Here is a 111,499-nt window from a genome sequence, read left to right as displayed (position 1 = left end):
ATCCGCGAGAGCGACAGCGCGCTGAAGGACAAGTTCGACACCGCCATCGCCTCGATGAAGGACGACGGCTCTCTCAACGAACTGCTGATCAAGTGGTTCGGCGAAGGCACCGACACCTACTGAGCTGACGCCGGCGGCGGGGGCCCTCCCCCGTCGCCGCACCGACCCGGACGCGCATGTTCTCATTCTGCACCGACCCATCGGTCCTTTCGACCCCGGAGTGGTTTGCCTGCTACCTGACCACGGGCAAGCTGATGCTGTTCTACGCCTCCTTCGGGACGGTGCTGCTGCTGCTCGCCATCACCGCGCCGGTTGCACTGGCCTTCGGCTTCGCGGGCGCCTCGGCCGCCCGGGCGCGGTTCGCGCCGCTGAGCTGGCTTGGCCGGCTCTATATCGCGATGGTGCGCGGCGTGCCCGACATCGTGTTCTTCCTGTTCTTCGTGATCGCGCTCGACCAGGGCTTCGAGTACCTCCGTCACAAGATCAAGTGCCCGGACTGGACCGACCCGATCCGTCAGGGCTCGGATTTCATCGTCTGCCCGGCGGCCAAGCTACCGCTCTCGACCTCGCCGCAGATCTGGCACGAGATCTACGGCTTCTCGCTGGCGGTGCTGACCTTCTCCATCGTCTTCGGGGCCTTTGCGGCCAACGTGCTCTACGGCGCCATGCGCGCGGTGCCGCGGGCACAGATCGAGACCGCGGAGGCCTATGGGATGAGCCACCGGCAGACCTTCTGGCGCATCCTGATCCCGCAGATGTGGGTCTATGCGCTGCCCGGCCTGTCGAACCTGTGGATGGTGCTCGTCAAGGCCACGCCGCTGCTGTTCCTGCTCGGTGTCGAGGACATCGTCTACTGGGCGCGCGAGCTCGGCGGCGCCAAGACCGCGCGCTTCACCGACTATCCGCACGGCGACTGGCGGGTGTGGTTCTTCCTCGGGCTGCTGGTGTTCTACCTGTGCTTCACCCGACTCTCGGAGATCGCGCTCGACCGGATCATGAAGCGGCTCACCCGGGGCCAGGCGACGATGGGCGGCGAAGCCCAGAGGAAGGCGGTGTGATGCGTGTGGCACCTGTCGCAGGGGGGCTCTGCCCCCGTCCGCTTCGCGGACTCCCCCGGGATATTTGGGGCCACTGGAAGCCCATCGTCGCGACGGAGGCCGTGGCATGAGCTGCTGGGACGTGGTGGCGGACTACGGTCTGCGCTCGCTGGGGATCGGCGAGCGGCTGTTGCCGCGGGACGATTTCACCATCTGCAAGCAGGTGGTGCTGATCGGGTCGGGGATGATCTGGAACGTCTATTTCGGCGCGCTGGCGCTGGTTTCGGGCTTCTTCCTCGCCACCGCGCTGGCGGTGGGCAAGGCCTCGCACAACCGGCTGGCGCGCAAGGCGTCGGAGTGGTTCATCTTCGTGTTCCGCGGCTCGCCGCTCTTCATCCAGTTCTTCTTCGCCTACTTCCTGTTCCTGTCGCTGAAGTCGGTGTCGCCCATGTTCGGCGCCTTCAGCTCGGCCTGGCTCGGGGCGCTGGTGGTGCTGTTCCTCAACACCGCCGCCTACTCGGGCGAGATCTTCTACGGTGCGCTGCTGTCGGTGCCCAAGGGCGATGTCGAGGCAGCCGACGCCTATGGCTTCTCGGGCTGGCCGCGGTTCCGGCGGATCATCTGGCCCACCATGCTGCGGCTGGCTTGGCCCGCCTACACCAACGAGGCGATCTTCCTCTTCCATGCCACGACGCTCGTCTATTTCAGCGGCTTCCCGGCGCTCCAGCAGCGCGGCGACGCGCTCTATTACGCCAATTACTTCGCCGACAAGACCTTCAACCCTTTCGTGGCCTACCCGATCCTCGCCGGCTATTTCATCGTGCTGACGCTGCTGATCATCTGGCTCTTCGGCGCCATCAACACGCGGCTCAACCGGCATCTCCCGAGCGAGCGGCGCGCGAGGGTGCGCTACCGACCGAACCTGATGCGCTGAGCTTTCCGGCTGACCCGAGGGAGCCCGCAGACGGCTGCTCGTTCGGCTTGCCAGCCGGCGCGAAGACGGCTACGGTCGAATTTGATCAAATTCTGGAACCACGTGATGAACGACCCCAAGAGCTGGCTGCGCAAGAACCCGCAGGTCCGCACGATCCGTGTGGCTGCAAGTGACCTCAACGGACAACCGCGCGGCAAACGCGTGCCCGCGCGCTTCGCCGACAAGGTGGTCGAGGACGGCACGCGCTTTCCGCTGTCGGTGATGAACCTCGACATCTGGGGCGAGGACATCGACGACAGCCCGCTGGTCTTCGAGAGCGGCGACCGCGACGGCGTGCTGCGTCCCACCGAGCGCGGCTTCGTGCCGATGCCGTGGCTCGAGGCGCCCACCGCGCTCCTGCCGATCTGGATGTACCACGAGGACGGCCGGCCCTTCGAGGGCGACCCGCGCCACGCGCTGGCGCAGGTGCTCAAGCGCTACAAGGCGCGCGGGTTGACGCCGATGGTGGCGATCGAGCTCGAGTTCTTCCTGATCGACGACAGCGGCAAGTCGCTGCAGGTGCCGGTCTCGCCTCGTTCGGGCAAGCGGCGCAAGGCCGCCGAGGTGCTGTCGATCCGGGCGCTCGACGCTTTCGACATCTTCTTCACCGACCTCTACGACGCCTGCGAGGACATGGACATTCCCGCCGACCAGGCGATCTCGGAGGCGGGGCTCGGGCAGTTCGAGATCAACCTCATGCACCAGGCCGACGCGCTGCACGCGGCCGACGACGCCTGGCTCTTCAAGATGCTGGTGCGCGGGCTGGCACGGCGCCACGGCTTTGCCGCCTCGTTCATGGCCAAGCCCTACGAGGATTACGCCGGCAGCGGCATGCACGTGCATTTCTCGGTGCTCGACGAGGACGGCAACAACATCTTCGACGACGGCGGGCCGCGTGGCACCGACACGCTGCGCCACGCGGTGGCCGGGCTGATGAATGCCATGCACGACAGCACGCTGATCTTCGCGCCGCATCTCAACAGCTACGACCGCCTCGTGCCCGAGAACCACGCCCCCTGCGGCATCTCCTGGGCCTACGAGAACCGCACCTCGGCGATCCGCATTCCCGGCGGCTCGCCCAAGGGGCGGCGAATCGAGCACCGGGTGGCGGGGGGCGACGTGAACCCCTACCTGCTGCTCGCCACGCTGCTGGGCGCGGCGCTCACCGGCATCGAGGACGGCAGCGAGCCGCCCGCGCCGATCACCGGCAACGCCTATGCGCAGGACCTGCCACTGATCCCCGGCAGCTGGGAGGCGGCGATGGACGCCTTCGAGACCAGCGCGCTGATGCCGCGGATCCTGCCGGCGGGGCTGATCCGCAACCTGCTCGCCACCAAGCGGCAGGAGCTGCACTACATGTCCGAGCTCTCGCCCTCGGAACAGGTTGAAATCTATCTCGACACGGTCTGAGCCCCCCTTGCCGCGCCCCGGAGGCGCGGCTAGGCTTCGGCCCATCACTTACATTGGTGCTTCATGAAAATCGGCATTCTGCAGCCAGGCCTCGTCCCCGACCTTCTCGTCGAGGAGGTCGGCGACTATCCGGAGCAATTCGCGCGCCTGCTTGACGGGCACGGGTTCGAGTTCGAGACCTGGAAGGTGGTCAACGGCGACTTCCCCTCCGGGCCCGAGGCCGCCGATGGCTGGCTCATCACCGGCTCGCGCCACGGCGCCTACGAGGATCACCCGTGGATGGCCCCGCTCGAGGAGCTGATCCGCGCCATCCACGCCGCCGGCAAGCCGCTGATCGGCGTCTGCTTCGGTCACCAGATCATTGCGCAGGCGCTCGGCGGCAAGGTCGAGAAATCCGACAAGGGCTGGGTCGTGGGCCCGACGCTCTACCGCTATCCCAACGGCAACAAGCTGGTGAACGCCTGGCACCAGGACCAGGTGACCGAGCTGCCGCCCGGCGTCGAGGTCGTGGCCTCGTCGGATCTCTGCGCCAACGCGGCGATCCTCTACCCGGGCCACGCCTACACCGTGCAGCCGCACCCCGAGTTCCAGCGCGACTTCGTCGCGGGGCTGATCGAGCACCGCGCGGCCAACGTGCCGCCGGCGCTGGTCGAAGGGGCCGCCTCCAAGCTCGACCTGCCGCTCGACAGCGGTGATCTCGGCGCGCAATTCGCGCTGTTCTTCAAGGAAAAGAGGATCGCATGAGCGATTTCATCGCGAACCTTCCGCCCGCCGCCGCAACCTATCTCGAGGGCCGCCGGCTCGACGAGGTGGAATGCATCGTCGCCGACCTGCCCGGCATCGCCCGCGGCAAGGCGGTGCCCGCGTCGAAATTCGCGCGCCAGACCTATTTCCACCTGCCGGATTCGATCTTCTACCAGACCATCACCGGCGAGTGGGGCGAGGCCGCGGGCGAGGAAGGCTTCATCGAGCGCGACATGATCCTGAAGCCCGACATGGGCACGGCCAGCGCCGCGCCCTGGACCGGGGACTGGACGCTGCAGGTGATCCACGACGCCTTCGACCGCCACGGCGAGCCGATCCCCTACGCGCCGCGCAACGTGCTGAAGCGGGTGGTGAAGCTTTACGAAGAGCAGGGCTGGCAGCCGGTGGTGGCGCCCGAGATGGAGTTCTTCCTGATCGCGCGCAACCTCGATCCGGCCAAGTCGATCGAGCCGATGGTGGGCCGCTCCGGCCGCCCGGCCGCGGCGCGGCAGGCCTATTCGATGACCGCGGTGGACGAGTTCGGCCCGGTTATCGACGACATCTACGACTTCGCCGAGGCGCAGGGCTTCGAGATCGACGGCATCACCCAGGAAGGCGGCGCCGGCCAGCTCGAGATCAACCTTCGACATGGCGATCCGGTCAAGCTTGCCGACGAGGTGTTCTACTTCAAGCGGCTGATCCGCGAGGCGGCGCTGCGGCATGACTGCTTCGCCACCTTCATGGCCAAGCCCATCGCCGACGAGCCGGGATCGGCCATGCACATCCACCACTCGGTGATGGACACGGACACCGGGCGCAACATCTTCTCGGGCCCGCAGGGCGGCGAGACCGATGCGTTCTTCCACTTCATCGGCGGGCTGCAGACGCACCTGCCGGCGGCGGTGGCGGTGATGGCGCCCTACGTGAACTCGTACCGCCGCTACGTGCGCGACCACGCCGCCCCCATCAACCTCGAATGGGGCCGCGACAACCGCACCACCGGCATCCGCGTGCCGCTCTCGGGGCCGGATTCGCGACGCGTCGAGAACCGGCTGGCGGGCATGGACTGCAACCCCTACCTCGGGATCGCGGCGTCGCTGGCCTGCGGCTACCTCGGGCTGATGGAAGAGCGCCGGCCGTCGAGGCAGTTCCGCGGCGATGCCTACGAGGGCGAGGGCGACATCCCCCGCGTGCTGGGCTCGGCGCTGGATCTCTGGGACGAGGCCGATGCCCTGCACGGGGTGCTGGGGCCGGAGTTCGCGCGGGTCTATTCCATCGTGAAACGGGCGGAGTACGAGGAATTCCTCGCGGTGATCTCGCCGTGGGAGCGCGAGCACCTTCTGCTCAACGTCTGAGCCCGCAGACCGGGGCCGGGCCGGAGGGGCGCTGCCCCTCTGCCGCCTGCGGCGTCATTCACCCCGGAGTTTATCCGGCAAGATGAAGAGGTGACCCTTGGACCTGCTGTTCTCGAACGATCGCCACGGCCACTATCCCGAAAGCTGGTACGCGGCGACGGCGATGACGCTCGACGCCTTCCCGGCGCTCGAGGGCGAGACGCGCGCGGATGTCTGCATCGTCGGTGCCGGCTACACCGGCCTCTCGGCGGCGCTGCACATGGCCGAGGCGGGGCTCGACGTGGTGCTGCTCGAGGCGCACCGGGTGGGCTTCGGCGCCTCGGGGCGCAACGGCGGGCAGCTGGGCTCGGGGCAGCGGGTCGACCAGCTGTCGCTCGAGGCGATGATCGGGCGGGAGGACGCGCGCAAGTACTGGGACCTGGGCGAGGAGGCCAAGGACCTGGTGCGCGATCTGATCGCCAGGCACGGCATCGACTGCCACCTGCGCGACGGCGTCGCGTGGTGCGGCTCGCGGCCGGGCGAGGTGGCGCATCTGCATGAGTATGCCGATCACATGGCCGAGCATTACGGCTACGGGATCGAAAAGCACGGGGCCGAGAGCTTCCACGCGATCTGCCCCTCGTCCGACTACAAGGGCGGTGTGGTGGACATGGGCGCGGCGCATCTGCACCCGCTGCGGCTGGCGCAGGGGCTGGCGAAAGCGGCAGCGGGCGCCGGGGCGCGGCTTTTCGAGCGCAGCGTGGTGACCTCGGTCGAGGACGGCGCCGACTGCGTGGTGCGCTGCGAGCGCGGCTCGGTGCGGACCGCGCATGTGGTCTACGCGGGCAACGGCTATCTCGGGCGGTTGCAGCCCAAGGTGGCGCGGCGGGTGATGCCGATCAACAACTTCATCGTCGCAACCGAGCCCCTGGGCCCGCGCGCCGCCGAGGTGCTGACCCGCGACGTGGCGGTGGCCGACTCGCGCCACGTGGTGAACTACTTCCGGCTCAGCCATGACGGGCGGCTGCTGTTCGGCGGCGGCGAGAACTACGGCTACCGCTTCCCCAGGGACATCGCCGCCAAGGTCCGCAAGCCGATGCTGGAGATCTTCCCCCACCTCAAGGACGTTCGGCTCGACTACGCCTGGGGCGGGACACTGGGAATCACCATGAAGCGCCTGCCCTTCCTCGCGCGGCTGGCGCCCAACGTGCTCTCGGCCTCGGGCTATTCCGGTCACGGGGTCGGCACCGCGGTACATGCCGGGCGACTTCTTGCCGAGGCGGTGCGCGGACAGTCGCTTGGCTTCGACGCCATGGCCGCGCTGCCGACGCCCCCCTTCCCCGGCGGAGCCTCGCTGCAAACGCCGCTGCTTACGCTTGCCATGACGTGGTATGCGCTGCGCGATCGCGTCGGTTTCTGAGCTTTTCCACGCCCGGCAGCATGCAGCACCGCTCCGCAACCGGAGCGGTTTTTCACTTGGATGTCACAGAACTGCGGTTTAAGCTTTCCCAAAGTCAACTTTCCGGAAAAGTAAAATGAGCAGCCTGCCCAACATGCATGACGCCGAGCCGATCCCCGAGGAGGCCCGTGCCGAGATCGACCGTCTCCTGCAGTCCGGTGACCTGTTCCGCTACACCGCGCCCGAGGAGTCTCCGGTGGCTCTGCTCGAGCGCGAATTCGCGGCGTTGCTGGGATCGAAATACGCGCTGGCGGTGTCGAGCTGCTCGGCCGCGCTGTTCCTGTCGCTGAAGGCGCTGGGGCTGCCGCGCGACGCGCGCGTGATGATCCCGGGTTTCACCTTCGCCGCGGTGCCTTCGGCGATCATCCACGCCGACTGCGTGCCGGTGCTCTGCGAGGTGGGCGAGAACTACCGCATCGACCTCGGGGATTTCGAGGCCAAGCTCGACCGCGTGCAGGCCGTCATCATCAGCCACATGCGCGGGCACACCTCGGACATGGACGCGATCATGGCGCTCTGCGATGCCCGCGGCATCCCGGTGATCGAGGACGCGGCGCATTCGCTCGGCACCGTCTGGGGCGGGCGCAACATCGGCACCATCGGCAAGATCGGCTGCTTCTCGTTCCAGAGCTACAAGCTGGTGAACGCGGGCGAAGGCGGGATCCTCGTGACCGATGACGCCGACGTGGTGGCGCAGGCGGTGATCCTGTCCGGCGCCTACGAGCACAACTGGAAAAAGCACATGGCCCGGGGCGACAACCGCTCGGACCTGCAGGAGGCCTTTGCGCGCTGGCAGAACCGCCTGCCGCTCTACAACCTGCGCATGTCGAACCTCTCGGCCGCGGTGATCCGTCCGCAGCTGTCGCGGATCGAGCAGCGGGTGCGTGACGGCCGCCGCAACCACGATTTCGTCGCCAGCCGCATCAACGAGAGCCCGTGGATCGAGGTGCCGGCCAAGCTAGGACCGGAAGAGCGGGCGCCGGATTCGCTGCAGTTCAACCTCGTCGGCATGGACCGGGACGAGATGCGCGCCTTTGCAGAGGCCTCGGACGCGATGGGCGTGAAGGTGCAGGTCTTCGGACTGTCGACCGACAACGCGCGCGCCTTCTGGAACTGGCAGTTCCTGCCCGAGATCCCCGAGCTGCCGCGCACCCGCGCCATGCTCGAATGCGCCTGCGACACCCGCCTGCCGGCGCGGCTGACGCTCGAGGATTGCGCCGACGTGGCGAATGTCCTGATCAGCGCCGCCGAGGCGGTGATGTCGGCGCGCCTTGCCTACGGGACCTGATCCCCGGCGCGACGAGCTCTCACGGAAAGCGGAACGGGCGGGGAATTCCCCGCCCGTCCTCGTTTCTACATCGGTTTCGGCAACGGCCCCGCGGGCCGCACGTCACTTTTCCATCTTCGAGAGCTTGCTCTGCAGCTCGGCCAGCTGCTTCTTTATGGAGTCGAGGTCTTCTTCCTCTTCGCCGCTCTCCTTCTCGGGCCCCGACCATTGCGAGCCCATGCCGCCGGTCATCGCCTTCAGGAACGCTTCCTGCTGCGCCTGCATCGCCTCGAGCGCGGGGATCTTGGGCATCATCGGGTTGGCGGCGTGCATGCTCTCGGCCCACTTGGCCTGGCTGTCGCGGAACATCTCGAAGCTCGCCGCGAGGAACTGCGGCACCGTCGAGGTCGCCTGCGTCGTGTAGCTCCGGACAAGGTCCGTGAGCACGTTGATCGGCAGCACGCTCTCGCCCCGGCTCTCGTGCTCGGCGACGATCTGGAGCAGGTACTGGCGGGTCAGGTCGTCACCGGACTTGAGGTCGACGATCTGCACATCCCGTCCATCGCGGATGAAGCCCGCGATGTCCTCCAAAGTGACGTAATCGCTCGTCTCGGTATTGTAGAGACGGCGGCTGGCGTAGCGCTTGATGAGAAGCGGCTTTTCTTGATCTGCCACGTCGTGCCCTCCCTGGCATGCAGCGTTGCAGCAAAGCCTATGCGAGCGCAGAAAAAAAGAAAAGCTTTTGTGTGCAGACGGAAAGCCGGTGTTTCAACCGTTCCCGATGACCCGAACACTGTCGATCCACGCCTGCGTTCCGCGCGAAAACTCCAGCGGCAGGGGCCAGTCGGCAGCCTCGGACACGGCCCGGTTGAACGCCTCGACCTGCAGCACATAGTGGTTCTCGGCCGGGAAGCGCCAGGTTTCGACGTTGCCGCCGCTGCGGTGCAACTCGACGCTGGCCTGCCCGAAGACCTGCGCGTTGAAGGGCACCGGCAGGCGCAGCACCGCGGAGGTGCCGTGCACCACGATCTCCTGCCACGGGGCGGCGCGCATCGAGATCCGGCCGGTGTAGAGGAAGTCGGAGAAACGCGCGGTGATGTGGGTGGTGGCATCGACGCCGTTGCGCATGTCAGTCTGGACCGAGAGCATCTCCTGCGGGTCCTGCCCGGTGAGCAGACGGATCGAGCCGAAGGCATAGATGCCGATGTCGCCAAGCGCCCCGCCCCCGGTCTCCGGCCGGTTGCGGATGTTGTTGAGGTCGTCGTTGTAAAAGCTGTGGGTCGAGTCGACACGGACGATCTCTCCCAGCGCGCCGTCCTGAATCAGCGCGCGCGCTTTGGCGTATTGCGGGTGATGCGCGATCATCCATGCCTCGGCGATGAGCTTGCCGGTGCGGTCACGGGTCTCGATCAGCGCGTCGATGCCCTCGGCGGTCATCGCGATGGGCTTCTCGCAGAGCACGTGTTTGCCCGTCTCCGCCGCCTTTTGCGACCACTCGACGTGCAGCGCGTTGGGCAGCGGGATGTAGACCGCGTCGATGGAGGGATCGGCGAGCAGCGCCTCGTAGCTGTCGTGGACCGCGATCCCCGGTGCCAGGTCGTCGAAGGGCCTGGCCTTGTCGCGACTCGAGGTGGCGATGGCGGCAAGCGCCCCGCCCCGGGCGGCGTGGATCGCGGGCGCCATGTGCTCGCGGGCAAATTTCGCGGCACCAAGGATGCCCCAGCGCAGGTGATCGGCCATGAGTTCCCTCCGACGTGATGACGTTCCATTGCTGGCGCCGAGCCTAGCGCGATGGGGCCCGCGCGCAACCCGCGCCGGGGGGCGGAACGGGTCCCGAAAACGCAGACGCCCGCGCCTTTGCAGGCACGGGCGTCCAAGTTTTGTCTATGCTCGGAAGAGCGGTCAGGCGTCGACCACCATGCCCTGATCGCGGGCCAGCTCGCGCATGCGCTTCTGCAGCTTCTCGAAGGCGCGAACCTCGATCTGCCGGATACGCTCGCGGCTCACGTCGTAGACGCTGGACAGGTCCTCGAGCGTCACCGGCTGCTCGGCCAGACGGCGCTGGGTGAGGATGTCCTTCTCACGGTCATTGAGAACGTCCATGGCCTGCGCCAGCAGCGCGCGGCGCGCCTCAAGCTCATTGCGCTCGGCGTAGTCGGAGGCCTGGTCGGCGCCCTCGTCCTCGAGCCAGTCCTGCCACTGCATGGAGCTGTCGTCATCGCTGCCCACCGTGGCGTTCAGCGAGGCGTCGCCACCGGACAGACGGCGGTTCATCGAGATCACCTCGTCCTTCGACACGCCCAGATCGGTGGCGATCTTCTCGACGTGCTCGGGACGCAGATCGCCCTCTTCAAGCGCACCGATGCGCGACTTGGCCTTGCGCAGGTTGAAGAACAGCTTCTTCTGCGCGCTGGTGGTACCGAGCTTCACCAACGACCAGGAGCGCAGGATGTACTCCTGGATCGAGGCACGGATCCACCACATGGCGTAGGTGGCCAGACGGAAGCCCTTTTCCGGGTCGAAGCGTTTCACCGCCTGCATGAGACCCACGTTCGCTTCGGAAATCACCTCGGCCTGCGGCAGGCCGTAGCCGCGGTAGCCCATGGCGATCTTGGCCGCGAGCCGCAGGTGGCTGGTGACCAGCTTGTGGGCCGACGGGGCATCCTGATCCTCAACCCAGCGCTTGGCCAGCATGTACTCTTCTTCCGGCTCGAGCAGCGGGAACTTCCGGATTTCGGAGAGGTAGCGGCTGAGGCCCGCCTCGGGGGACGGCGCCGGGAGATTGGCGTAATTGGACACGATCCCTGTTTCCTCCAATGTTACGGGGCTTAACATCCCATTTGGGAACCGCCCGGTTCGATTTCAAGCCCAGGGGTGCAAACCCCTGTGGTGTCTGTGCTTGTTACGATGATAACGCAGCTTCCCGCCGGACGGATCCAGCAATCGGCGGCGCTCACCCGATTGGGAAGGGTTGTAACACGTGTGCGCCGGTGTGGCATCTGCTGAAACGAGCCACACCTATGTGCGCAGACGCTCAGACTGGCGTCGCCGCGCGCAACGCCTCGATCAGCGCGTCCATGTCGTCGGGCAGCGGCGACTCGAAGCGCAGGCGCTCGCCGGTCACCGGATGGTCGAAGCCCAGCTCCGCCGCGTGCAGCGCCTGACGCGAGAAACCCGAGACCGCTTCGGTGGCGACGGGGCCGATGGCCTTCACCGGCGGCTTGCGGCGCCCTCCGTAGACCGGATCGCCGACGAGCCCGTGGCCGGCATGGGCCATGTGCACGCGGATCTGGTGGGTCCGCCCGGTCTCGAGCCGGCACTGCACCAACGCCATGGCGGGCGGGGTGCCGAAGGTCTCGAGCACCGAGGCGCGGGTGGTGGCGTGGCGCCCCTGCCCGTCGAAATAGACCGCCTGCCGCTGCCGGTCGGTCTTGTGCCGCGCGAGCCCCGACTGGATGCGGATCACGCCGCCCGGCTCCATCGACACGCCGCGGGTGCCGACGAGCCGCGGATCGCCCGCGTCCGGCACCCCGTAGACGACCGCGAGATAGGCGCGGTCGGCACTGTGGGCCTCGAACTGCGCGGCGAGCCCGTGGTGGGCGCGGTCGGACTTGGCCACCACCAGCAGCCCCGAGGTATCCTTGTCGATGCGGTGCACGATGCCCGGCCGCGCCACGCCGCCGACGCCCGAGAGCCGCCCGCCGAAATGGTGCAGCAGCGCGTTCACCAGCGTGCCCGAGGGCGTGCCGGGCGCGGGATGCACCACCATGCCCGCAGGCTTGTCGACCACCACGAGGTCCTCGTCCTCCCACACGATGCTGAGCGGAATGTCCTCGGGGCCGATGTGGCTGTCCTCGGCCTGCGGCACGGTGATGAGGATCTCGTCGCCCTCGACCACCCTGGCCTTGGGATCGGTCAGCACCTCGCCCGCCCGCGTCACCGCGCCCTCGGCAATCAGGCGCGCCAGCCGGGTCCGCGACAGGGCCGCTTCCTCTGGTACATCGCGCGCCAGCGCCTTATCAAGACGCGGCGGCGGGGCTTCCCCGATGATGATGCGCAGAGGCTTGTCCATGTCCGAGACCCCGAAGTCCGAGAATGCGTCCGAAACGCTGCCGGAACCGGCCAACCTGCGCTTCCTGCGCCTGCTGGTGACGGTTCTGACGGCGGTGATGATCGCGGGGCTTCTAGCGATCCTTGCGATGATTGTCATCTCCTACCGTTCCGCCCGTGCCCCCCTGCCCGAGGTCATCACCCTGCCCGACGGCGCCGAGGCCAGCGCCTTTACCCAAGGGGCGGACTGGTACGCGGTGGTGACGGAGGGCAACGAGATCCTCATCTTCGACCGCGCCAACGGCGAGCTGCGCCAGACGCTCCGGATCGAATCGGCGGAGTGACCGCGCGTCTCGCGGCCCTCGGCGCTGTCACGGGATCGGTGCCGGTCTCTCACATTCGAGAGAGACCGGGCGAACCAGGACCCGGAGATGCGTCGCCTCGCCGAGGAGATCATCTCGGCTCAGGGCAGGGAAATCGCCTTCATGACCGAGTGGCTCGCGAAGACCGCGAAGTGATGAGATGAAACCGTCGGCCGGGGTCGCGTGAGTCCGGCCGGCATTGGTCTGGCGGCGTTGCCGGGCGTCTGCGGAGGCGGCGACTCGGTGAGAGGCGTGGCGTAAGGCTGGCTGAAATGGCGGTTCGTCTCGCGGCACCGGGATGCCTGACCAGTCAAGATGACGGATCGCGGCACGACAACAGTGCAAGCGCCCGCCAGAGCGGTCCACCCTGCTCGGTAATCGTGTGATTTCAGGAAGAAAGTGGTGGGCGACCTTGGAATCGAACCAAGCGTGCGTCTCCGCGAGGGAGTTACAGTCCCCTGCCACACCTTGCGGCCTGTCGCCCACTTTCTTGCCGGTGTCCCGGCGTGTGGCGCTGATTACAAAAGCCCCAAACCGGCGTCAACAGGAAAATCCCTTGCGACGCGGACGACGGAAGGGCAAGGGAAAGGCACCGCAGGAAGAGAGGCTGGCGATGGTGAAGAAACCGAAATGGGTGGTCGAGAAGGAACAGTCGAAGAAGGCCCGCGCGGCCGAGACCGTCTGGCTTTTCGGTCTGCACGCGGTGCGCGACGCGCTGATGAATCCCCGCCGCGAGAAGCTTCGCCTGATCGTGACCCTGAACGCGCAGGCCAAACTTGAAGACGCCATCGCCGCGGGCGGGATCGAGCCCGAGATCCACGATCCGCGCAAGTTCGGCGCGCCGCTCGATCCGCAGTCGGTTCACCAGGGCGCCTCGCTCGAGGTCAAGCCGCTCGATTGGGGCCGGCTCGAGGACGTTGCCATGGGCGACGGCGAGACGCCGCCGCGACTGGTGCTGCTCGACCGGGTGACCGACCCGCACAACGTCGGCGCCATCCTGCGCTCGGCCGAGGTGTTCGGCGCGCAGGCGGTCATCGGCACGCAGCACCATGCCGCCCCCGAAACCGGCGCGCTGGCCAAGACCGCCTCGGGCGCGCTGGAACGCCAGCCCTACCTGCGCGAGCGCAACCTCGCGGACACCATCCGGGCGCTGCAGGAGATGGGCTACCTCGTGCTCGGGCTTGACGGCGAGGCCGATACCACCATCGAGGCCGCGCTCGAGGGCATGCGCGACCGCGCCGTGGCGCTGGTGCTGGGCGCCGAGGGGCCGGGTCTTCGCGAGAAGACCAAGGAAACGGTGGACCGGCTGGTGCGCATCGAGTTCGCCCGCAGCTTCGGCTCGCTCAACGTCTCGAACGCCGCCGCGGTGGCGCTCTACGCCGCCCGCCCCTGAGCTTGCGGGCCGCCGCGCCGCGGCCCATATAGCCCTGATGCCGAACACAAAGATCGCCACCTGCTGCTACTGCGGCACCCGCGCGGCGCTGGTCCTCGACTCGGGGCGCCACGAACTGAGCTGCGCCTCCTGCGGGGCGCCGCTGCACGAGCTGAAGAAGCTGCGCGCCGATGCGGTGGACCGCGACGCCCCGCGCCACCGGCCCGCCCGCTTTCCCGACGCGGCGCAGACGCCGCGCCGCGGCAAGCCTCCCAAGGGTTACAAGAAGAAGAAGCGCAAAACCTTGGGCCGCAAGGCCGCCAAGGGGTTCCTCGACCTTCTCGACGATCTCTTCGACTGAAGGGCCCCGCCCGGCGCCCTGCTCTGGAGCCTGTGAAAAGCCCCACGCAAACGCGCCATGCGCACAGTGCATGTGAACAAAACCGCCCTAGCCAATCGGTCGTACATCCCTTATCTGGCAGGAACTGCAAGAGGTGAGGCGACATGGCGGATTACGAGAGCCCGGGCCCGGTCGAGATCGACTGGAAGGACGCAATTTCTTCGGTCGAGGAGATCATCGAGGATGCGCGCAACGGGCGCATGTTCATCCTTGTCGATCACGAGGACCGGGAGAACGAGGGCGATCTGGTGATCCCCGCGCAATGGGCCACCCCTGACGCGATCAACTTCATGGCCACCTACGGCCGCGGCCTGATCTGCCTGTCGATGACCGGCGAGCGCTGCGACCAGCTTGGCCTGCAGCTCATGTCGACCCAGAACAGCTCGCGGCACGAGACCGCCTTCACCACCTCGATCGAGGCGCGCGAGGGTGTGACCACCGGCATTTCCGCCGCCGACCGCGCCCGCACCATCGCGGTGGCGATCGACGGCACCAAAGGCGCCGCCGACATCGCCACCCCGGGCCACGTCTTCCCGCTGCGCGCCAAGAACGGCGGCGTTCTGGTCCGCGCCGGCCACACCGAGGCCGCCGTCGACGTCGCGCGTCTTGCCGGGCTGAACCCAGCCGGCGTGATCTGCGAGATCATGAACGACGACGGCACCATGGCGCGCCTGCCCGAGCTCATCGCCTTTTCGCAGCGCCACGGGCTGAAGATCGGCACGATCTCCGAGCTGATCTCGTACCGCCGCCGCAACGACAACCTCGTGCGGGTCCGCCGCCACGATTCCATCACCTCCGAGTTCGGCGGCGATTGGGACATGCGGATCTACACCGACACCACCCATGGCGACGAGCACATCGTGCTGTCCAAGGGCGACATCTCGACCGACGCGCCGGTGATGGTGCGGATGCACGCGCTCGACCCGATGTTCGACATCGTGGGCACCGGCAGCCGCGGCCGCGCCGACGAGTTCCGCGCCGCGATGGAAGCGGTGGCCGAGGAAGGCCGAGGCGTCGTCGTGCTGCTGCGCGACACCGCCATGAAGCTCGAGCCGCACAGCGAGGTCTCGCCCCGCACCCTTCGGCAGTACGGTCTCGGCGCGCAGATCCTGTCGTCGCTCGGGCTGTCGAAACTCATCCTGCTGACCAACTCGCCGACGCCCCGCGTCGTCGGCCTCGAGGCCTACGGGCTCGAGATCGTCGGCACCCGAAAGATTGGAGCTGCGTGATGGCCTCGAACGAAGAACACTACACCCTGCCCCGCCCGAGCTTCGACAAGCCGGTGAAGATCCTCATCGTGGTCGCCCCCTACTACAAGCCGGTGGCCGAGCAGCTGGTGAAGGGTGCGGTGGACGAGATCGAGGCCGCGGGCGGGTTCCACGAGATCATCGAGGTGCCCGGCGCGCTCGAGGTTCCGACCGCGATCGGCATCGCAGAGCGCATGTCGAACTTCGACGGCTACGTGGCGCTCGGCTGCGTGATCCGCGGCGAGACCACCCACTACGAAACCGTCTGCAACGACAGCTCGCGCGGGCTGACGCTGCTCGGCCTGCAGGGGCTCTGCATCGGCAACGGCATCCTCACGGTCGAGAACTACGACCAGGCCTGGGCCCGTGCGGCAGTGGACGAGCAGAACAAGGGTGGCGGTGCCGCGGCGGCGGCCTTGCATCTTGTCGCGCTCGCCCGTAGGTGGGGCGCTTCCCGCAAGGGCGTGGGATTCGTTCCTGCCCGCGACGAGTTTCAGCTTGCGGGAGCTGAATCAGGAAAAGACACCGCATGACCAACCCGGACACTCCCCCGGCCCTTTCCGGCAACCAGAAACGGCGGATGAAATCCGCCTCGCGGCTCTACGCCGTTCAGGCCCTCTACCAGATGGAGGCCGCCGGCCAGTCCGTGGAACGTGTCCAGAACGAGTTCGTCGATCACCGCTTCGGCGCCGAGATCGAGGAAGGCGTCGAGATGCTCGACGGCGATGTGGGCCTGTTCGGCCGCATCACCAGTGCGGCGGTCAACTGGCAGGCCAAGATCGACCAGATGACCGACCGGGCGCTGGTCGCGAAGTGGCCGATCGCGCGCATCGACCCGACCCTGCGCGCGCTCTTCCGCGCCGCCGGGGCCGAGTTCGTCGACAGCGACACGCCGCCGCGCGTGGTGATCTCGGAATACGTCGACGTGGCACGCGCCTTCTTCCCCGAAGGCCGCGAGCCGCAGTTCGTGAACGCCGTGCTCGACCACATGGCGCGCGAGGCGAAGCCCGAGGCGTTCTGACGCCACGCCGCCTCTCGCGATGCCCCAAGGCCCCGACGCGCTGCGCCGGGGCTTTGTTTTTGCGCGGGTTTACCGGCGGGGCTGCCGGGTCCACGGCGGCGCGTTGTAGGGCGGCTCAGGCTGGAAAGCTGCGCCCTGCCCCCTCACCGCACGATTGTCCGGCGGCCTCTGATCCGGCGGCAAAGCCACCCCGGATGGCCGCTGTCCCACGCCCGCAATGCCCTGCCCTGCCCTGCCCCGGCAAGGCGCTCACTTGCCGGGCAGAGCGGCCGCCCGTTTTCATCGCCGGAGGCCTGTTCTGCCGAATAGAGAGTGCGTCGGCGGGAATTTCGCCTCTATATCTTGGCGACCGCAACACCTTACGAAAGATGGACAGGTGACAGAGAACTTCCTCCGCCTCACGACCGACGTCGCGCCCGAGTACGACCAGCCGGCGCCCGACAAGATCCTCTCGGGCGCGCCCGAGTTCACCACGTGGAATGTCGAGGACCGCGACGGGATCTACTGCGGCACATGGCGGGCCACACCCGGCAAGTGGCTGGTTCAGTACGACGAGTGGGAATACTGCAAGATCCTCGAGGGCCATTCGATCCTGACCGAGGACGGCGGCGAGAGCTTCGAGCTGAAGGCGGGCGACGGCTTCGTCATCCGGCGCGGCTTCAAGGGCACATGGGAGGTCGTGGAGACGACCATCAAGGAATACGTCATCCAGACCTGACGAACGCCGTTCCGGCGCCCCGGTGCTGGTCCCGCAAGACGGAGTCCGCGCCCCGATCAACCCGCTCGGGCCATTCCGGGCAGCCTCATCCGGTGTTTCCGACGACCGCAGAGGCGAAACCCTCACGGCTGTCGAGGACCCATTCGCGGGGCACAAGCCCCCGAACGAAAGCCCGGGAACGAAAGCCCAGAAAAAACGGGGACCGGCACCAGCCGGCCCCCGCCATCTTGTCTCAACGGCCACGGCCTGCAGACGCAGCCTCTCGGCTGCCGTCGTCCGCAGGCACGTCCGCTCAGCTGCCGTTGCCTGCCGGTGCAGGCGCGGTTGCGAAGGCCCAGCCCTTTCCGGCGGCAACCTGAAGCGTCGCCCAGCTGGCCGCGAGGTCGCGCACGCTCGAGGCCAGCGTCAGCCGCGAGCTGGCCAGCGAGCGCTGCACGTCGAGGAAGTCCAGCAGCGTCGTCGTGCCGCCGTTGTAGGTCTCGCGCGACAGCGACACCACGCGCTCGTAGGAGTTCACGCTGCGCTGGTAGGCCGCCACTGCACGCTGGTTGCGGATGTAGTCGCTCTGCGAGGCCTGCACCTCTTCTACCGCGCCCAGCACCGAGGACCGCCAGCCGAGCTCGGCTTGTTCCGCCTGTGCGATGGCCTGGTCGCGTTTGGCGGCCAGCACGCCCTGGTTCAGCACCGGCAGCGACACCTTCGGCCCGAACGACCAGCTCCCCACCCCTTCCGAGGTCGAGACCGTGCCGCCGAGGCTCACCGAAGGGTACATCTGCGCCTCGCTCACCCCCACCTTGGCCACGGCGGCGGCGTAGTCGCGCTCGGCCGCGCGCACGTCGGGGCGGTTGCGCAGCAGGTCCGCCGGAACGCCCGCCGAGGCGTTGCCGCCGGGCCGCGGCTGGGCCGCGCCGCGCTGCAGGCGGGTCTCGATGGTCTGCACCGGCTGCGCCAGCAGCGTCGCGATGGCGTAGGAGGACGCGTAGAACCCGCTCTCGAGCGACGGCAGCGAGGCCAGGCTCTCGTCCAGCGCCGCCTGCGCCTGCGCCTCGTCGAGCGCCGTGGCCGCCCCGGCCTCGCGCTGGCTCTGCACCAGCGACAGCGTCTCGCGGCGGGTGCCCAGCGTCTGGCGGGTGATCGTCAGCGCGTTCTGGTAGTAGCGCAGGTCGATGTAGCTCGAGACCAGCTGCGACAGGAAGGTCAGCCGCGCCGCGCCGACGCTGAGCTCGGCCGATTGCAGCGAGGCCAGCGCCGCCTCGCGCGAGCGCCGTTCGCCGCCGAAGAGGTCGAGCACCAGCGACGGGTTGAAGCTGGCGCCGGAGGTGGTCGTGGTGCCCGAGATCGCCTCGCCGCCGGCGCGGATGCTGTCGCTCGAAACCGAGCCCGAGATCATCGCCGGCAGGCCGGTGGCGCGGGCCGCGGCCTGGGCCTCGGCGACGCGGCTGATCGCGGTCTTGATGTCGAGGTTCTGGCTCAGCCCCGTCTGGACCAGCTCGTTGAGCATGGCGTCGTTGTAGGAGCGCCACCAGTACTGCGCCGAGGCCTCGCCGATGGGCTGCGCACTGCCTTCGGCAAAATTCGCCGCAACCGGCTGGCTCGGGCTGCGGAAGTCCGGTCCGACCGCGCAGGCGCTCAGCGCCAGTACCATCGGGACCAGGACAAGTCGTGTCGGTTTCATCTGCTCGATACTCTCGTTTGGGTCCAGCGGACCGTTCTCATGATGAGGGCGTAGAGGGCCGGCACCATGAAGATGCCAAAGGTAGGTCGAGGCGACCATGCCACCGATCACGCCGGTACCAATGGCGTTCTGCGCCGCGGCTCCCGCCCCTGTTGCGGTGGCCAATGGCAGCACGCCAAGAATGAAGGTGAGCGCGGTCATGAGGATTGGCCGCAACCTCAGCCGTGCGGCTTCGACGGCCGCTTCGGCAATGCCAAGGCCCTGACGGCGCAGGTCCTCGGCAAATTCCACGATAAGGATCGCGTTCCGGGCCGCAAGGCCAATCGTCGTCAGCATCCCCACCTTGAAATAAACATCATTTGATTGACCGAAAAGCCACGCTGCGGCGAGCGCCCCAAGCACCCCCACGGGCACCGCCAGCATCACCGGGAACGGGATCGGCCAGCTTTCGTAAAGCGCCGCGAGTGCTAGGAAAATCACCAGCGCCGAGACTGCCTAGCCATGGGGCCTGGTCGCCCGACCGTCGCTCCTGGTAGCTGATCCCGGTCCAGGCCGAGCCGTAGCCGCCGTCGAGATCCGCCACCGTCTCCTCCATCGCGTCCATCGCCGCACCCGAGCTCACGCCCTCGCCCGCCGACCCCGATATCTCGAGCGCCGAGGTGCCGCCGCGGCGTTGCAGCGTCGGGGCCACCGGCTCCCAGCTGGTGGTCATGAAGGAGGCGAAGGGCACCACCTCGTCGTCCGCGTTGATGGCGTTCCACTTGACGATGTCCTCGGGCTGCATCCGGTGCTCGGGCGCCGCCTGCACGATGACCGGCCGCAGCAATGAGCCGAGCACGAAGTCGTTGACCTCGGAGCCCGCGAAGATCACCGACAGCATGCTGTTCACCGCCGATAGCGAGACGCCGAAGATCTCGGCCTCCTCGTTGTCGATGTCGATGCGCAGGGCGCTGTCCTCGTCGGTGCCGCGGGCGTCGACGTTGCTGACGCCCGGGTTCTGCCGGGCGGCGGCGACGAGCTGTTCGGCGGCGGTCTTGAGCGTGGCGCTGCCATTGCCCGCCTGATCGACGAGGTACATGGTGAAGCCGCCGGTGTTGCCCCTGCCCGGGATGGCCGGGGGCTGCATGAACATCACCCGCCCTGCCCGGTGCGTGGCGAAGCGCAGGTTGACCCGCCCGGCCATGCTGGCCGCCGAGAGCGACGGATCGTCCTGCCGCTCCTCGAAGTCGCGCAGCTTCACGAAGATCATGGCGCTGTTCTGGCCGCTGCCGCCGAAGCCGAAGCCCAGCGAGGCGAAGGTCGACTCGACCGCCGCGCCCTCCTCGTTCAGCAGATAGTCCTCGACCTCCTTCACGGTGGCGAGGGTCTGCTGGGTGGTGGCCCCCTCGGAGAGCGAAACCTGCGTCATCACCACACCCTGATCCTCGGTCGGGATGAAGGAGCTGTCGATGCGCTGGTAGACCCACCACGCGCCGCCGAGCACCACGAAGAGCGTCGCCAGCACCAGAAGCGGCGCGCGCATGGTGCCGCGCACCCCGGCGCCGTAGCCATGGGTGAAACGGTCCATGCCGCTGTTGAACCAGCGCGCCGGGGCGAAGCGGATGTGCCCGGGCCTGGGCCGCAGCAGCCGCGCCGACATCGGCGGCGACAGCACGATGGCAAAGACCAGCGACAGGGTCATCGCGGTGACCATGGTCAGCGAGAACTGCCGGTAGATGACACATAGATGACGCCGGTGGAGCCCCCGAAGAAGGCCATCCGCAGGAACACCGCCGCCAGCACCACGTTGATGCCCAGAAGCGCCGCGGTGATCTGGCCCATGCTCTTGCACGTGGCCTCGGGCGCCGACAGCCCCTCATCTTCCATCAGGCGCTCGACGTTCTCGACCACCACGATGGCGTCGTCCACCAGCAGGCCGATGGCGAGCACCATGGCGAACGTGTTGATGGAATAGCCGGTGGCATAGAGCACCGCGAACGTGCCGAGCAGGACCTGCGTCTGTACAGCGCTCGGCAACTGACTCCCGACCTGCGCGACCTTGGTCTGCACCTCGTTCTGCGCGTCCACCGGATCGACGCTGTCATCGAAGGTGAGCGTGACCGAGCCCGATCCTTCCGAGGACTGCGCAGTCATGTAGATCATGCCGTCGAGCCCGGTCATCGAATCCTCGATGACCCGCGTCACCGAGTTCTCGACCGCCTGCGCCGTGGCTCCCGGGTAACCGGCCGAGACCCGCACCGTGGTCGGCGCGATGTCGGGATACTGCGCCACCGGCAACGACAGGAACGCGACCAGTCCGGCGAGCATGGTCATGATCGCCAGCACCCAGGCCAAGACCGGGCGTCGGATTAAGAAATGGCCCAGGGATCAGTCCTCGCTCTTGCCCGTGAGAGCGTCGGCGCCGGTGCCCGGTCCGCGTCCGGCTGCCGCGCCGTCGACCTCTGCGGGCCCGGCATCGGTGGCCACCCCGTCCTCCGAGATGGTCACCGGCACGGTGCTGACCTCGGCACCGTTCTGCAGGCGGGCGAGCCCGTCCACGATCAGCGCCTCGCCTGGCGCGATGCCGTCCGTCACCACCCAGGCGTTCCGGTAGCTGCCCTGCTCGGCCTTGCCGTCCACCGCGACAAAGGCGGTGAGCACGCCCGAGACCGAGCGCGACGTCGCGCCCCGCGGCACCAGCACGGCGCTGGTGGTTCCGAGCACGACCTCGACGCACAGGAACTGGCCGGGCATCAGCCGCAGCCCGGGGCTGTCGAAAGCGATGCGCATCCGGCGCGTACCGGTGGTGGTCGAAACCGTGGTCCCGGGCGAGACCATCCGCCCCTTGGCGGCATAGGTCCCGCCGGAGTCGAGCTCGAGCTCGATGTCGAGCCCGTCGCCCGGCTGCAGCGCGCCCGCATCCATCTTGTCGCGCATCTCGCCCATGCGGCGGCTCGATTCCTCGACGTCGACGTAAATCGGATCGAGCCGCGTCACCGTGGTCAGCGCGTCGGTCTGGTTCTCGGTCACCAGCGCCCCCGCCGAGATCGTCGGCACCGAGGGGAAACCCGCGATCGGACTGCGGATCTCGGTGCGGTCGAGATCGAGCTGCGCCACCTCGAGCGCCGCCTCCGCCGCGCTCTGGTCCGCCTGCGCCTGCTTCAGCGAGACCTTCGCCGTGGCCAGGTCCTCCTGCGTGACACCGGTGCCGAGCAGGCGCTCGTAGCGGGTGACGGTCTCCTGCGCGGCGGCGACCGAGGCCTCGGCCCGCGCCACCTCGGCCTCGGACGAGGCCACCTCCGCGCGGTAGGTCTGGTCCTCGATGCGGAAGAGCACGTCGCCCGCCTCGACCGGGCGGCCGAGCTCGTAGACGATCTCCGAGATCGCCCCGCCGACCCGCGGCCGCACGTCGACCTGCTCATAGGCCACCGCCCGCCCTGGCACGGTAACCGTGAAGGGCACGTCCCGCGACTCGAGCGTCATCGCCCCCACCTCGGTGGCGCCTCCGCCCGCCTGCTGGGGAAGGGCCGGAGTGGCGGGAAGCAGAAACAGCGTGGCGGCGACGGCCTCGGCTGCGTGCCTTGACCGGCGGACGATGCACTCAGGCCGCATGAAACTTCTCGAGCTGGTGTCCGAAACAACGGGTATTTGTCGCTACACGCACGGTATCCCAGAGTCCGTCGCGGGTTTCGTGAAGAATTCGCACAACGACCTCCGACGCCACGCACCATCCCCGCCCGTCCGGCAGGCCCCGCGTCCGCAACCCTGCGACGCTCCGCCGCTTGTTTCGTGACGGATTGTGGCCCAGATTACGTGAAGGAATGGTGTCACAGCGCGCTTGGGGCTTGCCAAAGCGGCGTGGAGCGATACCTTTCAGGATGTAAGCAGGGAGATACCGACATGCCGCGTCTTGTTCGACTCTACATTTCTCAGATCCTGATGGGGTTCGGACTGGCCTCCGCCTTCGTGGGACTCCTGCTCTGGCTGAACGTGGCGAACCTCTACCACCTCGTGACCCACTCCGACGCCGGCCTGCTGGCCGTCTTCCTTCTGTGGCTGTTCAACGGGCTGGTCTTCGCGGGTGTCCAGTTCGCCATCTCGATCATGCGCCTCGAAGACCGCGACACCCCGCCCTCCGGCGGCCGCCGCCAGCGCAACATGGCGTTGCAGCCGATCCCTGTCCGCGTCGCGGCAGACACCCGCAAGGACGTGCTGAAAACCCGCCGTACCCACTGAGCCGCACTGCTCGGGCCGGACCCACCAAAGCGCCCCCCGGGGCGCTTTTTTCATGCAGCGCCAGACCCAGGCCGCCCACGCGGCCCCGCCCTTCATCTTGCCAAATCAAACTCCCGCCGGAGGCATCCCGACCGCGCCACCAGCGCATCCACCAAACAAGGGCGCCCCACCAAACTAGCCCCCTGCACGCCGCACGAACGCAAGCCCAACCAGGCGCCCCACCCTTCATCTTGCCAAATAAACTCCCGCCGGAGGCATCCCGACCGCCACGCACGCGCAGCCACAGGGCAAGGGCCGCGAAGATGGTGCCCGTCATCCGGATATCATGAGGGAGGAAAGTGGCGGGAACCGCGGCAACCGTGGGGTTATCTCATTCCCGAGGACCTGTATATACAGGTGGGCGTCAGGTAACCGGACCAGGGCCCGGACAGAGCCAACTCCCTCGGAATTGCTTAAGGCCACCGGAATGCAACCATGTCACGAGAAGGGCAGAACCCGCCTTTCCCCGAGATAGGCTGCCCCCGGCGCCCCGGCAAGAGGTCTGTTCGAATTCAGCCCTCTTCGGGGGTCACGAAATTGTAACGCTCCAGTTCCTCGGGCAGCAGAATGTAGATTTCATCGGACGGCGTCTGCAGGGCGTGCTTCATCACCAGCGGGTCGATGCCCATGTCCTCGAGATAGGCCATGACCTCGCCCTGCCCGCGCTGGATGCTCTCGACCGCGACGAAGGCCGGCAGGATGGTGTTCTCGCCGAAGTAATGCTGGTGCACCCCCAGCGAGGCACCCTCCTCGACGTCCCGCGTGTCGCCCCCGGCGAAGAGGTAAGGACAGGCGGAATAACAGTACTCGCCGCGGAGCATCTTCGTGCCGATGCCCGCCTCGCGCAGGTGCCGCCCCAGCGCCAGCGCGTCCTGCACCGAGCCGCCCGGGCTTTGCAGCACCAGCGCCTCGACGGCGGGGTCGGCGGCGTCGATCAGCCCCGAGACCCGGGCCCCGTCGCCCTCGGCGATCTCGCCCTCGAGCCGCCAGACCCCGGGCGCGCCGGTTTCGGTCAGCGCCAGCCGGTCAGGCAGCGCGCCGGGATCGCGGGCAGGCTCCATCGGCGGGCGCTGGCGCGAGGGGTCGAAGACCCGCCGCTGGTCACCCGGGCGCACGGGCTCCGAGAGCCGCGGCGCGCTCGGTCCGAAGCCCGGCAAGCGAAAGTTCTCGCGCATGTCGCCAAGCACCAGCAAGCCGCCGATGCCGATCTGGAAGGCAAGGATCCCGGTCAGCACCCGCCCGATGGACAGGCCCCGCATCAGCCGGACTTGCCCTTGAGCTGCGCCACCTCGGCCCCGCCGGCCTCGGTCACCGGCGCGGGTGCCGGCGGGCCCGCTTTCTCGGCGGGCTCGGGGGCCGGCTCCGGCGGGCGGCTATGCACCTCGGGCATGCGCTCGAGATCGGTCTCCACCTCGCGCAGCGCCGACAGTGCCGAGCGCAGCTCGGCCAGCGTCATGCTGTCCTCGACCGGCGAGCCGTCGCGCCCTTCGCGGATCGCCGACTGGGTCACGGCAAGGATCAACACCAGCACGGCCGGCAGAAGGTCGATGGCGATCGCCCCGGCCCAGGAGGGCACGAAGTTGCGGGCGTAGAGGATGACCGCGTCGGCGGAGGAGACCGGCGTGTAGGTCACCTCGGTGGCGGGCGTCATCGCCATCACCTCGCGCGCCGCCTGTTCCAGCGTCGCCGCACGGCTGGCCAGCGCCTCGAGCACCGAGTCGATGGTGGCGGTCTGGCTGCCGCGGATCGCCTCGGTGCTGCCGTCGAGCTCGGGCAGCACGACCGAGGCCGACAGATCCTGCGCCGCGCGCTGGACCAGAGGCGCCACGGAGAGCTGGCGCAGCTCCGCGATCAGCCCCTGCAACTGGACCGCCGCCTCGGAGAACTCGACCGAGCGCGCCTCGACCGGCCCCGGCTCGACGGTCAGCGCCCGCATCCGCGACAGGATGGTGTTGCCCTGCACGAAGGCATCCTCCACCAGCGGCGTCTGGCGCCCGATCTGTTCCTCGAGCGCCTGCAGCTCGGCCGCCTTCTGGCGCAGCACCCGGAACACCGCGCCCTGCCCCGCAAGGCCCGACAGCGTGCCCTGCGCCTCCTGTTCGGAGAGATCCTCGAAGCTCTGCCGCACCCGCGCCACGTCACGCTCCAGCGACTGCGCCGAGAGCGCGATCTCGTGGGTGCGTTCAAGCGAGGCCTGGTAATCCTGCACGGTCTTGGCGAGGTGCTGCTCGACCGCCGCCGAGCCCGCCAGTGCCGCCGCGTTCAGCCACGAGGACATGGCGACGATGGCAAGCGAGCCCAGCGCCATGGCGCCCATCAGGCCCATCCGCGCCCGCGCCGTGCGCACCGCCGGAAACAGCCGCATCAGGTAAGACCAGAACACGAAGATGCCCACCGACACCGCCACCGAATAGGCGATGGCGGCGAAGACCGTCATGCTGCCGTTGTCGTCGAGCAGCGACGACACGCCGAGATAGGTGTAGATCCCCGAGGCCACCGCCAGCACGCCCAGCGCCGTGCCCGAAAAGCTCTCGAGCCAGCTCAGGTGGTCCTGCAATTCGCGTGCATGGCGCACGCCGCGTGCCTGCCGGCGGGACATGGCGCTGTCTTCCGTCATCCTCGGGACTCCCTTGACCGCATTCCTCTCCAGTTAGGGAGCGCGCCCGCTCAAGGAAGGGTGACCGGCAGAAAGCTTGCATATGTTCACGGATTGTTCATAAAATGTCCCTATGGAACCCTCCGTCCTCGCCCCTGCCGCCCAGCTCATGCCCGGCCAGTTGCTGGCCCGCGGCGTCTGTCGCCACCTCGCCGCCGGCCACGGTTTCGCGGTGATCGAGGAGTTCATCCCCGAGCGCGGCAAGCGCGTCGACGTGATGGCGCTGGGGCCCAAGGGTGAAATCTGGGTGATCGAGTGCAAGAGCAGCCGCGCGGATTTCATGTCCGACGGCAAGTGGCAGGGCTATCTCGACTGGTGCGACCGCTATTTCTGGGCGGTGGATTCGCAGTTCCCCACCGATCTGCTGCCCGAGGGCACCGGCCTCATCCTGGCCGATGCCTATGACGCCGAGATCCTGCGCATGGGGCCCGAGACCCGGCTTTCCGGTGCCCGGCGCAACGCGCTGATCCGGCGCTTCGCCATCCACGCGGCGCGGCGGCTGCACACGCTGCGCGATCCCGGCGCGATGCTCGACGGGCGGATCTGACCGCCCGCGCCGTGCCTCAGCGGCGGGCCTTCATCCGGCGGGCGGCGGCGGCAGCGGCGCGGATCTCTTCCGCGATCTCCTCGGCCTCCTCCGGCTCGAAATCCATCGGCACCTCGAGCTCGCCCGCGCTGATGAACAGGCGCACCATGCCGTGATCGGTCGGCCCGATCTGGAGATTCGCTTCGACGTCGCGTTCGGTATTGATGCCCATGGTCTCGCCCTTTGCCCTATCGATGCCCGGGCGGGTGCCGCTCCGGGTCCTGCCCGCTGCCCCGCCAAAGCGCTGCAACACCGGGGGATCCCGGCGGCAGCGGCATCAAAGCGACCTAGCCCCACGGGTCTTGATTTGCAAGCCGCGAGGTGGAAGCGTCGCGCCATGACGAGCATTGCCCTCACACCCTACACCCCCGCCGACCGGCCCTGGCTGGTGGAGGCCCACGGGCGCCTCTACGCCGAGGCCGAGGGCTTCGACCAGAGCTTCCCGAGGCTTGTCGACGAGATCCTGCAGGGGTTCGAGGCCGCGCATGATCCCACCTGCGAACACGGCTGGATCGCCCGCGACGCCGGGCAGCCGCTCGGCAGTATCTTCTGCGTGCGGCAGGAAGATGAGACCGCGAAGCTCCGGCTGTTCCTGTTGCTGCCCGAGGCGCGCGGCAAGGGGCTCGGCCAGCGGCTGCTTGACCGGTGCATGGGGTTCGCGCGTGAGGCGGGCTACCGGCGGATGACACTCTGGACGCACGAGAGCCACCGCGCCGCCTGCGCGCTCTACGCCCGCAACGGCTTTTCCTGCCTGCGCTCCACGCCGGTGCAAAACTTCAGCGTCGCCCTTGTCGAGCAGCAGTGGGAACGCCCGCTCTGAGGGCCGGATTTTGGCTTGCAATCCCGGCAGGGCGGCGCTATCTCCCCCCAACGTGCCGCCTTAGCTCAGTAGGTTAGAGCGCTTGATTGTGGATCAAGAGGTCTCCCGTTCGAACCGGGAAGGCGGTACCACTACCCCCCTCCGGTTGCTTGACGACAGGCTTGCATCGCGCGAGACGCCTGGTCTAAACGCCGATTTTCCCGGCATGAATCACGTTTCCGCCCCCCTGTGGCGCCACAGGCTGCATGACGAGATATTCGCGATTCGCGTCAGATTCGCTCGCGGCGCTTACCTTACCTTTACCGGAATCACCCCATCCCTGCCTGGCCCAGCGGAAGGAGGTGTCGGATGCGGCGACCCACGGGCCCCATGTCGATCAGGCGGATGTCGCGGCGGATCTTCGTCCTCGTCCTTATCATGGCAGTGGTCGTCACCGCCCTTGGCGCAGTCGGCTACACGCAGGCACGGCAGGGATTGCGCGCGTGGGAAGATTTTCATCGCACGACGGACACCACGCGCCAGCTGCACGACCAGTTGCTTTCGGCCTTCGGCTATGACGGGCTTGCGCATCACTTCCAGCTCTACGTTCTCCGCGGAGGCAGGGCGCTGCAGGGCCGGATCGAAAGCGATCGCGAGACCATCAACACCGTGCTCGCCCAATTGCGTGACGCTCGGCCCGCCGAGGAGGCAAGCCCCGCGATCGAGGCCCTGCAGGAGCTCGCCGACACCTATCTCAAGAAGGCCACGCAGGCCAGGCGGATGCGGACGATCAACACCCCGCCCGAGCAGATCCACGAAGACCTGACCATAGACAAGGCCCCGGCGCTGGCCGCACTCACCCTGCTGCAAGAACGCGCCGGTCTGGACGTCCCTGCCAAGCCCGCCTCCGGCAAGAGCGCGCTGCTGGTCCTCTTCCGTTCTGAGATGGGGCTCGGGGGCGTCATTGATCTCTTCCACGATTACCTGCTGGCCGCCGATCCGCAGGTGCATGTGGCCCTGCTCGCCCATCTGGACGCGGCAGATGCGGCGCTCGCGGCCTTCCGCGCCCTGCCCCATGACGAGTCAGAGGCGGCGGCGCTGGACAGCCTGACCAGCTTCCTCGCAACCCTGCGGGAGGGTGCTGCGACTGTCTCCGAAATGCGCGCCGAAGGGGCCGATGCCACTGCGCTGGACGTCGCTCTGCAATGGGACGATGCGCCCTACATTGCCGCGCTCGACGCGCTCGAGGTCGGCATCAGCGCCGACGACAGCGGCCGGGCGGAGATCCTATCGCAAGCCCTGGAAGGTGGGGCACAGCTGGCGCTCGTCACCTCCGGGCTGATGGCGCTGGGCCTGCTCGCCCTGTCGCTCTATGTCCGGCACAGCCTGCAGCGCTCGGCGGTGATCCCCGCCAGCGCCATCTCGGAGGCGGTGCATCGCCTCGCGCAGGGCGAAACCGATGTCGACGTGGCCGGGCATGTCTCGGACACCGAGATCGGGCGCATCGCTGAATCCTGCGAGACCTTCCGCGAGGTGCTTCAGCGCAACGCCGACATGTCACGGCGGGCCCGGCACGACGCCGACCTGCAGCGCCGTCAGGCGGAGGAGACCCGCAAGCTCATCGACGAACAGACCCGCCTGCAGGCCGAGGTCACCGAACGGGCCGAGGCGATCCGCGCCGAGGTCGCGAGCATCTCGCGCGCTGCGGAGGAACTGTCGAGCCGCACGGAAACCCAGGCCGCGACGCTCGAAACCGGCGCGGCGGCGCTCGAGCAGCTGACGGTCTCGGTGGGCACGGTCGCCGAGTCTGCCACCGAATCCCGCAGCCGCATGGTCAAGGTCGAGGAGGTCACCCGCGGCTGCAGCGCCATCCTTGGCGAGGCCATCGCGGGCATGGACCGGATCGTCGAATCTTCGGGCAAGATCTCCCGCATCACCGACCTCATCGAACAGATCGCCTTCCAGACCAACCTGCTCGCGCTTAACGCAGGCGTCGAGGCCGCGCGCGCCGGCGAAGCCGGGCGCGGCTTCGCGGTCGTCGCCACCGAAGTGCTGGCCCTCGCCCAACGCTCCTCCGAAGCGGCGAATGAAATCAACGAGATGATTGCGACGAGCGAGCGCGAGATCGAGAGTGGCTCGGCCCAGATCTCGCGCGTGGGCGCGAGCTTCACCGAGATCACCGCCATGGTCGAGGCGGTGGTCGAGCTGGCCGAGAACGTCGCCCACTCCACCCGCGAGCAGTCGAGCGGGCTGCAGGATCTCAACCGCTCGATCAGCAACCTCGACGAGGTCACCCAGCGCAACGTGGCCATGTTCGAGGAGACCGCCGCCTCGACCAACATGCTCTCGCAGAACGTCGACGCCCTGATTGCCGCCAGCAGCCGGCTCGGGGCGCCCCCCGCGCCGGGTGGGGTGGGGGGCGCCTCGCCAGCGCTTCGGGCAGCGGGGTAGTGGCGCACGTCACCCTGGGTCGGTGCCGGGACCCACGGCGACGACCAGCCCTCGCGACGTGACGGGCGAGGCGAGGCGAGGCGAGGCGAGGCGAGGCGAGGGAAGCAGCTTTGGATGGCTGCGAGGTCAAGACCAGATCATGGGCGGCGCGCTCACGATGGTTCAGGCGCTGGACCCGCGCGACCAGAGACCAGAGACCAGAGACCAGAGACCAGAGACCAGAGACCAGAGACCAGAGACCAGAGACCAGAGACCAGAGCACCGCCCGTCGCTCATCGTCAATCCCGGCATAAGCACTTTCACACGTCGCGAGGGCCCTCCAACCCGATCAGAGCGCACCTTCCGAAGACGCCCATTTTCAAGGCACGCCGCTCAGCTCTTGAGCAGTCACGTAGGCGCCAGTGACCAAATCTGTTGCACGCCGGGCGCTTGCACTTACGGTTTCCTCGCCGCGCGGCCCCATTCGCGCCAGTCCAAGTCCAGAGGAGAGACCCGTGTTCAACCGTCTCGTTGCCGCAGCCTTCGCTGCCTCCGTCGCCATCACCGGCGCCGCCGGAGCCGTTTCCGCCCAGACCAGCATGCCCTTCGCGCTGGACTGGAAGTTCGAGGGGCCGGCCGCGCCCTATTTCCTCGCCGTCGACAGCGGTCTCTTCTCGGACGCCGGGCTCGAGGTCGAGATCTCCGAGGGCAAGGGCTCGCTCGACGCCATTCCGAAGGTCGCGACCGGCGCCTTCCCCGTGGGCTTTGCCGACATCAACAGTCTGATGCGCTTCCTCGACCAGAACCCCGGCGCGCCGGTGACCGCGATCATGATGATCTACGACAAGCCGCCCTTCGCCGTGGTCGGCCGCAAGTCGCTGGGTGTCGAGACCGCCAAGGATCTCGAGGGCAAAGTCCTGGGTGCCCCGCCCCCGGACGGTGCATGGGCCCAGTTCCCGATCTTCGCCGCCGAGAACGGTCTCGACATGGAGCAGATCACCGTCGAGCCGGTGGGCTTCCCGACCCGCGAGCCGATGCTGGCCGAGGGTCAGGTCGCCGCGGTGACCGGCTTCTCGTTCTCGTCGACCCTCAACCTCAAGCGTCTCGGCGTGCCCGAGGATGACCTCTCGGTGATCCTGATGGCCGACAACGGCGTCGATCTCTACGGCAACGCGATCATCGTGAACACCGATTTCGCCGCCGAGAACGCCGAGGCGGTGACCGGCTTCCTGACCGCCATCGCCGCCGGCTGGAGAGCCGCCATCGTCGATCCCGACGCCGCCATCGAGGCGCTGATCGAGCGCAACCCAGCCGCCGACGCAGACCTCGAGAAGGAGCGCCTGCAGATGGCCATCGACGACAACGTGCTGACCGATTTCGTGGCCGAGAACGGGCTCGGCGGCATCGACGCCGACCGCATGGCCTCGGCCATCGAGCAGACCGCCACGGTCTACGAGTTCACCTCGGAACCCGACGCGGCGCTCTACTTCGACGACAGCTACCTGCCGGCTGCCGACAGCCGGATGCTGAAGTAAGGACAGGCGGCGCCGGCCCCGTGCCGGCCCCGCGACCGACATGGCAAATCTCATCGAAATCAAGGGCGTAACCCACGCCTACAAGACCCCGAACGGCCCGCTTCCGGTGCTCGACGGGCTCGAGATCGCGGTCCCCGAGGGCGAATTCGCCGCCGTGGTCGGCCCCTCGGGCTGCGGCAAGTCCACCCTGACCCGGCTCATCGCCGGGTTGATGAAACCGGACCGCGGCGAGGTCTGGCTGCACGGCAGGCTGGTCAAGTCGCCCCGCAAGACCGTCGGCATGGCGTTCCAGAACCCGGTGATGCTCGAGTGGCGGACGATCCTGCAGAACGTCATCCTGCCGCTCGAGATCGTCGCCCCCTCGATGCCCAGGAAGGACCGCATCGCCCGCGCCGAGGAACTGCTGGCGCTGGTCGGGCTCGGCGGCTTCGAGGACAAGCGCCCGTCGGAGCTGTCGGGCGGGATGCGCCAGCGCGCCTCGCTCTGCCGTGCCATCGTGCACAAGCCCGACGTGCTGATCATGGACGAGCCCTTCGGCGCGCTCGACGCCTTCACCCGCGAGGACCTGTGGCAGACCATGCATGAGCTGCGCGCCAAGGAGCCTTTCACCGCGGTGCTGATCACCCATGACCTGCGCGAGAGCGTCTATCTCGGCGATCAGGTCTTCGTGCTCTCGGGCCGGCCCGCGACCACGCAATACGTGCTCGACGTAACCTACCCCGGCGACGGGATGCGGCGGCTCGAGGGGCTCTACACCCCCGAGGCGGCGGCGATGCTGGCCACCCTGCGCGAGCAGATCCAGATCGCGCAGGGGCGGCACCCGGGCCCGGCGGTGCACTGATGGACCTGCTTCGGAAAATCGGCGTGCCGGTGGCCGCCATCCTCATCTTCCTCGGGTTCTGGGAATTCCTCGTCTGGGTCAACGGCTGGCCGAACTACGTCATGGCCTCGCCCTCGGACCTGCCCGACGCCTACATCCGCTTCTGGAACCTGTTCCTCACCGGCAGCTGGCAGACGCTCTGGCGCACCGTCGCGGGGCTTGGCATTGCGGTGGTCGCAGGCACGCTGGTCGGCATGGTCATGGGCTTCTCACGCATCGCCCGCGACGGGCTCTACCCGCTTCTGGTGGGCTTCAACGCCGTGCCCAAGGCGACGCTGGTGCCGGTGCTGGCGCTGCTCTTCATCGGGCAGCACAACTTCAACACCGTGCTGATGGCCTTCCTGATCTCGTTCTTCCCGATCGCGGTCTCGGTGGGCATCGGGCTCTCGACGCTCGAGCCCGAATACCGCGACATCCTGCGCTCGCTCGGCGCCAGCCGCTTCACGATCTTCCGCAAGATCGCCCTGCCCAAGACGCTGCCCGAGTTCTTCGGCGCGCTCAAGGTCTCGGTCACGCTGGCCTTCATCGGCACCAACCTCGTCGAGATCATCTCGCCACACGGCAAGGGGCTCGGGGCGCTGTTCCTGTCGGGGCAGACGAACTCGAACTACCCGCTGATGTTCGCGGTGCTGATCGCGCTCGCGGTGCTGGGGATCCTGCTCTACTACGCTGTGGTCGCGCTCGAGCGGATCTTCGCGGGCTGGGCGGAACGCCCGCAGGGCTGAGCCCCCGGGACCACGCGACACAGGAAGAAGGGGCGCCCGCGAACGGCGCCCCTTTTTTGCAATCCCGGGGCCAGTAGTTCAGCCGCGCAGGCGTTGCACCAGCGTGGTGGCGGCAAAGATTACCGCCGCGGCGCAGACCATGGAGGGGCCCGCCGGAGTGTCGAAGAGGAATGCGCCCCAGAGCCCGCCGAGCGCCGCCAGCACCGCGATGGCCGCCGCGATGACCGCCATGCTCTCGGGGCTGCGCGCCAGGGGCCGGGCGGCGGCGGCGGGGATCAGCAGCATGGCGCTGACCAGAAGCGCGCCCACCACCTTGATCGCCACGGCGACCACCACGGCCAGCGCCAGCGTCAGGATCCTGCTCTCGCGCCGCGGGTCGAGCCCGCTTGCCCAGGCCAGGTCCGGCGAGACCGTCGCCGTCAGCAGCGCCTGCCAGCGCCAGACCACCAGCGCCACCACCGCCGCGGCGCCCGTCCAGATCACCGCGAGGTCGGATTTGCTCACCGCGAGGATGTCGCCGAAGAGATAGGCGGAGAGGTCGAGCCGCACGCCGGGCACGAAGGTCACCGCCACCAGCCCGAAGGCCAGCGCGCTGTGCGCCAGCACCCCCAGCACCGTGTCCATGGCGAGGCCGCGTTCGGAGAGCGCATAGACCAGCGCGGCCATCACCAGCACCACCGCCAGCGTGCCGACGACCACCGGCAGCGACAGCGCCAGCGACAGCGCCACGCCAAGGATCGCCGCATGGGCGGTGGCGTCGCCGAAATAGGCCATCCGGCGCCACGCCACGAAACAGCCGAGCGGCGCCGCGGCGATCGCGAGCCCAAGCCCGGCCAGCGCCGCGCGGATCAGGAAATCGTCGAGCATGGTCAGCCGGCCTCCGCCGTGCGGGGTGCAGGGGCCGCCCCGTGATCGTGATGGCCCTCGTGATGGGTGTGACCGCAGTCCGCGTCGTGGCTGTGGCTGTGTTCGTGGCGGTAGAGCGCCAGCGCGCCGTGGGTGCCCGAGCCGAAGAGCGCCCGGTATTCCGCCGCCTGCGCCACCACCTCCGGGTGGCCCTGGCAGCAGACGTGGCCGTTGAGGCAGACGACCCGGTCCGAGGCGCTCATGACCACGTGCAACTCGTGGCTCACCATCACCACCGCGCAGCCGAGATGCGAGCGGATGTGCTCGATCTGGCGGTAGAAGGCGGCGGAGCCCGGCTGGTCGAGCCCCTGTGTCGGCTCGTCGAGCAACAACACGTCGGGCTTGTTGAGCAGGGCGCGGGCCAGAAGCACGCGCTGGAACTGCCCGCCCGAGAGCCCGGTCATCGGGCGGTCGCCAAGCGTGCCGGCACCGGCCTCCTCGAGCGCCGCGGCCCGTTCGGCGGCCGGCACCCGGTGCGGCAACGACAAGAAGCGCATTACGGTCAGCGGCAGCGTCGGGTCCATCGCCAGTTTCTGCGGCACATAGCCCAGCCGCAGCCCCGGCCGGTGGCGCACCTTGCCCGATTCGGGCCGCACCGCGCCGATCAGCGTGCGCAGGAGCGTCGACTTGCCCGAGCCGTTCGGCCCGACGATGGTCACGATCTCGCCCGGTGCGATGGAGAAATCCACGTCGCTCAGCACCGGCTGCCCGCCAAGCGAGACCCGCAGCCCGGTGGCGTCGATCAGGTTCATGCACGCGCCTCCCGGCACGAGGGACACGCGCCTTCGGCCTCGATCACCATGCGCGAAACCTCGAAGGCCAGCCCCGCCGCCGCCTCGCGCACCGCCCGCGCGATGTCGCGCGACGGCATCTCGGCCACGGAGCCGCAGCCCTTGCAGATCAGGAAGGCCGGTGCGTGCCGCTCGCCGGGGTGGGCACAGGCGACAAAGGCGTTCAGCCGCTCGATCTTGTGGGCGAAGCCGTTGGTCACGAGGAAATCCAGCGCCCGGTAGACGGTGGGCGGCTGCGCCCCCTGCCCCTCGGAGCGCAGCACGTCGAGCAGCTCGTAGGCGCCCATGGCGCGGTGCTCCTGCAGCAGGATCTCGAGCACCCGGCGGCGCTGCGCGGTGAGCTGCAGCCCCTGCTCGGCGCAGGTCTCCTCGGCCGAGCTCAGGGCCTGGGCGATACAATGACCGTGGTCGTGCGTGGTGAATCCGAGCGTATCCATGCCGGTCTCCTTCGTTCAGGGGTTGCTATGTTATAGCATCCTCATTATCAAGCACCACTGTGTTATAACATAACAGGATTCGAGATGCTGAGGTCTGCCCTTCCCGCCCTTCTGCTCGCCACGCCGCTTGCCGCCGAGGTGCCCGTCACCGTGACCGACATCGCCCCCGTGCAGGGGCTGGTCGCCTCGGTCATGGGCGATCTCGGCAGCCCCGGGGTGCTGGTGCCGCAGGGCGCCTCGCCGCATGACCACGCGCTGGCCCCCTCCGAGGCGCGCAGCCTTCAGAACGCCGGGCTGGTGTTCTGGATCGGGCCCGACCTGTCGCCGGACATCGGCCGCAAGATCGGGACCATCGCCAGCGGCGCGACGGTGGTGACGCTGGCCGACCTGCCGGTGACTCAGCACCTCGCCACCCGCGACGAGGTGATCTTCGAGGCCGGCGACGACGACCACGACCACGACCATGATGACCACGACCACGACGACCACGATCACGACGGGCACGATCACGACGGGCACGACCATGATGAGCACGGTCAAGACGACCACGATCACGACGGGCACGACGACGATCATGCCGAGGACGCGCACGGCCACCACCACGGCCCCGAGGACCCGCATGTCTGGCTCTCGCCCGACAACGCCGCGGCCTGGCTCGACGTGATCGCCGGGGCGCTGTCCGAGGCCGACCCCGAGAACGCCGCCACCTATGCCGCCAACGCCGAAACCGCCCGCGCCGAGATCGACGCGGCCGTCGCGCAGGCCCGCGAGACGCTTGCCCCGGCGCAGGACGCCCGCTACGTGGTCTTCCACGACGGCTACCAGTATTTCGAAGCGGCCTTCGGGCTGAAGGTGCTCGGCGCAATCAAGCTCTCGGACGCCACCGACCCGAGCCCGGCGCATCTCCTCGCCCTGCGCGAGGCGGTGGCCAAGACCGGCGCGGCCTGCATCTTCGCCGAGCCCCAGTTCAATCCGCGCCTCATCGACTCGGTGACCGAGGGCAACGAGGTGGCGGTGGCCGAGCTCGACCCGCTCGGCAGCACGCTCGAACCGGGCCCCGGCTTCTACCCGGCGTTCATCACCGACCTCGCCGACCGTATCGCGGGCTGCACCGGGCGCTGAGCGCCGGTCACGCTGCGCTGCAAGAAGACCAAAGGGGGCGCCATCCGCCCCCTTTCGCTTGTCCGGAACCTCAGAACGCCCCGGTCCGGCCCGGGAAGACCTCGAGCGAGATATCCGCCCCCGCGAGCGCGCCGCGCACTGCGCGGGCGATCTGGAGGGCGGTCTTGCCGTCGCCGTGCAGGCAGATGGTGTCCACCGCGGTGGGGATGTGCTTGCCGCTTTCGGTGATGATCGCGCCAGCCTTCACCATCTCGACCATGCGCCGCGCCGCGAATTCCGGGTCGTGGATCACCGCCCCCGGCAGCGACCGGTCCACCAGCGTCGCGTTGTCGTTGTAGGCCCTGTCGGCAAAGATCTCGCCCGCCCAGCGGCACCCCAGCGCCTCGACCGCGCTCTGCTGCCGGGTGGCCGCCAGCACCATGATGATGATGTCGGGATCCACCGAGAGCGCACCCTCGTAGGCCGCCCGCGCAAGCGCCTCGTCCTCGGAGCAAATGTTGGCCAGCGCGCCGTGCAGCTTCAGGTGCCGCACCCGGCCGCCCGCGGCCGCGGCCATCGCCTGCGCCGCGCCCAGCTGGTAGGCCACGAGGTTGCCCAGCGACCGGCCCGCGATCTGCATCCGCCGCCGCCCGAAGCCCTGCAGGTCGGGAAAGCCCGGATGCGCGCCGATGCCGGTGCCGGTCTCGACCGCCCGCGCCATGGTCGCGGCCATCACGTCCCAGTCGCCTGCGTGCATGCCGCACGCGACGTTGGCCGAGGTGATGACCTCGAGCAGTTCCGCGTCCTGCCCCATCACCCAGGGGCCGAAGCTCTCGCCCATGTCCGCGTTGAGATCCACCGATGTCATGTCCGTCTCCTTAGTGGTCGTGATGGTCGCCGCTGGAAAAGCCGCTCACCAGCTTGTGGCTCAGCAGGTCCGGCACGTCCGCCGGGTGCCGCACCACCGGCACCGCACGGCGCGGCAGCTCCGCCTCGAGGCGGCGGCGCGTGGCCTCCGCCGCCAGCGCCTCGTCGAGCGAGATCCAGCGGAAGCGCAGACGCGCCCCCGCCGGCGCCTGCGCGATGCGCGGCAGGTCGGCCGGGATCACTGTCGCCAGCCGCGGGTAGCCGCCTGTGGTCTGGGATTCGGCCAGCAGCACGAAGGGCGCGCCGTCGCCGGTCATCTGGATGTCGCCGGGAGCGATCACCTCCGAGACCACCGAGAGCCCCCCCTCGACGCCGTAGCCCGGCCCATCCGGGTTCACCTTCACGCCCATCCGGTTGGCCCGGTTGTCGCGGGTGAACCCCTCCTCGGCGAAGCGGTCGCGCTGATCCCCGGGGAAAAGCTCCGTCTGCAGGCTCGCGACCACGCGCAGCGTGCCGCCGCCGAAACGGTCCTCGACCGGCAGCTTGCGCCCGGTGGCGCCGCCCCGGTCGGGCCCGACGGACAGGCGCGCGCCGGGCTCGACGGCCCCGCCCAGCCCCGCTGTCAGATGCGCCGAGACCGCGCCCAGAAACTCGGGGCCCTGGAACCCGCCGCCCACGTGCAGGTAGCCGTAGGCCCCCGCAGTCGCCGGCCCGATGTCGAGCTTCGCGCCCCGCGGCAGCAGGTGCGAAGCGTGCCAGAGCAGCGGCGCGCCGTCGATCGTCGCCCGCATCGGCGCACCGCTCAGCGCGATGCGCATGTCCTCGGTCGCCTCGAAGAGCCCGCCCATGCCGCCCATCTCGAGCGCCACGCTGCCCTTCTGGCCGAGCAGCGCCCGCCCCTCGGCCAGCGCCAGCCGGTCCATGGCACCGCCGCGCGACAGCCCGTAGGTGATCCAGCCCGGGCGGCCGTCGTCCTGCAGCGTCAGCGCGGGCCCGGCCCGGAGCACGATCAGCGCGCGGCTCATGGCAGCGCCTCCCAGCTCGCGCCCCCGCCCGGATCGGCGGCCATGTTGGAAAACGCGTCCTCGCTCACCGCGGGGAAGATCACTTCGTCCCCAGGCGCCAGCAGGAAGGGCCGCGCGTCGCCCATGCGGAACAGCGTCGCTGCGGTCTGGCCCACGTGGCGCCAGCCGGTCGGTGCGGTCACGGCAAAAAGCACGAACTGCCGGATCGCCAGCACCAGCGCGCCCTTCGGCACCTTCGGCGTCAACGCCTGCTGGCGCGGCACGTCCCAGCACTCCGGCAATTGCCCGAGGTAGGGCTGGCCCGGCGCGAACCCCAGCGCCGTCACCCGCACCCGGGCCGAGGACAGCGACCCGAGCGCGTCTGCCTCGCTCAGCCCCGCCGCCGCCGCGGCCTCGCCGAACTGCGGTGCAAGCGTGCCGCCATAGACCGTGGGAATGCGGTGCAGCCGCCGCCCGTGCGGCAACTCGGCCTCGAGCCAGTCCCGGCTGCCCATCAGTGCCCGCAGCTTCGCCTCGAGATCCGCATGGCGCACCGCCAGCGGATCGAAGCGCAGGTAGCACGAGACCAGCGAGGACGAGGTCTCCTCGACACCGTCCCAGCCAGCGCGCTCGACCTCGGCCCGAAAGGCGATGGCCGCCCGGTTCGCGGGCTCGCCGAGCCTGTCTCCGAAGCTCACCAGCAGCCCGTCGATCCCGACGGTTCGAATGATCGGATAGGCCGCCACGTCCAGCGCCATGCCATGCTCTCCCGCATCCAAGGTCGTTTGACTGTCAACAATCCGCGCCGGCTCTGCAACCGGCCCGCGCTTCATCTTGCCAGATAAACTCCGGGGGGAGCGCGCCCCGGCGCGCGAGGGGGCAGCGCCCCCACGCCCCTCCGCGCCACGCAGCGCAGGGTCAGCCGAGGATACGCTGCATCGCCGACAGGAAGGCCGCGACCTCGGCCTCGCTGTTGTAGTGGCAGAGCGAGACCCGCACGCAATCGGGCTTGCCGAGCGGCGCCAGCACGTTGCCCGAGTAATGATCCGCCTTGCGCACGTGCACCCGGATGCCGAGATCGCCAAGCGCCCTGACCAGCTCGACCGAGGGCCGCCCCGCCACGGCAAAGCTCACCAGCCCCTCGCGGGAGGGGTTGTCGACGCCGCCGATGATCTCGACGCCCGGCATCTCGGCCAGCCCCGGCAGGTTGCCGGTGCCCTGCAGCATCGCCGTCGTCAGCACCGCCTCGTGGGCGTGGATCGCCGCCGCTGCCGCCTCGATCCGGGCGCGCGGCTCGGTCGCGTCGGTCAGCTGCCCGCCGAGCCATTCGAAATACTCGACCACGTCCGAGAAGGTGGCATAGGCGCCGGTGTCGCGGGTGCCGAGCTCCCAGCTGCCCGCGGGCGCGCCGATCAGCGCGTCATGCGGCAGCGCCGACAGCCGCTCCGAGGCCCAGCCGAGCCCGTACCCGTGGCGCGAGAACACCTTGTAGGGCGAGATCACGTAACCGTCGACGTCGCAGGCGGTGATGTCGATGCCGCCGTGGCAGGCGTGCTGAATACCGTCGACGATGATGATTGCCGCGGGCGCAACCGCTCGGATCGCCGCGGCGATGGCGGGCACGTCCATGCCCATGCCGGTCACCGGCGAGGTGTGCAGGATCGTCGCCACCGCCACGTCGGGGGTCACGGCGGCGGCATAGGCCTCGGCGCTCACCACGCCGGTGGCGTCGTCGTGCTCGACCAGCACGTGGCGCTTGCCCGAGACCTCGGACCAGCGGGCGCAGGCGCTGCGCGAGGCCGGGTGCTCGAGCGTCGAGCCCAGCACCACGCCGCCCTCGCTGCCGAGGCAGGCGTCGGCGACCATCCGGAACAGCAGCTCGGTGCCGCTCTCGCCCACGACGATCTTGCCCTCGGGGGCGTTGAAGAACAGCGCCGCGTCCTCGCGCGCCTTGGCGATGATCTCGCCAAGCGCCGCCGAGGCCGGGTTGTCACGGCCCTGGTTGTCGGGGATGGCGGCAAAGCGCGCCGAGGTCTCGACCACCGCGTTCAGCGTCAGCGCGCCACCGGCGTTCTCGAAGAACACCCGCGGCCCGGTGAAGGGGCATTCCTCGACATGGGCGAATTTAGACCGGATGTCGGTGAGCAGCTCGGCGGTGATGGTAGTCAATGTCTGGTTTCCTTCTCCCGCGCCTTCTCTGCCGCCTCGATGGCCTCTTCCATGTCCTCGGGGTCGGTCGAGGGGATGGCGTAGCTGCCCGACACCCATTTCGCCAGATCGACGTCGGCGCAGCGCTTCGAGCAGAAGGGACGGTATTTCGGTTCGGTGGGTTTTCCGCAGATCGGGCAGCTCATTTCAGCACCTCCCGCAGCGGCAAGCGCTCGCGCTTGCGCTGCAACTCCATCAGGCCGAGCTGGGTCCAGCCGGCGAGGATGGTCTCGGTCGCGTCCTGCTTGAAGGCGGCGCGCAGCACCTGCTCCATCTGGCGGCGGTCCTTCTTCGGCGCCGGCGCCGGATCGACCAGCACCTGGCCGCCGAGACCGCGCAGCCGCAGCTGACGCGGCAGCTCGCGCAGCGCCGCCATGTTGGCCTTGAGCCCGGCGGCGGGCGAGGTGTCGTTGCCGGTGTTGATGTCGACGGCAACGAGCGCGCGGGTGGGCTCGATGCACATCGATCCGCCGCCTGGAAGCGGCACCATCGGCGAGGTCAGCGCCTCGATCATGTCGAGCACCGAATGCCGCTCGAAGCTGCCGGCCCCGGAATCGATATCGTCGCCGTCCCATTCGCGCCAGGCCAGCGCGTGCGGACCGTCGCCCTCGACCAGCGTCTCGGCGCCGCCGGTGGTGTCGGCCATCACCTGCGCACAAAGCTGCGCCATGGCCCCGATGTCTTCGGCGATGTCCTGCGGGTGGCCGCTTGCGCAGGAGGAGCGCAGGATCAGGCCGTCCTCGCCCTCCATCACCTCGTGGGCGATGCCCAGCAGCTCGTCGCGCAGGTCGTCGTCCTTGATCTGGCGCGAGACATTGATGCCCGGGGCGCCGGGGGTGACGATGGCGTAGCGCGACTTGAAGAGGATGCGGGTGGTGACGGGAATCGCCTTGCCGGGCTCGGCGAAGCCGGTGACCTGCACCAGCAGCGTGTCGCCGGGGGCGAGCCCCTTGACCTGGCGCAGGAAGGCGTTGCCGTCCGGCGTCTCGAGGAACATGCCGCCCTGCCCCTTCATCGGGCGCATCGCCACGGCCCGGTAGATGGTGCCGGGGCGCGGGTGGTCGCTGTCGATCAGCAGGTCGTGCAGCTGGCCGTCGACGATCAGCGCGGCGGCCTCCGTTCCCTCGAGTGCGTCGAGCGCGATGGTGCGACCCTTCATGAGGCTTCCTTCCAGAGCGGATACCCGGCGGCGAGCAGGAGATTGGCGGTCTCGGAGAGCGGCAGGCCCACGACGGCGGTGAAGCTGCCGTTGATCCACGGGATGAAGGCCCCGGCGGGGCCCTGGATGCCGTAGCCCCCGGCCTTGCCGCGCCAGTCGCCGCTTTGCAGGTAGCTGTTGAGCTCTTCGTTCGAGAGCGGCTTCATCTGCACCTGCGTGACCACGTCGCGTTCCCAGATGCGGTCGCCGTGCTTCACCGCGACGGCGGTGATGACCCGGTGCCTGCGACCCGAGAGCGCGGTGAGGAAGGCCGCGGCCTCCTTCTCGTCGGCGGGTTTTCCGAGGATGCGGCGCCCCAGCGCGACGGTGGTGTCGGCGCTGAGCACGACCTCGTCGCCGGCGCAGGGAATCGCCTCTGCCTTCTCGCGGGCAAGGCGCACGCAATAGGGCCGCGGCAGCTCGCCGCGGCGCGGGTCCTCGTCGATGTCGGGGGGGCGGATGTCGGACGGCACCACGCCCAGCTGAGCGAGAAGCTCGCGACGGCGCGGGCTGCCGGACCCAAGAACCAGTTTCATGGGACGAGCTTTGCGCGGGCCCGTGCGGACGCGATCCGCGAAGCGGAGTCTGCCAAGACTTTCAGGCCCATGCGAGGCTTACTTGAAGCGGTAGTTGATCCGACCCTTGGTCAGATCGTAGGGGGTCATTTCCACCTGGACGCGGTCGCCAGCCAGAACCCGGATGCGGTTCTTCCGCATCTTGCCTGCCGTGTGCGCGATGATCTCATGGCCGTTCTCGAGCTCGACCCGGAATGTCGCGTTGGGCAGGAGTTCCTTAACGACGCCGGGGAATTCGAGAATGTCTTCCTTGGCCATGGTCACTCCATAAATTGCCGTTCCGCCCTAGTCTGCGGAACGCACAACGATATGCGCCCAATCGACGCCTTTTTCAAGGGCACATGTGCCATGCAAATCAGGAAAGGCTCCGCAACACGGCAGGGCCGTCACGCCCGGCCTGCTCGTCCCAGTGGGTGCGGTTGAGCACGACGCCATCCTTGCGAACCCGCGCGACCGCGTCAAGATCCAGTTCGGCGATCGTCCAGCCGGGCTGGTTCAACCTGCCCTGCGCCAGCACGCCCGAGGCGGGAAAACCGGTGTCCGGCGGGCCGAAGACGCCGCCCATGCCGCAATTGGTGTCCACCGCGAAGGACCAGTCGCAATCGCCCACGGTCGAGGACATCACGGTGACGCATTGCTGCTCGAGCGCCCGGGCCATCGCCCCGATGCGCACCCGGTGATAGCCGTGCTCGGCCTCGGTGCAGGAGGGGACGAGAATCAGGTCGGCCTCGCTCATGGCGCGGGCAAGCAGCGGGTATTCGCTGTCGTAGCAGATCAGCACGCCGATTCTGCCGAGCGCGGTCTCGAAGAGATGCAGAGGTCCGCCGCCGACCACGTCCCAGTCCTCGCGCTCGAAGCGGGTCATGATCTGCTTGTCCTGGTGACCCATGGCACCGGAAGGGCCGAAGAAGCGCGCGCGGTTGACCGGGCGCGGGCCGATGGCATCGTCGAAGACCGGGGCGGAGGCGGCGAGGATGTGCACCCCGTGCTTCTTCGCGAGCTCGGCGTGCAGCGCGTCGACCGCGGGGATCCGCTCGGCCACCGCGTGCAGCGAGGCCTCGAGATCGCCGGAGGTGGCGCGCCCGGCGAGGGTGGCGAGTTCCATCGAGCCGTATTCAGGGAAGACCAGCAGGTCGGCGCCCTGCCCGGCCGCGTCCTCGACCCAGGCGGTGAGCTTGGCCACGTAGGCGTCCCAGGTCTCGAGAAAGTCCATCTGGTAGGCGGCGGCGGCAAGTTTCATCGGCAGGTCCTTGTGGGTTGCGTCGGAGCGGGGGTTTCACACCCCCGCACCCCCGTGGAGTTTAGAGGCAAGATGAAGAACGGGGCGGCGCGGCTGCCCGCGGGGGAGGATCTAGAGATCCCGGATCCAGAATTGAAGCGGGTGGGCGGTTTCTTCCGTCCGGTCGATGTCCTTCCAGCGGAACGTCGCCACCGCGCCCTCGAGCGGGACGTAGCCGCGTTTGCGCCAGAACGGGTCGAGCGATGCGGCGCCGGCGGGGCGCAGCGGGTGATCGGCGGGACGCACCACGCCGCAGAAGGCGGAGCGGGCGCGCCCCAGCCCCCGGGCGTGGGCCTCGCGCAGGTCGAAGAAACGGTGCCCGACGCCGCGGCCGCGGTACGCGGGCAGCAGCACCGATTCGGCGCAGTAGAAGATCGTGCCCAGATCGAACCCGGTGCCCGCGAAGGCGGCGGCGAAATCGTCGGCGTGGTCCTCCATCGGGGTGCCGGTGGCGGCGCCGACCAGCCGGTCGCCGTCGAAGGCGCCGACCAGCACCGCGCCGGGGCTGTCGCGATAGCTCTGCAGGTAGCGACGCTCGTAGGCGAGGTCGCCGTCGTAAAGATAGGGCCAGTCGCGAAACACCGCGATGCGCAGCTTCGCCACCTCGTCGAGCGCGGCGTCGAGCGCCGCGCCGGTCAGGGTCTCGACCCGCATCAGCGGACCTGCCGGATCCAGTCCGCGAGGTTGTAGTACGTCACCACCCGGGTGATCTTGCCGTTCTTCAGGGTAAAGAAGGAGCCGGCCGGCAGACGGTAGGTCTGGCCGTGTGCCTCGGGCAGGCCCGCGTCGGTGGCGAGATAGGTGCCGTTGACGATGTACTCGGCGGCAGCGCGGGTGCCGCCCTCGGCCTCGAAGATCACCATGTCGGTGAGGTTCTCGTCGTAGCAGTGGGTCATGTGGGCGCAGAATTCGGCAAACTTGATCTTGCCGCTGCGCACCTGGCCCTCGTTGACGTGATGCGCCACCTCGGCGTCGAGGCAGGCGAGCATCGCCTCGGTGTCCTTGGCGTTGAACGCGTTGAAATAGCTGCGGATCGTGTCAGTCGCGCTCATCTCTCTCCCCATCGGTTCCTGAGTCTGTCGTAAATCTGGTCGCGAGTCTGCCGGTAGGCGTTGAGCTTGGTCTCGCGGGTTTCTCCGAGGCCGGTCGGATCCATGATCGGCCAGTATTCCACTGTCAGGTGGTAGAAGCGGGTGAGTTCGAGCGCGGCGCGCTGCGAGGCGGGCGACATGGAGACGATCAGGTCGAAGCCCGAGAGCGCCTCGCCCATCTCCTCGAGTTCCTCGAAGCTGCGCGAGCGGTGCTTGTCGAGCTCGACGCCGATCTCGCGGCAGACCGCCACCGCGAAGCCGTCGATGTCGAGGTCGTTCACCACCCCCACCGACTGCACGTAGGTGTCGAAGCCGTAGAGCTTCTTCATGATGCCCTCGGCCATCGGCGACCGGACCGCGTTGTGATCGCAGCAGAAAAGTACGGACTGCGGCAATTCCGGCAAGATCAGCCCCCGAAATGCAGCACGCAGATGAGGGTGAAGAGGCGTCGGGCGGTGTCGTCGTCGACCTCGGCCTTGCCCTCGAGACGTTCCTGCAGGATCCGGGCCCCCTCGTTGTGAATGCCCCGACGGGCCATGTCGATGGTTTCGATCTGGCTGGGCGCGGCGGATTTCACCGCGTCGAAGTAGCTCTTGCAGATCTGGAAGTAGTCCTTGACCACCTGCCGGAAGGGGGAGAGCGACAGGTGGAATTCGGCCGCCCTCTCGTCGTCCTCGGTGGCGACGTCGAAGACCAGCCGCTTCTCGCGGATCGCGAGGCCGAGCTTGTAGGGCCCCTCGGGCACCGGGCGCTCATCCCGCTGCGGCAGGGTGAAGCTGTTCTCTTCCATAAGGTCGAACATCGCGACCCGCCGCTCCTGCTCGATCTCGGGGGTCGGCGGCGGCAGGTTGGCGTCGTTCAGGACGATCTGGGAGATATGGCTCATGAGCAAGGTCCTACACCGGGCGTGACAGGCTTAGCGCGGGGGATCGGGCACTGCAATGCGGAGCCTGCGCCGGGGCCGGATGTTTCGCGCATAGAGGGATTCATGCTACGGTTGGTCATTTCCAGGATGATTTTCTCAGGAGCATTGCAATGGCGCGGCGGGCAATCATCCTCGTCCCCGGTTTCGGGCACAAGGAGCACAACCAGGCGCGCGACCGGCTGGTGCGGGCCCTGCAGAACTACACCACCGGCTGGCGGGTCGAGCAGACCGACGACGGCGCGGGCCCGGGCAACGGCGCCACCGGGCTGCACGCCACCTGCCGCTGCGGCGGCGCCACGCAGGAGATCGACGTCTACGAGGCCTATTGGGGCGACCTGCTGCCGGACTGGAGCAACGAATCCCCCTGGGCCCGGTTCAAGCGTGGTTACATGCTGATCCGCTACTGGCTGACCGGCGGCGTGGGCGGCTGGATCTCGCGCCGCGAGGCGCCGCCCAACACCGCCTGGGCGATGCTGCTGGCGGCGGTGGCGCTGGTGCTGTGGTGGATCGTGGTGGGCATCTTCGTGCTGCAGGCCATCGAGAGCGGCGTCATCGCCATCCCCGAGTCGCTGGCGAGCATCGCGTGGGTGCAGACCGCGTGGACCACGCTCACCGGCTGGACCGGCACGGTCCTCGGCTCGGTCTTCGTGGTGCTGCTGCTCTGGGTCTGGAGCCTCGGCTGGCTCGAGCGCTTCGCCAATATCTCGGCCTACACCAAGGCCTATCTCCGCGACGAGGTCTTCGGCGACGACGACGTGGGGCTGCGGGCCAAGGCCAAGCGGCGGGTGCTGGACGTTCTCGACCGGGCGGCGGGGATCACCGGCGAAGGCAGCTATGACGAGATCTACGTGGTGGGCCATTCGCTGGGCGGCGCCATCGCCGCCGATGCGCTCTCCGAGAGCGGGGATGTGCTGGCGCACACGGTGCTCTTCACATGGGGCTCGGCGCTGGGGCTGCTGGTGCAGCAGGAGCCGATGGTCGAGGTCAGGATCGCCACGTTCTACACCGCCGCCCCGCCGGTGCAGGGCTGGATCGACGTGGTGCTGCCATGGGACATGATGGGCTCGCAGGTGCCGGTGCCGCGGTGCTTCGACGACGCGTCGGAGCCCGGCAGGCGCCACCCTCCGAAGTTCCCCGACGCGGTGCGGCCGCGGCTGCCCAGGGGCATGCACCCGTTCGAGGTCGTGCGGGTCCACGAGGCCTATTACCGATGCGAGGCGGCGCTGCTGATGCTGGTCGCACCGGAAAGCACCCTGCCCCGCCGCGCTGCGCAGGCGGCGGTGTCCGCAGCGCCTCCCGCGCCGAAGGGCCGGCCCGCCTGAGCGGGCCCGGCCTCAGCCGTTCAGCTTGCGCAGCCGGGCGGTGACCGAAAGTCCGTGGGCCTGCAGGCTCTCCGAGGTCGCCAGAACCTCGGCGGCCGGGCCGATGGCGTTCAGCGCCTGCGGCGACATCTGCGCCAGCGTGGTGCGCTTGAGGAAGTCGAGCACCGAGAGCCCCGACGAGAACCGCGCCGAGCGCGCCGTGGGCAGCACGTGGTTGGGCCCGCCGACGTAATCGCCGATGGCCTCAGGGGTCCACTGGCCGAGGAAGATCGCGCCGGCGTGATGGATCTTTTGCGACAGCGCCATCGGGTCGTCGACGCAGAGCTCGAGGTGCTCGGGTGCCACCCGGTCCGACAGCGCCGCCGCCTCGTCGAGATCCCGCGCCACGATCACCGCGCCGAAGTCGCGCCAGCTGGCGCCCGCGATGGCGGAGCGCTCGAGCACTTCGAGCTGACGTTCGATCTCGGCGGCGACGGCGCGCCCGAACGCCGCGTCGGTGGTCACGAGGATCGACTGCGCGCTCTCGTCGTGCTCGGCCTGGCTCAGCAGGTCCAGCGCCACGAACTCGGCATCGTTGTTGCCGTCGGCGATGACGAGAATCTCGGAGGGGCCGGCGATCATGTCGATGCCCACCTTGCCGAACACCCGGCGCTTCGCCGCGGCGACGAAGGCGTTGCCCGGGCCGGTGATCTTGTCCACCGGCGGCACGGTCTCGGTGCCGTAGGCAAGCGCGGCGATGGCCTGCGCGCCGCCGAGCCGGTAGATCTCGTCCACGCCGGCGATGCGCGCCGCAAGCAGGACCAGCGGGTTCACCACCCCGTCCGGCGTGGGCACGGTGATGCAGAGCCGCTCGACCCCGGCCACCTTGGCAGGGATCGCGTTCATCAGGACCGAGGACGGATAGCTGGCAAGCCCGCCAGGAACGTAGAGCCCCGCCGCGGCCACCGGCGTCCAGCGCCAGCCCAGCGTTGCGCCATCGGGGTCGGTCCAGAGCGCGTTCTCGGGCATCTGCCGCACATGGTAGGCACGGATGCGCTCGGCCGCGGTCTCGAGCGCCAGCCGTTCGGCCTCGGGGACACGGGCGCATTCGGCCGCGATCTCCTCGGGGGTGAAGGCCAGCCGGTCGGCGGTCAGTTCCAGACGGTCGAAGCGCGCGGTGAGGTCCAGAAGCGCCGCATCGCCGCGCGCCCGGACATCGGCGATGATCCCGGCGACGGTGTCGTCGACATCTGGGCTGTCCTCGCGCTTGGCGCCGAGGAGCCGTGCGAACTCGATTTCGAAATCCGGCTCGGTCGTGTCGAGAAAGACGGGCATTGCGGTTCCTTTCCAAGACGACCCGCGCGGCAGCGCCGGGCCGCGGCCTCTCCCTTGGGCCGGATGCGGACGGTTTCCGATCCGCTTTAGAGCGCCGGGCCGGTCACCTCAAGCCCGCCCGGCCCTTTCGCCATTGGCCGGCATGCGCCAGCGGCGGCACCCACGAGGGGCCCCGCCGCGGGACGCGCCCTCAGGCGCCGTGGTCCGGCAGCTTGCCCGAGACCGCGGCGTAGGGACGGGTTACGTCGCGCAGCCCCAGTTCCAGCGCCTCGACCTCGGCCCGCAGCGCGCCGTCGCCCGCCAGCGTGAAGACCACGTGGCCGGCGCCGTCCTCGCCCGGCTCGAAACCGACCGAGAGCACCGAGAGCACCATGTCCGGCGTGTCGCGCGCGACGCCCTGGCTCGAGACGCCGAGCACGTTCTCGACCGTGACCAGCGTCCGCACCCGCTCGGGCGGCGAGACATGCACGCCGTCCTCGCGCCGCACCCGGTTGACCAGCAGGCCAAGACGGCGGTGCCGTTTCTGGAAGGCGATGTCGGAGACAGTCAGCACCGCGTCCTGCAGCAGCGCCGAAAGCACCTGCAGGTCGTCGGGGTCCATCGCGCCAAGGTTCAGCGGCCCGCCGCCCGCGTCTTCGAATTTCGCGTCGGTCATTCGCCCCTCACCCGTTCGATGCGCGCTCCCACGCCCTGCAGCTTGCGCACCACCTGCTCGTAGCCGCGGTCGAGGTGGTAGACCCGGTTGACCACAGTATCGCCCTCGGCGGCAAGCCCCGCGAGGATCAGCGACACGCTCGCCCGCAGGTCGGTCGCCATCACCGGCGCGCCCTTGAGCGTGTCCACACCGGTCACCCTGGCGGTGCCGCCGTGCACGTCGATCTTTGCGCCCATGCGCATCAGCTCGGGCGCGTGCATGAAGCGGTTCTCGAAGATCTTCTCCTCGAGCACCGAGGTGCCCTCGGCGGTGCAGAGGAGCGCCATCATCTGGGCCTGCAGGTCGGTCGGGAAGCCCGGGAACGGTTCGGTGATCACGTCCACCGCCTTCACCCGGCCGTTCCTGCGCGAGACCTTGAGCCCGTCCGCGGTTTCCTCGACCGAGATGCCCGCCTCGTCGAGCTTCTCGCAGAAGGCGCGGACCAGATCGATGGTGCCGCCGAGCAGCTCGACTTCACCGCCGCAGATCGCCGGTGCAAGCATGTAGGTGCCAAGCTCGATGCGGTCGGTGACCACCCGGTGGGTCGCGCCGCCGAGACGGTCGACGCCCTGAATCTCGATGGTATCGGTGCCCTCGCCGTCGATCTGGGCGCCCATCTTGCGCAGGCATTGCGCGAGGTCGACGATCTCGGGCTCGCGCGCGGCGTTCTTCAGCACCGTGGTGCCCTTGGCCAGCGTCGCCGCCATCAGCGCGTTCTCGGTGGCGCCCACCGAAACCAGGGGAAACTCGACGATGCCGCCGCGCAGGCCGCCCGAGGGCGCCTTGGCGTGCACGTAGCCCTCGCGCAGGTCCAGCTCGGCGCCCATCGCCTCGAGCGCGCGCAGGTGCAGGTCGACCGGGCGGGCGCCGATGGCGCAGCCGCCGGGCAGCGAGACCTCGGCATGGCCGAAACGGGCGAGCAGCGGGCCCAGCACCAGAATCGACGCGCGCATCTTGCGCACGATGTCGTACTCGGCGCGGGTCGAGGTCAGCGCGTGGCTCGACATTGCCTGCACCTGTCCCTCCTGCAGGCCCTGCACCTCGGCGCCCAGCGACTGCAGCAGCAGCGTCATGGTCCGGATGTCCGACAGCCGCGGCGCATTGGTCAGGGTGAGCGGCTCGTCCGACAGGAGCGTGGCCGGCATCAGCGTGAGACAGGCGTTCTTTGCCCCCGCGATGGGAATGCGGCCCGAAAGCGGGCCGTTCCCGGTGACGATGATGGAATCCATGTCCTAGCTGTCCTTCTCGCTGCTCTGCCCCTCGGCGGGCTTCTCGGTCGACCGGGCACGGGCCTGCTGCTTGCGCCGGACGAGATTCGCCTTCAGCGCCGCTTTCAGCCGCGTATCGCGGTCTTCTGCCTTGTTTTTCGGGGTGCCTGTCTTGCGCTCCATGGGCCCTGTTTAAAGCAGCTGAAAAAAAGCGTCCAGATTAGGCTTGCGCCCCCCGGAATTTGCGTCTAGAGAGCCGCCCACGCCAGTCAGGCACACCACAGACAGGCGTTAGGCACCGCCGAAGTTCACAACTGGATATGGCCCTTGACAAAGGGAAGTCCAGAGCTTCTAAAGCGCTGAAACAAAAGGGTTTCTCCAGAACCCGCTTGCGTCGGGCCAAGGCTCGGAGTAACAATCCGGAGACAGCGTGCTGCTGTAGCTCAGTGGTAGAGCACTCCCTTGGTAAGGGAGAGGTCGACAGTTCAATCCTGTCCAGCAGCACCATTTACCTCACCTCGATGATTGCCCGACAGGCACGTCACAGACCGCCGCATCGTCGCCGGTTTTGTGCTGTTCCGAGAAGCGGTTCAGCGGCGCTTTCACGCCTACGCCTGTTGCGATGATTGGGCCAGACCGCGTGGTTTGCGCAGCCCTCGGCTCCGAAAACCGGCGGTCGCGAGTCGGCGCCGGGATTGAGCGCCTCCAGCGTGGCGGCCTGAAAGGTGTCGCGGACGACGGCGCGGCAACTCAGGTCAGGCGACGTGACGTCATCCGCATCTCCCCTCCCGCAAAAGATGCGGCCGCCCGAATCCGGGGCCCGACCGCAGCCCTTCCCCCTGCCCGGTTACGCGCCGGAACGGCCCGCGGGCTGCGTCACACACGCCGTCGTCATGGCTTAGAGCTTTTGATTTCCCCCTCAAATCGCTATCTCATTTGTCGGTCCCCGTCGGCGGGGCACCCCGCGGCATGTCACGGCAACGCGCGGCAGGGCACAACGGCAAGACGCGAGACCAGCACGACCATGAACCTCCCGCAGATCACCTATCTCACGGCGCTCCTGATCATGCTGGGCTACATCCTGCACATCGGCAAACCGGTGATCCTGCCGGTGCTGATCGCGCTCATCGCGCTTTACATCCTGTCGAACGTCACCGACCGGCTGGGCCGGGTACCGGTGATCGGACGGCTGCCCGCGCTGCTGCGGCGGCTGATCGTGCTGCTGGCCTTCACCGTCCTGACGGTGCTGTCCTTCGCCTATCTCGCCGACACCTTCACCCAGGTCGCCGCCGCCCTGCCCGGTTACGAATCCAACATCGACGCGCTGGTGCTGCGGGCGGCGCATGTCTTCGGCATCGAGGACCAGCCGACCTGGGCCAAGGTGCGCTCTGCCACCATCGACCGTTTCCAGGTGCAGTCCTACATCGGCCCGGTGCTGCTGTCGCTGCGCGGCTTCGGCGGCACGCTGTTCCTCGTCACGCTCTACGCCTTCTTCATGATGGCAGAACGCGCGGTCATGGCCCGCAAGCTTGCCAACGCCTTCGGCGACCCCGAGCGCGAGACCCGCACCATCGCGCTCTTCGAGCGCATCAACACCCGCGTCGGTGACTACCTGTCGGTGAAGACCGTGGTGAACATCATCCTCGGCCTGCTCTCCTACGGCGTGCTGCTGATCTTCGGCATCGACTTCGCGCTGTTCTGGGCGATCCTGATCGGGCTGCTGAACTACATTCCCTACATCGGCTCGCTGATCGCGGTGATCTTCCCGGTGCTGCTGAGCCTCGCGCAGACCGGCTCCTACAGCGCGGCCTCGATGGTGGCGGTGGGGCTGACCGTGGCGCAGATGTTCGTTGCGGGCTACCTCGAGCCGCGGATGATGAGCCGGACGTTCAACCTCAGCCCCTTCGTGGTGCTCTTCGCACTGGCGTTCTGGGGCGCGCTCTGGGGGCTGCCCGGCGCGGTGCTGGCGGTGCCGCTGACCGCGAGCATGATCATCGTGCTGGCCGAGATCCCGGCGACCCGGCCCATCGCCATCCTGCTTTCGGCCAGCGGGCGGCTCTGACCTGCCCGCGGGCCGGCCGGATCAGGCCAGCCCCAGCACCGGCCCGTCGAGCAGCGCCATCAGGTCGCCGAAATAGCCAGCCGACCGCGCCGGGCGCGTCGGGTCCGAGGTTATGGCCACCGCCAGCCCACGCTCGGGCTGCGCCGCGATGATCTGGCCGCCGTAGCCGCGGCCGATGGTCCAGCCGCTGGGGCTCAGGAACCAGCCGTAGCCGTAGTCGAGCCCCGACCAGCGCGACCGTGTCTGCCCCTCCTGCGAACGGGTCACCCAGTCGCGCGCGATCACCTGCGTGCCGTCCCAGGCGCCGCCGTCTCGCATCAGCACCGCGATCCGCAGCATTGCCTCGGGGGTGAGCGCCATCTCGTTGCCGCCGAAGTAGAAGCCCTGCGGGTCGCGGGTCCAGGCCGGCACCTCGATGCCGAGCGGCGTGCCGAGGCGCTCGCGGGCGAGCTGCAACAGGCTCTTGCCGGTGGCGGTGGCGAGCGCGGCCCCCAGCACGTGGGTGGTGCCGGTCGAATAGATCATCCACCCGCCGTTGGGCGCGACGCGCGGCTGGCGCAGCGCATAGGCCACCCAGTTGCGCGACCTGACCCAGGCGCCGTAATTGCCGCCCGAGGTGCCCTCGAGTCCCGCCCGCAGCGTGACGAGGTCCGACATGGTGAGATCGCCCGCGCCCTCGGTGGCGTCCGACGGGATCAGATCGGGCGCCACCTCGGAGAGCGTGGCGTCGAGCCCGGCGACCTCGCCCCGTTCGATGGCCGTCCCGAGCAGCAGCGCCAGCACGCTCTTGGAACAGGACTTGATATTTGCGACCCGGCCGAGCCCCGGCCCGCGCGGCGCCTCGGCCAGCAGCGTCTCGTCGCCGCGCTGCACGAGGATGGCATGCAGCTGGTCGAGCCCGGTTGCGGCCTCGCGCAGGGTCTCGGCGCCCTGTGCCCGCAGGACCGAGGGCGCGGCAAGCGCCCCGGCAGAGGCGACGATGAAACGGCGGCGTGAGAACATGGCGGGCTCCGGCGGCGGCAGGGACGGGGTCGGGCGAAGGGGCACCCCCTGAACATGGCAGCTTTCCGGAGCGGGGAAACCACGGCGGGGGGCCGCAGGCGCTCACGCCCGATCACACCGCGGTGACGGAGCCCCGGGACCGGCATGCCGCGCGGGCAGGTCAGCAACATATGCGAATTCGACCCGTTTCCCCTTGCCTCGCTGCGCAAGCGATGCATCTAGTCGTCAGATGCCCTCAGAACCCGTCATTGCGCCCCACCTCCAGACCTGCGACCGTCCCAGATGAGCCTCTATTCCGCCCTGCCCACCACGTTCCGCGACTACATCGCGCAGTCCGGCGTCGCGCTTGCGGTTTCCGAGATGGCCGAGGACGCGCCGCTGTCGATCGTCAATCGGTCCTTCTGCGAGCTCACCGGATATTCGCAGGACGAGGTCATGGGCAAGAACTGCCGCTTCCTGCAAGGCACCGGCACCTCCGGGGCGCAGCGGCAGGCCCTGCATGACTTCGTGCACGGCGCCGGCGACGACAATGGACGCTTCCCGATCCTGAACTACCGCAAGGACGGCACGAGCTTTCACAACTTCGTCTTCATGTCGCGGCTGCGCGACCCCGAAGGCAAGGTGCGCTTCATCCTCGCCTCACAATTCGACATGAGCTCTGCCATGCAGCGCTCGCGCATCGCGCAGAATGATGAACAGCTGGCCAACGCGCTGACCGACCTCGACCAGATCGGTCGCGAATTCGGACTGGCGATGATGGGTTCCGCCCAGCTCATCGCCGATTCCGTCGCGATGATGGCGCGACTCAGCTTCGACGACAAACGGCGCTAGGGGCCTGGGAGCAGTTTCGACACGATCATGAGAGACGAAAAAAAGGACGACCAGACAACCGTGTCGAGCGAGCCGGACCGCGAGCGCCTCTGCATCGTGGGCATCGGTGCCTCAGCCGGCGGGCTGGAGGCGATCCGCGAGATGCTGACCGAGGCCCGCTCGGACAGCAATCTCGCCTACGTGGTGATCCAGCACCTCGACCCCAACCACGAGAGCCTGCTTGCCGAGCTTCTCGCCCGACACACCGCGCTCAACGTGCGGCAGGTGTCGGGCGGCGAGAAGATCCTCGCGGGGAACGTCTACATCATCCCGCCGGGCTTCGGCCTCTCGGTCACCAACGGCGTGCTGCACCTCACCGAGTTCGAGCAGCCGCGCGGCCTGCGCCGGCCCATCGACGATTTCTTCGAGAGCCTCGCGCTGGACCAGGGCCGCTTCGCCGCCTGCGTGATCCTGTCGGGCACCGGCGCCGACGGCAGCGCCGGGCTGCGCGCCATCAAGGAGAACGGCGGGCTCTGCATCGTGCAGGATCCGCGCACCGCCAAGTATGACGGCATGCCGACCTCGGCGCAGGGCACCGGGCTCGTGGACTTCGTGCGCCGCCCCGGCGACATCGTCGAGGCGATCCAGCAATTCTACTCCCACGCCTTCATCGAGACCATCGATGGCACCCTGGCCAACACGGTCGAGCAGTGCCTCGAAGACATCTGCTCTGTGGTGCGCAATTTTGTGGGCCACGATTTCTCGGGCTACAAGAAAAGCACGCTGATTCGGCGCGTGCAGCGGCGCATCCAGGTGCTCGACCTGCGCAGCGCCAAGGAGTACCTCGACCACATCAAGTCCGATCCGCAGGAATGCGAGATCCTGTTCCGCGAACTGCTGATAAACGTCACCCGCTTCTTCCGCGACTCCGCCCATTTCGCCGCGCTGCGCGAGCGCGTGATCGAGCCGCTGATCCGTAACGCCGGCGACGAGGACGAGATCCGGGTCTGGGTGCCCGGCTGCTCCAGCGGCGAGGAAGCCTACACCATCGCCATGATGTTCGCCGACGAGGCCCGGCTGCAGAACCGCTCGGTCAACATCCAGATCTTCGCCACCGACATCGACGAGCAGATGCTGCGGCTGGCGCGCGATGCAACCTACCCGCAGGCGGCGCTGATCGACATCCCCGAGGGGATGCGCGACATCTACACCGTCGCGCGCGACGGACGGTTCAAGATCTCCGCCCGCATCCGCGACATGATCCGCTTCTCGGTGCACAGCATCGTGCGCGATCCGCCGTTTTCGAACATCGACCTGCTGTCCTGCCGCAACCTGCTGATCTACTTCGGGGAAAAGCTGCAGGGGCTGGCGCTGCCGATCTTCCACTACGCCATCAAGCCCGGCGGGACGCTGTTCCTCGGGCCGTCCGAGACCGTCGGCCGCTACGACCACGCCTTCGCACCGCTCGATCAGAGCGCGCGCATCTTCCAGCGCAACGACACCCGGCCCGAGTACCCGATGCACCTGCGCGGCCGGAGCCTGCCCGTCAGCGGCGGGGCGCGCCATGCCGAGGCCGACAGAACCCCGTCCAAGCGGCTTGACTGGGGCGACGGCGGGGCCACCGAGCGGTTGCTCTCGACCTATGCCCCGGCGACGCTGCGGGTGACCACCGCTGGCGAGATCCTCAAGACCACCGGTCGGCTGGGCAAGTATCTCGAATACGCGCCGGGCGATCCCGACACCAACCGCTTCGCCACCTCCATCGCCCGCCCGGGCGCGCGCGAGGCGCTTTCGGCCATCATCCGGCAGGTCAGCGCCAACAAGCGCCGCACCATCTCGCGCGGGCTCTCGGCGCGGTCTGAATTCGGCCTTCAGGCCTTCGACCTGATCGCCGAGCCGCTGAAGGACGGCACCATCCTGCTGGTCTTCCGCGAGCGCGACCGCTTCGAGGCCTACGACGACGAGGAATTCGACGATCTCGACAACATGGACAGCCACGTCCAGAGCCTCGAGGACGAGCTGCGCAACACCCGCGTGCGGCTGCACACCACCGTCGAGGAGCTCGAGACCGCGAACGAGGAGCTGAAGAGCTCCAACGAAGAAATGATGTCGATGAACGAGGAGCTCCAGTCGACCAACGAGGAGCTCTCGACGGTCAACGACGAGCTCAAGGGCAAGGTCGACGAGCTGTCGCGCGCCAACGCCGATCTTTCGAACTTCTTCGCCTCCACCGCCCTGCCGCTGGTGGTCGTCGACCGAGATATGTCGATCCGCAACTACACCGACGCGATCCAGTCGATCTACCCGTTCCGCAAAACCGACCGGGGCCGCCCGCTGGCAGAGGTCACCAGCACCCTGCGCCGCAACGACGAGGTGCTCGAGACCATCGCCGAGGTGATGCACGACGGCGACGTGCGCCACCTGCGTGTCTCGGACCGCGCCGAGGAACGCACATGGTCGCTGGTCATCACCCCCTACCGCACCCGCGACGGCGTACTTGACGGCGCGACGCTGGTGTTCACCGAGCTGACCGACGCGCTGCGGCTCGAGGACGCGCTCCAGCGCGAGGGCGAACGGCTGCGGCTGGCGCTTGACGTGACCTCGCTCGGGGTCTGGGAATTCGACCCGTCGACCCGGGTGATGAAGCTCGACGAGACCGCCTGCATCGGCCTCGGGGCCGAGAGCCCGGTGCTCTCTCTCGAGGAATTCCTCCTTTGTTTCCGGGAAGATTCGCGCGCCGACATCGTTACGTCCATGACCACACTCACCGAGTCGGGCGATCCGGTCGAGGTCGTGTGCAGCCTCGCGGGCGACGAGCCCCGCGCCCACTCGATCCAGATCGTCGGGCGACGGGTCGACGGGCGCCGCACCGCACGGGTGCTGGGCGTGCTCTTCGACGTGACCGAAGAGCAGGAAGCCAAGCAGATCCGCGAGATGATGCTGCGCGAGATGAACCATCGCGTGAAGAACATGTTCTCGATCATCTCGGGCATGGTGCGTCTTGCCAGCCGCACCACCGACTCGGTCGAGGACCTGGTGGACGGCATCCAGACCCGGGTGAACGCGCTGGCGCGGTCGCACGATCTGACCCAGAACGCCCCCGCCCGGCAGACGCTGACGCTCGAACAGACGATCCGCGCCTCGCTCGAGCCCTACTCGGGCGAGGCCGTCGCCCGCATTGAGGGACCGGTGGTTCCGATCGCCAGCCAGGAGCTCACAGCGCTCTCGCTGCTGCTCCATGAATGGGCCACGAACGCCGCCAAATACGGGGTGCTCGGCCCCGCAGACGGGCACCTCGAAGTAACCTGGCGTCTCGAACGGGGCGGCCATGTGATTTTGACATGGAACGAAATCCACAGGCAGGAGGTTGAGCCGTCAGATGGAGCGTCGGGATTTGGTTCGACGCTCGTGCAGCTCTCCGCCGTACAGCTGAATGGACAGGTGTCCGTCGAGTATGGAAGCCACGAACGAAGGATGACCCTGACCTATGCCCCTGACAGCCGGAGCTGATGCCATGCCAAAGTCGAAGGTGCTGCTCTGCGAGGACGAATATATCGTCGCGCTGGACCTCCAGTTGCTGATCGAGGAATTCGGCTTCGAAGTGATCGGCCCCTTTGCGTCCGTGTCGAACGCGATGCGCGAGATCGGCGAAACCCGACCAGACATGGCGGTGCTCGACGTTAGCCTCAAGGACGGCGAGGTCTATCCTCTCGCCGACCGGCTGCAGGAAATGGGCGTGGGGCTGGTGTTCCACTCCGGCCACGTAAACGACCACGAAATCAAGACCCGCTACCCGCAGGCTGAATGCTGCCTCAAGCCCGTGCACACGTCGCGCCTCAAGGCCGCGCTGCAGCAGGCTGCCCCGCTCGCAGACTGCTGAGCCCTTCCCAGCACCGGTTGGCCTCGCCCTGGGATGTCCAGGGGCTCCCGAGGCTATCCTCTCTCGTCAGGTGGCGTGCCTCTGCTCCTCGCGGGAGCGGTCGGCTCCGCCGTCACTCCGGACGTTCTGGGGAACTGCCCGCACGAGGACACGGCGCTCCCGCGCGGGCGCCAATACGCCCGTGCGACTTGACCCATTGACCCAATCCGCCGTCAGCGGCTCTCGCGGATCTCGGTGAGCGTGCGGTAGGGCGTCAGCGCCTCCTTGTCGACGATCAGCTCCAGCAGCGCGCCGGTGGGCGAGGCCAGCGCCCGCTCGAAGGCCTCGGCGAAGGCGCCGGTCTCCGACACCGTCTCGCCGTGCAGCCCGCAGGCCTGCGCCAGTGCCGCGAAGTCCGGGTTCACCAGCTCGGTGCCGCTGACCCGCGCCGGGAACTCGCGTTCCTGGTGGGCGCGGATGGTGCCGTAGGTGCCGTTGTTCACCACGATCACGATCACCGCCGCCCCGGCCTGCCGCGCTGTCGCCATCTCCTGCATGGTCATCTGGATGTCGCCGTCGCCGGCGAAGCAGATCACCACTGCCCCTGGGCGCTCGATCTTGGCCGCCACCGCCGCCGGCAGCCCGTAGCCCATCGACCCCGACTGCGGCGCCAGCAGCCGCATGCCCGGCTCGAACCGGAAGAAGCGCGAGGACCAGACGGTGAAGTTGCCAGCGCCGTTGGTCAGCACCAGCTCCTGCCCCGCCAGACGCGTGCGCAGATGCGCGCAGACCGCCACCATGTCCACCGGCCCGGGCTGCGCTGGCGCCTTGTCGATGAAGCCGAGATAGGCCGCGCGCGCCGCCTCGCGCCACGCGCCCCATCCGCCGCTCACCGACCCCGCCAGCGCCATCGCAAAGCGCTCGGGCGAGGCGTGGATGCCGAGGACCGGGCGGTAGACCTTGCCGATCTCGCGGTCCGAGACATGCACGTGCACGATCTTTTGCGCCGCGTCCGGCACCGAGAGCAGCGTGTAGCCGTCGGTCATGTTCTCGCCGAAGCGGATGCCCAGCGCGAGGATCATGTCGGCGTCGCGGATCAGCCCCTTCATCGCCGCCGTCATGCCGACGCCTGCATCGCCGCAGAAGCAGGGCGAGCGGCTGTCGAACTGGTCCTGGTAGCGGAAGGAGCTCGCGACGGGGATGTCCGAGGCCTCGGCGAACCGCTGCAGCGCCGCGCTCGCCTCCGGGTCCCAGGGCGCGCCGCCGAGCAGGATCAGAGGACGTTTGGCGGACGCCAGCAGCTCGAGCGTCTCGGCCACCGCGGCGGGCGCGGGCTCCGGCGGGTAGACCCTCAGCGGGCCGGCGACCGGCGCGGCGTCGGTCTCGGCCATCAGCATGTCCTCGGGCAGCGCCAGCACCACCGGGCCCGGCCGCCCGGTTGTGGCCACCGTCCAGGCCCGCGACACCAGCTCGGGGATGCGGTCGGCGTGGTCGATCTCGGTCACCCACTTGGCCATCGTCCCGAAGACGGCGCGGTAGTTGACCTCCTGGAAGGCCTCGCGCTCGCGCATGTCGGTGGCGATCTGGCCCACCAGCAGAATCATCGGCGCGCTGTCCTGCATCGCCGTGTGCACCCCGATCGAGGCGTTGGTCGCCCCCGGCCCCCGGGTCACCATGCAAATCCCCGGCTGGCCGGTCAGCTTGCCATGCGCTGCCGCCATGAAGGCCGCCCCGCCCTCCTGCCGGCAGTTGACGAAGGCCATGTCGCGGTCGTGCATCGCGTCGAGCACCGCGAGGTAGCTCTCGCCCGGGACCCCGAAGGCCCGCTTCGCCCCGAGTGCCACCAGACAGTCCACAACCAGTTGTCCGCCATTGCGCGCCATCACCGTTCTCCCAATGCTGTTGCGCTGTTTGTGGAGAATTCGACGGAGCGCCGCAAGACGGGCCGGATTCACGTCGCGCCAGAACGCTTTGTTAAGACACCGCACGTATGTCTTCTGCTGATCCGGATCGGGCATCGTCCCACCGGTCGCTCCGCTCTCGACGCTGCCAGAGGTGCCGACCCCGCCATGACCGACGTCCACTTTCACGCTCTCGAACCCGCGCGGAACCGCAACGGCGAAGATGCGCTCGTTCCCTTCCTGCTCGGTGCCCGCCACCTGCCGGTCACCATCTCGGCCCGCGACGTCGGACGGCTCGATTCGCACCGGCTGCAGATCCTGCTGGTGGCGCAGAAGCAATGGGCGAGCGAAGGCATCGCCTTCCAACTGACAGACGCCAACGACACGTTCCGCGCCGGGCTGGAACGGCTTGGCCTCGCTCCCGATCATTTCGACAAGGATCCGCTGCAATGACGACCAAAGTCCTCGCGATCGACGATTCCCGAACCATCCGGAACCTCCTGCGCGTCTCGCTCGAGGGTGCGGGCTTCGAATATCACTCGGCCTGCGACGGCGTCGAAGGCGTGGAACAGTTCTCCGAGGTCGAGCCCGACGTGGTGATCACCGACATCAACATGCCGAACATGGACGGGTTCGGGGTGATCCAGACGCTGCGCAGCGGCCCCAGCCGGACCACGGTGCCGATCATCGTGCTCACAACCGAAAGCGGACCGGACCTCAAGGCCCGCGCCCGAGAGGCCGGCGCCACCGGCTGGATCGTGAAACCCTTCGACGACGCCTCGCTGGTCTCGGTGCTGCGCCGCCTCACCGGACACGTGGTGTAACTCATGTCGACAAACTCGATCCGCGATACATTCTTCGAAGAATGCGAAGAGCTCCTCGAGGCGCTCGTCGAGGGTCTCTCGGCGATGGAAGAGAACGCCGAGGACATGGAGGTGGTGAACGCCGTCTTCCGCGCCGTGCATTCGATCAAGGGCGGCGCCGGGGCCTTTGCGCTCGACCGGCTGGTGAGCTTCGCTCACACCTTCGAGACGGTGATGGACAAGGTCCGCTCGCAGGTGCTGAAGGTCGACGAAGAGCTGATGCTGCTTTTCCACCGATCGGGCGACCAGCTCGCCGACCTTGTCGAGGCGGCTCGCGACGGCCGTGAGCCCAATGCCGAGTCCGAGGCCACGATCCTCAAGGAGCTCGAGGCGCATCTGGGCGACGCCGACAAGGAAGAAGAGTTCTCCTTCGATGCGATGAGCCTCGATTTCGATGCGGGGCCCGTGGCTCTCGACCTGCCGGACGAGGTCGCCTCGGTGCGGCGCTTCGACATCCGCTTCAACCCCACCCCGGCGCTCTACGCCAACGGTCACGAGCCGCTGCTGCTCTTCGACGCCCTGGCCGAGCTCGGCGCGCTGTCGGTCAGCGCCGACCTGGGCCGTCTGCCCGAGTTCGACGCCTTCGATCCCAACGATGCGGTGATCGACTGGCAGCTCTCGCTCGAGACCGCCGAGGACGAGACCGTCCTGCACGAGATCTTCGAATTCGTCGACGCGCTCTGCGATCTCGAGATCTCGGTCTGCGAGGACGCGGATCCGCAGCCTGCGCCGGCCCATATCGAAAGCCCGGCCGCGCCCTCCCTCATCGACCTTCCCGACATGGAGGACGATGGCGAGGACGACGATGACCCCGCCCCCGCTCTCGTCCAGGTCGCATCCTCGTCGAAGGGCGGCGCGAAGCAGGCCGCCCCGCGCGACGAGCCGCGTGGCCCCCGCCCCACGCTCCGGGTCGATCTCGAACGGGTGGACCGGCTGATCAACACCGTGGGCGAGCTGATCATCAACCAGGCGATGATCTCGCAGCGCATCGAAGAGCTGGAACTGCCCGCAGTGGCGCACCTGACCAACGAGCTCGAGGCCTACAAGCTGCTGGCCCGCGACATCCAGGAAGGCGTCATGGCGATCCGCGCGCAGCCGGTGAAGCCGCTCTTCCAGCGCATGTCCCGTATCGTCCGCGAAGCCTCCGAGGCGACCGGCAAGAAGTCGAAGCTGGTGACCGTCGGCGACTCGACCGAGGTCGACAAGACCGTCATCGAACGTCTCGCCGACCCGCTTACCCACATGGTGCGCAATGCCGTCGACCACGGGCTCGAGGCACCCGAGAAGCGGCTCGAGGCAGGCAAGGACCCGATCGGTTCCATCCGCCTGTCGGCGTCGCACCGCTCGGGCAGCGTGTTCATCGAGATCGCCGACGATGGTGCGGGCCTGAACCGGCCGCGCATCCTCGAGAAGGCGGTTGAGAAGGGTCTTGTTTCCCCCGACGCCGAGCTCTCCGAGCAAGAGATCGACAACCTCCTCTTCCTGCCCGGCTTCTCCACCGCCTCCGAGGTCTCAAATCTCTCGGGCCGCGGCGTCGGCATGGACGTGGTCAAGAATGCCGTCGCCGGGCTCGGCGGTCGTGTCTCCATCAGCTCCGCCCCTGGTAATGGCACGACCTTCACAATCGTGCTGCCGCTGACACTCGCGGTCATGGACGGCTTCGTGATCTCCATCTCCGACCAGACCATGGTCATTCCTATCGCTTCGATCATCGAGACCATCCGACCCAACCGCAAGGACCTGCACTACATCGGCACCAGCGGCGAGGTGATCTCGGTCCGCGGCGCCTATGTCCCCATTGTCGACGTGGCGCGCAATCTCGGCCTCTCCGCAGGCGAGACCGACATCAGCGGCGGTGTACTCCTGCTGGTCAGCACCGAGACGCAGGGTCTGACCGCCCTTCGTGTCGGCGGGATCCACGACCAGCGACAGGTCGTGATCAAGAGCCTCGAAAGCAACTACGGCGCCATCCCAGGCGTCTCCGCCGCCACCATCCTCGGCGATGGCAAGATCGCCCTGATCCTGGATCCCGACGAGCTCGTGAAACTCAACCCAGCGGCGCCGTTCCTGCCGCCCGCATCCTCAGCCAGAATGGAGCTGCGCCATGCTTGACGTCGTCGAAGCGCCCACCGAAACTCAGTTCGAGTTCATCACCTTCTCGTCCGGCGACCAGAGCTTCTGCCTCGAGATCACCCAGATCCGCGAGATCCGCCGCTGGACCCCGGTGACGAAGCTTCCCCACACGCCGGACGATGTGCTGGGCGTCATGAATCTGCGCGGCGCAGTGATCCCCATCTTCGATCTCGCCGCTCGGTTCGGGCTCGGCACCACCGCCGACAACGAACGCAACGTGGTCATCGTAGCCGCCGCTGGCGGAACCACCATCGGCCTCCTCGTCGAATCCGTCTCTGAGATCCTCTCGGTCGACAAGTCGGCGATCCAGGAAACGCCCGACATCAAATCCGAAGCGGCGCGGCAGGCCATCCTCGGCGTCATCTCGGTGGGTGAGAGCATGGTGCGAGTCGTCAACCTCGACGCAGTCCTCGATAACGACATGGGAGGGGCGGTATGAGCATCGCCCCGGCAGAACTGGGTCCGCGGGAGTTCAATTTCACCGACGATGACTTTCGTGCGCTGGCCCGTCTCGCCCGCGCAGAGTTCGGACTCAGCCTGTCAGAAAGCAAGAAGCCACTGGTCTACTCGCGCCTGGCCCGAAGGCTCCGTGCCAGGAACATCGCCCGGTTTCAGGACTACATGAATCTGCTTGGCAAGTCTGACGAGGCCGAAGAGCGGCTCGAACTGATCTCCGCCCTGACCACCAATGTCACGAGCTTCTTCCGTGAGAAGCACCACTTCGAAACACTCAGATCCCAACTCGCGCCAGCGCTGGGAAAGCAATCCCGCGTGCGGATCTGGTCGGCGGGATGCTCCTCCGGTCAAGAGCCGTTTTCGATCGCCATGACGCTGCTCGACGTGCTTCCGGATAGTGCGCGGACAGACGTCCGAATCCTCGCCACCGACATCGACCCGGCGGTCGTTCGCCGCGCGCGCGCCGGGCAGTACCCTCGGGAAGAAGCCGATTCGATCCCGCCAGACCTCCGCAAGAGCTGGACCAAGCCAGTCGCCGATCCCTCTGGGGCTTTCGAGATGATTGACCAGACCAGGAAGCTCATCTCGTTCGCTGAACTTAACCTGATCGAGCCATGGCCCTTCCACGGACCGTTCGACGCGATCTTCTGCCGCAATGTGGCGATCTATTTCGACCAGGAGACCCAACAGACGCTCTGGAACCGCTTCGCCGAGATGTTGCGCGATGACGGCTTCCTTTTCATCGGCCATTCCGAGCGTGTCACTGGCCCGGCGCTGCAAGCGCTGACCACTGCCGGCGTCACGACCTATCGCAAGAAACCGGGTGCGAGCAGTGCCACCGCGACCTAGGAGACAAAAATGAGTCTGAAAGATTCGCTACGCATCATGGTGGTCGACGACATGGCCACGACCCGGGGCCTGATTACCCAGGCGCTCGATGAGATCGGGATCAAGAACTATCTGACCGAAAACGATGGCCAGAAGGCGCTTGCAAGGCTCTCCGCCAACCCGGTCCATCTTGTGTTGTCCGATTTCAATATGCCCAACATGGACGGACTCGGGCTGCTGCAGGCGGTGCGCCAGAATAAGGCGACGCAACGGATTGGATTCATCCTCGTCACCGGAAAGCCGACGCCAGATATGGTCTCCGCCGCCAAGAAGTGGGGCCTCAACAACATGATCAAAAAGCCTTTCACCTCGCTCTCGATGAAGCAGTGCATTGAAAGTGTGGTGGGAAAGCTCTGACATGCCCCTGACCGATGTCCAACTCTCGCCTCGAAAGGCCTCGTTGCTGTTGTCGCAGGAGATCCGTCGGCTGCAATTTCGGCTCGAGCGACTCGAACACGGGATGGAGGCCTTCTATGCCGCCGGCGGCGCATCCCTTGGCACAGTGGCGATCACCGCCCTGCAGGAGCTCGACATGCTTGCGCAATCCACTGACGCGCTGGCGGCATATGTCGAGAAACTGTCCTCGCGTTTTGCAGACGACACCCGTGTCGACCTCACGCCCGAGCTGTCGCAGGTGCCGCTGCGCGAGTTGCGAAGTCGACTTGCCGGGCGCCACCTAGAAGAACTGTCGGCCAACGCGCCGGAACTGTTCTGACAGGGCCCGAACGCGACTGTTCGGCGGGACGGACCCGCCATTCCGGTGGCCCGCCCGGGGCACCGGCAACGCAAGCATCACCGTGGACCGTTGAAAGCTGCGGTACTGAACCAGAAAGAGGACGCCGATGAATCCGATTTCGCTGGTCATCGCCATTCCGGACAGATCCGTGCGCCGAAGGCTGACCGAAGAACTCGGCGCCTCGCCCTGGATCGAGATCGTCGCCGAGACCCGCGATCTCATGACGACCTATGCCGAGGTCGAGGAACGAGAACCGATGGCCGTGGTCATCGCGGGGCGGCTCGCGCGCGCTCCGGAATTTGAGGTGATGCGCGCGCTGTTTGCGACGCTCGACGTGCGCTGGCTCGTGATCACCGAGGTGCCTGATGCCTCGGCGCGTGATCAGGGTTCACCATGGGGACGGACGTCTGACCTGTTCCCGATCGACACCGACATCCCTGCCGATCGCCTCGTGGAAACGCTGCGAAGCGTTACGCGGACCGCAAGGCGCCATGGCGTATCGCCAGTCCCACCTCGGACTGAAACCCCTCCCACGTCCCGCCCCACGCCTCCGTCCAATGTGGTGCCGGACAGGGCAAAAACCAATCGTTTCATCGTGATCGGCGCTTCGACCGGCGGGGTCGATGCCCTGCTCACCGTTCTCTCCAGCTTCCCCGCCGACTGTCCGCCGACCTTCATCGTGCAGCATACCGGCGGGGGCTTCGGGGACAGCTTAACCCGATTGCTCGACAGACAATGTGCGGCGCGGGTGCGGCCAGCCGCGGAGGGTGCGACCGCCAGCCATGGGGACATTCTTCTGGCGGCGGGCAGCCGCGCCCATATGCGTCTGGCCGGAGGCAGCCCGCTGCGGATCGTGCTGGAACCCGGGCAGCCGATCACCGGGCACATGCCGTCGGTGGACGCGCTTTTCCACTCGGCGGTCCCCGGTGCGCGGCGCGCCGTGGCAGCGTTGCTCACCGGCATGGGGCGCGATGGCGCCGAGGGACTGCGCGCGCTGCGCGATGCAGGGGCGGTCACCATGGCACAGGACGAAGCCACCAGCATCGTCTACGGCATGCCGCGTGCAGCGATGGAGCTTGGCGCAGCGCAATCCAGCCTGCCGCTGCAACAGATCGGCCCGGCGATCCTGCGCGCCTGCGCGGCGCCACCACAGGCAAGTCCCAGTCAGAGGATGACGACACGATGATCGAAGGACCCGAAAAGCTGATCAACGTGATCCAGGGCGAATACCGCATATCCGACGATCCGGCCTGTGTGCTCTCTACCGTCCTGGGGTCCTGTGCCGCAGTCTGCCTCACTGATCCCGAAGCGAAGATCGGGGGCATGAACCACTTCCTCCTGCCGCATCGGGCCGGACGTGAGGGCGAGGATGTGCGCTATGGAGCATATTCGATGGAGCTCCTGATCAACGGTCTCTTGAAGCGCGGTGCACGCAAGAACAGGATGACTGCGAAGCTCTTCGGCGGTGCCAAGATGCTCACGCAATTGCGCGACATCGGGGTGTCGAACGTCGCCTTCGCCCGAGAGTTCCTTCAGTCCGAAGGGATCCCGATCGCATCCGAGAGCACCGGGGGCAACGCGGCGCGGCGGATCCGCTTCTGGCCGACGGACGGCCGCGTGAAACAATTCATCGTGCCGGGTGAGGTTGAACGGGTCGCCCCGCCGGTTGTGGCACCTCCGCCGCCTTCGAGTGGCGAGATCACGTTGTTCTGATGTGGGTGTCCGGCAGCCAGGATCCGAGGAAGGCCGCCGAAGGGGCAGGGCGCATGCAGGGCCAATCTGCCCACATACTCAGCGCAACAGCATCGACGCGGCCCCTTGAAGGGCTCGTACAGCAAAGAATCCAGCCGTCTCGGCGTGACACGGCCTGCTGAACCATCTCGGTCGGGCGGAGAGTTTTGGCTCGGACGGCGTGCACGGCGCTGTGTAGTGCAAAAAAGCGAGGCGCTGCGCCGAATTGAACGGAGCTGCGTGAAGGACGGCTGCAAACGGGTCCGAGACCCGACGCATTGAGAGACGTCTCTGGGGAAGGCAAGAGCGGTGACCCGGGAAAGGCGGCCGCCTTGCCAGAACCGCTTGGACTTCGGTACCGGCTTTGGCTTTGGCTTTGGCTTTGGCTTTGGCTTTGGCTTTGGCTTTGGCTTTGGCTTTGGCTTTGGCTTTGGCTTTGGCTTTGGCTTTGGAGGATGTGATGCGACGGGATCGTCGTAAAGGCCCGTTCGATCAGGCCGGCCGCGCCGACGCCAAATCAGATCAGATCGGGTCGATCTGCTGGAAGGCGTTGCGCAGGGCTTCGGACCAGGCCGCGCTCATCCGCGAGAAGCCCTCGTCGTCGGCCTCGATGCGACGCCGGCGGCTGATCTCGAGGGAATTGGCCTCGATCACCGCGAAATCGAGCGGCATGCCGACGCTCAGGTTCGAGCGCAGAGTCGAATCCATCGACAGCAGCACCGCCTTCTCGGCATCGGCGAGCGACGTACCCGGCGCAATCACCCGGTCGAGGATCGGCTTGCCGTACTTGTGCTCGCCGATCTGCAGGAAGGGCGTGTCGGCGGTGGCCTCGATGAAGTTGCCCTCGGGATAGATCAGGAACATGCGCATCGGGCCGCCGTTGCGCTGACCGGCGACGATCATCGAGGCGGTGGCGTTCTGGCTCATCCGCTCCATCTTCGCCGAGACCTCGGAGGTCACGTCCGAGAGCATGCCGCCCACGATCTCGGCCACCTGCAGCATGGTCGGCGCGTGCATGATGGATTTCGGGCTGTCGCCCTCCTCGATGGCGTCGGTCAGCCGTGCCATGGTGGTCTGGGTGATCGAGAGCGATCCCGCGGTCATGATGCCGATGGCGCGCTCGCCCGGCTCCTCGAACAGGAACATCTTGCGATAGGTCGCGATGTTGTCGAGCCCGGCGTTGGTACGGGTGTCGGACAGGAGCACGATGCCCGCGTCCAGCAGCAAACCCACGCAATAGGTCATTTCCGAATCCCTTAGGTCACACCGCCCCGCAACGGCTATAGAGACCCCGGTCGCCCCCGGCAATGGGGACGAAGGGCGTGGCTCAGGACTGTTGCTGTTGCTGCTGCCCGCCTTCGGCCGTCACGACGACCTCGACTTCGAGATGTTCCTCGGGCGTGCTGCCCTGCACCACCCCGCGGATTGGCGCCGCATCCTGCGCGTCGTAGCCCGAACCGAGCCGGATGTAGCGCTCGTCGGGGCAGCAGGCGTTGGCCGCGTCGAAACCGACCCAGCCGAGATCCGGCACGAAGAGCTCGGCCCAGGCGTGGCTTGCCTCGTGCGCCGCGCTGTCCTCGTCCGCATGCAGGTAGCCGGTGACGTAGCGCGCCGGGATGCCCGCCACGTGGGCCACGGCGATGAGCGCGTGGGCGTGGTCCTGACACACGCCCTTGCCGCCGGTCAGTGCCTCGGCCGCGGTTGTGTGGGCCCTGGTCTCGCCGGGCGCGTATGCGATGGCCTCGCCCACCGCGCGCGCCAGCGCGTGGGCACGGTCGAGATCGGTCGCGGTCTTCATGCCGTCGAGCGCCGCGAGCGAGAGCTCGCGCAGCGCCTGGTCGGCGCGGGTATGCCAGGTCGAACGCAGGTAGAGCGACGCCGGCCCCTTTTCGCGATGGTCGCGCAGCACGCCGAAGAGATCGACGGTCTCGACCTCGCCGCTGACCGCGACGGTCAGCTCGTCGAGCGGGCCGCGCCAGCTTGCGAGCGCGGTGCGGTCGCCGGCGCCGTCGGTGAATTCGGCGCCGCGCAGAGCGCCCTCGGTGGTGACGCCCCACGACAGCACCTTCTGCGAGGCGCAGTCGGCGGGCCAGAGCCGCAGCGATTGCGCGACGCCGCGCACAGGCTGGTCGAAGCGATAGCGGGTGGTGTGACGAACGCTCAGTCTCATGCCGGTATCCCGTTCAGGTAGACGTCCTGGACCGTGGTCGCGAGCCCCGCGTTGCGCGCCATGAAGCGCGCGAGGAACTCGTGCAGCCCTTCGTCGAAGATGTCGTCCACGGTGGCCCGGTCGAGATCCTCGAGCAGCCGGTGCGCCACCTCCTGCGCCCGCGTGCCGGTCTGGTAGAGCGCCGCGAGGTTGTCGAGATGGTCGCAGCTCCATTGCACACAGGACAGCAGCGAGCGCGGGAACTTGCGGTTTAGGATCAGCAGGTGTGCAATCTTCTGGGCAGTGATCTCGCCGCTGTAGGTCCAGTTGAAGGCCCGCTGCGCGGTCATCGACTGCAGCAGCAGCGCCCACTGGCTCTGGTCGAGCCCCGAGCCCACGTAGGACAGCGACGGCAGCAGCACGTAGTATTTCACGTCGATCAGCCGCGCGGTGTTGTCGGCGCGCTCGAGCGAGTTGCCGAGCCCCATGAACTCGTAGCCGTCGTTGCGCAGCTGGGTGGCAAGGACGCAGCCCCGCACGAGGTGGCAGTTGCGCACCGTCCACTCGGTAAGGTCGGTCATGTCGAGCTTGCTGCGCTCGGTCCGCTGGTGCTGCTTCAGTTCCTGAAAGGCGGTGTTGATCGCGTCCCAGACCGGCGAGGTGAGCGCCGTGCGCACCACCCGGGCATTCTCGCGCGCGGCATTGATGCAGGACAGCACCGAGGACGGGTTGTCGGCATCGAAGAACAGCCATGTCTCGATGTTGCGCTGGTTGGGTTCGCCGTACTTGTCGCGAAACTCCTCGAGCGTGCTCTTGGCCTGAAGCACGGCTTCCCAGTCGTTGCGGTAGCCGCCCGAGGCATCGGGCAGCAAGGCGTTTCGGGCGCCGACCTCGAGCAGGCGGGCGGTGGTTTCGGCGCGCTCGAGATAGCGCGCCATCCAGTAGAGGTGTTCCGCGGTGCGGCTCAGCATGATCTTATTCTCCGCCCTTATTCCGCCAAGACCCAGGTGTCCTTCACGCCCCCGCCCTGCGACGAGTTCACCACCAGCGAGCCCTCGGTCAGCGCCACGCGGGTGAGGCCGCCCGGCACCAGCTCGATGGATTCCCCCACGAGACAGTAGGGCCGCAGGTCGACGTGGCGTGGCGCGATGCCCTCCTCCACGAAGGTCGGACAGGCCGAGAGCGCCAGCGTGGGCTGCGCGATGTAATTGTCGGGCTTGTCGCGGATCTTGGCGGCGAAGGCCTCGATCGTCGACTTGTCGGCCTTGGGACCGACCAGCATGCCGTAACCGCCCGAGCCGTGCACCTCCTTGACCACCAGCTCCGGCAGGTGTTCGAGCACGTATTTGCAGTCGTCCTTCTTGGCGCATTGCCAGGTCGGGACGTTCTCGAGCACCGGCTCCTCGCCAAGGTAGAAGCGGATCATCTCGGGGACGTAGGTGTAGATCGCCTTGTCGTCCGCCACGCCCGCGCCCGGTGCCGAGCAGATCGTCACGCCTCCCGAGCGGTAGACGTTCATCAGCCCCGGCACGCCCAGCATGGATTCGGGCTTGAAGCAGAGCGGATCGAGGAAGCTGTCGTCGATCCGGCGGTAGATCACGTCGACCTTCTTGGGGCCCTCGGTGGTTTTCATCCACACGAAGTCGCCCTCGACGAAGAGATCCTGCCCCTCGACCAGCTCGACCCCCATGAGGTCGGCGAGGAAGCTGTGTTCGTAATAGGCCGAGTTGAACTGGCCCGGCGTCAGGATGACGATGTTGGGCTCGGCCATGCACTTCTTGGGCGCGACCGAGGCCAGCGTCTTCTTCAGCGCGTTGGCGTAGCCGTCCACCGGCGCGATGCGGTTCTCCATGAACAGCTGCGGGAACATGCGCATCATGATCTCGCGGTTCTGCAGCATGTAAGAGACACCGGATGGCGTGCGGCAATTGTCCTCGAGCACGTAGAACTGGTCGGGACCGGTGCGCACGAGGTCGACGCCGACGATGTGGCTGAACACCCCGCGCGGCGGCATGAAGCCGATGGCGGCCTTCTCGTAGGCCTCGTTGTTGGTGACGAGGTGCTCGGGGATGCGCCCGGCCCGGATGATCTCGCGTCGGCCGTAGACGTCGCAGAGGAACGCGTTGAGCGCGGCGGCCCGCTGCCGGATGCCCTTGTCGAGCTTGCGCCACTCCTCGGCGGTGAGGACCCGGGGGAACATGTCGAAGGGAATGAGCCGCTCCGGATCGCCGCCCTCGCCGTAGACCGCGAAGGTGATGCCCACCCTCCTGAACAGCGACTCCGCCTCGGTCTGTTTCAGGCTTCGAAGCTCCGAGGGCATGGAGCGATACCATTTTTCTAGGTTCTGATAGGCGGTCCGAACGTCTCCGCCGTTCATCATTTCATTGAAGATGCTGGCTAGCTTGGCGCTCATGGTATTCCCTTCGCTCTGCGCCTCAAACTCCAACTTTCCTGCCACAAGTGAAAGTCCCCGAGAGAAAAAATTTGGTGCCCGAATGCGTCTGCGCCCATTCTTTGGGCAGGCTCAGGATCGAATCCAATCCGGCCCCGGAACCACCCCAAACGCATGGCAGCCATGGCTGGAATGCACCCCTCCGCCCAAGTTTTGATCTTCGGTCATAATTTTCGCTTACGCAACAGGCAAAAACACAACGCCTTCTCGGAGCCGCCGGAATTGACGTGGCGGCGTTTCGCGGCTCGGCTAACCAAAAGCAGCGCCACGGATTTGGCGCATAACGGGGGTGCCAAGATCGACCGACGGCCCGATCCGACGGCGATCCAGGCGACATAAAAAAGCGAAGCGGCGAGCAGTCCTGTCTCTACCGCCCGACCGGACGTCGGGGCGGCGACAGGAGGATTACGCCGCGCACAAGGGAAGTGACATCCATGATCAAATCACTGAAGTTTTCGGGTGTGGCCGCTGCGGCTCTCATCGCCGCGGGCGCGGCCTCGGCGCAGGACGTGACCTGCCCGATCAAGGTGGGCGTGCTGCACTCGCTCTCCGGCACCATGGCGATCTCCGAGACCACCCTGAAGGACACCATGCTGATGCTCGTCCAGCAGCAGAACGACAAGGGGGGCCTGCTGGGCTGCGAGCTCGAGGCGGTGGTGGTCGACCCGGCCTCGGACTGGCCGCTCTTCGCCGAGAAGGCCCGCGAGCTGCTGACCGTGCACAACGTCGACGTGATCTTCGGCAACTGGACCTCGGTGTCGCGCAAGTCGGTGCTGCCGGTGATCGAGGAGCTGAATGGCCTGCTCTTCTACCCGGTGCAGTACGAGGGCGAGGAAAGCTCGAAGAACGTGTTCTACACCGGCGCTGCGCCGAACCAGCAGGCGATCCCCGCGGTGGACTACTTCCTCGACGAACTGGGCGTCGAGAAGTTCGCGCTGCTGGGCACCGACTACGTCTACCCGCGCACCACCAACAACATCCTGGAATCCTACCTGAAGTCCAAGGGCATCGCGGCCGAGGACATCTTCGTCAACTACACCCCCTTCGGCCATTCCGACTGGGCGACCATCGTCAGCGACGTGGTCAAGCTGGGTGAGGACGGCAAGCAGGTCGGCGTGATCTCGACCATCAACGGCGACGCCAACATCGGCTTCTACAAGGAGCTCGCCGCCGCCGGCGTCTCGGCCGACGACATCCCTGTCGTCGCCTTCTCGGTGGGCGAGGAAGAGCTCTCGGGCCTCGACACCTCGAACCTCGTCGGCCACCTCGCCGCGTGGAACTACTTCATGTCCGCCGACACCCCCGAGAACGCCGAGTTCATCGAGACATGGCACGCGTTCATCGGCGACGAGAAGCGCGTCACCAACGACCCGATGGAAGCCCACTACATCGGCTTCAACATGTGGGTGAACGCCGCCACCGAGGCCGGCACCACCGACGTCGACGCCGTGCGCTCGGCGATGTGGGGCCAGGAGTTCCCGAACCTGACCGGCGGCACCGCGGTGATGGGCGTGAACCACCACCTCTCGAAGCCGGTGCTGATCGGCGAGATCCGCGCCGACGGCCAGTTCGACATCATCTCCGAGACCGACCCGGTCCCGGGCGATGCCTGGACCGACTACCTGCCGGAATCGGCGGTGCTCGAGTCCGACTGGAAGGATCTCGAGTGCGGCATGTACAACACCGAGACCAAGACCTGCGTGCAGATCCAGTCCAATTACTGATCTGACCCGATCCGCGGCGGGCGCGCGTTCATTGCGCCCGCCGCATCCGATTCTCCGTCGTTTCATCGAAGGCTGCCCATGCTGCGCGCGCTCCTCCCCGCCCTCGCGCTGATCCTCTGCCTTGGCCTGCCGGCGCCCCGCGCCGCGGCTCAGGAGCAGGACCTGCAGGCGATCCTCCAGACCAATGCGGACGAGGTGGCCAATCCCGGCCGCCGCAGCGTGAGCGAGGTGATCGAGACCCTCGCGGCCTCGGGCCTCGACAGCGTACCCGATTTCCTCGAGCACTGGGCCGACCGCGGCGTCTACCGCCGCACCACCGACGGGCTGTTCTTCTACGCGAAGAAGGACGGCTCCGATTTCGCCCTCATCGACATCTCCACCGGCGAGCCGGCCGGCACCGCGCCCTCGGGCGATCTCGAACAGATCCGCCCCAACGGCGGCGTGCGCCGGGTGATCGCCACCGCGCTGGTGCAGTTCCAGCTCTCCGATCCCGACATCGCCCGCCGCACCGCAGCGCTCGACGCCATCGCCCGCAGCCCCGAGGCCGAGCAGCTCGAGCCGCTGCGCGCCTCCATCGGGGACGAGCCCGACGACGCGCTGCGTGCCCGCAAGGAAGATCTCGCCGGCATGCTCGCCGCCACCTTCGGCGACACCCCCGAAGAGCGCATCGCCGCCATCGAGGCGCTGTCCGGCGGTCTCTCGGTGCAGATCCGTGCGGTGCTGAACCAGATCCTGACCACCCGCTCCGGCGTGGCTGTGGAACTCCCCGCAGACGCCAACATCGCCCGCACCCTCACCCCCGGCGACGAGCTGACCGAGGCCGAGGCCTATGCCCGCCTCGTCGAGGCCGGGCTCGCCCCCGCCCGCCAGAGCCGCGACCAGATCAAGGGTGCGCTGACCGCAAACATCACCGACGGCAGCGTCGGCGGCGTCCCTATCGGCGCGCTCAACACCGAAGAGGCCCGGGGCCGCGCCTACGCCGCCCTCGCGAGCGCCGGCACCGTGCCGCCACTGGTCACCGAAAGCGACGTCGAGACGGCCCTCGCCTCGCATGTCTTCTACGACGAATACACCGAGAGCGACCCGGCCATCACCGACGCCGCCCGCGCCGCGCTTGACGAGGTCAACACCCGCGTCGCGGTGCACCAGGCGCTCGACCTGGCGCTCGACGCGCTGTCGCTGGCGTCGATCTACTTCCTCGCCGCCATCGGCCTTGCCATCACCTTCGGCGTGATGGGGGTGATCAACATGGCCCACGGCGAGTTCATCATGATGGGCGCCTACACCGGCTACGTTGTGCAGCAGATCATCCCCGACTACACGCTGTCGCTGGTGGTGGCGCTGCCGCTGGCCTTCGCGGTGACCTTCGCCGCGGGCGTGGCGATGGAGCGGCTGGTGATCCGCTGGCTCTACCATCGCCCGCTCGAGACCCTGCTCGCCACCTTCGGCATCTCCATCGCGCTGCAGCAGCTTGCCAAGAACATCTTCGGGACGCAGGCCCGGCCGCTGACCTCGCCATCCTGGCTCGACGGCGCCTGGGTGCTGAACGACGTGGTGGGCATCGCCAACATCCGCATCGCCATCTTCGTGCTGGCGCTGATTTTCCTCGGGCTGATCCTGTTCATCCTGAACAAGACCCGCATCGGCCTCGAGGTCCGCGCCGTGACCCAGAACCCCGGCATGGCCGCCTCGATGGGCATCAACCCCGACAAGATCAACATGCTGACCTTCGGCCTCGGCTCCGGCATCGCGGGCATCGCCGGCATCGCCATCGGCCTCTACGCGCAGGTCACCTCCGAGATGGGCGCCAACTACATCGTCCAGAGCTTCATGACCGTCGTCGTGGGCGGCGTCGGCAACGTCTGGGGCACGCTGGCGGGCGCCGGACTGATCGGCATCCTGCAGAAGGGCATCGAGTTCCTGAACCCGTCCAACACCCTGGCAGCACAGACCTACATGATCCTCTTCATCATCCTGTTCATCCAGTTCCGCCCCAAGGGCATCGTCGCCCTCAAGGGCCGCGCGGCGGGAGACTGATCATGACACGCCACCTCCAGACCGCCCTTCCCGGCCGCAATCTCCGGCCTGCCTCCGGCGGGGATATTTATCGGCCACTGGAAGACAGGGGCCGCGCCCGGTCCCCAGAGGATAGGCTAGCGACCCCGTCGCCCGTCTCCCTCGCCCTCCCGCGCCGCTGCTCCGCATCTTCATCTTGCCGAATAAACTCCGGGGGAGTCCGCGCCAGCGGACGGGGGCAGCGCCCCCTGCAACGTCGCCAACCCCACGCGGACGATGGCCTTCGGAGCCATCCCCAAGCCCGCCTGCCCCATGCCCGCGACGCAATCCCCTCAAGCCCCTGCCACTCCGGGCACACCGGCCCACACCTGCCCCCCAGGCGCGCGCCACAGGCGCGGCGCAACACCTCTGACGGAGCCCGCACATGAGCCGCCAGACCTTCCTCACCCGGAACCGCTCGATCTTCTGGTTCCTGCTGTCGCTCGCGGTCTTCACCCTGATCGTGACCGTGCTCGCGGACGGTATCGGCAACGGCATGATTTCCACGAGCTTCGTCAAGACGCTCGGCCGCACGCTCTGCCTGATGCTGGTGGCGGTCGCGATGGACGTGGTCTGGGGTTACACCGGGATCCTGTCGCTCGGGCACATGGCCTTCTTCGGGCTCGGCGGCTACATGATCGGCATGTGGCTGATGTATGCCCGTACCGAGATCATCGTTTCGGAGTCCCTGCGCGCTGCTGCCGTCCCCCCCACCCCGGAAGAGATCCACGACGCCGTCGGCACCCAGATCTTCGGCGTGGTCGGCAGCTCGGACTTCCCGCTGATCTGGGCCTTCGCCTCGAGCTTCTGGGCCCAGCTCGCGCTCGTGGTCATCGTTCCCGGCCTGCTCGCGCTGATCTTCGGCTGGCTCGCCTTCCGCAGCCGGGTCACAGGCGTGTACCTGTCGATCCTGACCCAGGCCATGACGCTGGCGCTCTCGCTCTACCTCTTCCAGAACGACAGCGGGCTGCGCGGCAACAACGGCCTGTCCGGCCTGCAGAACCTGCCCGGGCTCGACAGCGTGCCGCAAAGCATGGTCTCCATCGCCTTCTTCTGGGCCTCGGCGGCGGCACTGGCGGCGGGATACGTTCTCTTCGCCTGGGTGGTCTCGGGCAAGATGGGCTCGGTGATCCGCGGCATCCGCGACAACGAGGGCCGGGTACGCTTCCTCGGCTACCACGTGGAGAGCTACAAGCTCTTCGTCTTCACCGTCACCGCCGTGGTGGCGGGCCTTGCCGGCGCGCTCTACTACCCGCAGGCGGGCATCATCAACCCGGCCGAGGTCGCGCCCATCGCCTCGATCTACCTTGCGGTCTGGGTCGCCATCGGCGGCCGCGGGAGGCTCTACGGCGCCGCACTGGGTGCGGCCTTCGTGTCGCTGCTGTCGAGCTGGTTCACCGGTGGCGGCGTGCCCAACATCCCGCTCGGCTTCTACACCATCCAGTGGACCGACTGGTGGCTCGTGCTGTTGGGCGTCAGCTTTGTCGCGGTCACGCTGCTTGCACCCAAGGGCATTGGCGGGCTCTTCGACCTCGTCACCCGGCGCCACCCGGTGCCCGTGTCCACCACCGACTTCGGCCCGGACAAGGGCGCCCGCCGCACCGTCGAGGGGGAGGAAGAGAAATGAAGACGCTTCTCGAGATGTCCGGCGTCTCCGTCAGCTTCGACGGGTTCAGGGCAATCAACAACCTCTCCTTCCGCATCGGCGAGCCCGAGCTGCGCGCCATCATCGGCCCCAACGGGGCCGGCAAGACCACCTTCATGGACATCATCACCGGCAAGACCCGCCCCGACGAGGGCACGGTGATCTACGGCGAGAAATCCATCTCGCTGCTCAAGATGTCCGAAAGCCAGATCGCCATGGCGGGCGTCGGGCGCAAGTTCCAGAAGCCCACCGTCTTCGAGGCCCAGACCGTGCGCGAGAACCTCGCCATGGCGCTGAAGAACAAGCGCGGCCCCGTCGACGTGCTGCTCTACCGCAAGACCAGGCGCGGCGCCGAGCGCATCGAGGAGATCGCCGGCATCATCGGGCTCAGCGACCAGCTGCCCCGCATCGCGGGCGAGCTCAGCCACGGCCAGAAGCAGTGGCTCGAGATCGGCATGCTGCTGGCGCAGGACCCGCGCCTGCTGCTGGTCGACGAGCCCGCCGCCGGCATGACCCCCGCCGAGCGCGAGCACACCACCGACCTTCTCAAGCGCGCCGCCGAGAAACACGCGGTGGTGGTGGTCGAGCACGACATGGAATTCATCCGCCGCCTCGACTGCAAGGTGACGGTGCTTTGCGAGGGCTCGGTGCTGGCCGAGGGTTCGCTCGATCACGTGACCTCGAACCCGCAGGTCATCGAAGTCTACCTGGGCCGCTGACGGGAGAGCCACATGCTGAGCGTCGAGAACCTCACCCTCCACTACGGCCAGAGCCAGATCCTGCACGGCATCTCGCTGACCGCCGAACCCGGCAAGGTCACCGCCGTCACCGGCACCAACGGGGTCGGCAAGACCTCGCTGCTCAAGGCCATCGCCGGGCGGCACCCCTACTCGGGCGGCAGCATCACGCTCGACGGCAAGCCGCTCGACCACCTCAACGCCTTCCAGGCCGGGCGCGCCGGCATCGCCTACGTCCCGCAGGGGCGCGAGGTCTTCCCGCTGATGACGGTGCAGGAAAACCTCGAGACCGGCTTCGCCTGCCTGCCGAAATCCGAGCACAAGGTACCCGAGCACATCTTCGAGCTGTTCCCGATCCTCAAGGACTTCCTGCAGCGCCGTGGCGGTGACCTGTCGGGCGGCCAGCAGCAGCAGCTCGCCATCGCGCGGGCGCTGATCATGAAGCCGCGGGTGCTGCTCCTCGACGAGCCCACCGAGGGCATCCAGCCCAACATCATCCAGCAGATCGGCCGGGTGATCTCGCAGCTGCGGTCGCAGGGCGACATGGCGATCATCCTGGTCGAACAGTACTTCGATTTCATGTGGGGGCTGGCCGACAGTTTCGTCGCCGTCACCCGCGGCGAGGTGGCGCTTTCGGGCAAGGCGGGCGAGATCGACCGCGAGGCGCTGCTGGCCAAGGTCTCGATCTAGGATTTTTTCGCTAACTTGCTGCGTTGCGGCGCATTTTTGACTTGCCCAAAACGCTTTGAGAGCCAATTCTCCCGCACGGGAGAGTTGTAGGCATGCTGCCACAGGCAGAAATAAGCAGAGGCGCCACGGCGCCCGCGCCACGCGGTGCGGGTGCCTTCGGTGAAACCGCCCGCCACCCAGGCCGATCCGGCCGCAGACATGCCGCCGCAAGATTGCTCCCGCAGCGATTTCCGACAGGATCCGACCGGTCCGCGCCATCCGGCGCAGGCAGCGGACGGAGCTTGACCGACACATTCGACAGGAGGATCCCATGAAAGTCATCAGAACGCCGCTCTTGTGCAGCGCCGCCATGGCACTGGCGCTGAGCGCGGGCACCGCAGGCGCGGAGACCATCCGCTTCTGGACCATCGAGGAGCAGCCCGAGCGGCTGGCGCGCCAGCAGGAGATGGCGGATGCGTTCAACGCCGAATCCGGCCACACCGTCGAGGTGATCCCGGTGACGGAATCCGAGCTTGGCACCCGCGCCACCGCGGCCTTTGCGGCGGGCGACCTGCCGGACGTGATCTACCACCCGCTGGCGCTGGCCCTGCCCTGGGCCGAAGCGGGGATCCTCGACCCCGACGCGGCCACCGACGTGATCGAGGCGCTGGGAGAGGACACCTTCGCCCCCGGCGCGCTGGCCATGGCAAGCTTCGACGGCGGTTATGCCTCGGTGCCCGCCGACGGCTGGACCCAGATGATCCTCTATCGCGCCGACCTCTTCGAGGAAGCGGGCCTCGAGCCGCCGACCTCCTACGCCAATGTCGAGGCCGCCATCGAGGCGCTGCACAACCCGCCCGAGATGTATGGCTTCGTCGCCGCCACCAAGGTGGACGAGTCCTTCATGAGCCAGGTGCTCGAGCAGGTGTTCCTCGCCAACGGCGTGTCGCCCGTGGGCCCCGACGGCTTTGCGCCGCTCGACGAGGCCAAGACCGCCGAGGTGCTGGAGTTCTACAAGACGCTGGCCGAGGCCTCGCCGCCGGGCGATCTCTACTGGGACCAGTCGCGCACGCTCTATTTCTCGGGCAACGCCGCGATGGTGATCTGGTCGCCCTTCATCCTCGACGAACTCGCCGGCCTGCGCGACAGCGCGCCGCCCACCATCACCGACGACCCGACCTCGCCCGAGCTGGCCTCGAAGACCGGGATCGTGACCAACTTCTCGGGGCCGTCCAATCCTGACGGTGCGGCCTGGGCCTCGATCAACATGTTCGGCATCACCGGCGACGCCTCGACCGACGCCGCCATGGAGTTCGTCGAGTACTCGATGGACAAGGGCTACGTGGACACGCTGGCCATCGCGCCCGAGGGCAAGTTCCCGATCCGCCGCGGCACCGCAGACGACCCCGAGCTCTTCGTGACCGAATGGTCGGCCCTGCCGGTGGGCGTGGACCGCAAGGCGCCGCTGGGCGAGCTCTACCCGCAGGAGATGATCGACGAGATCGTCGCTGGGCTCGACGTGGCGCAGCGCTGGGGCGTCAAGGACGGCCAGCTGGCGCTTGCCTCAAAGATGATCGGCAGCCAGGCGCTGAACCGGGTCGTGCGCGAATACATCGACGGCCGCATCGACACCGCCGCCGCCGTCGAGAAGCTCAACAGCGAGCTCGGCGCGATCAACTGACACCACGCGCCCCGGGGCCCCGTCACAGGGTTCCGGGGACGCCCCGCGACGGGAGACGACCATGACCGACACCACACCTCCCACCGGCACCGGCCCGCTGGCGCGGCGCGAGGCACGGCTGGCCTGGGGGCTGCTGTTCCCGACGCTGGCGGCGGTGTCGCTGGTGGTCATCCTGCCGCTGCTCGCGGTGTTCTGGATCAGCTTCAAGCCCGTGGGCCTCGCCGACCTGCGCCCGCCCACCCCGATCGTGCGCGAGGACATCCGCGGCGATCTCGAGGCGGCGGGCGACGAGGCCACGCTGCGCTACCGGCTCCGCAACTCCTCGCAGGACCAGCCGATCCTCGGCGTGACCCTCAGCGACACGTGGCCCGAGGGGCTCGCGGCGGGCGAGCTCGACCCCGCCTGCGCCATCGCCGACGGCCGGCTCGACTGCGATTTCGGCGACTGGGAGGGCGGCCAGCGCATCACTCTGCAGATCCCGGTGACCGCCGACGCAAGCTACTTCGAAGGCCCCGACCCCACCGACAGCGCGCCGGTGATCACCGGCCAGGCCAGCAACGTGCTCACCAATTTCGACTTCACGCACGAGAACTTTGCCCATGTCTTCGACGGGGCCGAGTTCTGGTCGGTGCTGGGCGTGACGCTCTTCTACACCATCTTCGGCACGCTGGGCGCCCTGATCATGGGGCTCTTCGCCGCCCTGCTGCTCAACAAGTCCTTCCGCGGTCAGGGCCTGTTGCGCGGGCTCTACCTCTTCCCCTACGTTGCCCCCGTCATCGCCGTGGCCTTTGCCTGGATCCTGCTCTTCGACCCCTTCTCGGGCTCGGCCAACGCGCTGCTGATCCGAATGGGCGTGAGCTCGGAGGCGATCAACTTCTTCGGCGAGCGCCCGCTGGCGCTGATCATGGTCACGCTCTTCGAGATCTGGCGGTACTTCCCGCTGAGCTTCCTCTTCATCCTCGCGCGGATGCAGTCCATCGACACCGACATGTACGAGGCGGCGGACATGGACGGGGCCTCGCCCTTCCAGAAGTTCCGCTACCTGTCGCTGCCGCAGCTGCTCGGCATCCTGTCGGTGCTGTTCCTGCTGCGCTTCATCTGGACCTTCAACAAGTTCGACGACATCTTCCTGCTGACCGGCGGCAACGCGGGCACACGCGTGCTGACAGTGAACGTCTACGAGCAGGCCTTTGCGCTTTCGAACATCGGCGCGGGTGCGGCGGTCGCGGTGGTGATCTTCTGCTGCCTGCTGCTGTTCTCGGTGTTCTTCTTCCGCGTCATGAGCCGGGAGGAAGGGCTGTGAGCCGGGTGTTCCGCATCATGCCTGCGCGCCGCCACGTGGGCGGCCAGGAGTCGAAAACCACGAAAGGAGCGGCGCGATGAGACGCGGATACGTGACGGCGCCCGTCCTCGGCGCACTCTGGTGCTTCGTCATCGCGGTGACCGTGGCCGTCGCCATGAGCTTCGCCACCGGCGCGGCGTTCCGGCCGGCGATCCTGCTGTCGCTGCTGCTTGGGGCGGGCCTGGGCGTCGCGGCCCTGCACGGGGCGATGGCGCTCTGGGGCGCGGCCGTGGTGATGGCAGCCTTGGGGCTCGCGGGCTTCGGCCCCATGGTAGCCGACGACGGCGCCGGCCTCGTGGCGCTGGTCGCGGGCCACGGCGCGGTGGCGCTCTTCACCGCCCTCGGCGCCCGTACGATCCTGGAAGAGATCCGCCCCGGCGCGCTCACCCGCCACGAGTTCGAAGAGGCGGTGATCCGCTTCCTCACCGGCTTCGGCTACATCTTCTTCACCGCCATCGTGCTCATCCCCTTCTACGTCATGGTGATGACCAGCCTGAAGAACCAGGCGGCGCTGATGGCCAACCCGCTCGACTTCAGTATCGACCTGTCTCAGGGCTGGGGCCTGTTCTCGAGCTACGTCGAGCTGATGCGCGACTACAGCTTCGGCAGCTACCTCTGGACCAGCTTCTACGTCTCGGTGCTGACCGTGCTCATCACGCTGGCCTTCGCCATCCCCGGCGCCTACGCGGTGGCGCGGCTGCGTTTCCGCGGGCAGGCGCTGTTCTCGCGCTCCATCCTGCTCATCTACATGGTGCCGATGATCGTCCTCGCGCTGCCGATCTACATCGCCTTCTCGATGACCGGGCTGCGCAACACCATCTTCGGCATCGTGCTGATCTACCCGGTCACCACCATCCCGGTGGCACTCTACATGCTGCAGGGCTACTTCCGCGGCCTCCCCGCCGAGGTCGAGGAAGCCGGCCTCATGGACGGGCTGTCGCGGCTCGCGGTGATCTGGAAGATTACCCTGCCGCTGTCGCTGCCGGCGCTGGCCAGCGTCTCGCTCTACGTCTTCATGATCGCCTGGAACGAGTTCCTGCTGGCCTTCATGCTGCTGGACGATCCGTCGAAATACACGCTGACCCGGGGCATCGCCTCGCTCAACTCGTCCGAAGTGCCGCGCCAGCACCTGATGGCAGGCTCGGTGATCGCGACGGTGCCGATCATGGTGCTGTTCCTCGGGCTCGAACGCTTCATGACCAAGGGCCTGACCGCAGGCTCGGTGAAAGGATAAGGCGCCGCCCTGCGGCCGGAGGAAGACATGGCAAGCATCGAACTGAAATCCGTCGAGAAATGGTACGGCGAGGCCCAGGTCATCAAGGGCGTCGACCTCGACATCGAGGAGGGCGAGTTCGTCATCTTCGTGGGCCCCTCGGGCTGCGGCAAGTCCACCCTGCTGAGGATGATCGCGGGGCTCGAAGAGACCTCGCGCGGGCAGATCATCATCGGCGGACGCGACGCCACCGCCGAGCCCCCCGCCCGCCGCGGCCTCGCCATGGTGTTCCAGAGCTACGCTCTCTACCCCCACATGTCGGTGCGCGAGAACATGGGCTTCTCGCTCAAGGCCGCGGGCGTCCCGAAGGAGGAGATGGCCGCCAAGGTTGACGAGGCCGCCCGCGTCCTCAAGCTCGAGGCGCTCCTCGACCGGCGCCCCAAGGACCTGAGCGGCGGCCAGCGCCAGCGGGTCGCCATTGGACGGAGCATCGTGCGCGACCCCACCGCCTTCCTCTTCGACGAGCCGCTCTCGAACCTCGACGCGGCGCTCCGGGTCGAGATGCGCTACGAGATCGCCAAGCTGCACCAGGCGCTGAAATCGACGATGATCTACGTCACCCATGACCAGGTCGAGGCGATGACGCTGGCCGACCGCATCGTGGTCCTGGAAGCCGGCCGGGTGAGCCAGGTCGGCTCCCCGCGCGAACTCTACGAGCGGCCGGGCAACCTCTTCGTGGCACAGTTCATCGGCTCGCCCAAGATGAATGTCTTCCCCGCCGCCACCCCCGGCCTGCGCCTGCCCGCGCCCCTGCCCGCCGAGGCCGAGCATTTCGGCATCCGCCCCGAGCACATCGCCATCGGCGCCGCCGGCAGCGGCGAGATCGACGGCACCGTCGATGTGATGGAATACCTCGGCGCCGACACCTACGTGATCGTCGACTGCGGCGAGGCGGGCAAGCTCACCGTGCGCGCTCACGGCGACACCGGCCTGAGCCCGGGCCAGCCCTGCGGTCTCGCCTTCGAGCCGGACCAGACCCACCTCTTCGACGCCGCCGGCCTCGCGCTGCGCTGATCCCCGCATGCGCCCGGCCCTTCCAATGGCTGAAAATATCCCGGGGTGAATTGCCCGCAGGGCAAGAGGGGCAGCGCCCCTCCCCTTCGCCAGGCCCCTCCCCTTCGCCAGTCTGACGACATCGCGCATGGGAGAGCGGTGCGCGCCGTGCTAGGCGTCATGCGTCCCGCAAGGAGTGCCGCGCCGATGAAAGCCCCCGCCCTGCCCCTCACCCGCGATCTCGTGCTGGTCGGCGGCGGCCATGCCCACGCGCTGGTGCTGCGCATGTGGGGAATGGATCCACTGCCCGGCGCCCGGGTCACGCTGATCAACCCCGGCCCCACCGCGCCCTATTCGGGCATGCTGCCGGGCCATGTCGCGGGTCATTACGGGCGCGACGAGCTCGACATCGACCTCGTGAAACTCGCCCGCTTCGCCGGCGCCCGCGTCATCCTCGGCACAGCCGAAGGCATCGACCTCGCAGCGCGCGAGATCCGCGTGTCGGGCCGCCCTCCGGTGGGCTTCGACGTGGCCTCCATCGACATCGGCATCACCTCGGCCATGCCCGACCTGCCGGGCTTTGCCGAACACGCCGTGCCCGCCAAGCCGCTCGGCCCCTTCGCGACGCGGTGGGCGGCCTTCCGCGACCTGTCCGGTCCCGCCTCTGTCGCGGTGATCGGCGGCGGCGTCGCCGGCGCCGAGCTCGCCGCCGCCATGGCCCATGCCCTGCGCATGCGCAACCGATCCGCCGAGGTGCACCTGGTCGACCGGGGCGCCGCGCTCTCGGCCCTGCGCCCGCGCGCCGCCGAAAAGCTGCGGGCGGCGCTGGCCGCACAGGGCGTGACGCTGCACGAGCACGCGCCGGTCGCCGCCGTCACCGCCAGGGGCCTCACCCTTGCCGACGGGCGCACGCTCGAGGCGGCCTTCGTCACCGGCGCCGCGGGGGCCTGGCCGCAGGCCTGGCTGCGCGACAGCGGCCTCGCCCTGCACAAGGGCTTCATTGCCGTCGGGCCCACGCTGCAAAGCTCGGACCCCGATATCTTCGCCGCCGGCGACTGCGCCCACCTGACCGAGACGCCGCGCCCCAAGGCCGGCGTCTTCGCGGTGCGCGAGGCGCCGGTGCTGCTTGCCAACCTGCGCGCGAGGCTCGCGGGCGACAGCGCCCTGCGCCCCTACCGCCCGCAGAAGGACTACCTCAAGCTGATCTCGCTGGGCGAGAAGGCCGCCCTCGGCGACCGCTTCGGCATGGCGCTCTCGGGCCCGCTGATGTGGCGCTGGAAGGATCGCATCGACCGCCGCTTCATGGCGAAGTTCCACGACCTGCCGCAGATGCCTGTGCCGAAACTGCCGGTGCCCCGCGCCGCCGGCACCGTCGAGGCGCTTGGCGACAAGCCCATGTGCGGCGGCTGCGGCGCCAAGGTCGGCCGCGACGCGCTCGGCGCCGCGCTGAGCCACCTGCCGCCCCCGGCACGCGACGACGTCACCCCCCTGCCCGGCGACGACGCGGCGCTGCTGCTGACCGGAGGCACCCGGCAGGTGATGACCACCGACCACTTGCGCGCCTTCGTCGAGGACCCGGTCACCATGGCCCGCATCGCCGTGGTGCACGCGCTCGGCGACATCTGGGCCATGGGCGCCGAGCCACAGGCCGCCACCGCCAGCATCACCCTGCCCCGCATGTCCGAGGCGCTGGCGCAGCGCAGCCTCACCGAGATCCTCACAGCCGCCTCCGCCATCCTGCGCGAGGCCGGGGCCGAGATCGTCGGCGGCCATTCCTCGATGGGGGACGAGACCACCATCGGCTTCACCCTGACCGGGCTCTGCGAAGCCGAACCGATCACGCTCTCCGGCGCGCGCGAGGGCGATGCCCTGGTGCTGACCAAGCCACTGGGTTCGGGGGTGATCATGGCGGCCGAGATGGCGGGTGCCGCGTGCGGTGCATGGGTCGCCGCCGCGCTTGCCAGCATGACCCGGTCGCAGGGCGATGCGGCGGCGCTGCTGCGCGAAGCCCATGCCATGACCGACGTCACCGGCTTCGGCCTCGCCGGCCACCTGCACGGCATCCTCATGGCCTCGGGCAAGGGCGCCGAGCTGCGGCACGACGCCATCCCCCTGCTCGACGGCGCGCTCGAGCTCGCGGCGCAGGGCCAGCGATCGACCCTCTACCCCAAGAACCGCGACGCGGTGCCGGGTCTGGTGCCGCAGGACCCGCTCGGGGACCTGCTCTTCGATCCGCAGACCGCCGGCGGGCTGCTGGCCTGCCATCCGAATGGCGAAGAGGCGGTGGAAGCGCTGCGCGGGCTCGGCTATGCAGCGGCGGTGATCGGGCGTGTCACCGGCGACTGGCCCGGTCACATCTCGCTGGTCTGACCCGCCTTCTGCAACGCCTCCGCGATGCGGTCCGCCAATGCCCCGAGCCCCACGGGATCGAGCGTCCCGGTCTCGAAACGCTGCTGCACCACGGGCGACACCGCGGACATGGACTTCTCGTAGGCCGGGTCGTAGTGGTCCTCCGCCAGCGACCGGCAGAGCTCCAGCCGCTCGCCCGCGTCGATCAAAGCCCCCCAGCGGTCGACCATCGCGTGTCCGCGGTGATAGCGCAGCGGCTCGAGCTGCGCCTTCAGCCGCGGCCCGTCGGAGAGGATGTCGTCATAGGCCGCGTCGAGATAGACCGCCCGCGCCGACACCGGAGCACTGACCTCGATCCAGGGCGCGGCCTTCATCGCCTCCCAGAGCGAGGGCGGCAGGATGATCTGCCCGACCTTGCTGCTCTCGGCCTCGACGATCACCGGGCGCTGCGGATCGAGCGTGCTGAGCTCCTGCGCGAGGCACGTCTCGAACCATTTCTGGCTGGGCTGCCCGCCGGGCATGTCGCCGAGCAGCGAGCCGCGGTGCCGGGCGAGCCCCTCGAGGTCGATCACCTGCAGCCCGCGCGCCTTCAGGAGCGGCAGAAGCTCGGTCTTCGCGGTGCCGGTGTAGCCGCCGAGCTGGATCAGACGGTGCGGCAGCGGCTCCTCGTAGAGTGCCTTGGTGACCAGCCTGCGGAAGGTGCGGTAGCCGCCCTCGACCGCCTCGGCCCGCCAGCCGATCTGCTGCAGCATCCAGGCAAACGAACCCGAGCGCTGCCCGCCGCGCCAGCAGTAGACCAACGGCCGCCAGCCGCCCTCGTGATGGGCGAGCGGCCCCTCGATGTGGGCGGCGGCGTTGCGGAACACCAGCGCGGCCCCGATCTTGCGCGCGAGAAAGGGCGACTGCTGCTTGTAGATGGTGCCGACCCGCGCCCGTTCCTCGTTGTCGAGCACGGGGAGGTTGATCGCCCCCGGCACGCGGTCCTCGGCAAATTCGGCGGGACTGCGGACATCGATGACGGTGTCGAATCCGTGGTTCAGGATCTCGGGAAGGGCATGGAAGGAGCGGACCATACCGGCAGGTCTAGCGCGGCTTTCAGCCCGAGAAAAGCGCCATCGCATTTTCCTGCGCGGAGGCGATTTTTTCCGCGAAAAGGCTCTGGACACTCCCCGTGCCCTCGGCTATCTCCCCTCCACCCGAAGGGCGGCGCCCTTCACCCAGTGCCCGGGTAGCTCAGGGGTAGAGCAGTGGATTGAAAATCCTCGTGTCGGTGGTTCGATTCCGCCCCCGGGCACCATTTAAATACCTGAAAAATAAGCTGCTTTTGGTCATGCGATTAGTTCCGCTCGTCAGGGTTTGCCAGTTTCTTCTGCGGGTTTGACACTTTCGCCTTCATGGCGCGTCGTTCGTACTCCTCTTCCCAGACCTGCATTGTCTTCCGGTTCTTGCGGGCCAACGCGGCATTCTTGGAATAATGCAGCCCCATGACCTTCGAGTCCTGAGCCAGCAGATCAGAAATTTCACGTTCGTCCTGCCCTGCCTCCCTAAGCCATGTCGCCATCGTGTGCCGCAGCCCCTTCGGAGTTAGGCCTGGCGCGGCCCTTCCATCCTGTTCGAGCTTTGTACGAAGCCGCTGCCAAGCGCTGGCGAAACCATCGTAGGTCCAAGGCGTACCTTTCGAGCTGGCGAGAAGTGTGGGCGCATCATGCGCAGGCACCCTCGCCAGTTCTGATATGAGGACGTTGCTGATCGGGATTGCCGCACCGACATTGGTTTTATTGCGGCCTTTCCAAATCACGCCATCGTCCACCTGATCTTTGCGAAACTCCAAGGCATCGGTCGGATCCTGCCCGGTGCAAAAGATCGTAGCCAAAGCGGCTCTTAGCTGAGGCGACGCTGCATCGAGGACGGTTTGCACCTCTTCGAATGCCCATGTCCTATATGCCTCTGGAGCGTCCTTTGGTCGGGGCTTCTTGATAACGTCTTCGGCGAAATTCTTCGATATCAATCCCTTTGGGATGCAAAATTTGAACACCTGGATGAGGAAGTTGCGCACGCGGTTCGCCTTGTCCCAACTATGCTTTTTCGCGAGCTTATCGTGGATGGCGGCAAGCAACGGTGTGTCTATGGCTGACACCGGGGTATCCCTGATGGGCTCGAGCACATCGGCACACATCCGATACTCTCGCTTGCTTGCGTCCGACAATCTCAGGAAGTGATCTTCTGCAAAGTAGGAGGTCATGAGTGCATCCAGCGTTCCGGGCTGCGGTGCCTTCTCTCTTAAAGCTTCTGCATGAGCTGCAATTCGGGCGCATTCTCCGAAAAATTCGGCGGACCCCAATGGGGCCTTCCGCAGATCGACTTTGCGCCCGGTTTCTCGATGATAACAGCGCATCTGCCCATGACGATCCCGGAAAATCTTGAACCCCCGAACACGGACAACCGTCATTACAGGCGCCCTAAGATTTTTTCGTGCGTATCAGCTTCAGTACCGGATTTGACTTGGTCGATCCATTGGTCGATGTCCCTTCGATCATAGAGGAGCGTTCCTTGTTTGAGCTCCACCGGACGCACCGGACAAGTTGCCTTGAAGTGCTTGACAGGCAACCCCGCATAAATCGCTGCCTCAGATTGACGAAGCATACGCTTGTCTATCACGCTGATGTTGAGATTGGTCGTGGCCATTTCGTGTATACCCCGTCAATCCGCATCAGAAGCCGCGCCCGAACAGTCAGGCTCAGGCACTTTGACTTTGGTCGCTCTACGCCGGAACCGCTCCCAACCGCTCATGGTCAAGAGCTTCGTCTTCGAAGACACCTCAACGAACTCCAACTTCCCAGCGTTCATAAGTGCGCGAATTTGCGCAGGGCTTAGCCCGACGATCTCGCCAAGCTGCTTGGGTGAAAGCAAACGCTCTTGTTCCAAAGTCGCCTCCTCGGCATGTAGTTGAAGGTAATCTCTTGCTTCGCACAAACTGGCATGTTCTGATGCCATAAGAAGTGTAAATGTGTCATTTTGTGCATATTTGCTAGATATAGCGCAAACGTCAATCGGAAACTGCTTTATGGCGCGAGAAACATCTGATTTGTTTGTTGGGGTCGGAGCCAGGCTCGCGATCACACGCAGTGACCTCGGGCTTTCGCAAACGGACCTAGCCAAGGAAATCGGCGTCTCTCTGCGGGCATACCACAGCTATGAAAAGGGCGAACGTGGACTGCCGATCGAGGCCCTGGTCAAGATCCATGAAAAATTCGGATCGGATGTGAACTGGATACTCCTCGGCACCAAAGCGGCCCGCGTCGAACATGACATTGACGCTCTCGAAGAGTTTGAAACCTCGCTGGACCTGTTCCTTACGGAACAGGGCATCCGGATCAAAAGCGAAAAACGCGGGGCCATCGTTGCGCGCTGGTATCGGTCGCTCCTCGACGGAAAAGAGATCGAAATGGACGCCGTCCACACATGGATTGAATTGTTGAGGGAGTAGCACGATGGAAAGGCCGAGCAAAAAATGGCAGCAAACGCGCATGGCAACGTTGGAGCGAGTGAGGCGGCGCCATCATGCCGCACTTCAAAAGACAGCAACAGCGACATTCACGGTCTGCGCTTTTTACCTCGCCGGCTTTCTACATCTCCAAATCTTCGATGTAGATGTGACCCGGCTTAGTTGGGTCGGGACGATACAGATTTCCCTATTGGGAGCCACCATTTTCCTGGTTCCGATATCCTTTGGAGCGATGCTAGCGGCGTGGGCCTTCTCACGCCTGCTAGACGCTTAGCGCAAGCGGCGATGGAAACCCGCACACCAGAGCAGCGTCGCCGGATCATGAAGGCGGTGAAACAAGTGCCGAAGCCGACACAAACCGATGACCAGTCAGACAGCCAGCCAGACAACCTGATGGGGCGCATTGCATCAGTGCAGGAATGTGCGCGAGCGATAACCACTGAGGCGACACTTAGTGAAGCGGAATTAAAAGCTTTCATGGATGAACAGTGGGCGGAGAACAGCTAGGGGACTTCACTCTGCACGCTCCAAGCGTGGTGCGGTTGCCCCGAGCCGCGGTTCGCTCTGTTTGGCGACTTAACTCATTTTCAAATAGACACAGGCAACCGACCTTGTGCGGCTCTGCTACATTGGGAGCGATTATTGTGTGAGGCTCAACAAAGCTTCGGTCAGGTACAGTCAATTCGAGCATCAAACGCCGTATGAATGGTCCCAGCCCCTCTGAGCCACCATGCGAGCCTGGCATCGACACGAAGGGCGGACTCCGGACCTTCGCCGCATGAGCGAATTCGATCCTCGCCAACGCGGGAGCCGACATTGCCGCTCCTAACAAAAGTGGAACCGGGACGACGCCCCGCAGGTCTGCGCAAAGCCCGACTTGCACCTCGCTGCCATCTTAACCAATGTCAGCATCAAGGAGGGCGATCGGCCATGAAAATCATGTGTTTGAACGGTTGGGGAGGCAAGCTCCACGAAGTGATGCTGCCCTATCTGACCGCGACCGCGCCCGATATCCTGTGCCTTCAGGAGGTCATCCACAGGCCTTCGTCCGAAAAGGACTGGCTAACCTATCGCGACGGCGATCACGTCCTGCCCCAACGCTCGAACCTGTTTCGCGACGTCGCATCGGCGCTGCCGGACCACGCTGCTATCTTCTGTCCTGCGGCGCAAGGCGTCCTCTGGGACGGCGACGTGTCGATCCCATCGCAGTGGGGTTTGGCGACCTTCGTTCATCGCTCTTTCCCGATCATCGGACAGGTCCAGGGCTTCGTTCACAAGGATTACTCTCCCCTCCGCTTCGGCGATCACCCGCGCTCTCGAAGCGCCCATGGGGTGCGCGTGTGGGACTACGACGCGGACCGCGCCTTGAGCGTCACGCACATGCACGGGCTGCGAGACTTGGCTGGAAAGATGGACACGCCCGAGCGTGTTGAACAAGCTCATCGGCTGCGCGATCTCTCGAGCCAACTGTCGGAGCCCGGCGACTTGATTGTGATCTGCGGCGACTTCAACGTCGAGCCGGACAGCGAGACGCTCTCGATCCTTGCCGATGCCGGAATGACCGAACTCGTGACGACCCTCGGGTTCTCGGGCACCCGCAACTCACACTACCGAAAGCCGGGGCGCTTCGCCGACTACATGCTGATCAACACTCAAGATGCCGTGACGGGTTTTGAAGTCATCTACGACCCCGAAGTCTCGGACCACTGTCCGATCATCCTCGAAGTGTAGCTTTTGCAAAAACGGTCTTTCTCTCAAATATGTGGAATGTCATGGAAGTCCGCGTTGCTGCCGCGCGGCCTTCGAACACGTAAAAACTTGCGTCAATGTCCGTTCTGATGTCGCTGCGGCGCAGCGTCGAACGCGTCGGCGCACGACAACTCGGGGCCGGTCGCTACGCGGCGGACCGTCCGGGCGAAATGCCGTCATTCGCTGCAAACAAACGCGGGACTCAGGGTTCTTCCAACAGCCGACGTTTAGAACTCATATAAGTCTATGTCGCGGATGGAATTGCCAAGTCCAATTAGCTTGGCAGCCTGCTGACACGACACCGCGAGCATTCAGCTATCACGCTCCATGATCCACTCGACCTCCGGCGCGGGCACGAAGCGCCATTTACGGAGCGGGCCGGCCATGACATTGAGGTAATACATCTCGAACCCGTAGGGCGCGCCGCAGGGGTGGTGTCCGCGCGGCACCAGCACCACGTCGCCGTCAACAACCGCCATCGTATCGTCGAGCGCTCCGTCGTCGGTATAGACCCTCTGGATACCGAAGCCCGAGGCGGGGTTCAGGCGGTGATAGTAGGTCTCCTCGAGGTAAGTGATGCGCGGGAAGTCGTCCTCGTCGTGGCGGTGCGAGGGGTAAGACGACCAATGGCCAGCCGGCGTGAACACCTCGGTCACGAGGAGGCTGTCGCAATAGTCCTCGTGCTCCATGGCGATATTGTTGATGTGGCGGGTGTTGGTGCCTTTCCCGCGCTCGGTCAGGGTAATGCCGTCCGGGCCGATCCGGCGGGCTACGTGGCCGCCCTGGCCCGGCGCCGAGCACACCGCGATGGTGCAGTCGGTCTCGGCCACCGCCTCCCAGTCGCTACCGTTCGGCAGGTAGAGGCAGTGCGGCGGGATCTTTTCGAAGACATTCATGCGCTCGCCGAGCACGCCCCAGTCGTTGCCGGCGCCGGTGAGCGCCGCCTTGCCCTCGACCATCACCAGAATGACCTCGCGGTCGCCGGTGGTCTCGGCCACCCGGTCGCCGGCGCGCAGCCGGTGCAGGGCGAAGCCGACATAGCGCCAGCCGGCGCTCTCAGGTGTGATGCGGTGCACTTCTCCATGGGTGCCGAAGGGTTTGCGGTGCAGGGGAGATGTCATTTCTGGTCGTCCTCGGTTTCGTTTTGCTTGGCCGCGCGGGCGGCGACGATCTCGGCGTCCCAGACCACGAAGAACTGGTAGGCGCACCATAGGCCCGCAGCGCCGAACAGCGCCGCCCAGAAGTGTGCGCCGGAAGACAGCTCCACGAGCGCCCACCCGATTGCCACGACGGTAATGGCGATGCGCCGCCAGAGCGGCGCGAGCCATGGACTTTGCAGATCGAACACGGCTCAGCCCTGCTACGCCGACACGCGATCTTTGACCTCAAGGCCCGCTCGCGCGCAGAGGCCCCGGATCGTGTCGTAGCCCAGCTTGGATGCGTCGTAGGGTGCGACCTTGGCCGGGTCCTGTTCGGCTTCGACCACGATCCAGCCGCTGTAACCCATCTTCGCGAGACGGTCGGTCACTGCGGCGAAATCGATCGAGCCTTCGGCATCGCCTGGGACGGAGAAGGCACCGGCGATCACAGCGTCGAGGAACGACCAATCCTGGTCCCGGGCCCGCGCCACAACATCCGCACGCACGTCCTTGTAGTGCACATGGTGAACCCTGTCGCCCCAGCGATCGAGCGTGGCAAGCGGATCGCCACCGCCAAAGACCAGGTGGCCGGTATCGTAAAGGAGCGTAACCTCGGGGCTGGAGCCCTCCATCAGCCAGTCGATCTCGTCCGGGTGTTCAACAATCGCGCCCATGTGGTGGTGGTAGGCCAGCGGCAGGCCTTCGCCCGCCGTCCATTTTGCAATCTCCGATAGCTTGGCACCGTAGGCCATGAGCTCGTCGCGTGTTAGCCGCGGGCGGGCATTCACCGGCGTGCTCCGATCGCCCTGCACGGTGTTAGAGCATTCGGCGTAAACAATGCATGGCGCTCCCAGCGCCGCGAACTGTGCGACTTGTTCGGCAATCACGGATTTCTCGGTCTCGATGTCATTGACCAGAAGATTGCCCGAGCACCACCCGCCGCAGAGCGCCATGTCGTGGGACCCGAGGAAGCGTTTCAGCCCGGTCGTGTCGGCGGGCATCCGGCGGCCGCGTTCGGCGCCAGTGTAGCCGATCTGGCGCGCTTCACTCAGCGCCTGCTCCATTGTGTAGTTGGCGGTTAGGTCCGGCAGGTCGTCGTTCTGCCAGGCGATAGGGGAAATGCCGATCTGGACGCTCATGAACGGGTCCTCGCAGTTGGGCGCGTGGCGCGCGGTATGGGGATAAGGGACTGCGCCCCGCATGCAAGGGAGGGTGCATGCGGGGCGCGCGGGCGCGGCCGCATCAGTTGAGCGCGCGCGCCCGGACCTGCGCCTCGTAGGCGCGGCGCTTGTCTCGCACCTCTTCGCGGGTCGAAACCTCGGGGACGGCGACGTCCCACCAGTGACCCCCGTCGGGCGTCGACGGATACGGGTCGGTGTCGATCACGATGACGAACGGCCCGGCGGTGTCGCGGCGGCGCGCCAGGGCGGTTTCAAGCTCAGCGATTGAGGACACGCGCACGGCGCCGGCACCCATCGAGGCCGCGTGCGCGGCGAAGTCGATGTTCGACGGGTTCACATGATGCGAGAGGTCGAGGAGGTTGTTGAACTCCGCGCCGCCGGTGCCGATCTGGAGCCGGTTGATGCAGCCGTAACCTCGATTGTCGAGGATCACGACGGTCAAATCGATGCCGAGCATGGCAGCCGTCGCGAGCTCGGAATTGGCCATCATGTAGGAGCCATCGCCGACCATGCAGATCACATCGCGATCCGGCTGGGCCATCTTGATCCCCATCGCGCCCGCCACCTCGTAACCCATGCAGGAATAGCCGTATTCCATGTGGTAGGCGCCCGGGCGCGGGGCTTTCCAGAGCTTGTGCAACTCGCCCGGCATGGTGCCGGCGGCGCACATGACGACGGTATCGTCCCCCGAGGCCCGCTGCACGGCGCCGATAACCTGCTGATCGGTTGGGAGTGCATTGCCCTCATCCTCCGGAGCAGCGGTGAGCGGGTCGACCGCGCCGAACCAGTCGGCCTTGAGACCGGGGTCCGGCGCCACAACCGCATGATCTCCGAGCGCCGCGGAGAGGACCTCGAGCCCGACACGGGCATCGCAGCAGAGCGGTTCTGCCCCGTGTTTCATCGCGTCGTAAGCCGCCACGTTCAGCGACACGAGCCGGCGCGCGGGGTTCTCGAAAAGGCTCCACGATCCAGTGGTGAAATCCTGGAAGCGGGTTCCGACGCCGAGGACGAGGTCCGCTTCCGCGCAGATGATGTTGGCTGATGAGGCCCCAGTGACTCCGACCGGCCCGAAATTTAGCGGATGATCCCAGGCCAGGGCCGACTTGCCAGCCTGACTCTCGACAACGGGAATTCGATGCGCCTCGGCGAAGGATGCAAGGGCATCGCACGCGTCCGAATAGTGAATGCCGCCACCCGCAACGATTACTGGCCGTTTAGCCTTTTTCAGCATCTCCGACACCGCGGCGATCTCGGCCGGGTCCGGATGCGGACGGCGCAGGCGCCACACCCGCGGCGCAAAGAAGCTTTCCGGCCAATCATGCGCCTCGGCCTGGACGTCCTGGCAGAACGATAGGCAGACGGGCCCGCATTCGGCCGGATCGGTCATCACCCGGAAGGCACGTGGCAGCGCGGTGAGCAGCTGCTCCGGCCGCGCTATCCGGTCGTATTAACGCGTCACTGGTCGAAAACAGTCGTTGACTGAAACCGTGCCGTCACCCCAATCCTCGACTTGCTGGAGCACCGGGTCAGGCCCACGATTGGCGAACACGTCGCCCGGGATCAGCAATAGCGGGAGCCGGTTCACATGCGCCAGCGCCGCGGCGGTCACCATATTTGTGGCGCCCGGCCCGATCGAAGACGTTACGGCCATCGCGCGGCGTCGTTTGGACTGTTTGGCATAGGCAATGGCTGCATGCGCCATAGTCTGCTCGTTGTGGCCGCGATAGGTCCGGAAGGTCTCGCGCTCGGCGTAGAGCGCCTCGCCGATGCCCGCGACGTTGCCGTGGCCGAAGATCGCCCAGATCCCTGAAAGGAAAGGCTCGCCGTCTTCCGTCATCTGCGCGGCGAGATACTTGACCATCGCCTGTGCGGCCGTCAGTCGGATAACACTCATGCCGCATCCTCCCGTTCAATGCCGCGCGCCTCGTCCCAGGTCCGGCAAAGCCGCGCGTATGTGTCGCTCATCTTCCGCACCGCCTCGGCGTCGCTCATCTCGCCGCTCATCCAGGCCTCGGCCGGGGCACCGAATATCGTGCGCCCGACGGCAAAGCCCTTCACTAACGGAAAGCGCGCCGCGATACGGAAACTTTCGGCGAGCGCCGCCTCATCAGCGGCGAGCCCCAGCACGACGATGCCACGCGTGTGGCGATCGTGCCTCTCGATCGCCGCGCAGGCCGCGCGCCAAGCGGCGTCGCTGCGCATCGGCTCCAGTTTCCACCAGTCAGGGTAGACACCGATTTCGTAGAAACGCTCGATCACACGGGCAGTGGTGTCAGCGCTCGCCTCCGCCACCTTCGACGGGATAACTTCAAGAAGGAATTCCAACCGGTTGCGTCGGGCCGCGTGGAAGAGCCGCCTGACGGTGTCCTCTTGCGACGCGCGCGTTTCTGCATCGTCGTCAGGATGATAGAAGCACAGACACTTGACCACATGGTCGGAGGGCCATTCCGACAGCCCCCCGAAATCGGGGCCAAGCTCAGGCTCGAGCGTGAGCGGACGCGATCCCGGCCATTCGACCGGGCGCCCGATCCAGAGCCGTTGCCCCGCGGCGCGGTAAAGCGCCTCGCGGCCGAGCCGTCCGTCGCAGAGGAGGCCGTATCCGAGCCGCCCGTCTGCCACGTCGAGACAGGCGTCGAGGCACAACTCCTTGAAGCGGCCGATCCGCTCGGGTGACGCGCCGGGGAGTTCTTCCATCTGCATTCGATGATCGAAGGCAAAGACGCGCATCGTGCTCCAGTCCCCCTTGCGATTGGTCGACCAGTGCACCTGTTCAAGTGCGGCATCCTTGCGAAGGGCCGGCTCGCGCACGCCCCTCTCGAGAAAGAAATTCAGCTCCGTCAGGGAGGGATAGGCCGGTGTGCAGCCGTGCCGCGAGACCGCGAAGGCCCCGCAGGCATTGGCGTATTCGAGCGCGCGCGGCCAAGCCTCGCCATCGAGCCAGCCTTTCAGCAGCCCGGACATGAAGCCGTCACCGGCCCCGAGCACGTTGAAAACCTCAATCGGAAAGCCCGGACCCGCTTGGCCTTCGTCGAGGCTGTCCGGGATGCCGCCCTCGAAGGCGACAGCTCCGGCCGCACCGCGCTTGCAGACCAGCGTTGCGGCAGAGACCTTACGCACGGCACGAAGGGCCGCGACCGTGTCGGTCGTCCCGCCGGCGATATGGAACTCCTCCTCGGTGCCCACGATCAGGTCGAAGAGGTGAAGCGTCGATTGCAGCTTTGTCGTGACCTTTTCGGAAGCGACGAACCGGCTTTCGCCGTCGCCATGACCGGCAACACCCCAGAGGTTTGGCCGGTAGTCGATATCAAGGGCGGTCTGCGCGCCCGAAGATCGCGCGATCTCGAGTGCCTTCAGCACCGCCGCTTCCGTGCGCGGATGCGATAAGTGGGTCCCGGTCGCGACGACAGCCCGGGCGCGGGAGATGAAGTCTTCGGCGACGTCCTCGACCGACAGCGCCATATCGGCGCAGTTCTCCCGGTAGAATATTAGTGGGAAGCTTTCCTGATCCCGAATACCCAGAAGCACCAGCGCGGTCAGGCGCTCAGGATCGGTGATGACGCCCGTGGTGTCGACGCCCTCGCGCGCCAGCTCCTCACGGATAAAGCGCCCCATGTGCTCGTCGCCAACGCGGGTCAGAAGCGCCGATTTCAATCCGAGCCGCGCGGTTCCAGCTGCCATGTTGGTGGGCGAACCCCCGAGATACTTCTCGAAGGTCCGCATGTCCTCGAGCCGGCCACCCACCTGCGCCCCGTAGAGGTCCACGGACGAGCGACCGATCGTGATGAGATCGAGATCCTTGACCATCAGACCGTGCCCTCGAGCGAGCCTTCAAGCTGCGCCATTTCCTGGCCGCCGGCCATCATGTCCTGCAACTCTTCGGGGGTGATCTCTCCGCGCGTCGCCGTGCCGAGCGTCTTGCCTCGATTGAGCACAGTGAAGCGGTCGCCCACGGCAAGGGCGTGCCGGACGTTGTGACTGATGAACACGACGCCCACGCCCTGCTTACGGACTCGGTCGATCGTGGCAAGGACATTCGAGGTCTGGCGCACCCCGAGCGCGGAGGTCGGTTCGTCGAGGATCAGCACCCGCGCCCCGAAATAAACCGCCCGGGCAATGGCTACGGTTTGGCGCTCCCCGCCGGAGAGGGTGCCAACAGCCTGATCGGGACCGCGCAGGTTGATACCCATCTTGCGCATCTCCTCGACCGCGGCTTCGTTCATCGTCTGGATATCCATCCGCTTGAACGGTCCCGATCCGATCACCGGCTCGCGCCCCATGAAGAAGTTGCGCGTGACCGACATCAGCGGGATCATCGCGAGATCCTGGAACACGGTTGCGATGCCGGCCTCCATGGCGTCACGCGGACTCGAGAAGTCCATCGGCTTTCCGTCAATGGTGATGGTGCCCTTGGTCGGCTTATGAACGCCCGACATGGTCTTGATGAAGGTCGACTTTCCGGCGCCGTTGTCCCCGAGAAGACAGTGGCACTCGCCGGGACGGACATCGAAGCTCACGCCCGCCAGGGCGATGATGTTGCCGAAGTGCTTCTCGATGTCGCGCATCTCGATAATCGGCTTGGCGTCCGCGGCGGGCGCGCCGTGGTGGAACTTGGTTTCCTGGTCCATCTCACCGCTCCCCTGTCACGCGCTTGCGGATGTAGTTGTTGAAGAGGACCGCGATCAGGAGCATGCCCCCGAGGAACACCTGGAACCAGTCCTGGTCGAAGTTGGTGTAGGTCAGCCCGATGGTGACCATCCCGAAGATGATCGCACCGAAGAAGGCGCCGATCGCGGAGCCGTAGCCGCCGGTCAGAAGGCACCCCCCGATCACCGCGGCGATGATCGCCTCGAATTCCTTCATGAAGCCCCGGCGCGCGTCGGTTGACCCCGAGTCCATCACTGTAATGATCGCCACCAGCGCGCCGCAGATTGCCGCGAACATGAAGAGCGAGATCTTGACGCTCCGCACCGGCACACCCGAGTTGGAGGCCGCGTTGCGGTCACCGCCCGAAGCGAAGATCCAGTTGCCCTGCGGGGTTCGCAGAAGGACGTAGGTCGCGATCAGCGCCAGCAGGATGAACCAGAGGATTTCGACCGGAATGCCGGGGACCTTGGGTGCTCCATTGTTGAAGGTCTCGACTATCCCCGCCTGGGCGAGCCACGCAAAGATCGGACCGAGGGCGTCTCCCGAGAAGAACGGTGCCAGCCAGTCCCCCTCGACCGCATCCCGCACGCCGCGTAGCTGGGTCGATCCGCCCGAAGCGAGCTTCAGACCCACCAGAGAAGCGCCGCGCAGGATAAACAGGAATGCGAGCGTCACGATGAAGGACGGCAGCCCCGTTTTCAGCACAATGGCGCCATTGACCGCGCCGATCCCCGCCGCGACCGCAAGCGTCAGCGGGATTGCGAGGATGAGCGGCAGGCCGAGCGTGACCGTGCAGGCCCCGAAGATAAGCCCAGCGAAGGCCACCATCGATCCGATCGAGAGGTCGAATTCGCCGCCGATCATCAGCATCGCCGCGCCGATCGCCAGGATGCCGAGCTGGGCAGCGGGGGTCATGAAGTTCATGATGCCGGACAGCGTGAACATCGCGCCGTCGGCCGTGATCAGAAAAAACAGCGTCACGAGAACCACGCCGGCGATGGCGCCAAGCTCAGGGCGCTTGATGAGGCGCGCGCCGATACCTTCCTTCTTCAGCCGTTCGTCCAGCACTATCTGAGGCGTGTCCGCCATGATTTCCTCCCGTTTGAAAATCGGGGCCGCGCCGCGTGGGCGCACGCCCCTCGTGATCCGCGCTTGCGGATCGGGTCAGCGGATGCCTTGCGCCGACAGCTCGACGACCTGGGCCGCCTTGTCCTGCGTGATCAGGTTCGGACCCGAGGGCACGTTGCCGCCAGGGACGAGGCCGTAATTGGCGTTGAGCGCCAGGAAGACGACCGGCAGATAGCCTTGCAGGAATTGCTGCTGGTCGATGGCGAACGCCGCATTACCCTCGGCGACTGACTCGAGGAAGCCCGCCGACAGATCGAACGTGGCGACGTTAACCTCTCCGGTCCGGCCCACAGCTTCCACCGCTGCGACGGCCGGCTCGCCAACCAGCGAAGCGCCAAGACCCATCACAGTGTCGACGTCCGGGTTCGACTCCAGCGCGGCCTGCACCTTGGATTGCACTTCGGCGGGATCGTTGCGGGTCGGGATGACCTCGACCTCGCCGCCGAAGCCCTCGGCGAAGCCTTCGCAGCGCTGGTCGAGCGCGACGTTGCCGACCTCCTGATTGACGCAGATGCCCACTTGGCCACCCATTTCGGCCAGCTTCAGCCCGGCTTCACGGCCCGCGGTGAACTCGTCCTGACCGACATGCAGTAGAGCGCCAAGTTCCTTGGAAACGTCGGAGCCCGAATTCATGGAGATGACCGGAATGCCGGCTTGGACCGCGCGCTCGATCGACGGCCCGAGCGCATCCGCGTCGGGGATCGAGACCACGAGCCCGTCCGGCTCCTGGTTCACGGCGGCGTCGATGAGCTGGCTCATCTGGACCATGTCGAAAGTCTCGGGCGAGCGGAACTCGACGTTCGCGCCGGTGTCCTCGGCCGCCTTATCGACGCCGTTCTTGACCACAGACCAGAACGGGTCGTTGGCCTGCCCGTGAACCACCACGAGTATGTCCTGTGCCAGCGCGGGCGCTGCGACGGTCATGCCGGCAACAAGCGCGGCGGTGTAAGTGAATTTGGTCATGAGTCCTCCCCTTTGACCGTTCCGGCCGGGACCTCCCGTCCCGGCGACATCCGGCTGAGCCGAATTCCACATGCCCCGCGGCATCACGCCCTTTTGGAACATATATTCCATAAATGCCGAATCGGCACCGCAAGTCAACGATTTTAGCGCAGGGCGCCTACCGCGACGGCAAGTGTGGTGGTCAGGGTGATCGAGGCGTTCAGCGCCCGCAGCGCGCCAACCTCGTCCTCTCGCGCGACGAGAAGCTCCTGCGCAAAATCCGCCAGCGGACACTCCACCGTGTCGGTCAACCCGAATACGGGCACGCCCCGCTCCGCCGCCTCCGAGGCGAGGGATAAGGTCTCGGGGGAAAACGGCGCGTAGGTGATCGCAAAGACGGCATCTCCAGGTTGAATCACGGCACTCCCATCGAGAAGCCCGCTGCCACCGTGCAACACCGATGCGACGCCCATTTTCCCGAACAGATACGACATTGAACTCGCCACCGCGAAGGCGCGGCGCAACCCGACGAGGTGAATAATCCGCGCCCGCGACAAGCCCTGCGCGGTTGACTCCAAAGTGCCGCTCGTCACGGTATTTGCAAGTGAAAGAAGTGACTTATGCCCGGACTCCGCGAAGTCGACCAAGAGCCGGCCGATGCCCTCGCCCCCCGCATCCACTGCCGCGAGCCGGGCCTCGTAGCCGGGGCGAAATTCCGTGAATTGCGTGCGGAACAGCGCCTGCATTTCGGAGTAACCCCTGAACCCCAGGGCCTGGCAGAACCGCATGTAGGCCGAGGCTGCGACACCGGAAGCCTCTGCCATTTCGGCCACGGTCGACACCGCGATGAGATGCAGGTGCCCACGGGTGAACGTCGCGCATTGCCTCAACCGCTTGGGAAGCTTCTCGGTCTCGGCATCGAGCCGCTCCAGCAACTCCGTCACGCTCGTCGGCGCGGTCGCGCCCTGGCTCTCGATGTAGGTCATCCCTCGGCTCCTGTCTTGACAGCTTCACTCTAACCGCTCATCACAAGATATGGAATGAAAATTCCATTATGGGAGGAGAATCATGGCGATCGGTATTGGCCTGATTGGAACCGGCTTCATGGGCAAGGCGCACGCCCTGGCCTATCGCGCGGCACGAGCGGTCATGGCGGACGTGCCAGAAGCCCGCCTCTCCGTGCTGTGTGACATGCCCTTGGGCCGCGCCGAGGCGATGTCCTCGCAGTTCGGATTTGCCCGCGCGTCCGACGACTGGACTGCGCTCGTCGCTGATCCGGAAGTGGATGTCGTCTGTATCACCACACCGAACGGGCTGCATCGCGAGATGGCCCTCGCCGCCATCGCCGCCGGGAAAAACGTGCATTGCGAGAAACCGCTGGCGCTGACCCTCGAGGACGCCGAGGAAATGGCGGACGCCGCCCGCGAGGCCGGCGTCTCCACGATGGTCGGCTACAATTACATTCACAACCCGGCGGTCGCCCACGCCCGGAGGCTGATCGCGGACGGGAGGATCGGGCGCCCGGTGCATTTCCGCGGCTGGGTCGACGAGGACTACCAGGCCGATCCCGAGCTCGCCTGGACATGGCGCGCGACCCGGGCCGAGGCGGGCCTCGGCGCGCTCGGCGATCTCGGTTGCCACCTCGTGTCGATGTCGCATCTCCTGATGGGTCCCCTCGAAAGCGTTCTGGCCGACACCCAGATCGCCCACGCGACGCGCCCCCTGCCCGATGGGCCTGGCCGCGGCACCGTCGAGAACGAGGACACGGCCTCCGCACTGGTGCGCTACGCCTCAGGGGCGCAGGGCACGCTTTGCACCTCACGCACGGCATGGGGCCGCAAGAACAAGCTCGACTGGGAAGTGCATGGCACGCGCGGCATGATCACCTTCAGCCAGGAGCGGCTGAACGAACTGTGCCTTTACGTGAACGAAGGCCCCAAGGCCGAGCAAGGTTTCCGCACGATCCTGACAGGCCCCGATCACCCGCCCTACGGCGCGTTCTGTCCGGCGCCGGGGCATCAGCTCGGGTTCGGCAATCTCAAGACCATCGAGGCCGCCGCCTTCCTGCGCGCGATCGCCACCGGCACGTCAGCCTATCCCGACTTCACCGACGCGCTCGTGTTCGAGCAGGTCATCCACGCCATCGACACCTCGGCCCGCGAAGGCCGGCGCGTGTCTCTCTGACGCCTCATCCGGAAAGGTCATACCCCATGAAAGTCGCAATCTTCGGCGCCGGCCGTATCGGCAAGGTGCACGCCGCCTCGATCAAGATGGACCCGCGATCCGAGCTTGTCGCCGTCACCGACGTGATGACCGAGGCCGCAGAGGCCTTGGCGAAGGAGCACGGGATCGCCGCACGAAGCGCGGATGACATCCTTAGGGACGCGTCGATCGACGCGATCCTCATCGCGTCCTCGACCAACACGCATGCCGACCTGATTTCCGCCGGCGTGATGGCCGGAAAGGCCGTGTTCTGCGAGAAGCCCATCGATCTCGACCTCGCGCGCGCGCTCGAGATCCGCAAGATCGCCGAGGATCACGACAAGCCGATCATGATGGGCTTCAACCGCCGCTTCGACCCGAACTTCGCCCAAGTGAAGGGCGCGCTGGAAGGAGGTGAGATCGGCAAACCGGCGATGCTGTCGGTGACGTCCTACGATCCGGCCCCGCCGCCCGTCAGCTACATCGAAGTGTCGGGCGGGCTCTTCCGCGACATGATGATCCATGACTTCGACATGTGTTCCTTCCTCTTCGGCATGCCGGACACGGTGATGGCGCACGGGTCATGCCTGATCAATCCGGAGATCGGCGCCGCGGGCGATATCGATACCGCCGTCGTCGTGCTGACCTATGCCGACGGGCGGATCGCGACCATCCGCAATTCGCGGCAGGCGCCTTACGGCTACGACCAGCGCGTCGAGGTGCTCGGCGCGGACGGAACGCTCGCCGCCGAGAACGAGATCGAGAACACCGTGGTGAAGTCCACCGCTGCGGGCGTCGTCTCGGCCAAGCCGGTGTTCTTCTTCCTCGAGCGCTACATGCGCGCATATGCCATCGAATGGTCGGCCTTCGTCGACGCCGTGATCGAGGGCGCGCCGGTGCCCGCCGGCGTGCAGGACGGCGTCAACGCGCTTGCCCTCGCCGAAGCGGCGGACCGCTCGCTCGCCGAGGGTCGACCCGTGGCCGTGACGGCCGACATGACAGGGGCCTGAACGATGGCATTCACCCTGGCCGCCTGCGCGGAGATGCTGTGGCGCGACCGCCCCATCGAATGGCGCTGCGCCCGGCTTGACGAGATGGGCTTCGAGGTCGGGCTATGGAACTGGGTCGACCACGACCTCGCCAAGCTCGAGGCGTCCGGCGCGACGTTCTCGATCATGAACGGTTATCTCGAAGGCCGGCTCGCCGACGACGAGGGCGCTGACATGCTGCTGGCCTCCGCCCGCGAGGCGGCTGAGGTCGGCAAGCGCCTCGGCGTGGCCCGGCTGAACCTCCATGGAACCGGCCTTGGCGACGGCGGCCGGCCGAAGTTGGCCGAGGTCGCGACCCCGCTGAAATGGGTGAAGGCTCGCGACACGCTGCACCGCATCTGCGATCTCGGCGAAGAACTGGGCGTGACCTTCACGCTCGAGAATTTGAATCTGCCCGTGGATCACGCCGGCGTTCCTTTCGCACGGGCCGAGGAGACGCTTGCCCTGGTCGCCGCGGTCGATCGGCCGCAACTGCGCCTGAACCTCGACCTCTACCATGCGCAGATCGGCGAGGGGAACCTGATCGAGCTCTGCCGCGCCTCTCTGCCTTGGATTGGCGAGATCCAGGTCGCCGATGTGCCCGGTCGTTGCGAGCCCGGCACGGGCGAGATCAATTACTCGGTTATCGCCAAAGCCCTTACCGAGATGGGGTATGACGGGCCGGTCGGCATGGAGGCGTTTGCATCCGGAAAAGACGTGGCCGCACTCACTGCATTCCGTGAAGCCTTCGGGGGATGAAGGGGGGCTGAAGCTTGAGCACGAATGCAGGACCATCTGCGATAAATCCCGCCAACCCGTGCCTTGTGGAATAGTCTTTAGCTTGCTTTTCCGAGGCGGGAGCGCAGCACTACCAAGGACAGCACATCCACAATTCGATCAAGCGCAGTCAGAGCGCCGAATCACGCGCTTCATGTTTGCGGAGCGAATGCACGAACTTCACGCCCCGTAGGAAATCCTTTCTTAGCTGCGGGGAAGGCCCAAGCAATACATCACAGACGTCCACCTTCCCGGATACCGCGCCGCAGCATTTCCGCTTTCTTTTAGGGCAGCCTTAGGCCGGGACCGACGGCCGACAATGCCTGCCAAGCGGACGACCCGCTGCGTCGCCGCAGGTCCGGCTTGAGGGCTTCTGCGACATTCTGTGATCTCATCCCTCATAACGACCGTCGGTCTCGGACGCGATCTTCTGCATGAGCTCGGCCATCTCTTTCAGTCGCGATGCAGTTAGACGGCTGCTGGGACCAGCCAGACCGAAGCCCGCGCGGATCTCGCCCTCGTCGCGCCAAGGTATTGCGATGCAGTTGAGGCCGGGCATCCAGTTCTCCCGGTCGAGGGCATAGCCGCGTTCGGCGATCGCCTCGATCTCGGCCGCGATGCCGGGGCCGATCCGGTCGGCGTGTGTATCAAACATCCGTCTGCGTAGCGCGGGGATGAAGGCAAGGAACAGAAGGCCGATGGCGGAGCCCGCCATGGGTTCGCGGTGTCCGCGCTGGCTCGCCGCCTTCAGAGCGCGCGTGCTTTCGATCGCGTCGAGAAAGTAGACCTCATCACCCGAGGGCACGGCGAGGAAAACGGTCTCGGAGGTTTCAGTGGCCATGGCCTCCAGCGCGGGGCGCAGGCTATGGCGAAGGGCGTCGTCGTCGCCCGCGACGCGGGCGAGGTTCAAAATCCTGTCGCCGAGATGGTAGCGCGTGTCGCCGGCGCGGCGGCGCACGTAGCCCGCCGTCTGCAACGCCTTCAGAATGTTGTGCGCCGTGGTCGTCTTCAGACCCGTGGCGGCGGCGATGTCGTTCAGATGTGCGGCACCCCCCGCATGGGCGATCGAGTCGAGAATATCGGTGGCGCGGGCGACGGACTGAACCATTGAGTTCCTTGAAATTTCAGCAGTAGTGAAAAATGCCGCCAATCCTTCGAATTTTCAACGGCTTTCATGGAAATCTCGGAACGCCAGTCTGAGCGATCCGTTCATATCCTGAATGCCGCAGCGCGGCGACGATGACGGAGACGACCATGACACGCACGATGATGGCCCGCGCCACCCCCAAAGCCGGGCGGGACGCGCAACTCAGAACACTCGTGGAGGACCTGGCTCGCAATGTCCGTGCAGAGCCAGGAAACATACGTTTCGAGGTTTTTGGCGAGGAGGGTGGCGCGATGTTGATGCTGGAGGAATACCGAGACGACGCGGCCTTCGAGGCGCATTTGGAAAAGCCCCATACGAAGCAGTTCAATGCCTCCCTGGAAGACGTCGCGACGGGCGGCGGATCTCAGGTCACGGACCTTGCGGGCGTTGCCGCTGATCGGCCTGCCGCGCCCGGAATCCTTGGCATCGACCATGCCGGCCTGACAGTGCCCGATATCCAGGATGCGACGCGCTTTTTTGCCAAGGCGTTCGGCGCGGTGACGCTCTACGACGTCCTGCCTGAGGATGGGCCGGATATGTCCGGCAAAGGGCCGGAGGCAGAGCTGGGACTGAGCCCCGGCACACGAATCGTCCACATGCGACTTCTCAGGATCGGCAACGGGCCCTGCCTTGAACTCTTCAGGATGGAAGACGGTGACCAAGCCGATCCCGCCCGTCTGCAAGACAAGGGCCTGACCCATATCGGCCTCTACGTGGATAATATCGACGCCGCCTGCGCTGCCTTCACGGAGGCCGGTGGCAAGCTCCTCAAGGGCCCCCACCCGCTCGCCAACAACGATGACCAGGACGGCAATGCTGGCATCTACGGCCACGCGCCCTGGGGCATGTTGATCGAGCTTCTGACCTATCCCGGCGGCATCGACATGCCCGCGGACGCGCCAACGATCCGCTGGACCCCGCACCCCTGAAGGAGAGATCCCATGATCAAAATGACAATGCTACTGAAGCGCAACCCCGAGATAGACCACGATGAATTCGTGCGCCACCACCGCGAGACACACGGTCCACTATTCCGCTCGATCCCCGAGGCAGAGACGCACGTGCTGCGCTACATCCAGACCCACCCGGCGGAGGGCGACTTCCCGGTCCCCCAAGCCGAGTTCGACGGCACTGCCGAGATCTGGTTCGACAGCACCGAAGGCATGCGTGCCGTGCTCGGATCGGACACCTACCAGAACAAGGTCTTCCCCGATGAGAAGACGTTTCTCGACCACGACACCACCCTGATCCTCGTGGGCGAACAGACGGAAATCATCGAAGACAGGAAGTAATATCGAAACACCGGACGTTGCGCACCTCAATGCATCGGGCATCAAGGTCTGCTTCTTCCGCCCTCCCGACCTTCATTCTCCGAAGATGCTGCGCGATGGATGAATGGCCGGTCTGGTGAACGTGCACCGCAGCGATCGGCCAGTGACTGAATGGCCGGTCTGGGCCGTCAGCGACGACCCGGCTGGCCGAGGAGGCCGTGGGGCTCGCGGCACCGCCGCATGTCTGCTCCGAGCCCGTAGTGCTTACTTTCTGTTGTGCAGCGAATGTCGGCTTCCTTGGCAAAGACAAAGAAATTTCGGCGATTTAGACAAGCTGGGTGCGGCAACGGTTGATCTTTTGCAGGCCTTCTGGGTAAGGGACACCCAAGCGTAAGGACCCGGTGAGAGCCCGGGTGGCTCTTCTGGCCGCTGATCCGCCAGATCATTTTTGATGAACCCTGAATATCATTGCCGAACCGTCCTGCGCTGGATGTGTCGATGCAGGGTCATGGAATTTCAATGACACTTACTGACTACCGCCAACAATGGTTTGGCAACATCCGCGGCGATGTGCTTGCGGGCATCGTCGTCGCACTGGCGCTGATCCCCGAGGCGATCGCCTTTTCCATCATCGCAGGCGTCGACCCCAAGGTCGGGCTCTACGCCTCGTTCTCGATTGCAGTCCTGATTGCCTTCGTCGGCGGCCGGCCCGGGATGATCTCGGCGGCTACGGCTGCCACGGCTGTGTTGATGATCACCCTCGTTCGGGATCACGGACTGGAATACCTGCTGGCGGCCACGGTGCTGGCGGGCTTGATCCAGATCGGAGCCGGCTTTCTGAAGCTGGGACGCTTCATGCGCTACGTCTCGAAATCGGTCATGACAGGCTTCCTGAACGCGCTGGCGATCCTGATCTTCATGGCACAGCTGCCGGAACTGAACCTTGCCAATCCCGGCGTGACTTATCTGACCTTTGCGCTGGTGGCGCTGGGGCTGGCAATCATCTACCTGCTGCCGCGCCTGACGACCGCCGTGCCGTCGCCGCTGGTGACGATCATCGTGCTCACCATACTTGTTACGGTGATGGGGTGGGATGGCGTGCGGACGGTCGGTGACATGGGAGCCATGCCGGACACATTGCCGGTGTTCCTGATCCCGCAAATTCCGCTGAACGTCGAGACATTCCTCACCATCCTGCCCTACGCGCTGGCCGTGGCCGTCGTCGGGCTGCTGGAAAGCCTGATGACGCAGAACATCGTCGACGATCTGACGGATACGAAATCCAGCCGCGACCAAGAGTGTATCGGTCAGGGTATCGCCAACACTGCGACCGGCTTCATTGGTGGCATGGCGGGCTGCGCGATGATCGGCCAGTCGATCATCAACGTCAAATCGGGCGGGCGCGGGCGGCTGTCGTGCTTTACCGCCGGGGCCGTGCTTCTGATCCTCGTTGTCGGTCTCGGCGATCTGGTGGGACGGATTCCGATGCCGGCTTTGGTCGCGATCATGATTATGGTGTCGATCGGCACGTTTTCCTGGTCGTCGATCAAGGCACTTCGGGTGCATCCCCGGTCGTCCAGCGTCGTCATGCTCTCGACCGTCGTCACGGTCGTCTACACCCACAACCTCGCCATCGGCGTTCTGGTGGGCGTGCTGCTGTCGGGCATCTTCTTTGCCGCCAAGATCGCTCAGCTGTTCCGCATCTCCTCGACATTGTCCGACGATAGCCGCACCCGCACTTACGTGATGGAAGGGCAGCTGTTCTACGGCTCGGCCGAGGACTTTACCAATGCCTTGGATTTCCGTGAGGCCCCCGACCGGGTCGTGATCGACGTCAGCCGTGCGCATATCTGGGACATCAGTTCGGTTCAGGCGCTGGACATGGCGATCCTGAAGTTCCGTCGCGAAGGCGCGGAGGTCGAGGTCATCGGCATGAACGAGGCATCGGAAACCATCGTCGACAAGCTTGCCATCCATGACAAGCCCGGGGCGATGGACAAATTGATGAGTCACTGAGGGAGGAAACTGACATGGATAAGATACTCGCACTCCTGGACGGGTCGGAATACTCCGAAAGCGTCTGTCACCATACAGCCTGGATCGCGCAGAAGCTGAATGCAGGAATCGTTGCAATGCATGTGCTGGGCCGACGCGAAGGGGCCGCGCCGACGGACCTGTCAGGATCGCTGCGGCTCGGGGCACGCAGCGCCCTGCTTGCCGAACTGTCATCCCTGGACGAACAGCGCGCGAAACTGGTCCAGGCAAAGGGCCATGCCATCCTCGAGGATGCCAAAGCCATCTTGGACAAGGACGGCGTGCCGCATGTCGAGAGACGGCTGCGCAAGGGCGACTTGCTGGAAGCCGTTCAGGAACTGCAGCCGGACATCCGCGCCATCACCATCGGCAAGCGCGGCGAAGGTCATGGATTTGCATCTGCTCACCTTGGATCGAACCTCGAGCGGATCATCCGCGCGTCCAAGGTGCCGGTGTTCGTCGCGTCCCGCACCTACGGGGCGATCCAGAAGGTTCTGGTGGCCTACGACGGCAGCGCCAGCGCGAAGATCGCGATCGAGCGTATGTCCGGCAGCGCCATCTTTGCAGACCTTGACGTCACAGTCCTTTGCATCGGTCAGGACGGTGGTAATGCGAAAGCAATAGCCGCGGCCGCTGAAGCGGTCGCAAATTTGCAGCACGCCAGCATTACGGCCGTGGCACGCACGGCGACGGGTGAACCGGGCGATGTGCTGAACGACTTGGTCAAAGCCGAAGGTTTCGATCTTCTGGTCATGGGCGCCTACGGTCACAGTCGCATCCGCCAGCTGATTATCGGCTCCACGACCACTACCATGATCCAGACGGCGAACATTCCGGTCCTGCTTTACCGGTAGCCATATCATCCTGCGGCTATGCTCCGGCGCAGGCCGCGGGTTCCTGCATGGATACCGTTCAGTCCAAGGGAATGTTGGTTGCCGGAATGCCAGCCGCTCGAAGCGAAAATTTGATACACCCGCATAGGCCGGTCAAAAACTTCCTTTTGTTGAACGGTTCTTCAGACCGGACATTGGTGCAAGTGCAGCGAAGGTCGGAAAGGTCCCGCTCAGCGGACCCTGGATGTCGGAAAATGCTGCGCGACGCACGAACGACCGCTTCGGTGAAGCTGCGCCGCGGCGTGGTAAACAAGTCCCAAGGTCGGCAATGGGCCGGGAGCGACGGCCGCCCGATGGGCGACTAGGCGCTTGACCCGGCTGCGCAGCGAAGGTCGGGAACGAGCCCAACCGACGCATTCAACAAACTGCGGCGAACGATCTATCCCGCCATTGGTGCGCAAACGCCCCACGACCTCCAAGCTTTTCTCAATACTTTTGGCCAAGCTAGCGTTTTGATTTATCTTCAAACTGCGAGTGGCACAGAAGTGACCGTTTAGGCGTGCGACTCGTGGCAGAGTGTTTGCGTCGATTTCTGGCTGATTCGTGTGATCTATCCGGCTCGACTGAGAAAGAAAGGCCGTAATGAAGTATATAAAGAAACATCCAGCCAAGATTCGGCCTAATATTCGCCAACTTCAAAAGAGGTCCGCATTAAAGAAAAAGAATGAAGCTCAAAAACTGGAAGACTTGAAGTCTATTAGAGTAGCTGTGGTCTGCGCCAAGATTGCCGCATGGACATTTGGGATTGTAGCTACAATAATCGCAGTTAGGGATCTGACTGCAAACCTAGAAGGACTAGAGGCAACGAGAAAGAGCAGTGCAGAGCAGTCGATAACTAGCGCGTGGCAGTTGCTAACTGCAAAATCACCTGGAAATAGCGGCAAAACGGATGCTCTAGAAACGCTTGATCGCGCCGAAATAAACTTAGTGGGTCTGGACCTTTCTTGCGAAACTCAGGGAGGACGGGACGGTCTTACTTGCCGCTATCCTGTTTACCTTGAAGAGTTACGTTTGGGCTCGTGGAAGGAACTTGCAGACTTGAGAGAGGTTAACTTTCGTGGGGCGACTATGAATTATGCCCGCATAGCCGCTAACTTAAGCGGAGCGAACCTTGCCGATTCGTTGCTTCAAGGTACATCTTTTTCGCATTCTGGTGGAAGGGCGGTCGACTTTTCAGGAACTTTTGGAGATGTTGATTTTTCAAGAACTTTCTTCATTGGGTCCTCCTTTTCCAATGCATCTCTTAGCGATTCGAATTTCTCTAATGCGGCATTTATAAACAGCAGTTTCGAAGGCGCATTTTTGTTGCAGGCCGATTTTTCCCAAAGCTCCTTGGATCTTTCTGACTTCTCAACGGCATATATTGGGCTAGCCGATTTTACTGGAATTGAAGGCAAGCCGAACCTCGCTGATGCAGTGTTTGGAAAGGACTTACCGCCGATCGTTGATGTAAATTCAGACTTGAGAGCGCGTCTTTGTCCAGAAGAAGTAATTAACGAACTGTTGGACGGCTCCATGTCGTCGATTCTCGAAGGATTTGGTGTATCAAATTTGGCAGATGCGCTTGCAGTACAATCAGCCGTTCATCGTGCCGCAGCCAAGTTTTCTGGAGGACCCAGGGAGGTGAAGGCGGGGTCCGAAGTCGATAATGCAGAGGAGGAACTTCTAAGGATCGTTGGGTTCTATGGAAGCGGAGTGGATTCTTTCGCTTACGGAGGAAGGCTGCGAACCGCACTTCCAAGTGACAACGTCGGCGGAAGTGAAATAAGTCTCTCGATTGTGCGGAATGATTGTGAACTCGTTCGTATTGCAGATTTCTCCAGCACAGACCGATAGGATGTCCATATTGAAACAGATTTCGGCCGCTGTTTGATCTCCAAAGTCGATGTTCACCGGCTAAACGGTGCCCGGCAGATGAACCAAAGTTCGGCCTTTCTCCGCAGCTCATTTCGTGTCAAAATCCAACCGTTTCTGCCACTGGCCAATACGGCGGCTCTGTCCGGGGCCGAAGACACACGTTCAGCGAGGGACGCAAAGTCCGCGCTGCCGACCTTGATCTTACGAAAATGCTGCAAGATGCACGAATGGCCGGTCTGGTGAAGCTACACTGCGGCGTTCGGCCAGAGACTGAACGGCAGGCCTGGGCCGTTCTCGTCGGCCGCCGCAAGGGGCGGATGCCGGACTTTCGCCGCGGTCGCGAAGGCACCTCGGCCGCACCGCGGAAGCGGCCATTCAAGCGAGAACCAAGGCCGGAACCCGCTCGATCGACACCAGGGGCGGCGAGCCGCCATTCGCTGCGTCCTGGTCGAACGGCAGCTCAGCGCAGAAAACGGAATTTGCAAAGTTTGGCCCATTTCCCGACCGCGGCCTTTCGTTTAGACTGCGGAGAAGGGCGGTAGAGAGCCCGGATTGACCTATGCTGCGTGAACGACAAACAGCGGCTTTGGTGATCAACTTTCATTGGAAATGCGAAGCTTGTCAGCGTTTTCGATCAG

Annotated in this window: 107 protein-coding genes, 4 tRNA genes, 1 other RNA gene, 2 pseudogenes and 1 other annotated feature (1 of these 115 cut by a window edge); of the genes and pseudogenes, 63 read left to right on the top strand and 51 right to left on the bottom strand. The window is 66.6% G+C overall.

Annotation, left to right across the window (positions count from 1 at the left end; genetic code table 11):
- The 8 genes from BLQ77_RS21725 to BLQ77_RS21690 all read left to right on the top strand — a co-directional run.
- Window positions 1-123, top strand: the 3' end of a protein-coding gene (locus BLQ77_RS21725; RefSeq protein WP_089962828.1) for a transporter substrate-binding domain-containing protein. Its footprint begins 600 nt before the window's first position; only the last 123 of its 723 coding nucleotides appear in the window; the start codon falls outside the window, past its left edge; it ends in the stop codon at window positions 121-123.
- A gap of 53 nt (window positions 124-176) precedes the next feature.
- Entirely contained in the window at window positions 177-1,058 is an 882-nt protein-coding gene (locus tag BLQ77_RS21720) for an ABC transporter permease (RefSeq protein ID WP_089962826.1), read from the top strand.
- A gap of 106 nt (window positions 1,059-1,164) precedes the next feature.
- Window positions 1,165-1,971, top strand: coding sequence for an ABC transporter permease (locus BLQ77_RS21715; RefSeq protein ID WP_008883513.1), 807 nt, complete (start codon window positions 1,165-1,167; stop codon window positions 1,969-1,971).
- A 105-nt stretch (window positions 1,972-2,076) separates the two neighbouring features.
- Entirely contained in the window at window positions 2,077-3,420 is a 1,344-nt protein-coding gene (locus tag BLQ77_RS21710; RefSeq protein WP_040383702.1) for a glutamine synthetase family protein, read from the top strand.
- A 63-nt stretch (window positions 3,421-3,483) separates the two neighbouring features.
- Window positions 3,484-4,164 carry a type 1 glutamine amidotransferase gene (locus tag BLQ77_RS21705; RefSeq protein WP_089962825.1) on the top strand — a complete coding sequence of 227 codons (681 nt, stop codon included), beginning with the start codon at window positions 3,484-3,486 and terminating at the stop codon, window positions 4,162-4,164.
- Window positions 4,161-5,519, top strand: coding sequence for a glutamine synthetase family protein (locus BLQ77_RS21700; protein WP_008883238.1), 1,359 nt, complete (start codon window positions 4,161-4,163; stop codon window positions 5,517-5,519). The genes BLQ77_RS21705 and BLQ77_RS21700 overlap by 4 nt, the downstream gene beginning before the upstream one ends.
- Window positions 5,520-5,616: 97 nt before the next feature.
- Entirely contained in the window at window positions 5,617-6,918 is a 1,302-nt protein-coding gene (locus BLQ77_RS21695) for an NAD(P)/FAD-dependent oxidoreductase (protein WP_089962823.1), read from the top strand.
- Between the two features lie 115 nt (window positions 6,919-7,033).
- Entirely contained in the window at window positions 7,034-8,245 is a 1,212-nt protein-coding gene (locus tag BLQ77_RS21690; protein ID WP_089962822.1) for a DegT/DnrJ/EryC1/StrS family aminotransferase, read from the top strand.
- Window positions 8,246-8,347: 102 nt separating this feature from the next.
- Here BLQ77_RS21690 and phaR read toward each other — a convergent pair whose 3' ends face one another.
- From phaR to BLQ77_RS21670, 4 genes are all read right to left on the bottom strand, one after another.
- Window positions 8,348-8,899 carry a polyhydroxyalkanoate synthesis repressor PhaR gene (phaR, locus tag BLQ77_RS21685; protein WP_008882995.1) on the bottom strand — a complete coding sequence of 184 codons (552 nt, stop codon included), beginning with the start codon at window positions 8,897-8,899 and terminating at the stop codon, window positions 8,348-8,350.
- A 93-nt stretch (window positions 8,900-8,992) separates the two neighbouring features.
- Complete coding sequence (locus tag BLQ77_RS21680; RefSeq protein ID WP_089962820.1) at window positions 8,993-9,964, bottom strand: Gfo/Idh/MocA family protein; 972 nt, start codon at window positions 9,962-9,964, stop codon at window positions 8,993-8,995.
- A 162-nt stretch (window positions 9,965-10,126) separates the two neighbouring features.
- On the bottom strand, window positions 10,127-11,023 hold the full coding sequence (gene rpoH / locus BLQ77_RS21675; protein ID WP_008883501.1) for an RNA polymerase sigma factor RpoH: 897 nt from the start codon (window positions 11,021-11,023) through the stop codon (window positions 10,127-10,129).
- A gap of 235 nt (window positions 11,024-11,258) precedes the next feature.
- Window positions 11,259-12,296, bottom strand: coding sequence for an RluA family pseudouridine synthase (locus tag BLQ77_RS21670; protein ID WP_089962819.1), 1,038 nt, complete (start codon window positions 12,294-12,296; stop codon window positions 11,259-11,261).
- Here BLQ77_RS21670 and BLQ77_RS21665 point away from each other — a divergent pair.
- Window positions 12,295-12,618, top strand: a complete 324-nt coding sequence (locus BLQ77_RS21665) for a DUF6476 family protein (protein WP_089962817.1) — start codon at window positions 12,295-12,297, stop codon at window positions 12,616-12,618. The two genes, BLQ77_RS21670 and BLQ77_RS21665, sit on opposite strands and share 2 nt — an antisense overlap.
- A gap of 24 nt (window positions 12,619-12,642) precedes the next feature.
- Window positions 12,643-12,792: a DUF305 domain-containing protein gene (locus tag BLQ77_RS29705; protein ID WP_278184719.1), complete on the top strand. Its 150-nt coding sequence runs from the start codon at window positions 12,643-12,645 to the stop codon at window positions 12,790-12,792.
- A gap of 244 nt (window positions 12,793-13,036) precedes the next feature.
- Here BLQ77_RS29705 and BLQ77_RS28895 read toward each other — a convergent pair.
- Window positions 13,037-13,120: transfer RNA gene (locus BLQ77_RS28895), tRNA-Tyr, on the bottom strand.
- Window positions 13,121-13,249: 129 nt separating this feature from the next.
- Here BLQ77_RS28895 and rlmB point away from each other — a divergent pair.
- The 6 genes from rlmB to BLQ77_RS21630 all read left to right on the top strand — a co-directional run bounded on the left by rlmB (window position 13,250) and on the right by BLQ77_RS21630 (window position 17,394).
- Window positions 13,250-14,029, top strand: a complete 780-nt coding sequence (rlmB, locus tag BLQ77_RS21655) for a 23S rRNA (guanosine(2251)-2'-O)-methyltransferase RlmB (RefSeq protein WP_207545872.1) — start codon at window positions 13,250-13,252, stop codon at window positions 14,027-14,029.
- Between the two features lie 37 nt (window positions 14,030-14,066).
- Window positions 14,067-14,369, top strand: a complete 303-nt coding sequence (locus BLQ77_RS21650) for a hypothetical protein (RefSeq protein ID WP_089962814.1) — start codon at window positions 14,067-14,069, stop codon at window positions 14,367-14,369.
- Between the two features lie 143 nt (window positions 14,370-14,512).
- Window positions 14,513-15,637 (top strand): 3,4-dihydroxy-2-butanone-4-phosphate synthase, encoded by a 1,125-nt coding sequence (gene ribB, locus BLQ77_RS21645; protein ID WP_089962812.1) that lies wholly within the window; start codon window positions 14,513-14,515, stop codon window positions 15,635-15,637.
- Entirely contained in the window at window positions 15,637-16,188 is a 552-nt protein-coding gene (locus BLQ77_RS21640) for a 6,7-dimethyl-8-ribityllumazine synthase (RefSeq protein WP_008883116.1), read from the top strand. The genes ribB and BLQ77_RS21640 overlap by 1 nt, the downstream gene beginning before the upstream one ends.
- Complete coding sequence (gene nusB / locus BLQ77_RS21635) at window positions 16,185-16,676, top strand: transcription antitermination factor NusB (protein WP_008883280.1); 492 nt, start codon at window positions 16,185-16,187, stop codon at window positions 16,674-16,676. The genes BLQ77_RS21640 and nusB overlap by 4 nt, the downstream gene beginning before the upstream one ends.
- Before the next feature lie 376 nt (window positions 16,677-17,052).
- Window positions 17,053-17,394, top strand: coding sequence for a cupin domain-containing protein (locus tag BLQ77_RS21630; protein WP_008883356.1), 342 nt, complete (start codon window positions 17,053-17,055; stop codon window positions 17,392-17,394).
- Between the two features lie 292 nt (window positions 17,395-17,686).
- Here the strand turns inward: BLQ77_RS21630 and BLQ77_RS21625 are convergent, their stop codons facing one another.
- From BLQ77_RS21625 to BLQ77_RS21615, 3 genes and pseudogenes are all read right to left on the bottom strand, one after another.
- The gene (locus BLQ77_RS21625) at window positions 17,687-19,039 is read right to left on the bottom strand and encodes an efflux transporter outer membrane subunit (protein ID WP_242661815.1); all 1,353 of its coding nucleotides are present in this window, start codon (window positions 19,037-19,039) and stop codon (window positions 17,687-17,689) included.
- A 26-nt stretch (window positions 19,040-19,065) separates the two neighbouring features.
- Window positions 19,066-21,433: pseudogene (locus tag BLQ77_RS21620) on the bottom strand (efflux RND transporter permease subunit).
- Between the two features lie 3 nt (window positions 21,434-21,436).
- Entirely contained in the window at window positions 21,437-22,660 is a 1,224-nt protein-coding gene (locus BLQ77_RS21615) for an efflux RND transporter periplasmic adaptor subunit (RefSeq protein ID WP_242661813.1), read from the bottom strand.
- A 288-nt stretch (window positions 22,661-22,948) separates the two neighbouring features.
- Here BLQ77_RS21615 and BLQ77_RS21610 point away from each other — a divergent pair, with 288 nt between their 5' ends.
- Complete coding sequence (locus BLQ77_RS21610; protein ID WP_008883460.1) at window positions 22,949-23,284, top strand: hypothetical protein; 336 nt, start codon at window positions 22,949-22,951, stop codon at window positions 23,282-23,284.
- A gap of 341 nt (window positions 23,285-23,625) precedes the next feature.
- Here the strand turns inward: BLQ77_RS21610 and ssrS are convergent.
- From ssrS to BLQ77_RS21600, 3 genes are all read right to left on the bottom strand, one after another.
- A non-coding RNA gene (ssrS, locus tag BLQ77_RS29965) (6S RNA) lies at window positions 23,626-23,782 on the bottom strand.
- Window positions 23,783-23,835: 53 nt separating this feature from the next.
- Window positions 23,836-24,582 (bottom strand): COG3904 family protein, encoded by a 747-nt coding sequence (locus BLQ77_RS21605; RefSeq protein WP_089962809.1) that lies wholly within the window; start codon window positions 24,580-24,582, stop codon window positions 23,836-23,838.
- Window positions 24,582-25,940, bottom strand: coding sequence for a hypothetical protein (locus BLQ77_RS21600; RefSeq protein ID WP_089962807.1), 1,359 nt, complete (start codon window positions 25,938-25,940; stop codon window positions 24,582-24,584). Before BLQ77_RS21600 ends, BLQ77_RS21605 begins: the two co-directional genes overlap by 1 nt.
- Before the next feature lie 112 nt (window positions 25,941-26,052).
- Between BLQ77_RS21600 and BLQ77_RS21595 the strand changes: the two genes are divergently transcribed.
- Window positions 26,053-26,526 carry an MmcB family DNA repair protein gene (locus BLQ77_RS21595; RefSeq protein ID WP_008883479.1) on the top strand — a complete coding sequence of 158 codons (474 nt, stop codon included), beginning with the start codon at window positions 26,053-26,055 and terminating at the stop codon, window positions 26,524-26,526.
- Window positions 26,527-26,542: 16 nt separating this feature from the next.
- Here BLQ77_RS21595 and BLQ77_RS21590 read toward each other — a convergent pair whose 3' ends face one another.
- Window positions 26,543-26,737 (bottom strand): DUF6324 family protein, encoded by a 195-nt coding sequence (locus tag BLQ77_RS21590; protein WP_008883369.1) that lies wholly within the window; start codon window positions 26,735-26,737, stop codon window positions 26,543-26,545.
- 165 nt (window positions 26,738-26,902) lie between these two features.
- Here BLQ77_RS21590 and BLQ77_RS21585 point away from each other — a divergent pair, with 165 nt between their 5' ends.
- From BLQ77_RS21585 to BLQ77_RS21560, 6 genes are all read left to right on the top strand, one after another.
- Window positions 26,903-27,385 carry a GNAT family N-acetyltransferase gene (locus tag BLQ77_RS21585; protein ID WP_089962806.1) on the top strand — a complete coding sequence of 161 codons (483 nt, stop codon included), beginning with the start codon at window positions 26,903-26,905 and terminating at the stop codon, window positions 27,383-27,385.
- Between the two features lie 54 nt (window positions 27,386-27,439).
- A tRNA-His gene (locus BLQ77_RS21580) sits at window positions 27,440-27,516 on the top strand.
- A gap of 217 nt (window positions 27,517-27,733) precedes the next feature.
- Entirely contained in the window at window positions 27,734-29,815 is a 2,082-nt protein-coding gene (locus BLQ77_RS21575; protein WP_089962805.1) for a methyl-accepting chemotaxis protein, read from the top strand.
- A 539-nt stretch (window positions 29,816-30,354) separates the two neighbouring features.
- A complete protein-coding gene (locus tag BLQ77_RS21570; RefSeq protein ID WP_207545871.1) occupies window positions 30,355-31,329 on the top strand; it encodes an ABC transporter substrate-binding protein in 975 nt (324 codons plus the stop codon).
- Between the two features lie 40 nt (window positions 31,330-31,369).
- Window positions 31,370-32,170, top strand: coding sequence for an ABC transporter ATP-binding protein (locus BLQ77_RS21565; RefSeq protein WP_008883065.1), 801 nt, complete (start codon window positions 31,370-31,372; stop codon window positions 32,168-32,170).
- Window positions 32,170-32,934, top strand: coding sequence for an ABC transporter permease (locus BLQ77_RS21560; RefSeq protein ID WP_089962802.1), 765 nt, complete (start codon window positions 32,170-32,172; stop codon window positions 32,932-32,934). Before BLQ77_RS21565 ends, BLQ77_RS21560 begins: the two co-directional genes overlap by 1 nt.
- Window positions 32,935-33,012: 78 nt before the next feature.
- Here BLQ77_RS21560 and BLQ77_RS21555 read toward each other — a convergent pair whose 3' ends face one another.
- Genes BLQ77_RS21555 through BLQ77_RS21545 form a run of 3 tightly spaced genes read right to left on the bottom strand, consistent with a single transcriptional unit; the run spans window position 33,013 to window position 35,068 of the window.
- A complete protein-coding gene (locus BLQ77_RS21555) occupies window positions 33,013-33,801 on the bottom strand; it encodes a metal ABC transporter permease (protein ID WP_089962800.1) in 789 nt (262 codons plus the stop codon).
- A gap of 2 nt (window positions 33,802-33,803) precedes the next feature.
- Entirely contained in the window at window positions 33,804-34,592 is a 789-nt protein-coding gene (locus BLQ77_RS21550; protein WP_089962798.1) for an ATP-binding cassette domain-containing protein, read from the bottom strand.
- Window positions 34,589-35,068 carry a transcriptional repressor gene (locus tag BLQ77_RS21545; RefSeq protein ID WP_089962797.1) on the bottom strand — a complete coding sequence of 160 codons (480 nt, stop codon included), beginning with the start codon at window positions 35,066-35,068 and terminating at the stop codon, window positions 34,589-34,591. The genes BLQ77_RS21550 and BLQ77_RS21545 overlap by 4 nt, the downstream gene beginning before the upstream one ends.
- 84 nt (window positions 35,069-35,152) lie before the next feature.
- Here BLQ77_RS21545 and BLQ77_RS21540 point away from each other — a divergent pair, with 84 nt between their 5' ends.
- Window positions 35,153-36,190, top strand: coding sequence for a zinc ABC transporter substrate-binding protein (locus tag BLQ77_RS21540; protein WP_089962795.1), 1,038 nt, complete (start codon window positions 35,153-35,155; stop codon window positions 36,188-36,190).
- Between the two features lie 70 nt (window positions 36,191-36,260).
- On the opposite strand, the gene BLQ77_RS21535 is transcribed toward BLQ77_RS21540, so the two are convergent.
- From BLQ77_RS21535 to BLQ77_RS21475, 13 genes are all read right to left on the bottom strand, one after another.
- Window positions 36,261-37,037, bottom strand: a complete 777-nt coding sequence (locus BLQ77_RS21535) for a LamB/YcsF family protein (protein WP_089962794.1) — start codon at window positions 37,035-37,037, stop codon at window positions 36,261-36,263.
- Window positions 37,038-37,047: 10 nt separating this feature from the next.
- Window positions 37,048-38,061: a 5-oxoprolinase subunit C family protein gene (locus tag BLQ77_RS21530; protein WP_089962793.1), complete on the bottom strand. Its 1,014-nt coding sequence runs from the start codon at window positions 38,059-38,061 to the stop codon at window positions 37,048-37,050.
- The gene (locus BLQ77_RS21525) at window positions 38,058-38,798 is read right to left on the bottom strand and encodes a 5-oxoprolinase subunit B family protein (protein WP_089962791.1); all 741 of its coding nucleotides are present in this window, start codon (window positions 38,796-38,798) and stop codon (window positions 38,058-38,060) included. The genes BLQ77_RS21530 and BLQ77_RS21525 overlap by 4 nt, the downstream gene beginning before the upstream one ends.
- Window positions 38,799-38,958: 160 nt before the next feature.
- Window positions 38,959-40,209 (bottom strand): aminotransferase class V-fold PLP-dependent enzyme, encoded by a 1,251-nt coding sequence (locus BLQ77_RS21520; RefSeq protein ID WP_008883203.1) that lies wholly within the window; start codon window positions 40,207-40,209, stop codon window positions 38,959-38,961.
- Complete coding sequence (locus BLQ77_RS21515) at window positions 40,206-40,394, bottom strand: DNA gyrase inhibitor YacG (protein ID WP_089962790.1); 189 nt, start codon at window positions 40,392-40,394, stop codon at window positions 40,206-40,208. The genes BLQ77_RS21520 and BLQ77_RS21515 overlap by 4 nt, the downstream gene beginning before the upstream one ends.
- Window positions 40,391-41,407, bottom strand: a complete 1,017-nt coding sequence (locus BLQ77_RS21510) for a ribonuclease E/G (RefSeq protein ID WP_089962788.1) — start codon at window positions 41,405-41,407, stop codon at window positions 40,391-40,393. Before BLQ77_RS21510 ends, BLQ77_RS21515 begins: the two co-directional genes overlap by 4 nt.
- The gene (locus BLQ77_RS21505) at window positions 41,404-41,982 is read right to left on the bottom strand and encodes a Maf family protein (protein WP_008883031.1); all 579 of its coding nucleotides are present in this window, start codon (window positions 41,980-41,982) and stop codon (window positions 41,404-41,406) included. Before BLQ77_RS21505 ends, BLQ77_RS21510 begins: the two co-directional genes overlap by 4 nt.
- Window positions 41,983-42,060: 78 nt before the next feature.
- Window positions 42,061-42,279 carry a translation initiation factor IF-1 gene (infA, locus tag BLQ77_RS21500; RefSeq protein ID WP_007792573.1) on the bottom strand — a complete coding sequence of 73 codons (219 nt, stop codon included), beginning with the start codon at window positions 42,277-42,279 and terminating at the stop codon, window positions 42,061-42,063.
- Window positions 42,280-42,376: 97 nt separating this feature from the next.
- Entirely contained in the window at window positions 42,377-43,261 is an 885-nt protein-coding gene (locus BLQ77_RS21495) for a carbon-nitrogen hydrolase family protein (RefSeq protein WP_089962786.1), read from the bottom strand.
- Window positions 43,262-43,372: 111 nt separating this feature from the next.
- Window positions 43,373-43,954, bottom strand: a complete 582-nt coding sequence (locus BLQ77_RS21490) for a GNAT family N-acetyltransferase (protein WP_089962785.1) — start codon at window positions 43,952-43,954, stop codon at window positions 43,373-43,375.
- The gene (locus BLQ77_RS21485) at window positions 43,954-44,352 is read right to left on the bottom strand and encodes a ketosteroid isomerase-related protein (protein WP_242661812.1); all 399 of its coding nucleotides are present in this window, start codon (window positions 44,350-44,352) and stop codon (window positions 43,954-43,956) included. Before BLQ77_RS21485 ends, BLQ77_RS21490 begins: the two co-directional genes overlap by 1 nt.
- On the bottom strand, window positions 44,349-44,795 hold the full coding sequence (locus BLQ77_RS21480) for an arsenate-mycothiol transferase ArsC (RefSeq protein WP_008883442.1): 447 nt from the start codon (window positions 44,793-44,795) through the stop codon (window positions 44,349-44,351). Before BLQ77_RS21480 ends, BLQ77_RS21485 begins: the two co-directional genes overlap by 4 nt.
- A gap of 2 nt (window positions 44,796-44,797) precedes the next feature.
- Window positions 44,798-45,277, bottom strand: a complete 480-nt coding sequence (locus tag BLQ77_RS21475; RefSeq protein ID WP_008883365.1) for a UPF0262 family protein — start codon at window positions 45,275-45,277, stop codon at window positions 44,798-44,800.
- Between the two features lie 149 nt (window positions 45,278-45,426).
- Between BLQ77_RS21475 and BLQ77_RS21470 the strand changes: the two genes are divergently transcribed.
- The gene (locus BLQ77_RS21470) at window positions 45,427-46,638 is read left to right on the top strand and encodes an alpha/beta hydrolase family protein (RefSeq protein ID WP_089962782.1); all 1,212 of its coding nucleotides are present in this window, start codon (window positions 45,427-45,429) and stop codon (window positions 46,636-46,638) included.
- A gap of 12 nt (window positions 46,639-46,650) precedes the next feature.
- On the opposite strand, the gene hisD is transcribed toward BLQ77_RS21470, so the two are convergent.
- The 4 genes from hisD to BLQ77_RS28890 form a co-directional block, all read right to left on the bottom strand.
- On the bottom strand, window positions 46,651-47,952 hold the full coding sequence (gene hisD / locus BLQ77_RS21465) for a histidinol dehydrogenase (RefSeq protein WP_089962781.1): 1,302 nt from the start codon (window positions 47,950-47,952) through the stop codon (window positions 46,651-46,653).
- 190 nt (window positions 47,953-48,142) lie between these two features.
- Window positions 48,143-48,607 (bottom strand): DUF2948 family protein, encoded by a 465-nt coding sequence (locus BLQ77_RS21460; protein ID WP_008883517.1) that lies wholly within the window; start codon window positions 48,605-48,607, stop codon window positions 48,143-48,145.
- Window positions 48,604-49,875 (bottom strand): UDP-N-acetylglucosamine 1-carboxyvinyltransferase, encoded by a 1,272-nt coding sequence (murA, locus tag BLQ77_RS21455; protein ID WP_089962779.1) that lies wholly within the window; start codon window positions 49,873-49,875, stop codon window positions 48,604-48,606. The genes BLQ77_RS21460 and murA overlap by 4 nt, the downstream gene beginning before the upstream one ends.
- A 3-nt stretch (window positions 49,876-49,878) precedes the next feature.
- Window positions 49,879-50,037, bottom strand: coding sequence for a hypothetical protein (locus tag BLQ77_RS28890; RefSeq protein WP_165617173.1), 159 nt, complete (start codon window positions 50,035-50,037; stop codon window positions 49,879-49,881).
- Window positions 50,038-50,286: 249 nt separating this feature from the next.
- Here BLQ77_RS28890 and BLQ77_RS21450 point away from each other — a divergent pair.
- Window positions 50,287-50,361, top strand: a tRNA-Thr gene (locus tag BLQ77_RS21450).
- 517 nt (window positions 50,362-50,878) lie between these two features.
- Window positions 50,879-51,916: an AI-2E family transporter gene (locus BLQ77_RS21445; RefSeq protein ID WP_008883371.1), complete on the top strand. Its 1,038-nt coding sequence runs from the start codon at window positions 50,879-50,881 to the stop codon at window positions 51,914-51,916.
- 21 nt (window positions 51,917-51,937) lie between these two features.
- Here BLQ77_RS21445 and BLQ77_RS21440 read toward each other — a convergent pair whose 3' ends face one another.
- Window positions 51,938-52,918, bottom strand: a complete 981-nt coding sequence (locus BLQ77_RS21440) for a serine hydrolase domain-containing protein (RefSeq protein ID WP_089962778.1) — start codon at window positions 52,916-52,918, stop codon at window positions 51,938-51,940.
- Between the two features lie 282 nt (window positions 52,919-53,200).
- Here BLQ77_RS21440 and BLQ77_RS21435 point away from each other — a divergent pair, with 282 nt between their 5' ends.
- The 3 genes from BLQ77_RS21435 to BLQ77_RS21425 are packed head-to-tail and all read left to right on the top strand — an operon-like array spanning window position 53,201 to window position 57,608.
- Window positions 53,201-53,749 carry a PAS domain-containing protein gene (locus BLQ77_RS21435; RefSeq protein ID WP_008883518.1) on the top strand — a complete coding sequence of 183 codons (549 nt, stop codon included), beginning with the start codon at window positions 53,201-53,203 and terminating at the stop codon, window positions 53,747-53,749.
- A 27-nt stretch (window positions 53,750-53,776) separates the two neighbouring features.
- On the top strand, window positions 53,777-57,238 hold the full coding sequence (locus BLQ77_RS21430; RefSeq protein WP_089962776.1) for a chemotaxis protein CheB: 3,462 nt from the start codon (window positions 53,777-53,779) through the stop codon (window positions 57,236-57,238).
- Between the two features lie 4 nt (window positions 57,239-57,242).
- Complete coding sequence (locus BLQ77_RS21425) at window positions 57,243-57,608, top strand: response regulator (protein WP_040383582.1); 366 nt, start codon at window positions 57,243-57,245, stop codon at window positions 57,606-57,608.
- Window positions 57,609-57,820: 212 nt separating this feature from the next.
- Here BLQ77_RS21425 and BLQ77_RS21420 read toward each other — a convergent pair whose 3' ends face one another.
- Window positions 57,821-59,470 carry a thiamine pyrophosphate-dependent enzyme gene (locus tag BLQ77_RS21420; RefSeq protein WP_089962775.1) on the bottom strand — a complete coding sequence of 550 codons (1,650 nt, stop codon included), beginning with the start codon at window positions 59,468-59,470 and terminating at the stop codon, window positions 57,821-57,823.
- 186 nt (window positions 59,471-59,656) lie between these two features.
- Here BLQ77_RS21420 and BLQ77_RS21415 point away from each other — a divergent pair, with 186 nt between their 5' ends.
- The 10 genes from BLQ77_RS21415 (at window position 59,657) to BLQ77_RS29700 (ending at window position 66,775) form a co-directional block, all read left to right on the top strand.
- Window positions 59,657-59,941, top strand: a complete 285-nt coding sequence (locus BLQ77_RS21415) for an STAS domain-containing protein (RefSeq protein WP_008883406.1) — start codon at window positions 59,657-59,659, stop codon at window positions 59,939-59,941.
- The gene (locus tag BLQ77_RS21410) at window positions 59,938-60,312 is read left to right on the top strand and encodes a response regulator (protein ID WP_008883415.1); all 375 of its coding nucleotides are present in this window, start codon (window positions 59,938-59,940) and stop codon (window positions 60,310-60,312) included. Before BLQ77_RS21415 ends, BLQ77_RS21410 begins: the two co-directional genes overlap by 4 nt.
- A 3-nt stretch (window positions 60,313-60,315) precedes the next feature.
- The gene (locus tag BLQ77_RS21405) at window positions 60,316-62,463 is read left to right on the top strand and encodes a chemotaxis protein CheA (RefSeq protein WP_089962774.1); all 2,148 of its coding nucleotides are present in this window, start codon (window positions 60,316-60,318) and stop codon (window positions 62,461-62,463) included.
- Entirely contained in the window at window positions 62,456-62,923 is a 468-nt protein-coding gene (locus tag BLQ77_RS21400) for a chemotaxis protein CheW (RefSeq protein WP_008883002.1), read from the top strand. Before BLQ77_RS21405 ends, BLQ77_RS21400 begins: the two co-directional genes overlap by 8 nt.
- Window positions 62,920-63,789, top strand: coding sequence for a CheR family methyltransferase (locus tag BLQ77_RS21395; RefSeq protein WP_089962773.1), 870 nt, complete (start codon window positions 62,920-62,922; stop codon window positions 63,787-63,789). The genes BLQ77_RS21400 and BLQ77_RS21395 overlap by 4 nt, the downstream gene beginning before the upstream one ends.
- 9 nt (window positions 63,790-63,798) lie before the next feature.
- Window positions 63,799-64,185: a response regulator gene (locus BLQ77_RS21390; RefSeq protein ID WP_089962771.1), complete on the top strand. Its 387-nt coding sequence runs from the start codon at window positions 63,799-63,801 to the stop codon at window positions 64,183-64,185.
- A gap of 1 nt (window position 64,186) precedes the next feature.
- Entirely contained in the window at window positions 64,187-64,543 is a 357-nt protein-coding gene (locus BLQ77_RS21385; protein WP_040383583.1) for a DUF8776 family protein, read from the top strand.
- Between the two features lie 127 nt (window positions 64,544-64,670).
- Window positions 64,671-65,750: a CheB methylesterase domain-containing protein gene (locus tag BLQ77_RS21380; RefSeq protein WP_089962770.1), complete on the top strand. Its 1,080-nt coding sequence runs from the start codon at window positions 64,671-64,673 to the stop codon at window positions 65,748-65,750.
- Complete coding sequence (locus BLQ77_RS21375; protein WP_008883387.1) at window positions 65,747-66,277, top strand: chemotaxis protein CheD; 531 nt, start codon at window positions 65,747-65,749, stop codon at window positions 66,275-66,277. Before BLQ77_RS21380 ends, BLQ77_RS21375 begins: the two co-directional genes overlap by 4 nt.
- A 363-nt stretch (window positions 66,278-66,640) precedes the next feature.
- A complete protein-coding gene (locus BLQ77_RS29700; protein WP_278184718.1) occupies window positions 66,641-66,775 on the top strand; it encodes a hypothetical protein in 135 nt (44 codons plus the stop codon).
- Between the two features lie 42 nt (window positions 66,776-66,817).
- Here BLQ77_RS29700 and BLQ77_RS21370 read toward each other — a convergent pair whose 3' ends face one another.
- The 4 genes from BLQ77_RS21370 to BLQ77_RS21355 form a co-directional block, all read right to left on the bottom strand.
- Window positions 66,818-67,540 carry a proteasome-type protease gene (locus tag BLQ77_RS21370; RefSeq protein ID WP_089962768.1) on the bottom strand — a complete coding sequence of 241 codons (723 nt, stop codon included), beginning with the start codon at window positions 67,538-67,540 and terminating at the stop codon, window positions 66,818-66,820.
- Between the two features lie 82 nt (window positions 67,541-67,622).
- Entirely contained in the window at window positions 67,623-68,465 is an 843-nt protein-coding gene (locus tag BLQ77_RS21365; protein WP_089962766.1) for a transglutaminase family protein, read from the bottom strand.
- Window positions 68,462-69,415, bottom strand: coding sequence for an alpha-E domain-containing protein (locus BLQ77_RS21360; RefSeq protein ID WP_008883016.1), 954 nt, complete (start codon window positions 69,413-69,415; stop codon window positions 68,462-68,464). Before BLQ77_RS21360 ends, BLQ77_RS21365 begins: the two co-directional genes overlap by 4 nt.
- 17 nt (window positions 69,416-69,432) lie before the next feature.
- On the bottom strand, window positions 69,433-70,857 hold the full coding sequence (locus BLQ77_RS21355; RefSeq protein ID WP_008883453.1) for a circularly permuted type 2 ATP-grasp protein: 1,425 nt from the start codon (window positions 70,855-70,857) through the stop codon (window positions 69,433-69,435).
- Window positions 70,858-71,330: 473 nt separating this feature from the next.
- Between BLQ77_RS21355 and urtA the strand changes: the two genes are divergently transcribed.
- The 10 genes from urtA to BLQ77_RS21305 all read left to right on the top strand — a co-directional run bounded on the left by urtA (window position 71,331) and on the right by BLQ77_RS21305 (window position 85,385).
- Window positions 71,331-72,620 carry an urea ABC transporter substrate-binding protein gene (gene urtA / locus BLQ77_RS21350; RefSeq protein ID WP_089962764.1) on the top strand — a complete coding sequence of 430 codons (1,290 nt, stop codon included), beginning with the start codon at window positions 71,331-71,333 and terminating at the stop codon, window positions 72,618-72,620.
- Between the two features lie 78 nt (window positions 72,621-72,698).
- Window positions 72,699-74,657: an urea ABC transporter permease subunit UrtB gene (gene urtB, locus BLQ77_RS21345; RefSeq protein ID WP_089962763.1), complete on the top strand. Its 1,959-nt coding sequence runs from the start codon at window positions 72,699-72,701 to the stop codon at window positions 74,655-74,657.
- Window positions 74,658-75,060: 403 nt separating this feature from the next.
- Window positions 75,061-76,302: an urea ABC transporter permease subunit UrtC gene (gene urtC, locus BLQ77_RS21340; RefSeq protein WP_089962761.1), complete on the top strand. Its 1,242-nt coding sequence runs from the start codon at window positions 75,061-75,063 to the stop codon at window positions 76,300-76,302.
- Window positions 76,299-77,039: an urea ABC transporter ATP-binding protein UrtD gene (urtD, locus tag BLQ77_RS21335; protein ID WP_008882957.1), complete on the top strand. Its 741-nt coding sequence runs from the start codon at window positions 76,299-76,301 to the stop codon at window positions 77,037-77,039. The genes urtC and urtD overlap by 4 nt, the downstream gene beginning before the upstream one ends.
- Before the next feature lie 12 nt (window positions 77,040-77,051).
- Window positions 77,052-77,747, top strand: coding sequence for an urea ABC transporter ATP-binding subunit UrtE (gene urtE / locus BLQ77_RS21330; RefSeq protein ID WP_008882931.1), 696 nt, complete (start codon window positions 77,052-77,054; stop codon window positions 77,745-77,747).
- Window positions 77,748-78,057: 310 nt separating this feature from the next.
- A complete protein-coding gene (locus BLQ77_RS21325) occupies window positions 78,058-79,407 on the top strand; it encodes an ABC transporter substrate-binding protein (RefSeq protein ID WP_089962760.1) in 1,350 nt (449 codons plus the stop codon).
- 61 nt (window positions 79,408-79,468) lie between these two features.
- A complete protein-coding gene (locus tag BLQ77_RS21320; RefSeq protein ID WP_089962758.1) occupies window positions 79,469-80,710 on the top strand; it encodes a carbohydrate ABC transporter permease in 1,242 nt (413 codons plus the stop codon).
- A gap of 76 nt (window positions 80,711-80,786) precedes the next feature.
- Window positions 80,787-81,983, top strand: coding sequence for a carbohydrate ABC transporter permease (locus tag BLQ77_RS21315; RefSeq protein WP_008883255.1), 1,197 nt, complete (start codon window positions 80,787-80,789; stop codon window positions 81,981-81,983).
- A 27-nt stretch (window positions 81,984-82,010) separates the two neighbouring features.
- Window positions 82,011-83,036, top strand: a complete 1,026-nt coding sequence (locus BLQ77_RS21310) for an ABC transporter ATP-binding protein (RefSeq protein ID WP_008883307.1) — start codon at window positions 82,011-82,013, stop codon at window positions 83,034-83,036.
- A 186-nt stretch (window positions 83,037-83,222) separates the two neighbouring features.
- On the top strand, window positions 83,223-85,385 hold the full coding sequence (locus tag BLQ77_RS21305) for a slr1591 family oxidoreductase (RefSeq protein ID WP_089962757.1): 2,163 nt from the start codon (window positions 83,223-83,225) through the stop codon (window positions 85,383-85,385).
- Here the strand turns inward: BLQ77_RS21305 and mnmH are convergent.
- On the bottom strand, window positions 85,367-86,437 hold the full coding sequence (gene mnmH / locus BLQ77_RS21300) for a tRNA 2-selenouridine(34) synthase MnmH (RefSeq protein ID WP_089962755.1): 1,071 nt from the start codon (window positions 86,435-86,437) through the stop codon (window positions 85,367-85,369). The two genes, BLQ77_RS21305 and mnmH, sit on opposite strands and share 19 nt — an antisense overlap.
- 149 nt (window positions 86,438-86,586) lie before the next feature.
- On the opposite strand from mnmH, the gene BLQ77_RS21295 reads away from it, so the two are divergent.
- Window positions 86,587-86,661: transfer RNA gene (locus BLQ77_RS21295), tRNA-Phe, on the top strand.
- 39 nt (window positions 86,662-86,700) lie between these two features.
- On the opposite strand, the gene BLQ77_RS21290 is transcribed toward BLQ77_RS21295, so the two are convergent.
- Both BLQ77_RS21290 and BLQ77_RS21285 read right to left on the bottom strand, forming a co-directional pair.
- A complete protein-coding gene (locus tag BLQ77_RS21290; protein ID WP_165617172.1) occupies window positions 86,701-87,606 on the bottom strand; it encodes a tyrosine-type recombinase/integrase in 906 nt (301 codons plus the stop codon).
- 206 nt (window positions 87,607-87,812) lie between these two features.
- Complete coding sequence (locus BLQ77_RS21285) at window positions 87,813-88,049, bottom strand: hypothetical protein (RefSeq protein WP_089962752.1); 237 nt, start codon at window positions 88,047-88,049, stop codon at window positions 87,813-87,815.
- A 379-nt stretch (window positions 88,050-88,428) separates the two neighbouring features.
- On the opposite strand from BLQ77_RS21285, the gene BLQ77_RS21280 reads away from it, so the two are divergent.
- The 3 genes from BLQ77_RS21280 (at window position 88,429) to BLQ77_RS21275 (ending at window position 90,600) form a co-directional block, all read left to right on the top strand.
- Window positions 88,429-88,851 (top strand): helix-turn-helix domain-containing protein, encoded by a 423-nt coding sequence (locus BLQ77_RS21280; protein ID WP_089962751.1) that lies wholly within the window; start codon window positions 88,429-88,431, stop codon window positions 88,849-88,851.
- 303 nt (window positions 88,852-89,154) lie between these two features.
- Entirely contained in the window at window positions 89,155-89,376 is a 222-nt protein-coding gene (locus tag BLQ77_RS28495; RefSeq protein WP_131822044.1) for a hypothetical protein, read from the top strand.
- Window positions 89,377-89,799: 423 nt separating this feature from the next.
- Window positions 89,800-90,600 carry an endonuclease/exonuclease/phosphatase family protein gene (locus tag BLQ77_RS21275; protein WP_089962750.1) on the top strand — a complete coding sequence of 267 codons (801 nt, stop codon included), beginning with the start codon at window positions 89,800-89,802 and terminating at the stop codon, window positions 90,598-90,600.
- 329 nt (window positions 90,601-90,929) lie between these two features.
- Here the strand turns inward: BLQ77_RS21275 and iolB are convergent, their stop codons facing one another.
- The 9 genes and pseudogenes from iolB to BLQ77_RS21230 all read right to left on the bottom strand — a co-directional run bounded on the left by iolB (window position 90,930) and on the right by BLQ77_RS21230 (window position 100,638).
- Window positions 90,930-91,739 carry a 5-deoxy-glucuronate isomerase gene (gene iolB, locus BLQ77_RS21270; RefSeq protein WP_089962748.1) on the bottom strand — a complete coding sequence of 270 codons (810 nt, stop codon included), beginning with the start codon at window positions 91,737-91,739 and terminating at the stop codon, window positions 90,930-90,932.
- Window positions 91,736-91,966: a hypothetical protein gene (locus BLQ77_RS21265; protein WP_089962746.1), complete on the bottom strand. Its 231-nt coding sequence runs from the start codon at window positions 91,964-91,966 to the stop codon at window positions 91,736-91,738. The genes iolB and BLQ77_RS21265 overlap by 4 nt, the downstream gene beginning before the upstream one ends.
- A gap of 12 nt (window positions 91,967-91,978) precedes the next feature.
- A complete protein-coding gene (iolE, locus tag BLQ77_RS21260) occupies window positions 91,979-92,896 on the bottom strand; it encodes a myo-inosose-2 dehydratase (RefSeq protein ID WP_089962745.1) in 918 nt (305 codons plus the stop codon).
- A gap of 103 nt (window positions 92,897-92,999) precedes the next feature.
- Window positions 93,000-94,832 (bottom strand): annotated as a pseudogene (iolD, locus tag BLQ77_RS21255) (3D-(3,5/4)-trihydroxycyclohexane-1,2-dione acylhydrolase (decyclizing)).
- On the bottom strand, window positions 94,829-96,742 hold the full coding sequence (locus BLQ77_RS21250; RefSeq protein WP_089962743.1) for a bifunctional 5-dehydro-2-deoxygluconokinase/5-dehydro-2-deoxyphosphogluconate aldolase: 1,914 nt from the start codon (window positions 96,740-96,742) through the stop codon (window positions 94,829-94,831). The pseudogene iolD and the gene BLQ77_RS21250 overlap by 4 nt, the downstream one beginning before the upstream one ends.
- The gene (locus BLQ77_RS21245; RefSeq protein WP_089962741.1) at window positions 96,742-97,563 is read right to left on the bottom strand and encodes an ATP-binding cassette domain-containing protein; all 822 of its coding nucleotides are present in this window, start codon (window positions 97,561-97,563) and stop codon (window positions 96,742-96,744) included. Before BLQ77_RS21245 ends, BLQ77_RS21250 begins: the two co-directional genes overlap by 1 nt.
- A 1-nt stretch (window position 97,564) precedes the next feature.
- Window positions 97,565-98,671 (bottom strand): ABC transporter permease, encoded by a 1,107-nt coding sequence (locus BLQ77_RS21240; protein ID WP_089962740.1) that lies wholly within the window; start codon window positions 98,669-98,671, stop codon window positions 97,565-97,567.
- Window positions 98,672-98,746: 75 nt separating this feature from the next.
- Window positions 98,747-99,673, bottom strand: coding sequence for a sugar ABC transporter substrate-binding protein (locus BLQ77_RS21235; RefSeq protein WP_089962738.1), 927 nt, complete (start codon window positions 99,671-99,673; stop codon window positions 98,747-98,749).
- A 143-nt stretch (window positions 99,674-99,816) separates the two neighbouring features.
- Window positions 99,817-100,638 carry a MurR/RpiR family transcriptional regulator gene (locus BLQ77_RS21230; protein ID WP_089962736.1) on the bottom strand — a complete coding sequence of 274 codons (822 nt, stop codon included), beginning with the start codon at window positions 100,636-100,638 and terminating at the stop codon, window positions 99,817-99,819.
- Window positions 100,639-100,720: 82 nt separating this feature from the next.
- Between BLQ77_RS21230 and BLQ77_RS21225 the strand changes: the two genes are divergently transcribed.
- The 3 genes from BLQ77_RS21225 to BLQ77_RS21215 are packed head-to-tail and all read left to right on the top strand — an operon-like array spanning window position 100,721 to window position 103,641.
- Entirely contained in the window at window positions 100,721-101,836 is a 1,116-nt protein-coding gene (locus BLQ77_RS21225) for a Gfo/Idh/MocA family protein (protein ID WP_089962735.1), read from the top strand.
- A 26-nt stretch (window positions 101,837-101,862) separates the two neighbouring features.
- A complete protein-coding gene (gene iolG, locus BLQ77_RS21220) occupies window positions 101,863-102,864 on the top strand; it encodes an inositol 2-dehydrogenase (RefSeq protein WP_089962733.1) in 1,002 nt (333 codons plus the stop codon).
- 3 nt (window positions 102,865-102,867) lie between these two features.
- The gene (locus BLQ77_RS21215; protein ID WP_089962732.1) at window positions 102,868-103,641 is read left to right on the top strand and encodes a TIM barrel protein; all 774 of its coding nucleotides are present in this window, start codon (window positions 102,868-102,870) and stop codon (window positions 103,639-103,641) included.
- 409 nt (window positions 103,642-104,050) lie between these two features.
- On the opposite strand, the gene BLQ77_RS21210 is transcribed toward BLQ77_RS21215, so the two are convergent.
- Window positions 104,051-104,767: an IclR family transcriptional regulator gene (locus BLQ77_RS21210; protein ID WP_207545870.1), complete on the bottom strand. Its 717-nt coding sequence runs from the start codon at window positions 104,765-104,767 to the stop codon at window positions 104,051-104,053.
- A 146-nt stretch (window positions 104,768-104,913) separates the two neighbouring features.
- On the opposite strand from BLQ77_RS21210, the gene BLQ77_RS21205 reads away from it, so the two are divergent.
- From BLQ77_RS21205 to BLQ77_RS21185, 5 genes are all read left to right on the top strand, one after another.
- Entirely contained in the window at window positions 104,914-105,735 is an 822-nt protein-coding gene (locus BLQ77_RS21205) for an antibiotic biosynthesis monooxygenase (protein ID WP_207545869.1), read from the top strand.
- A 12-nt stretch (window positions 105,736-105,747) separates the two neighbouring features.
- Window positions 105,748-106,098 carry an EthD domain-containing protein gene (locus BLQ77_RS21200; RefSeq protein WP_089962730.1) on the top strand — a complete coding sequence of 117 codons (351 nt, stop codon included), beginning with the start codon at window positions 105,748-105,750 and terminating at the stop codon, window positions 106,096-106,098.
- Between the two features lie 370 nt (window positions 106,099-106,468).
- Window positions 106,469-106,524 (top strand) — a sequence feature (sul1 is cis-regulatory element that is thought to sense ions involved in sulfur or methionine metabolism; They are found in Alphaproteobacteria).
- A 72-nt stretch (window positions 106,525-106,596) separates the two neighbouring features.
- On the top strand, window positions 106,597-108,093 hold the full coding sequence (locus BLQ77_RS21195) for a SulP family inorganic anion transporter (protein WP_089962729.1): 1,497 nt from the start codon (window positions 106,597-106,599) through the stop codon (window positions 108,091-108,093).
- Window positions 108,094-108,107: 14 nt separating this feature from the next.
- Window positions 108,108-108,965 carry a universal stress protein gene (locus tag BLQ77_RS21190; RefSeq protein WP_089962727.1) on the top strand — a complete coding sequence of 286 codons (858 nt, stop codon included), beginning with the start codon at window positions 108,108-108,110 and terminating at the stop codon, window positions 108,963-108,965.
- 621 nt (window positions 108,966-109,586) lie between these two features.
- On the top strand, window positions 109,587-110,840 hold the full coding sequence (locus BLQ77_RS21185; protein WP_089962725.1) for a pentapeptide repeat-containing protein: 1,254 nt from the start codon (window positions 109,587-109,589) through the stop codon (window positions 110,838-110,840).
- The last annotated feature ends 659 nt before the right edge of the window (window positions 110,841-111,499 follow it).

Origin of the sequence: Salipiger thiooxidans (assembly GCF_900102075.1) — a bacterium.
Classification (GTDB): domain Bacteria; phylum Pseudomonadota; class Alphaproteobacteria; order Rhodobacterales; family Rhodobacteraceae; genus Salipiger; species Salipiger thiooxidans.
Note: the sequence above shows the minus strand (reverse complement) of the source record. Positions and strands in the feature narration are given on the sequence as shown.

Bases quoted from the DNA above. Each gene is read 5' to 3' on its own strand.
- BLQ77_RS21370 (WP_089962768.1), bottom strand. From the start codon at position 67,540: ATGACCTATTGCGTGGGTTTGCTGCTGGACGCGGGCATCGTGCTCCTG.
- iolE (WP_089962745.1), bottom strand. From the start codon at position 92,896: ATGAGCGTCCAGATCGGCATTTCCCCTATCGCCTGGCAGAACGACGAC.
- BLQ77_RS21475 (WP_008883365.1), bottom strand. From the start codon at position 45,277: ATGAGCCATATCTCCCAGATCGTCCTGAACGACGCCAACCTGCCGCCG.
- BLQ77_RS21505 (WP_008883031.1), bottom strand. From the start codon at position 41,982: ATGAAACTGGTTCTTGGGTCCGGCAGCCCGCGCCGTCGCGAGCTTCTC.
- BLQ77_RS21515 (WP_089962790.1), bottom strand. From the start codon at position 40,394: ATGAGCTGCCCGATCTGCGGAAAACCCACCGAACCGAAATACCGTCCC.
- infA (WP_007792573.1), bottom strand. From the start codon at position 42,279: ATGGCCAAGGAAGACATTCTCGAATTCCCCGGCGTCGTTAAGGAACTC.
- BLQ77_RS21200 (WP_089962730.1), top strand. From the start codon at position 105,748: ATGATCAAAATGACAATGCTACTGAAGCGCAACCCCGAGATAGACCAC.
- BLQ77_RS21585 (WP_089962806.1), top strand. From the start codon at position 26,903: ATGACGAGCATTGCCCTCACACCCTACACCCCCGCCGACCGGCCCTGG.
- rlmB (WP_207545872.1), top strand. From the start codon at position 13,250: ATGGTGAAGAAACCGAAATGGGTGGTCGAGAAGGAACAGTCGAAGAAG.
- BLQ77_RS21560 (WP_089962802.1), top strand. From the start codon at position 32,170: ATGGACCTGCTTCGGAAAATCGGCGTGCCGGTGGCCGCCATCCTCATC.
- BLQ77_RS21425 (WP_040383582.1), top strand. From the start codon at position 57,243: ATGCCAAAGTCGAAGGTGCTGCTCTGCGAGGACGAATATATCGTCGCG.
- BLQ77_RS21670 (WP_089962819.1), bottom strand. From the start codon at position 12,296: ATGGACAAGCCTCTGCGCATCATCATCGGGGAAGCCCCGCCGCCGCGT.
- BLQ77_RS21215 (WP_089962732.1), top strand. From the start codon at position 102,868: ATGGCATTCACCCTGGCCGCCTGCGCGGAGATGCTGTGGCGCGACCGC.
- BLQ77_RS21390 (WP_089962771.1), top strand. From the start codon at position 63,799: ATGAGTCTGAAAGATTCGCTACGCATCATGGTGGTCGACGACATGGCC.
- BLQ77_RS21325 (WP_089962760.1), top strand. From the start codon at position 78,058: ATGAAAGTCATCAGAACGCCGCTCTTGTGCAGCGCCGCCATGGCACTG.
- ribB (WP_089962812.1), top strand. From the start codon at position 14,513: ATGGCGGATTACGAGAGCCCGGGCCCGGTCGAGATCGACTGGAAGGAC.
- BLQ77_RS21485 (WP_242661812.1), bottom strand. From the start codon at position 44,352: ATGAGCGCGACTGACACGATCCGCAGCTATTTCAACGCGTTCAACGCC.
- BLQ77_RS21665 (WP_089962817.1), top strand. From the start codon at position 12,295: ATGTCCGAGACCCCGAAGTCCGAGAATGCGTCCGAAACGCTGCCGGAA.
- BLQ77_RS21610 (WP_008883460.1), top strand. From the start codon at position 22,949: ATGCCGCGTCTTGTTCGACTCTACATTTCTCAGATCCTGATGGGGTTC.
- urtD (WP_008882957.1), top strand. From the start codon at position 76,299: ATGAAGACGCTTCTCGAGATGTCCGGCGTCTCCGTCAGCTTCGACGGG.
- BLQ77_RS21700 (WP_008883238.1), top strand. From the start codon at position 4,161: ATGAGCGATTTCATCGCGAACCTTCCGCCCGCCGCCGCAACCTATCTC.
- BLQ77_RS21530 (WP_089962793.1), bottom strand. From the start codon at position 38,061: ATGAGCCGCGCGCTGATCGTGCTCCGGGCCGGGCCCGCGCTGACGCTG.
- BLQ77_RS21285 (WP_089962752.1), bottom strand. From the start codon at position 88,049: ATGGCCACGACCAATCTCAACATCAGCGTGATAGACAAGCGTATGCTT.
- BLQ77_RS21680 (WP_089962820.1), bottom strand. From the start codon at position 9,964: ATGGCCGATCACCTGCGCTGGGGCATCCTTGGTGCCGCGAAATTTGCC.
- urtA (WP_089962764.1), top strand. From the start codon at position 71,331: ATGATCAAATCACTGAAGTTTTCGGGTGTGGCCGCTGCGGCTCTCATC.
- BLQ77_RS21460 (WP_008883517.1), bottom strand. From the start codon at position 48,607: ATGACCGACGCGAAATTCGAAGACGCGGGCGGCGGGCCGCTGAACCTT.
- mnmH (WP_089962755.1), bottom strand. From the start codon at position 86,437: ATGGTCCGCTCCTTCCATGCCCTTCCCGAGATCCTGAACCACGGATTC.
- BLQ77_RS21535 (WP_089962794.1), bottom strand. From the start codon at position 37,037: ATGACATCGGTGGATCTCAACGCGGACATGGGCGAGAGCTTCGGCCCC.
- BLQ77_RS21280 (WP_089962751.1), top strand. From the start codon at position 88,429: ATGGCGCGAGAAACATCTGATTTGTTTGTTGGGGTCGGAGCCAGGCTC.
- BLQ77_RS21555 (WP_089962800.1), bottom strand. From the start codon at position 33,801: ATGCTCGACGATTTCCTGATCCGCGCGGCGCTGGCCGGGCTTGGGCTC.
- BLQ77_RS21435 (WP_008883518.1), top strand. From the start codon at position 53,201: ATGAGCCTCTATTCCGCCCTGCCCACCACGTTCCGCGACTACATCGCG.
- BLQ77_RS21470 (WP_089962782.1), top strand. From the start codon at position 45,427: ATGGCGCGGCGGGCAATCATCCTCGTCCCCGGTTTCGGGCACAAGGAG.
- BLQ77_RS21310 (WP_008883307.1), top strand. From the start codon at position 82,011: ATGGCAAGCATCGAACTGAAATCCGTCGAGAAATGGTACGGCGAGGCC.
- BLQ77_RS21615 (WP_242661813.1), bottom strand. From the start codon at position 22,660: ATGCGGCCTGAGTGCATCGTCCGCCGGTCAAGGCACGCAGCCGAGGCC.
- BLQ77_RS21320 (WP_089962758.1), top strand. From the start codon at position 79,469: ATGACCGACACCACACCTCCCACCGGCACCGGCCCGCTGGCGCGGCGC.
- BLQ77_RS21385 (WP_040383583.1), top strand. From the start codon at position 64,187: ATGCCCCTGACCGATGTCCAACTCTCGCCTCGAAAGGCCTCGTTGCTG.
- BLQ77_RS21650 (WP_089962814.1), top strand. From the start codon at position 14,067: ATGCCGAACACAAAGATCGCCACCTGCTGCTACTGCGGCACCCGCGCG.
- murA (WP_089962779.1), bottom strand. From the start codon at position 49,875: ATGGATTCCATCATCGTCACCGGGAACGGCCCGCTTTCGGGCCGCATT.
- BLQ77_RS21405 (WP_089962774.1), top strand. From the start codon at position 60,316: ATGTCGACAAACTCGATCCGCGATACATTCTTCGAAGAATGCGAAGAG.
- hisD (WP_089962781.1), bottom strand. From the start codon at position 47,952: ATGCCCGTCTTTCTCGACACGACCGAGCCGGATTTCGAAATCGAGTTC.
- BLQ77_RS21305 (WP_089962757.1), top strand. From the start codon at position 83,223: ATGAAAGCCCCCGCCCTGCCCCTCACCCGCGATCTCGTGCTGGTCGGC.
- BLQ77_RS21210 (WP_207545870.1), bottom strand. From the start codon at position 104,767: ATGGTTCAGTCCGTCGCCCGCGCCACCGATATTCTCGACTCGATCGCC.
- BLQ77_RS21230 (WP_089962736.1), bottom strand. From the start codon at position 100,638: ATGACCTACATCGAGAGCCAGGGCGCGACCGCGCCGACGAGCGTGACG.
- BLQ77_RS21275 (WP_089962750.1), top strand. From the start codon at position 89,800: ATGAAAATCATGTGTTTGAACGGTTGGGGAGGCAAGCTCCACGAAGTG.
- BLQ77_RS21605 (WP_089962809.1), bottom strand. From the start codon at position 24,582: ATGCGGGGCCTGTCCATCGGGCGGGTGCTGACCGGGATCCTTGCCTTC.
- BLQ77_RS21720 (WP_089962826.1), top strand. From the start codon at position 177: ATGTTCTCATTCTGCACCGACCCATCGGTCCTTTCGACCCCGGAGTGG.
- BLQ77_RS21495 (WP_089962786.1), bottom strand. From the start codon at position 43,261: ATGAAACTTGCCGCCGCCGCCTACCAGATGGACTTTCTCGAGACCTGG.
- iolB (WP_089962748.1), bottom strand. From the start codon at position 91,739: ATGACATCTCCCCTGCACCGCAAACCCTTCGGCACCCATGGAGAAGTG.
- BLQ77_RS21565 (WP_008883065.1), top strand. From the start codon at position 31,370: ATGGCAAATCTCATCGAAATCAAGGGCGTAACCCACGCCTACAAGACC.
- BLQ77_RS21415 (WP_008883406.1), top strand. From the start codon at position 59,657: ATGACCGACGTCCACTTTCACGCTCTCGAACCCGCGCGGAACCGCAAC.
- BLQ77_RS21240 (WP_089962740.1), bottom strand. From the start codon at position 98,671: ATGGCGGACACGCCTCAGATAGTGCTGGACGAACGGCTGAAGAAGGAA.
- BLQ77_RS21195 (WP_089962729.1), top strand. From the start codon at position 106,597: ATGACACTTACTGACTACCGCCAACAATGGTTTGGCAACATCCGCGGC.
- BLQ77_RS21355 (WP_008883453.1), bottom strand. From the start codon at position 70,857: ATGAGCGCCAAGCTAGCCAGCATCTTCAATGAAATGATGAACGGCGGA.
- BLQ77_RS21690 (WP_089962822.1), top strand. From the start codon at position 7,034: ATGAGCAGCCTGCCCAACATGCATGACGCCGAGCCGATCCCCGAGGAG.
- BLQ77_RS21420 (WP_089962775.1), bottom strand. From the start codon at position 59,470: ATGGCGCGCAATGGCGGACAACTGGTTGTGGACTGTCTGGTGGCACTC.
- BLQ77_RS28890 (WP_165617173.1), bottom strand. From the start codon at position 50,037: ATGGAGCGCAAGACAGGCACCCCGAAAAACAAGGCAGAAGACCGCGAT.
- BLQ77_RS21590 (WP_008883369.1), bottom strand. From the start codon at position 26,737: ATGGGCATCAATACCGAACGCGACGTCGAAGCGAATCTCCAGATCGGG.
- BLQ77_RS21710 (WP_040383702.1), top strand. From the start codon at position 2,077: ATGAACGACCCCAAGAGCTGGCTGCGCAAGAACCCGCAGGTCCGCACG.
- BLQ77_RS21545 (WP_089962797.1), bottom strand. From the start codon at position 35,068: ATGGATACGCTCGGATTCACCACGCACGACCACGGTCATTGTATCGCC.
- BLQ77_RS21575 (WP_089962805.1), top strand. From the start codon at position 27,734: ATGCGGCGACCCACGGGCCCCATGTCGATCAGGCGGATGTCGCGGCGG.
- BLQ77_RS21360 (WP_008883016.1), bottom strand. From the start codon at position 69,415: ATGCTGAGCCGCACCGCGGAACACCTCTACTGGATGGCGCGCTATCTC.
- BLQ77_RS21235 (WP_089962738.1), bottom strand. From the start codon at position 99,673: ATGACCAAATTCACTTACACCGCCGCGCTTGTTGCCGGCATGACCGTC.
- BLQ77_RS21510 (WP_089962788.1), bottom strand. From the start codon at position 41,407: ATGAAGGGTCGCACCATCGCGCTCGACGCACTCGAGGGAACGGAGGCC.
- BLQ77_RS21290 (WP_165617172.1), bottom strand. From the start codon at position 87,606: ATGACCTCCTACTTTGCAGAAGATCACTTCCTGAGATTGTCGGACGCA.
- BLQ77_RS21400 (WP_008883002.1), top strand. From the start codon at position 62,456: ATGCTTGACGTCGTCGAAGCGCCCACCGAAACTCAGTTCGAGTTCATC.
- iolG (WP_089962733.1), top strand. From the start codon at position 101,863: ATGAAAGTCGCAATCTTCGGCGCCGGCCGTATCGGCAAGGTGCACGCC.
- BLQ77_RS21395 (WP_089962773.1), top strand. From the start codon at position 62,920: ATGAGCATCGCCCCGGCAGAACTGGGTCCGCGGGAGTTCAATTTCACC.
- BLQ77_RS21205 (WP_207545869.1), top strand. From the start codon at position 104,914: ATGACACGCACGATGATGGCCCGCGCCACCCCCAAAGCCGGGCGGGAC.
- urtE (WP_008882931.1), top strand. From the start codon at position 77,052: ATGCTGAGCGTCGAGAACCTCACCCTCCACTACGGCCAGAGCCAGATC.
- BLQ77_RS21430 (WP_089962776.1), top strand. From the start codon at position 53,777: ATGAGAGACGAAAAAAAGGACGACCAGACAACCGTGTCGAGCGAGCCG.
- urtB (WP_089962763.1), top strand. From the start codon at position 72,699: ATGCTGCGCGCGCTCCTCCCCGCCCTCGCGCTGATCCTCTGCCTTGGC.
- BLQ77_RS21625 (WP_242661815.1), bottom strand. From the start codon at position 19,039: ATGGTACTGGCGCTGAGCGCCTGCGCGGTCGGACCGGACTTCCGCAGC.
- BLQ77_RS21715 (WP_008883513.1), top strand. From the start codon at position 1,165: ATGAGCTGCTGGGACGTGGTGGCGGACTACGGTCTGCGCTCGCTGGGG.
- BLQ77_RS21445 (WP_008883371.1), top strand. From the start codon at position 50,879: ATGAACCTCCCGCAGATCACCTATCTCACGGCGCTCCTGATCATGCTG.
- BLQ77_RS21705 (WP_089962825.1), top strand. From the start codon at position 3,484: ATGAAAATCGGCATTCTGCAGCCAGGCCTCGTCCCCGACCTTCTCGTC.
- BLQ77_RS21315 (WP_008883255.1), top strand. From the start codon at position 80,787: ATGAGACGCGGATACGTGACGGCGCCCGTCCTCGGCGCACTCTGGTGC.
- BLQ77_RS21540 (WP_089962795.1), top strand. From the start codon at position 35,153: ATGCTGAGGTCTGCCCTTCCCGCCCTTCTGCTCGCCACGCCGCTTGCC.
- BLQ77_RS21365 (WP_089962766.1), bottom strand. From the start codon at position 68,465: ATGAGACTGAGCGTTCGTCACACCACCCGCTATCGCTTCGACCAGCCT.
- BLQ77_RS28495 (WP_131822044.1), top strand. From the start codon at position 89,155: ATGGAAACCCGCACACCAGAGCAGCGTCGCCGGATCATGAAGGCGGTG.
- BLQ77_RS21550 (WP_089962798.1), bottom strand. From the start codon at position 34,592: ATGAACCTGATCGACGCCACCGGGCTGCGGGTCTCGCTTGGCGGGCAG.
- urtC (WP_089962761.1), top strand. From the start codon at position 75,061: ATGAGCCGCCAGACCTTCCTCACCCGGAACCGCTCGATCTTCTGGTTC.
- BLQ77_RS21185 (WP_089962725.1), top strand. From the start codon at position 109,587: ATGAAGTATATAAAGAAACATCCAGCCAAGATTCGGCCTAATATTCGC.
- BLQ77_RS21640 (WP_008883116.1), top strand. From the start codon at position 15,637: ATGGCCTCGAACGAAGAACACTACACCCTGCCCCGCCCGAGCTTCGAC.
- BLQ77_RS21245 (WP_089962741.1), bottom strand. From the start codon at position 97,563: ATGGACCAGGAAACCAAGTTCCACCACGGCGCGCCCGCCGCGGACGCC.
- nusB (WP_008883280.1), top strand. From the start codon at position 16,185: ATGACCAACCCGGACACTCCCCCGGCCCTTTCCGGCAACCAGAAACGG.
- BLQ77_RS21250 (WP_089962743.1), bottom strand. From the start codon at position 96,742: ATGGTCAAGGATCTCGATCTCATCACGATCGGTCGCTCGTCCGTGGAC.
- BLQ77_RS21225 (WP_089962735.1), top strand. From the start codon at position 100,721: ATGGCGATCGGTATTGGCCTGATTGGAACCGGCTTCATGGGCAAGGCG.
- BLQ77_RS21380 (WP_089962770.1), top strand. From the start codon at position 64,671: ATGAATCCGATTTCGCTGGTCATCGCCATTCCGGACAGATCCGTGCGC.
- BLQ77_RS21600 (WP_089962807.1), bottom strand. From the start codon at position 25,940: ATGACGGAAGACAGCGCCATGTCCCGCCGGCAGGCACGCGGCGTGCGC.
- BLQ77_RS21410 (WP_008883415.1), top strand. From the start codon at position 59,938: ATGACGACCAAAGTCCTCGCGATCGACGATTCCCGAACCATCCGGAAC.
- BLQ77_RS21375 (WP_008883387.1), top strand. From the start codon at position 65,747: ATGATCGAAGGACCCGAAAAGCTGATCAACGTGATCCAGGGCGAATAC.
- BLQ77_RS21595 (WP_008883479.1), top strand. From the start codon at position 26,053: ATGGAACCCTCCGTCCTCGCCCCTGCCGCCCAGCTCATGCCCGGCCAG.
- BLQ77_RS21190 (WP_089962727.1), top strand. From the start codon at position 108,108: ATGGATAAGATACTCGCACTCCTGGACGGGTCGGAATACTCCGAAAGC.
- BLQ77_RS21440 (WP_089962778.1), bottom strand. From the start codon at position 52,918: ATGTTCTCACGCCGCCGTTTCATCGTCGCCTCTGCCGGGGCGCTTGCC.
- BLQ77_RS21490 (WP_089962785.1), bottom strand. From the start codon at position 43,954: ATGCGGGTCGAGACCCTGACCGGCGCGGCGCTCGACGCCGCGCTCGAC.
- BLQ77_RS21525 (WP_089962791.1), bottom strand. From the start codon at position 38,798: ATGGCGCTGGACGTGGCGGCCTATCCGATCATTCGAACCGTCGGGATC.